The following is a 115,343-nucleotide window of genomic DNA, read 5'->3' as shown; positions in this document are numbered from 1 at the left end:
CCTCATCTCCGACCACCGCCCCGGTCAGGTCGGCTCCCCGCAGGTCGGTCTCCTTGAGATCGCTCCCCGACAGGGAAGCTCCCGACAGGTCGGCGTTCTGCAGATCGGCTCCTGTCAGCAGCGCCTCGTCCAGGGTGGCCTTGTTCAGGTTTGCCTGGGCCAGGGAGGCGTCGCTCAGGTCGGCCTGTGTCAGGTTGGCCTGGCTGAGATCGGCCTTCTCCAGCTGAGCCCCGGTCAGATTGGCTTGAGTCAGCTGGCTCTGGGAGAGCTTGGCTTCCCGAAGATTGGCTCCGATGAAGTTGCCGCGGTACACCTCCGCCTTGGTGAAGTCGGCCTGACCGAGGTCGGCCTGCATGAAGTCCACCTTGTCGGAAAACCCGTTTCGAAAGTTGAGTCCGGTGAGCACCGCCCGGCTGAGGTCGGAGGAAGAGACTTCCACTCCTTCCCAGCTCCTCTGGCTCAAGTCGACCCCGCTGAGGTTGACCCCGAACAGGATCATCCGTGAGAACTGCGCCTGATCCAGCTCGACGCCCCGCAGGTCGGTGTTTCGGATGACGGCCTCGCTCAAGTTGGCTCGATTGAGCCTGGCTCCCTGAAACTGGGTTCGCGAAACGTGGGCGCCCGTCAGATCGGCGCCGGTCAGGTCGGCTTCCCGCAGGTCGGTTCGTGTGAGGATGGCCTCGATGAGCCTGGCTCCAACCAGTTTTGCTCCCTGGAGATTGACGTCGGTCAGGGATGCGCCCGACAAATTGGCGCCGGACAGGTTGCTGCCCTGCAGGTCGGTCTTGAACAGATCAGCCTTCCGGAGGTCGCCGCACTCCCCTCGAAAATCGGGATTGAGCCCCTGAACCCCATCGTTGTCGGCGCATCCCTGTTCACCCCGGTAGGTGAAACGAGGGCTCTCGCCAGCGGGTTCCTGCTGGGTCGACCGGCCTTCCTGCGGGACGGGGACGGTCGCTGGGGCCTGGTAAGAGCCGACCATCACCGTCAGCAGAAACAGCGCCAGCACCACCGGTCCCTGCTTGGGCCGGCGACGCCTGATGGGGGTACGGACACTCATGTTCACAACGGACTCCAGGGAATGGGTCCCGGTCCGGCTGCAAGGCCAAGCTGCTGACCGGACCGTGGCTTCTCGCCACGACCCCTCGCAAGTGACAACAATTAGAACTATAGCCCTTTTGGAAGGGGGCCTCAAGCGGCTTCCGGGCCCTGGAGGCGACCGGGAGCAGGTCGCGGCGCCCACCCGGGACAATGGGACGTCTCGCTCGGAACCGACAACAGCCGCTCGACTATCCGTCCATTTCGTCCTGTTTCTTTCTGAGTTGCAGGAGCTCCGAATCCACCAGCCTCACGTTGTCGTAAGTGATCATGCCATCTTCCGGGATGTCCTCGAGCACTTCGGCGCCGTGGGTCAGTCCGATGGGAACCAATCGTTCCTCCCGGACTATCTCCGCACGCTCGACCATGCCATAGGTAGCGTAGCCCCCCTCTCCGTCCAGAACGGTTCCCGCCTTCAGGGGCTTCTTGGCGGCCGCCACCACGTCGGAAATCTGCCCGATCACCGAGGCCACCGGCTCCCGGTGGATCATCATGCGCGCGATCCCGATGGGGACTTCGTGCCCGATGAAGTGCTGGGGTCGGTAGATCATGGCGTGCTTGCTCCTGGCGCCGATGATCATGCCGGTAATTTCTCCGTAGGAGGCCATCGACTCCACCGGAAAGTCGTCCTGACCTTCGACCACCGCATAGAGACCTCCACGCAGGCTGCGCTCCACCGGGGAGTCGTCGGGAAAGATGGAGCTGACGGCCTCCACCACCCCATCATTCTCCAGAACGCCGCCCAGCTCCCTGCGGCAGAGCTTGTCGGGGATTTCTCGCAAATCCGCCGTGGGGAAGTGCATCCCGCGGATGTCGGGGATCAGGCCGGTGGCGTTGGAGAGGGCCGCCATCTCGATGGAGTGCTTGGTGCCGTCCAGGAAAGAGCAGAACATGCTGGCGTTGTAGTCCTTGCCCTTGAAGCCGTACATCCTGGGGACGTCGTCTGGATTGGCCTTGCGGAAGGACAGCTTGAAGCGGGTGCCCTTGCCGGAGGCGATCAGCTTGAACCCCAGCGTCCGCGCCCAGTCGCAGAGCTCGGCGGCAAGGGCGGGCTCGTCACCATAGGCCATGCTGTAAAGAAGGCCGGCTTGATCGGCCATCCGTTTGAGCAGGGCCCCCACCAGGATATCGGCTTCCACCGTTACCATGACCAGGTGCTTCTTCTGCCGGATAGCCCGATAGCCGTTGGCCGCACCGACCTCGGGAATTCCGGTGGCTTCCACCACCACGTCCACCCGGCTGCCGAGCAGCTCTTCGGCTCCGGCGGTCACGGCCGGGCGATCCCCATCCATGGCCCGGTCGATCTCGCCGGCCGTTTTGGCGACCTGGATGTCCTCGCGGGGGACACCCCCGAGGCTCAGGGCCCGGACTGCCCGTTCCAGCTTGAGGTCGGCAATGGCCGCGACCCGCATGCCCTGTATACGGCAGGTCTGGGCCACGATTTGGGTTCCGAAGGTTCCGGCGCCGATGATTCCGACCCGGATGGGCCGCCCCTCTCTCTCCAGTTCAGCCAGTCGTTGATGAAGCATCTTGGTTGTCCTCTCTAGCCGGCCAACAGCGATTTCAGGCGCTCGGCAACAATCCGGTCCTCTCCCGGTCGAAGCATCCAGACGGAAACGGTCAGGCCCTGCATGTTTTTCGGGGATTGGCTCTTGGGCCGCAGCCAGCGGTGGCCCCCCGTCTCGATCGGCGGATTGCCCTGCTTGAGCAGCCCTGAGGCCTCGGCAGTGGTGATGGAGATCTGGTCATAGTCCCACTCCAGGCTGAGGTGGGGGACGTGGTTGGCGATCTCCGGGACAAAGCTCTCGGCGTGCACCCCCGGGATGGAGGCCAGAGACGAGGCGATGGTGTCCACCCGGGACTGGAGAAGGCGTTTCTCCGCCTGGTGGTCTATCTTGAGGTAGCGTTCCACCGCCGCCAGCAGGCCGATCATCTCCTCCTTGCCGACCTTCATGCCCCGGCCAATGCCGCCCCAAGGGCTCCCGCACCGCCTGGCGGCCATTACCAGGTCCCTGCGGCCCAGCAGGAGGCCGGAACTCTGGGGCCCCAGCAAGCCCTTGCCGCCGCTGAAGGTCACCAGGTCGAACCCCATACTGACATACTCGGACAGCCGCCCCTTGGGGGGCACGTCGGCGGCGGCGTCGTTGAAAGTGGGAACCCCATGCTTCTTTCCCATGGCAACCCAGGTTTGCCGATCGATCCGGCCCTTGGGGGTGAAGGTGTTGATAAAGAAGAGCATGGCGGTCCCGGGATTGATGGCGGCTTCCAACTGGTCGATGGTCTCGACTTCCACGACCCGGGTGCCCACCAGCTTGATCTGGGCTTCGTAGGCTTCCCGGTGTGATTTCTGGATGATGACCTGGTTGGGCATGCCGGTGGTGTCGGGCAGTTGGGCCATCCTGTCCGGGTCTCCCCGGGTGACGCAAGCCGCGGTTCCCTGGGTGATGGCGCCAGCGGCCCCGCTGGTGACGGTGGCGGCCTCCACGCCAATCAGTCGGGCGAGGCGCTCGCCCACTTTTTCGTGGAGATCGGCCATAGGGACGAAGTGCTGTCCGGCCTCGTCCATGGCCCGGACCACCTCGGCCGGCATGATGGTTCCCCCCAGCCGTGTGACCGTCCCCAGGGCGTTGATGTAGGTGGGGACTCCCAGGCGGCTGTAGACATTGTCTTCCGTTCCTGGAGGCGAGGTCGCTGTCCGTTCAAGCCCGGCGGCGGCCAGCCAAGTCGGAGACGTCGAGAGCCAGGCAGCTCCCGACAGGAAGCGGCGGCGGCCCCAAAGGCGGTTTTTCGGTTGCATGGCTCCTCCTCACCCTGGTTGGAAATAAAGGTGCTGCTCCCCTTGCTGCATCAGCCGTCGGCCGCGGCACGGCTTCCGCGACTCCCCCTCGAGAGGGGAGTCACACGCCTATCCGGTAATGCGCCGCGAGGCGTCGTCCCGGGGGGCATAGCCCAGCTCGGCCCGGGCATTGGAAAGATCCCAGAAGGCTCCCTTGTTGTTGGATATGCCGTAGTAGACGCCATAGGTGACATTGGCGCTCAGACAGCACTCCACCAGGTGGACCAGGTCGCGGTGGCTCAGCCAGGTGCGCAGAAACCTGGGATCGGTGGTGGGATCGTCGTCCCGGCGCACCGATCCGATCCTGATGCAGATCGATTCCATTCCCCAACGGGCACAGTAGTAGCGGGCCAGAATCTCGCCGAAGGCCTTGCTGACGCCGTAGTCGCTGTCCGGGCGCATGGGGTGGCTCACCGTGATGGGAACCGGTTCCGCCTGCCGGTGGAGATTCAGGTTGGGCGCGAAGCCTTCGTAGGCGCCGGTGACGTGGTTCGAGCTGGCGAAGACCACCCGTTTGACCCCCGACACCCGGGCGGCCTCGTAGAGGTTGCGGGTCCCCTGGATGTTCACCCGGAGCACAGGCTCCCAAGCGGTATCGACGGCGATCTGGGCCGCCAGATGCACGACGTATCGGACCGCCGCCAGCTTGTCGAGAGCCTGCGACACCTGGCGGGCGTCGGCGATATCGGCCTGGAGGACCCGGTCGGAAAACGGCGGCGTGAGATCCAGCCCGTAGACCTCGAAGGAATCACTCAAAGGGTCTCGCAGGACCCTTCCAATGAGACCGTTGATGCCGGTGATGAGCAGTTTGGGTTTGGACATGGCGAAACCCGTCGATTATAGCAGGCCGTGACCGCGAGCGTGCCCTGTCTGAGGTTCAATGTCAGCAGTGACTGGTGGGCGTCGGGGAATCGATGAATTCTTATGAACATCGATGCACAGGATGCACAGGATACACAGGACGAAAGGTTCATGCACCGGAACACGGCTCGGGCGATGATCCGGAACCGGCTTGCGGAAGTTCCGGGAAAACGGACAACGGACTTTCGCAAAAATCCTGTATATCCTGTGCATCCATGTAGATAAAAAAACAAAAAAGGACATGGATATACAGGATGGACAGGATAACCAGGACGAGACGCTGCTGCACGGGAAGCCGACGCTGGCGATGATCGCGTGGGGGTTTGCCGATTTCCAGGAATACAGGACGGCGGACTGTCAGAAAAAATCCTGTATATCCTGTGCATCGATGTTAATTTTTTCTGTGAACGGCGAGACTTCGCATTTGCCCGCTTCCGGCTCGACTGTGGGCTTCGCCCTTGCATGGGGGCTCTTGCCCGAGGGGAAGGCAACTCGGCTATAATTTGGAGGATACCCCCAGGGGGCTCCCGCTCCCGGCGATTTTCGATTCCGGATCCGGCTTTCAAGGAGTGATCATGTCCTTGTTTCAAGAGAGTATGCTCGCACTCATCACCGAGACCTCCACCAACCTTCCTCCGGACGTGCGGCGGGCCATGGCCGACGGCCTGCGATGCGAGACCCCCTCCACTCAGGCTTCCCAAGCCCTCAACGTCATCGCCACCAACATCGACATGGCTTCCGAGGACGAGGGCCCCATTTGCCAGGATACCGGGATGCCTACCTTCAAGATCAAGACCCCGGTGGGCGTCAACCAACTGGCCCTGCAGCGGGACCTCCGCCAGGCCATTGCCGAGGCCACCCGGAGGGGCAAGCTCCGCCCCAACTCGGTGGATTCGCTGACGGGCAAGAACAGCGGCGACAATCTGGGCGCCGGCACCCCCATCGTCCATTTCGAGCAGTGGGAGAACCCGGAAGAGATCGAGATCAAGCTGATCCTCAAGGGAGGAGGTTGCGAAAACAAGAACATCCAGTACTCCGTCCCCTGCGAGCTGCCTCACCTGGGGAGAGCCGACCGGACCCTGGACGGGGTTCGCAAGTGCATCCTGCATGCCGTCTGGCAGGCCCAGGGACAGGGGTGCAGCGCGGGAGCGCTAGGCGTCTGTATCGGAGGCGACCGCACCTCCGGATACACTCACGCCAAGGAACAGCTCTTCCGGACCCTGGACGACACCAATCCCAACCCTCAACTGGCTGCGCTGGAGGACTACATCATGAAGGCCGGCAACACCCTGGGGATCGGAACCATGGGCTTCGGGGGGCAGGTGACGCTGATCGGCTGCAAGGTGGGTGTCCTCAACCGCCTGCCGGCCTGCTTTTTTGTGTCGGTGGCCTACGATTGCTGGGCCTTCCGGCGGCTGGGGGTCATTCTGGACGCAGGGACCGGGGCTCTGAAGCGCTGGCTCTACCGCGACGACCAACCCGCCGTTCCCATGGCCGCCGGCGAAGGATTTCCGCAAACGGGCAGGGAGGTCCGCCTGGAGGCTCCCATCTCCGATGAAAAGGTGCGCGGGCTCAAAATGGGCGACGTGGTCCTGATCAACGGCGAGATCTACACCGGCCGCGACGCCGTCCACACCTATCTGATGAAGAACGATTCGCCGGTGAAGCTGCAGGGAAGCGTGCTCTACCACTGCGGCCCGGTGGTTCTGAAAGACAACGGCCACTACCGGATCACTGCGGCCGGGCCGACCACCAGCATTCGCGAGGAACCCTACCAGGCGGAGATCATCGAGCGGTTCGGCATTCGTGCCGTGATGGGCAAGGGAGGCATGGGGGCCAGGACCCTGGCGGGGCTCAAGGCATCGGGCGCCGTCTACCTGAACGCCATCGGCGGGGCAGCCCAGTATTACTCCCGCTGCATCGAGGAGGTGGTGGACGTCCACCTGCTGGAGTTCGGCATCCCCGAAGCCATGTGGCACCTGCGGGTCAAGGACCTGCCGGCCATCGTCACCATGGACGCCCACGGCAATTCACTGCACGCCGACGTGCACAATGCATCCTCCATTCTGTTGTCCAAGCTGGCAGAGCCGGTCTTTACCTGAGGATCGTCGGTCCCGGCGTCGACCGGCCCGGGGAAGCACTCTCCTGGCCGAACTCTTGCAAGCGGGAAGCGTACCGACTATATTGAAGCCTGTCGCATCGCCCCGTGGTGGGGCAGGAACGAGCGGGAGTAATTCAGCGGTAGAATGCCAGCTTCCCAAGCTGGACGTCGCGGGTTCGATCCCCGTCTCCCGCTCCATCTTTTCCTTTGCAGCAAGCCCATTAGCACACAAGACCACTGCACCCCCCGGTCAGCTCCTCAACATCGCTCTCCCGTGAGGGGAATCCGGTCAGACGCGGGCGACGCCCACGGTCGAGCCGATGGAGTCCGGAAACTCCCTGCAAAGTAGAATAGGCGCCTCGCCATGAGTGAGCAGCCCATCTCCGCCGCCCGACCCACCGGCATCCGCTGGCTGGTCCTGGCCCTGGCCTGCGTGACCAGTTGGCTCCTCTACCTGCACCGATACTCCTGGGGCGTCATCAAGCCGGAGGTCAAGTCGGAATTCGGATTCTCGGACACGCAATTGGGGTGGCTGGACTCCGCTTTCAATCTCTCCTATGCCCTGTTCCAGGTTCCCGGAGGCCTGCTGGGAGACCTGCTGGGGCCGGCGATTGTGCTTCCGGTCATCATATTCGCCTGGTCCGGTTGCGTGGCCGGCACCGCCATGGTCGGGCAGGCCTGGTCCTTTGCCGGAGTGCGGACCCTGTTCGGACTGACCCAGGCCGGAGCCTATTCCAATATCTCCAAGGTGACCCGAAGCTGGTTCCCCTTGTCTGTGCGCACCACCGCCCAGGGCCTGATCGGATCTTTTTCCGGACGGGCCGGCGGGGCCAGCGCCGCCTTGGTCGTCGGCACCCTTCTGCTCGGCTGGCTGCAGATGGAGTGGCGAGCGGCCATGTGGTGGCTGGCACTGGCGGGGATCTGCTTTGCCGTTGCCTTTCGGTTGCTGTTCACCGACAGCCCGGCCGGCCACCCCTGGGCCAATTCGGCGGAACAGGCGCTGGTGGATGGAGAAGAGCCGGTCCAATCGCCCACATCCGGCGCTGCGCCGCGTCTGGACCTGACCCGGCCGGCACTGGGCAATCTGGCCATGCTCATGCTTCACGGCGTGGCCAGCGCCGGCGCCGACATGCTCTACGTCTATTGGATCCCCCTTTTCCTAAGCGAGGCCAAGGGGTTCGACCCCGTTCAGATGGGAATCTTCGCCAGCTTGCCCCTCTGGGGGGGAGCCGCCGGCGGGGCTTTTGCCGGGTTGCTCAACGACCGGCTGATCCGCCTCAAGGGACGCAAGTTCGCCAGGAAAGCCGTGGGGCTGACGGGCAAGGTGCTGGCTTCCATCCTGGTTCTGATCAGCCTGGACGTGGAGGATGGCCGACTGATCATGGTTTTGCTGGCGGGTGCCAAGTTTCTGACCGACTGGAGTCAACCCACGGTTTGGGGAACCATTACCGACATTGCCGGTCCGCTCTCGGGCCGGGTCTTCGGAGCCGTCAACATGGCCGGCTCGGTGGGAGCCTTTGTTTCGGGACCCCTCCTGGGCTGGATCAAGCAACGGCTGGGTTGGTCGATTCTCTTTCAAACCATTGCCGGAGCCTACGTTTTCGCGGGATTGTGCTGGCTGGCCATCGATGCCACCCGGAAGGTATTCACAATGGAAACCGCTCCCCCCTCCGAACCCAACCCCTAAGGAGTGCCTCGTGCGCCTCGTCGACACCATGCGCCTCTCCATCCTCCTCCCGTGGCTGCTCCTGGCTTGCGGAACGGCCCCTGGCCTTGCCGCCGACGTTCTCACGATGGAGAACGGCGACCGCTTGACCGGAGAGGTAAAGAGTCTGGCCGGCGAGAGGGTGTTTCTGGAGACCGCCTATGCGGGCACCATCCAGATCGATTGGCTGAAACTGGAGGGCTTCAGCAGCGACCGCCGGTTCGAGGTCGAGGTCGAACGCGGGCGCAAATACCGGGGCAAGCTGGTCCTGGCTAAAGGGAAGCTGGAGGTTACAACCACCAAGGAGACGGTTTCTGTCGAAAAGGACCGGGTGGTGGGCCTGGCTCCCAAGGCCGAGACGGAACGAGGCAGCCTGTGGAGGGAGGTGGAGGGGACCCTGGACCTCGGCTACAACCTGACCCGCGGCAACTCGCAACTCGATCAGTCCTCGTTCCTGGCGCAGGGTCTCTACGATAAGGGCCACTTCAAGATATCGGGGGATGTCTCCTCCATCTTCGGCCGCCAGGACGATGCCGACCCCACCAGCCGTCAGACCGCGGGTCTTCGCGTCGACTGGTTCGTCAATCCCCGCGTCTTCCGTTTCGCCCTGGGCACCTTTGAACACAACGATCGCCAGCGGCTCAATTTCCGAACGGTTCTGGGAGGCGGCCTGGGCCGGACCCTGTTGAAGACCAAGAGGAACGAGCTGGCGCTGTTGGGCGGTGTGACCTTTACCGGGGAACGGTTTCGCGGAGAACCCGGGACCTCCGAGCCGCCGGTTCGGCGAGGCGGGGAAGGATTGGCGGGGGTGGAGTGGAAGACGGTGCTCAGGAAAAGGATTCAACTGAGCAGTAGGCTGACTGCTCATCCCAACCTGGGTAGTTCGGAAGATTACCGCCTCGCCTTCGACGGTTCCTTGAGGTTGCTGTTCTCCAAGAATCTGAGTTGGAGCCTGACCTTCTACGACCGGTTTGTCAGCCGGCCTCCGGTTCAGGTGCGACGGAACGATTCCGGGTTGGTCAGCGCCTTCGGCATCGGGTTTTAGCCCGCTGCCGCTTCAGCATTTCGGTGAGAGTATCGGCCAGGTTCCAGCATGGTATGCTTGCCGTTCCGGGCCGGCAAGTCCGGCCAGGCCGCTCCGATGCGGACTGGACGGGGCCTGCTGCCACTTCCTGAGATCAGGGGGGCGGCCGACAAAGGCGGAAAATGGAAGCCGTCGAATTCAGTCGATTGAACCTGCTGGTGCTGGTCGTCTACCTGTCGGCCCTGGTCTGGATCGGCCTGAGACTGGCGGGAAAGCAGCGGAGCACCGAGGATTTCTTTCTGGGAGGGCGCCGCATGCCCTGGCTCGCGGTTGGAGTCAGCATGTTCGCCTCCCTCACCAGCGCCTCTTCCTTTCTGGGAGTCCCGGGCGTTGCCTTTCGCGAGAACATCTCGATGGTGGTGCTGGGCCTTGTGAGCCCGCTGGTGGCTCCCCTGCTGATCCTGATCTTCTACCCCTTCTATCGACAGTTGCAGGTCACCACCGCTTACGAGTACGTGGATCTGCGCTACGGCCGCGGGGCGCGCCTGTGCGTGGCCGGATTGTTCTGCCTGGCCCGCATGGGCTGGTTGGGAGTAGTCATCTATTCTCCGGCCCTGGCTCTCTCGGTCATGACCGGCATCGGTCTCTATCCCGCCATCTTCCTGATGGGAATCATCGCCACCGCCTACGCCACGGCGGGTGGATTGTCGGCGGTGATCTGGACCGACGTGCTCCAGTTTGCCCTGCTGGCGGGCGGGGCGCTGTGGGTGGCCCTGGCTCTGATGCACGGGGTGCCGGGCGGCGTGGCGCAAATCATGGCCGTGGCCGGCGAAACGGCCCGGCTGGACGTCTGGCAGTGGCAGTTGAAATGGTTCGAGATGACGGCCTTGGGTGCGGCCCTCTCCTACCTGTTTCAGTTGATGCAGGACTATGGCACCGACCAGGTCTCGGTGCAGCGCCTCCTGTCGGTTCGGGACGCCCGCGGCATGGCCAAGGCGGCCATCCTGAATTCCCTGATCGATCTCGTCCTGATGAACGTGCTGCTGTTCGTGGGATTGGGCCTGTTCGCCTACTTTCAGTCTTTTCCGGAACGGCTGGCCGAGGGGGTGACTGGAGACGGGATTCTGGCCTTTTACATCATCCACGCCCTTCCCGACGGCGTCTCCGGACTGTTGATCACGGCCATCCTGGCGGCAGCCATGTCGAGCCTGGATTCAGGAATCAACTCGCTCTCCTCGGTCATCATGAACGACTTCATCAAGCCCTTCCGGCGCCGGGCGGTCTCCAGCAGCTCGGAGGTCAAGCTGGCGCGGACGCTGACCCTGGTTCTGGGCGTCTTTGCCATCGGGGCCGCCTGCTACACGGTCCGAATCGGTGAGATTCTCAAGGCCGCCTCAGCCTTTCTGAGTCTTTTCGGCGGTCCCGTGCTATCGCTGTTCCTGCTGGGGATGCTGACCCGGCGGGCCCATTTCCGCGGGTGGATTCTGGGCACGCTGCCCTCCCTCGGAGTCTCGGTCTGGCTGCAGAATTGGACGGAGGTGCACTTCATCCACTACTTCCCCATCGCGTTCGGAATCAGCTTCGGCCTGGGCTACCTGGCCAGCCACCTGGTCTCGGGTCCCCGGGCGAGGCCGGAACTCACCCTTTGGGGCAGGCCGCCGATGAAGCTGTGATTGTGATTAGTGGCTAGTGATCAGTGGTCAGTGATTAGTGGAGTATTTCGGGAGCAGGCAAGCGCCTGATGACCTCATTGCACTTATTGACGGACTGCGCCGAGATCAACAATCCACGTAACCCATCGATCAATTCACTAACCACTGACAACTATCCACTATCCACTTGGCCGGCCCCGCCTCAAGCGACCGGGCGGACCATACGGGATGAAACCGAAGTACACTCGGAAGGGTTTATCGTGGAATCGCCGGCCAACTTCATTCTTCCAGCACGCAGGCGAAGATCAGGGGCGCCACGATGGTGGCATCCGATTCGATCACGTAGCGGGGGGTGTCCACTGCCAGCTTCCCCCAGGTGATCTTTTCGTTGGGGACGGCGCCCGAATAGGAGCCGAAGCTGGTGACAGAATCGCTGATCTGGCAGAAATAGCTCCAGAGCGGGGTGTCGTCCAACTTCAGATCCAGCTTGAGCATGGGAACCACGCAGATGGCGAAGTCGCCGGCGATACCCCCGCCGATCTGAAAGAAGCCGATGGGGCCCTGGCGGGAAGTCTCACGGTACCAGTCCGCCAGAGACACCATGTATTCAATGCCGCCGCGCACGGTTTGGGGGTTCTTGATGGTGCCCTTGATGCAGTAGGAGGCGAAGACGTTCCCCAGGGTCGAATCCTCCCAGCCCGGCACGAACAGGGGCAGGTCCTTTTCGCAGGCCGCCGCCACCCAGCTGTCCTTGGGATCGATCTGGCAGGAGTCGTCCAGAGTCCGGCTGCGCAGCAGTTGATACACATACTCGTGCGGGAGATAGCTCTTTCCCTCGGCTTCGGCCTTGTACCAGAGTTCCCGGATGGCGTGATCGAGCTTCAGCATGGCGGCCTTTTCCGGAATGCAGGTGTCGGTCACTCGATTGAAGGAGCGGCTGAAGAGATCCTGCTCGGCCTCGGGGGTCAGGTCTCGATAGTTGGGAATGCGGAGATACTCGTCGTGGGCCACCAGGTTGAAGAGGTCCTCTTCCAGGTTGGCTCCGGTGCAACTGATGGCGTGGATCTTGTCCTGCCGAATCATCTCGGCCAGGCTGACCCCGATTTCGGCGGTGCTCATGGCCCCGGCCAGGGTCATCAGCATGCGGCCCCCGGACGCGATCAATTCCCGGTACCCGTCAGCCGCATCGGACAAGGCCGCCGCATTGAAGTGGCGGAAGTGACGACCAACGAACTTGCTGATGGGGTTGGATTCCATGGATCCTGGCAGGTGCCCGGGCCGCCGTGACGGGAGGTTTGGGAAGTGGCCGCTCCCTCGGGGAAAATGACCGGAGCGGGCCCTGGTAGGGTCGCGCTACTGCTAGTCGGCCTTCGGGGTGGTGGCGTTCGTGGGAACGATCAGGGTCTGGCCCGGATGGATCAGGTGGCCGCGGATGGCGTTGGCAGTCCTGAGCTGTCGGACCGAGACTCCGAATTTCCTGGCAATGGAGTCCAGGGAGTCTCCGCGTCGCACCCGGTAGCGGCCGTTGGCGGCGCCGGAAGTCGATTCGCCGCCGGCCCTTCGCCGATTTCCATTTGCCGATGCCCGGACGGGTATCTTCAGCTTCTGACCCGCCAGAATGCGGGACCCCTTCAGTCGGTTGGCCCGCCGTATTTCGCCGACCGAAGTCCCGAAACGCCGGGCGATGATAATCAGCGAGTCGCCGCGCCTGACGCGATATAGCGTGGCCCGGGATGCCGGCGCCTGCGTCGAGCCGGACCGAGCCTTGGCCTCGGCCGACGCCGTCGGGTCGGGACCGGCGGACTGCTTCGGAGCCGTAGGCGATTCGGATATCTTCAGCACCTGGCCCGGGTGGATGCGGGATCTCCTGAGGCCGTTCATTCGCTTGATGGCTGCTACGGAGGTGCCGAATCGTTGGGCAATCACGCTCAGGGAGTCGCCGCGCCGGACCCGGTAGCTTGCCGGCGGCGTTGAGGCCGATCTGGCCGAAGCTCCTCCGGCCGTCCTTGACCCGGACGAGCCACCCTGGCCAGCCGAGGCTCGGCGCAAACCGGGGATCCTCAAGACCTGCCCGGCGTAAATCCGGGTTCCCTCCAGGTCGTTCAACCGTTGAATGGCCTTCACGGAGGTTCCGAAGCGTCGCGCAATGCCCCCCAACGAATCCCCTCGTCGGATTCGATAGCCGTCCGGGGGCACCTTGGCGGGGGCGCCGCGCCAGCGGACGGCCGGGGCCCTGGCCAGGGCCACTCGAGCTTCTTCCGCTTTGGCGGCCGGGATGCGGAGATTGAAACCCGCCGGCAGGACCCGTGTACGGGTCCAGAGGCGGCGCTTGAACTGCGGGTTGTATTCCCGCAGGACATCCCGGGAGAGGCCCGCGATGGTGGTGAAGGTGCTTACACGAACCGACTTGTCCAGGTAGATCTCCTGGTACCGGTGGGGTTCCAGAAGCTCAAGCGGCCCAAAGTAGGTGCGGTAGTTCTCGGAGACCTCCACGGCGGCCAGAAACTCGGCGTAAAAGTTCTTGCTGGCATAGCGGAAGGACCTGGACTGGTACTTGTCGATGACGGTGAGCAGGTTGGGCCCGTGACGGCGTTTGGCTCGAGCCATCCCGGCCTGGCCATGGTTGTAGGAGGTGATGGCCAGGGGCCAATTGCCCAGTTTCCGATAGGCGTCTTTCAGATAGCGAGCGGCGCCGTCGGTGGCGGCGATGGGATCCAGACGTTCATCGACGTTACGGCCGACCCGGAGCTTGTAGGCCCTGCCGGTCCGGGGCATGAACTGCCAGATGCCGGCGGCGCCCTTGCTGGAGCGGGAGGCATAGTTGAAGGAGGATTCCACGTGAGGGAGGCGCACCAGTTCTTTGGGAAGACCATGTTTCTCAAAGATGGCCTCCATTGTCTGCAGGTAGCGTCCCGAGCGAATGATGCCCTTCCGGAACCGCTCCTTCACGCCTCTCTGTGCATGGATGTTGTGGCGCAGCCTTCTGAAAAGCGCCCGCGTGGGTTGCAGGCCCGCGGAGCGCACTACCTTCAGGATTCCACGTTGCACCGCGTCGGGATTCTTGGGATCGGGGCCGTGGGTCCGCAAGCGGTTCATGGCAACCGACAGGCGGTGAATGCGGGCGCGCACCGTCCTCCGCTGGCGCCTGGAGGCGGCTCTGCTGCGGCCGAGGCCCTGTTTGAACTCGACCACCTCGTAGATCAGCCTCAAGTCATCGGTGTCGTGGAGGATGATCTGGTTGGCGCCATACTTGCTAAAGACAGCCCGCCAGAAGGCTACCCGGGGTTCGAATCCGCGGGAGGGAAACCGGTCCGAGATTTGGGTGAGTGAGAAGGTCGGGGACTGGGCCTGCGCCAGGGCGGAAGGGGCAACCAGCAGGAGCCCTGTCAGCACCCACAGCCAAGTCAATCGGTGCATATCGCTAATAGGGTACAACTGAACGGGTCTGAAATCCAAAAACTCTTTTCGGGGTGGAAGGATCTGTGCGGAAAAAGCGAAAAGAGTTGTGGTCACCGGGGGTTCCGCCCTTGAGAAGAGTGCAGGGGATGCAGCCGGTGCTGCGACTCATTGGAACCGGATGGGTCCCCCCTGGGCGTTTTGTCCTTCAGATCGATCCTCCAGGTCTGTCATAATAGGCGCCGGTTTGGCTTCCTGCCTCTGTCTCGACGCTCCCGGGGAACTCAAGGTATGGGAAAGGACCCACAGTCCAGCTCGCGCAGAACCTTCTACCAGCGGATGATCTACGGCGTGAGCAGCCTGATCGCGGCCTCGCTGACAGTGCCTGCCGTCGGCTACCTGTTTCCGTCTCGAAGAAAGGGAGACGCCCACAAGGGCTGGACGGACGCCGGCGACGTATCGGCTCTCCCCCTGAATGAACCCCGGGAACTCGCTTTTCAGCGCAAACGGGTTGACGGTTGGAAGACCTCCAACGAGAGGGCCACCGCCTGGGTGGTCAGGACCGAGCAGGAACTGATCGCCTTTTCTCCCCGATGCACCCACCTGGGTTGCGGCTACCACTGGGAAACCGACGGCGATCGGTTTGTCTGCCCCTGTCACACCTCCGGCTTTTCCATGACGGGAGAGGTGCTGGAAGGCCCCGCTCCTCGGCCCTTGGACCGCTTCGAAACTCGAACGGAAGGGAACCGCCTCTGGCTCGGTCGGGTTCGTCCCATCCCGGAGAACGGCGGCCAATGAGGGACCTGATTCGAAGAATCCTGGATTGGGTGGATCATCGCACCGGGTTCGAGACGGCCGTCAAGAACTTCCTCTACGAAGACATCCCCGCTTCCAGCGGCTGGCACCAGGTCTTCGGCAGCGTTGCGCTCTTCCTCTTCTTTGTCCAGGCTTTTACCGGCGTTCTGCTGGCCTTCAACTACGCCCCCCAGCCCGGAGATGCCTACCACAGTCTCCAATACATTGTGAATGAGATCACCGGCGGACGCCTGATCCGGGGGCTTCACCACTGGGGGTCCAGCCTCATGGTGGTGGTGGTTGGGCTGCACATGGTCCAGGTGGCCTTGTGGGGAGCTTACAAGAAACCGAGGGAGGCGACCTGGATTCTGGGGGTGCTGCTGCTGCTGCTGGTTCTGGCCTTCGGGTTGACCGGCTACCTGCTTCCCTGGGACAACCGGGCCTACTGGGCCACGGTGGTGACCATCGAGATTGCCGGCCTGGCGCCGCTGGTCGGGGAGTACATGCTGGAGTTTCTGGGCGGCACCGAGGGCGTTGGCGTTTCCACCTTCACCCGTTTTTACACCCTGCACGTGCTGATGCTGCCGGCCTTGACCGTGCTCCTGATGATGCTCCACATCCACCTGGTGCGAAAGCACGGGGTCACTCCCTCTCCCCGGGCGATCGGTCAGCCCAAGAAGAAGTTCTATCCCGGGCAGGCCTTCAAGGACCTGATGGCCTTTTTCGCGGTCTTCATCCTCCTGTTTGTTCTGGCGGCCACCGTGGACGTGCCCCTGGAGCGTCTGGCGGACCCCAGTGACAGCACCTACGTCCCCCGGCCGGAGTGGTACTTCCTCTTTCTCTTTCAGATGCTCAAGTTCTTCGAAGGTCGCTGGGAAGTGGTAGGGGCGGTGATCCTGCCCACCCTGGCCGTGCTTGCCTTGCTGGTCGTCCCTTTTCTGGATCGCGCCAAGGTCAAGCGCATCCAGCAGCGGACGCTGGCCTTCGCCGTGGTGGGCGTGGTATTGGCCGGTTGGCTGGCCCTGACGGTGGCGGCGGACTTGACCACCCCCGAGCCGGTGGAGTCCGCTCGGGAGACGAGTCCAGCTTCCGCGGACTGGCGTCTCCTGACGCCGGTCGAGCTGGCCGGCCGAGCCTATTTCCAGCGGGAGAAATGCGCCGGTTGTCACAACCTGTCCGAGGGGGAGCCCAAGATGGGACCCACGCTGGCCACGGTTTCCCTGCGAAAGCCCACCGAATGGCTCATGGGACATTTCGGAAATCCATCCGAAGCGGTGCCGGGCAGTCCCATGCCGGCCACGACCATTTCCGACGAGGAATCGAACGGCCTGGCCGCCTTCGTGTTAAAGCTGACACCGACAAACGCCGCCGCTCTGGAGGCAGTGCCTGCCTATGCCATGCGAGCGGCTGTGATTTACCAGGAAAGCCAATGCGGCGCCTGCCATGTGGTCAATGGAAGCGGAGAGGAGAGCGGCCCCCCTCTCAACGGCGTCGGCCAGCGCCGCACGGCAGAATGGCTCGAAGACCACTTCCGCGACCCCCAGAAGTTCGACCCCCAAAGCGTCATGCCTCCCTACGATTTCCCCCCCGAAGACATGAAGGCCATCGTCGCCTACATGCAGGCTCTGCCGCCTGACCCGAGGCATTAGTGGTTGCCCGGTTGTTCGCGTTGGCCAGGATGCGGAGGCAGGGAAACAGCGCGAGGATTGGTGGCGGCAGGAGCGAGGCTGTCAGGGTATACTGTTCAAGGTATGGTTTTGCCGGTGCCGGTCGGCCCTGGCCGTCCCCGGCGTGGCCACACCTTTCTCCCTCGTTGGATTGAATCGTATCCACGGGTTGGGTGAGCGAAATCACCCCATCCGTAAGGGGAGAAAGTCGATGCCAGCCTCATCCAAACCTGAAACCAACGCAATCCATCGGGTCCTGATCGACAGCAGCGCCGACCCCAAGCTGATTCATCCCGCCATCGAGGAGATGCGCAACTTGAGTGGGCAGAACGTCATCACCGCCATCGGCGCTCAAATCACCGAGCTCCGGTCCGACACGCAAACTCAGATCAAGGAACTCCGGTCCGACTTGCAAACTCAGATCACCGAGCTTCGGGCGGAGATGCAGACTCAATTCACTTCGCTCCGCACGGAAATGAACGCCCTGAACAAGTTCATCTGGACGCTCATCAGCCTGCTGTTCATTCCCATGCTTGGCTTGCTTTACAAGTTTCTCACCTAACTCAACAATCTCCCCCTGTATTTGATTGCCTGAGGTTTGGCTCCTGCCAAGGGGAAAAGGGTAAGGAAGCCCAGGGCTACTCTTTCCTTTGCAAGCGAAAGCCCGGCGCCAGCATCTCCACGACCTGCTCGACGACTTCCTGCACCTCGATGTCTCCTACCGGGACCTTTCTGATCACGCGGCTGCGGTCGCCTAGCGGCCGGTAGTGCAGGGGGTCGCTCAGGCTGAACAGGCCCAGGGTGGGAACGCCCAGGGCGGGGCCGAAGTGCATGGGGCCGGAGTCGTTGCTTACCAGCAGGTGGCAGCGGCCGATCACCGCGGCCAGGTCCTTGAGTCCAAGTTGACCGGCCAGGGCGTAGCGGTCGGTTCTCAGTGACGACTCGGCTTGCCTGAGAAGGGCCTCCTCCCCGGGTCCGCAGAGCAGGATGACACCCAGGTCGAACCGGTCGGCCAGCTTGTCGGCCAGGGCGGCAAAGCGCGTAGCGGGCCACATCTTGTCGGTCGCGCTGGCGCCCAGGTTCATTCCGATCAGGCAGGGGAATCCATTCATCCCCTTTTCTCGCAAGAATCGTTCCGCCCTGGTTCGGTTTTCGGAAGGGACCTCGAGCTGAATGTCCCGGGCGCCGGGGCTCACCCCCAAGGCTTCCACCAGGGAATCGAACCGATCGGCCACGTGCAGGTTCTGGTCTTCCGGCACCGGGTCCAGGTTGAAGCAGAAGGGCAGGTAGGAGGGCTCGTTCCTCTCGAGGCCGATCCGCCAGGGGGCCCGGCTGTACCAGGCCAGCAGGTTGGTTTCCCGAAAACCGTGGAAATCGATCACCAGGTCGTAGCCGGCTTTGCGAAGCTCATGGGCCGAGCGGAGTGCGCTGAGCGCTCCCGACCACCAGGGGCTGTCGCGCATGCCGATGCGGTCCGACGCAATCACCCTGTCGACGGCGGAGCACATCTCCGGAACGGCGGCGTAACGTTGGTCCACCAGGGCGGAAATGTGGGCCGAGGGGAACCGCTGACGCAGTGCCCGCAAGGCGGGGATCAGGAGGACCAGGTCTCCCAGTCGTCCGTAGCGAATGACCAGAATCCTGGATACGTCGGAGAGAGTGACCATGGAAGTGGGAATCCGGTTCCCGATGGGCTCCCTGCCCGTCGGGTTTCGAGACTGCCGGCGAAGATTGTAGGAAAGCCCCTCGGCTCAGTCAAAGTAGGGATATCTCACCCCAAAGGGGGCCTCCCGGGTGGGCCTTCGGGCCCTCCCGGAAACCAGTTGCTTTGTTCGAACCGCTTGATTATGCTTTGTAGCCCTGCGAAAGGTCCTTTTCAGTCTTTGTCTTGCGCTTGCAGGAGTTCAGCCATGTCCCGGGCGCCCTTACCTGGATTGTCTCGAAGGAACTTCCTTTCGGCCGCACCGCTGGCGGCCGCCGGAGGAATGGCCGCCGCTGTTCCCTCCCGAAAGAGGCCCCGCATCGCCGCGGTGGTCAGCGAATACCGCCGCTACTCTCACGCCCAGCACATCGTGGATCGATTCCTGTGGGGTTACGGTTGGGGCAACCGCCACCATCGCCCTCCCATGGACGTGGTCTCGGTGTATGTCGATCAAACTCCGAAAAACACCCTCATCCACGACCGCCTGCGGCGATTCCCGAAGATGAAGATGTATCCGACCATTGCCGAGGCCTTGACTCAGGGGGGGAGCCGGTTGGCCGTGGACGGTGTGCTGCTGATCGGCGAGCACGGCAACTATCCCAAGAACGAGAAGGGCCAGACGCTCTATCCCCGCTACGAGTGGTTCAAGGAAATCGTCCAGGTCTTCCGTGACAGCGGGAGGAGCGTCCCCGTGTTCAACGACAAGCACCTTTCCTGGAAGTGGGAATGGGCCAAGGAGATGGTGGACATCTCCAGGGAGTTGGATTTTGCCTTCCTGGCGGGCTCCTCGGTGCCGGTGACGCCCCGGCTGCCTTCCATCGACATGCCCCTGGGAGTGGAGATCGAGGAGGCGCTCTGCCTGGCCGTGGGAGGGATGGACGGATACGACATCCACGCCCTGGAAGGGCTGCAGTGCATGGTCGAGCGCCGGCGCGGGGGCGAAACCGGGGCGGCATCCATCCACGGCCTCAAGGGAGATCCCGTCTACCAGGCCATGAATGCCGGATCCTGGCAGGCGGGCGGGTGGGATCCGGAGCTGTTCCAGGCCTGCCTCTGCCGCAGCCACAGCCTGACTCCCAGCCGCGAGGGGTTCAACCACGTCCTGCCCAGCCTGGAGGAGGTCCCGGGGCTGATCCCTGAGCGCGCGCCGGTTGCCTATCGCTTCGAATATCTGGATGGCCTCAAGGGGACCATCCTGCTGATGGAGGGACTGGTGATGGACTTCACCTTCGCCGCCCGCCTCAAGGGGGGCGAGGTGATCTCCACCCAGATGTTTCTGCCGCCCCGGGAGGTCTGCAACTTCTTCAATCCGCAGTGTCATCACGTGGAGCAGATGTTCCTTACCGGGAAGGCCGGCTACCCGGTGGAGCGCACCCTGCTGACCACCGGTCTGACTGCGGCCGGCGTCGAATCCGTCTGGCAGGGGCAGAAGCGCCTGGAGACACCCCATCTGAACATCCGCTACCAACCGACTCAAGAGTCCACTTTCTGGAGGAGTTGATGCTCAGCAGACGGACCTTCCTGGAAATCACCGCGGCCTCCGGATTGGCGGCCCATCTGGGCTGCTCCGTTGGACCACCCGCCAAAAAACGAAAGAAACTGGCCATCGTCGCCTCCATTTGGAGATACCTCTCCCATGCGCAGCATTTCGGGGACCGCTTTCTGGTGGGTTACCCCCGCAAGGGCCGGTGGCATCGCCCGGAAATGGACGTGGTCTCCCTCTACGTCCACCAGAAGCCCGAGGGAGATCAAAGCCAGGCCCGGGCCGACGAGTTCGGCTTTCAGGTCTACCCCACAATCCAGGAGGCCTTGAGGTGCGGCGGCGACAAGCTGGCGGTGGATGCCGTTTTGCTGATCATCGAGCACGGAGACTATCCCCGCAACGCCAAGGGACAGGTGCTCTATCCGCGCTATGAGATGTTCCAGCAGGTGGTGGAGGTCTTCGAGCAGGACGGGCGCGCCGTTCCGGTGTTCAACGACAAGCACCTCTCCTACGACACGGCCAAGGCCAAGAAGATGGTGGCCGATGCCAAGCGGCTGGGGTTCCCCCTGCTGGCGGGATCGTCCCTCCCGGTGACCTGGAGAATCCCGGCCGTCGAGTTCCCCCTGGACTGCGTCATCGAGGAAGCCCTGATGGTGGGCGTCGGCTCCTCCGACGCCAGCGACTACCACGCTCTGGAGGCCATGCAGTGCATGGTGGAGCGGCGCCGGGGAGGAGAATCGGGGGTCAAGTCGGTGCAACTGATCCAGGGCGATGCCGTCTGGAAGGCCGGTGAGGAGGGCCGCTGGTCCAAGAGGCTGCTGGAGGCGGCGCTGTCGCGTTCCAACAAGCTGTTGGGAGACACGCTGATCGATGCCCGGCCCCAGGACCTGGCCAACAACGGACAGTTGCCCAAGATCGTCAAGGAACCGGCAGCCTACTTCATCGAGCATGCCGACGGCCTGCAGTCCACCCTGCTCATGCTGAACGGCGGCGTGCAGGACCGGACCTTTGCCGCCAAGCTTCAGGGGATGGAGGAACCGCAGTCGTTGCTGTTCCAACTGCCGCCCGTGCCCAACGTCACCTATTCCGCCTGCCTGGCGGAAAAGATCGAGGAGATGATCGAGACGGGCCGGGCTCCTTTCCCGGCGGAGCGGACCCTGATCGTCAGCGGGATCCTGGACCACTGCCTGGAATCCAAGGTCCAGGGCAACCGCAAGCTGGAGACTCCCGAGCTGCAGATCAGTTACCAGCCGCCTGAAGGCTCTCATTTCTGCAGGGCCTGATCTTCTCGGCAGGGACATTTCACCGGGTCCGGGTTTCAGGCCGGACAGGAAGGGAGATTCGAAATGGAGCACACCCGCCGGACTTTTCTGGGAGCCGGGGCTCTGGGAGCGGCCGCTCTCGGAAACGCGCTGGCCACCCCTGCAGCGGCCTCTGGCACAAAACCGGCCGCCCGTCCGGGTGGCGCCGGACGCCCCAAGCCCCCCGCTTACCGCATCATCTACAACTGGGACGGCGCCCCCCACGACTACTCGGACTTCCCGCAGTCTCAGGAACAGTTCCTGGACAAGGTCTACGCCCCCATGAAGGACACCCAGGTGGGGGCCCACTTCTGGTGCCTGGGTACCCATGAGGCCAAGTGGGCGTCCCAGTTCATGGAGATGGTCGGCGACACCGTGGACCGCAAGTACGACAGCGTCCGCTCCATGCGCCACAGCGAAGGGGTGCGGGCCATGCTCGAACGGGGCGAGAACCCCTACCAGGCGGTGGTCGACCGGGGCCACGAGCTGGGGATGCAGGTCTATGCCTCCATCCGGATGAACGACAACCACTTCCGGGGCATGCAGGTCTCCGAGATGGCGGATACGCAGATGCGGGGACTGACCCAATTGCGGCGCGACCACCCGGAGTGGTGCCTGGGTCCGCGCCAGGCACCCAAGTGGTTCGCGGCCTCCTGGAACTTCGCCATCCCCGAGGTGCGGGAGCACCGTCTGCGCCACGTGACCGAGGTCTGCCGCCTGGCCGACTGGGACGGCGTCGAGCTGGACTGGCAGCGGCACGCTTTCCACCTGCCCCTGGACGACGCCTACCGGCTGCGCTACACCCTCACCGACCTGCAGCGAGCGCTGCGCCGCATGACCGAGCAGATTGGCCGGGAACGGGGCAGGCCCTTTCACGTGGCGGTCCGGGTGGCCACCACCCTGGAGTCCTGCGGGCGGATCGGCTACGACCTGCCCGTCTGGATCAAGGAGGGGCTTTGCGACCTGGTCATCGCCGGGGGAGGAGCCGGCACCGATTACGGCGTGGAGGTGGAGGCCTTCCAGGACTTGCTCAAGGATTCGGGGATTCCCTTTTACCCCGGGTTCGACTCCGGCTTCTGGGGCCCCCATAAGAGCCTGCTGCCCCGCCGGCAGTGGAATACCGCCATGGTGCGGGCGGCGGCCAACGCCTATTGGGAACGGGGAGCCGACGGCATGTACGTCTTCAACTGGCATGCCAACGAGAAGACCCGGCGTCCCCTGCTCACCACCATCGGGGCCCCAGAGACCCTGAAGCGGACCGACAAGGTGTACGCCACCCTCCATCGACACGTCGGAGGCTGGCCCTTCAGCGAGCCCAAGGAGGGGGCCTGGGCCGGGGCCGACCTGCACGACCGCATCTACGGAGAGACTCCCGTCAAGCTCTATCCCACCCTGACCGAGGAGGGTCCCGGCTTTCATGTGGGGGTCTACGACGACACCCGAAAGGAAGCCCGGGCCGGGAGTCTGGACAAGATCGAGTTGCAGCTGGAGCTCAAGAACCGTTCGGTGAACGACCGCGTCGAGGTGAGGCTGGATGGCAACCTGCTTCCCAAGCCCGAGGTACGAAACGTGGCTGCCGAAGACCCGAACGATCCCTCCGACGTGGACGAGGACAGTTGGCTGGTCTGGCCCCTGTCGCCGGATCAGGCCGGCCGGGGCATCCACCACGTCCAGGTGCGGTTGCTGAAGCGCGATCCCCGCATCCGGCCGCCTCTGACGGTTCAGAGCGTCGAGATTCACGTGAGCTATCGCGGCGGATAGACCGTTCCATCCCGGGTCCCCCTTTCCGTTTCAGGAATGCAGGGGGCGCCCCGGAAATTCCAGTTTGATTGTTGCTTCGATTCCGACCAAATAAGGAGTTTTAACCATGAAGCGGGTACACCGAGATTCACCACTGTTGGTTCTGCTGGTTTGCGGGGTGCTGATTTCCGGCCTTGCCGGCTGCACCGCCGGAAACGGGTGGCGGGCCCTCAACCAGGAGGTCATCGAGGAGCACAACGTCAAGGGACGGGAGCGGGACATCCCCCATACCCAGGTTACGCCCAGCCTGGAGGCGGGCAAGCCCGTTCTCTCGTCTGAGCTTCCGGTGATACAGATCGCCGAAGGCGTCCAGGCCAGCGTGGCCTGGGGCGAGGGCGTTCTGATGGAGCGCCTCAGCATGGAGGCGGGCAGCAGCTATCCCGAGCAGGCGCTGGCTGAAGAGGTGATCACGCTGGTGGAAGAGGGCTCCGCGACCGTTACGGCCGGGGAGGAAACCTTCGAGTTGGCCAAGGACAGCCTGCTCTACCTGACGCCCGGCAGCAAGCGTTCTCTCAAGGCGGGCGAAAACGGACTCAAGGCCATCGAGGTCTTCTCTCCGGTTCGGCTGGACCACTTGAGCCTGGCCGGCAAAGCGCACGGCGAGAACACCCGGGTGTCCTTCCCCGACCAGGGCGTGACTCCGTCCATCGAGCCCAACAAGGTCTACAACCTCAACGAGATCCAGTGGACGGGCCTGACCCCGCCGGTTAAGGACAAGACCTACAAGCGCAGCGCGGCCCTCTCCCGGCTGATCTGGGGGAAGAACGTCATGCTGAGCTGGATTCGCATGGACCCCAACTCCAATTTCCCGCTCCACATCCACCCCGAGGATCAGCTGATGGTCACCCTGCGCGGTTCGCTGGAGCAGGGCATCCTGGATGCCCGCCATCCCATTAACGGCAAGGAGCAGCACACGCACCTGCTGCCGGGCGGGATGGTCCACTCGGGCCACATGGGAGAGCACGGAGCCGATGCCCTGGACATCTTCTGGCCGGTCCGCCCCGACTACATTTCCTACGCGGAGAAGCAGAACGCTCTCTACCGGGAAGTCATCGACCCGGGGGTCAAGCCCGTCAAGCTGGCCGAGGGATTCGTCTTTACCGAGGGTCCCACCTGGTTGAAGGGGAATCTCTATTTCTCCGACATGCACTTCCGAGCCGACTGGTCGGCCGATGTCAGCAAGAGTCGAACCATCCGCATGTCGCCCGACGGCAAATGGAAGGCGATCGCCAAGGGGATGCAGACCAATGGCACCATCGCCTCCAGGCGCGGGCATCTGCTGGTCTGCGACATGTTCGGCCATCGAGTCATCGAGATGAGTCGCCACAACGGCAGGATCCTCAGGACGGTGCTCTCCAGGGTCGGCGGCACCCGCATCGACGGTCCCAACGATATCGTGATGGATCTGAAAGGCGGCATCTACGTCACCGATCCCCAGTTCATCCCGGACGCCAAGAAGATGCCGGGGACCCAGGTCTACTACCGCGATCCCAAGGGCAAGAGCAAGGTGGTGATCCCGGCGGGCGAGTACGCCATGCCCAACGGAGTGGAGATCTCACCCGACGGCAAGACTTTCTACGTGAACAACACCTGGCTGCAGCCGGGCGAGAACTTCGTCTGGGCCTACGACGTCCAGGAGGACGGCTCCCTCGACAACAAGCGCAAGTTCGCCATGCTGAACCTGGGACCGGACGTGCTGGATGCCGAGGAAGTGAAGGACCGCTTCAACTCCCAGGCCGACGGCATGGCAGTGGACAAGGATGGCCGCATTTACGTGGCCACACTTTCCGGTGCCCAGATTTTCGACGCCGACGGCAACTACGTGGGAACCATCTGGTGCCCGCAGTTTCCCGTCAGCCTGACCTTCGGCGGCGAGAACTACGACGTGCTCTACATGGTGGGGCAGTCCTCGGTGTGGTCCATCCAGACCAAGGTGAAGGGATTCCGGTTCCCGGCGGGGTTGAATTGAGTGGTGCGGAAACGCCCCTTTTTTGCCCTGTATGATCCGTCCCGGGGAAACAGGATGGAGGCGTGGATAGCCGACAAGTGGCTAGTGGTTAGTGGCTAGTGGTTAGTTTTTTTGATCGACGCGTTTGGCATCGTGTTGATCTCGGCGTGGTCCTTCAAGGCGTGCAACTAGGTCACCAGGCGCTTGTATGCCCCCAAATCGCTCCACTGACCACAACTGACCACTATCCACTAGCCACTGATCACTAACCGGAGGGTTTCGATCTCATGCAAAACCGAATGAAGGCCTTGCTGCGCGAGGGCAAGGCCGTATTTTCCTGCACCATTCGAACCCCGCATCCCAACCTGGCCGAGATCGCTGGTCTGGCAGGGTACGAGTGCATCATGCTGGATGCCGAGCACGGAACCATCAGCAGCGACACCCTGGACGCCATGATCCTGGCGGTGCGGGCCACCGGAGCCACTCCCATCGTACGGGTGCCGGGAGTGGAGCGGACCCTGGTCAAGCAGGCCCTGGACCACGGAGCCGACGGCATCCTCTTTCCCCACATCACCAGCGTCGAGGACGCCAGGGCGGCGGTATCGCTTTGCAAGTACCCCCCGCAGGGAAGGCGCGGCGCCGGGCCCGGACGCCCCATCGACTATGGGCTGGGGGATGCCCGCGCCTACCTCGATCAGGCCAACGATGAGGTCCTGGTGGCGCTCATGCTGGAGGAGCCGTCCGCCGTCGAGCAACTGGAGGCCATTGCAGCCGTTCCCGGCATCGATATCTTCAACATGGGTCCCTGGGATCTGTCCACCGCCTATGGACACCCCATCGAGACCCGCCATCCCCTGGTGCTGCAGGCCCTGGACAAGGCCCTGGAAGTCGGCGGGCGGCACGGCATCCATGTCGGCGTCTCGCCCGAGAGCGAAGAGCACGTCAAGCAGCTCTACGACCAGGGCGCCCGCTTCTTCGAGTCGGTCAACCTCGAGGGCTTCGTGGCGGAACGACTGGTCGACTATCGCCGGGCCTGCCAACCGTAGTCGGAAGCGGTGGCTGCGGGGGACCTGCACCCTCAGGAAGCGGTACCTGTCTTGCGTGGTGTTGGGGAGGCAGCGGTTTCCGCGACCCGGCTGCTAATCCGCCGCATTCGCGGCGGCGGCAGCGCAGGGTTCAGACGACCCCGGGTTGACAGCCGGGGCTACCCTGAGCCGCAGCTTCGCTGCTCTTCCCTAAACCACGACACTGCGGAGGGAAGGGATTTCTTGAATTGTTGGATTACTGGGGTTAGGCCTGGTGGTTCGAGTGGAGCGGCGAAGCGCCGGCGGCAGGTATCCGTGACGTGGGGCGGCGTATCTTTGGAAACGCAATGCGTTCCCGAACGGGTGCTTCCTATTCGCCGCATTCGCGGCTAGGTTGGTGCGGGACCCATACGACCCCGGGCTGCCGCCCGGGGCTACACGAGGCCGCAGCTGCGCTGCTCTATAAGGATGTCTTGTAGGTGGCGTTTCGCCGGGTAACCCACGTCGACCGCAGCTTCGCAGCTCTCCCCTAACCCACGACACTGCCCGAGGAAAGGAACTTCCAATGGATTACGCCCGTAGGCTAGCTCGGTGCGCCTGCATGGCTGCTGCCCCGTCGTGGGCTTGGTGCTCGCTCATTGAAATCGCTGAACAGGTTCCATGGGTAAGCCGGGGGCGAGTCGGGCGCCGAACCGGAGCGAGGAATTGGATTTCTCTCCGAACGGTGCTTCGCTGGTGGCGGGCTGGGTTGCCGGCGCTGCTGGCGGCGGCCCTTTGGCTGAGCCCGGCGAGCGCCTGGGCCGTTCCCGCGGTTGAGGAGGCTTCGGCCCGCGATCGGTCCCTGCGCTGCTCAATCGTCCTGGGTCCCGAAGCGCCCGACCTGGAAGTGTTTGCCGCCCATGAGCTGGTCCGCTATCTGAGAGAGCTCTACGGCATCCGGTCGGAGTTGGTCCGTTCCCTGGAGGCCGGTTCGGGGCTCGGAATCCTCCTGGGAAATCCCCAAACCAATCCCGCCCTCCAATCCATCTCGGCCCATTACACCTGGCCGCGGGTCAGCGACCAGGGCATCGTCCTGAAACGGGTGAGCGCCGGGGACAGGGAACTGCTCATCCTGGGGGGAGGCAGTCCGGCGGCGGTCCTGTGGGCGGTCTACGAGCTGGTGGAGCGCTCGGGCGTTCGTTTCCTGCTGGAAAAAGACGTATTCCCCGAGGTTGCGGAGCCGTTCCCGCCTCGCCAACTGGACCTGGTTCGGGAGCCCCGCTTCCGCTTTCGTTCCTACCGCGCCATCAACAACCTGGCCACCTCGCTGATCTTCTATGGGATGAAGGACTACCGTCATCTGATCGATCAGTTGGCCAAGATGAAGTTCAATGTGCTGTATGCGCAGATCTATCCGCACCAGCCCTTCGTGCACTACCAGATGCGGGACCAACCCAAGGTCACCGGGGTTTTGCACTACGGTTGGAGGGTGCCGATTCACGCAGAGACGATCGGCCGGGAGCTTTTCGAGGGGCGAAGCCAACTGGTGAACCCGGAACTGGCCGGCGCCACCACCTACCGGGATCGGGTGCGAGCCGCCCAGGGACTGCTGCGCGAGCTGTTTGCCTACGCCAGACGCCGGGGCATGCAGACCGGGCTGAACTTCAGGATCAACCAGTTCACCAACGAATTCAACTGGAAGCTGCCCCAGTGGTCGGACCGGAAGTACATCCCCGGGGAGGCGATGAAGGGCGCGCGCAACGCCCGCCTGGGGATCTCGGAATACGCCGTCGATCCGCAGGCGTTTCCCTACATGACGCCTGACAACCCTGCCGTCATGGAGTTGAACAAGACCATCATCCGGGCTCACGTCAACACCTATCCGGAAGCGGACTTCTACGGATTGACCCAGCCGGAGCTGCCGGGAGGCGGAGAGCAGTACCGGGAGATGTGGGAGCGCCTGGACCGCAAGTACCGTCTGGAACCGGAGTTCAGCCTGGATCGGATGCTGGAGTCTGCCAAGGCCAACACCCTGCCGGTGGGCGTGCGCAAGGGGGACCGGCCGGTGGAAGAGCTCAAGGGTGCCCTCGCCAACGCCGACACGCTCGACAAGCTGCTCAACCAGGGCGGAATCCTGAAAGAGACGGCCAATCCCGAGGCCACGGTGGTGGTGAGCACCTTCAGCGATGAATTCTATCCGGTCATGCCCAGGATCTTCCCGGGTCGGGTCATGTTGATGGTCCCCATGGATTACCTGACCTCGCTGGCTGCCGAGCGCACCGAAATGCTGGCCTTTGCCGAGCACAGTCCCATGAAGGTGGCGATTCTGGCGACGCTGGCCGACGACAACATCGGCATCCTTCCCCAGTTGCCCACCCAGCCGCTCCACCGCATCTTCCAGGCCATGGAGCGCTACAACGTTTCCGGCTACTTCGGGCGGCAGTTCCTGGTCACCAAGCTGGAGGCGGGAACGGCCTACATGGCTCAGGCCTCCTGGTCCTCCCGGGTCACCCCCGAATCGGTCTATCGGGATCAGGTCCGGCAGGTGTGCGGGGAAGCGGCCGTCTCCGACATGCTGGAGGTCTACCGCATCCTGGAAGAGGCCACTCTCACCGGAGACCGGGTGGCCATGGGATTCCTCTTCCCGGTCACCACCATGATGCGCAAGCACTGGAATTCCGATTCGGGTCCCAACCCGGGATGGGAGGAGTTGCGGGCGCACTATCTCAAGGCGACCCCGCTGGTGGAATCGGCACTGGAGAAGAGCCGCCCCCAGGGGAAGAGCTATCTGCGGCAACTCCTGGGACAGTTGCATTTCGGTACCGACTACATCGCCGCCGTGCAGGAAGTGCGCCGGGCCAGGCTGTCCTACCTGCGATCCAGGAAAGCGCTGGCCGGCAAGGACGCCCCGGCCTACGAAGAAGCCATGAACGAGACCAACGGCCGGCTGGAGAAGTCCCTGGCCCTGCTGAAGTCGGCCATCCAGCACTGGGCCGGAGCAGTCCGGGACCCCTCCGACCTGGGCGCCCTGGGCGCCCTCAACTACTTCTGCTATGACTATCTCAAGGGGGTAGCCCTGGACGTCTACCTGGAGTCTGGAACCTGGAGCATTCGGTTTTAGCCCGATTGGCGCCCCCCGTCCCCGACGAAGGGACGGATCATGCAGAGCGAAACAGGGGCGTTTCAAATAGGTGGAGAGTGAAGAGTGGTCAGCGGCGGGTTTCGGTAACCGGCAAGCGCCTGATAACCTGGATGCACGTCTCGAGCATTGCACTGAGGTCGACAAGATGCTTGACGCACGGATCAAATCACAACTAACCACTATCCACTAGTCACTCTCCACTCATGCCTGGAACATGGGTGTTCCAGGCAAGGGAAGGAGGACCCCTTGCAGACCGTCAGAGTGGCCGCAATTCAAATGAATGGATACCTGGGGCAGGCCGAGCGGAACCTGGCCGAGGTGGAACGCTGGACCCGCAAGGCCGCCGAACAGGGCGTGGAGATGGCTCTGTTTCCGGAACTCGCCGTCCATGGCCACTGGATGGCCGAGGAGTGCTGGTCGGCTGCAGAGCCGGTTCCGGGAGGTCCCAGCGTGCGCCGGCTGGAGCAGATCGCCCGCGAGTTCCGCATGGTGCTGGCGGTGGGCATGTCCGAAAAGGAGAGGGACCTGGTCTACAACTGCCAGGTCCTGGTCGGCCCCGACGGCTACCTGGGTAAATCCCGCAAGGTCCACATGTCGGAGGACGAGGGTCTGATGTACGTGGGGGGCGGCGCTCTGCCCGTGCACGACGTGGGGAAGTGCAAGGTGGGCGTCATCGTCTGTTACGACGCCATGTACCCCGAGGTCGCCCGCGTCCTGACCCTCAAGGGGGCTGAAGTGCTGCTGATGGCGAGCGCCGGCCGCAGCGGCCCCTGGACCGAAAACACCGAGGAGGCGGTCGCCCGCCGGACCAAGGACCAGCTCAGCCTCTACCGCTTCCGCGCCGTCGAGAACGGAGTCTTCGCCGTGATCACCAACCAGGCCGGCGCGGCGGGGACGGTGGAGTTCTATCGTCCCGAATACCGGCGCCAGCCCTACCATGCCGGTGGATCGCTGATCTTCGCTCCGGACGGCAAACTGCTGGCCGAGTCCCAGACCCGGAAGATCGAAGCCGACATGGCCGTGGCCGACCTGACGGCCGAATCCTTTGCCAAGGCCCGGGCCAATACCAACTTCACCCTGCGCAAGCGCCGCCCCGATCTCTACCAGGAACTGCTGCGACCGATCACCCGGGATTGATCAAGGGGCGGGATCAGGTCATGTCAGAGCTCTTCGAAAGTCCACTGAACCCTGCTGCTTTTTCACTCCGTCCTTCAAGCCTCTTTACGCAGCTCTCCCCATCTGTGTCGTGACCTTTTTGGGCGCGGGCCATCGAGTTGGGGCCGTCTGTGTGACTAGGGAACCTCTACGTGTTAAGTTTGTTTGCGACCGGTCAAGGCGCTCCGGCAGATAGCCGTGTGTGCAAGCCAGTGACAACCCCCATCGCGCAGGGATCAAGGATAGCTGAAATCGCAGTCCTGGAGCGGTGTTTCGGGGATCTCCCGCAGGCGGCCCACATAACTGTCAAGGCATTTTCCCGGGGGGCGTTTTTTTCTTTCATTTTTTTCTATTCAAATCGACGAAGCCTTGATATATATCTCCCACTCACGCTGCGCAACATTTACTTGAAGACCCTTGATGGCGGCTTGTTTCCATTGCTTGTGGGGGCTTGTTTTCATTGCGGGAAGTCGGTGGTGTGTGGTGACCTTTACTTGTGACTACGAGGGGAGAAGAAAATGCTAACTAGGATTCTCGTCGCTGTAGTGGCAGTCGTGGCAATTGTGAAAGCCTTTGCCCCCGACTTGCAGGATCAAGGTGTTCTTGGGATCATTCTGGTCATCGCGGGTGTGGTGTATGCCGCCACTGCTCTCGATGCCGAGGATGCCACGGGCTTCCTGGTGCTGGCCGTTGCGGCCGCGACTGCAGCCGGGTCAGACGTGCTGGGGGCCATCCCCGGGATTGGCGGTCATCTGGACACCATCGTCGGCAAGATCAGCATGGCGCTGAACGCCGCTGTTGCCACGGTTGTGGTGTTATGGACGGTCAACCGCATCAAGGGCTGACACTTATACTCGTTGGAAACCGCCCGCCGGACCAGCGGTCAGTGACCGCTGGTCCGGCGGCATTTTTTTCTGGCAAGGACGCAAGGCGGGTCGCGGTCGTACCCGAATGGCATGCAAGCATGGACCCGGCTAGGGTTGGGATCCCGATCCCCGGCTTGCCTGCGGCCGACGCCGGAAGTCCTCCTTGAAGTTCTTCCCGTTCACCCGTGCTCACTGGAACTGGACCTGCGGCATCGATCGCAACCAGTGGCAACAGGGGTGCCCTGAACGCCAAACGCATCTTCCCGGCGGGCCAGGTTGGCCGCCTGCCGCAAGCCCGCATCGGTTCGCCCTCCCACTTCCCAACCCTGGGCGGATTCCTCTCGAGTCTTCTCCAGTTCCTTAGTGGCCCTTCGTCTTCCTTCGTGTCCCTTCGTGGATAACTCTATTTCTTTTCAAGTCCCTCCGCGTTTTCAGTACGGAAGTCTGCGTCCGGGGGAGAGGGTCAGGACGGCCATCCACAGTCCGACCAGAAGCAGGCCGACCATCTCCCGGGTTTCCTCGACCTCCAGGTTCGCCATCTCGAAGGAGGCCAGGAGTTCCCAGGCCGGCACCGCACCGGACACGCGTGCAGCCAGCATCCCGGCCCAGCCCAGCGACCCCAGGGCCAGCACCAGGGGCATGATTCGGGGAACCCTTCCCAGAGCGGCCAGGCAGCAGCACAGGACGGCCAGGCCGTAGAGTCCGGCCCAGCGCCAGGGGTCGGGATCGTTGTACTGGACGGCCAGGCAAAGGAGATACAGCGATGCCATCACCAGGTTCGGCCAACGTAGGATATTGACGGGTGGCCTCATGGCAGATTGCGGGGAAGGCCCAGGCGGTGCCTCAGGGCCGGTTGGCGGCGACCTCGGCTTCAGCCGGCAGGCTGGAGATCCAATCCCGGATCAGCTCCACGGCCTCCCGGTCGACCACATTGGAGGCGATGTGCGGCATGCGGCCCAGACCCAGCTTGGTCATGCGGAAGAGGATCAGGGACCGATCCGGGTCTCCCGGAGCCAGCAAGCGGCCGTCGACGATGTCGAAATCTCCATGCCCGGGAGTTACGTCCAACGTCCTGGTCTCTTTCAGGGAGATGGTTGCGTGCAATAGAAAATCGGCGTTGCCGCCTCCCCATTTCTGGTGACAGTGGGCGCAATTGGAGTGCAGGTAGGCCCGGGCCCGCTCGTCCAGAGATCGGTTCCGGTCTAGGTGGTCGTAGATTCTGGGAAGCTCTGACGGCGACTTGGGCAACGGCTCGGTGAACACCCCCAACCGGTGCAGCACCTCCAACTGGTTGGCCGTGGTCCATCCGTAGTCGTGCTCCTTGTTCATCTGCAGGGTGTTCAAGCCCAGGACGTACTTGGCGGGCACGGTGTGGCAGAGCGTGCATTCGGCACGGCTGGGAAAGCGCCAGACCTGCTCGCGCTTTCCGCCCGTGGCCTCCGGATCGGAAACGGTGTAGGTTCGGTCCAGGCCCCGCGTTCCCACCAGGGTGGCGTCGGTCTGGTCCTCGTTCCAGACGTAGGAGTATCCCTTCCAGTACTGGTCTCCCACTTCCTCGGTTCCCCCCAGAGCCTCCTGGTGGAGCAGGCGGGTCTCCACCCGGTGGAGGCTGTCCGGGTTTCCCGCCTCCAGCTCCAGGGAGAAGGTCTTGACGATCACCGTGCCGTCGGGGAAACGCCAGCCCAGCGGGGCGCCGGGCGCGGGTTGCGGGTACTCCACCGTGTCGAATTCCACCTGGGAGTTCCCGGGAATGGCGATCCAGCGCTCCTTGACGGCGGCATCGGACCAGAGCTCCGAGTTCACCGAGTAGGGAATCAGGCCGGGGGCGGGCTTGTGCTCCCGCACCGAGGAGAAGAGCCCTGTCTGGCTCAGCCGGAGGGGGAACTGGTTGGGTTGGTGCACCGCCGGAGAGCGGACCAGCCGATGAATCTGGCCGCCGATGAAGTCCATCACGTAGAGTGCGCCCTGGTGGGTCTGTCCGAAATCGATGATGCGGAAGGAGGTGTCGACCAGCTCCCGGTGCTCGCTGACCTGGTCTCCGTCATGCCGGAAGCCCCAGATCCGTCCGGTGTCGTAGTCCCCGTAGACGTAGGTCCCGACGATTTCCGGCAGCCGTTCGCCGCGATAGACAAAGCCTCCGGTGATGGAACGGAAATCGGCGTGTCCGTGCTCGACCACGGGCTTCAGAATGGGCGACGGCCCCAGGCGGCGATCGGGCCGGAAGGGGTGGCTACCCTCCTGGACGCTCCAGCCGTAGTTGCCTCCCCGCTGGATCAGGTAGATCATTTCCCACAGGTCCTGGCCCACTTCCCCGCCCCACAGATTTCCGGTCTCGCGGTCGAAGTTCATCTTCCAGATCTGGCGCAGGCCGTAAGCCCAGATCTCCGGACGGGCCCCTTTCCGGCCCACGAAGGGGTTGTCCTTGGGAATTCCGTATTTCTTGCCCGGATCGGGGCGGTCGACGTCGATCCTCAAAATGGAGGCCAGCAGGTCGGAGACATCCTGTCCGGTGTCAAGCTCATCGGCGATGCCGCTGCCGTCCCCCGTGGCAATATAGAGATAGCCGTCGGGGCCGAACCGGAGACACCCCCCGTTGTGTCCGCCGGAAGGCCATTCAAAGATGATGGTTTCGGAGTCGGGATCGGCCTGGAAGCGGTTGTCGGGACGAACCTGGAAGCGGGAAATCCGGGTGCCCTTGGGGAGGGTCTTGATGGGGTGCAGCACGTAGGTGACGTAGAAGTAGCCGTTTTCCTGGAACCTGGGGTGGAACGCCAACCCGTAGGTGGTCTTCTCGAGGTCGATCAGCAGCTCGGCCTCGGTGGTCTCTCGATCCACTTCAAAAGAAAAAATCTTGCCGAAACGCTCCACCACGAACAGGCGATCGCTGCCGGGAGCGATGGTCAACTCCAGCGGCTGCTCGAACCTCAGGTGGGGGAAGGCCACCTCGGTGCGGAAGGGGTTGGGAGGATCGGGAGATCCCTTGACCCGAGAGGTGGTCCACAGGGTTCGTTTGAGAGTGGCGTAGGAGTCTCGAAACCCGTTTTCCTTCCTGGACCCTTCCTCCGCGGCAGCCGGGGTTGCACCACCGACCACCGCCCAAATCATTGCGGCAAGCAGGACTGTTCCACGCATGGGACCCTCGATTTCCGATTTCAGATTCGACTGTCTTTTCCTGATCCGGCACTGATTCCATATGACCAATCGGGGAAATTCTAACCCGTCGATCGGGGCGGGGCAAGGACGCCGCGGTGGGGATCGGGCATCGCGCGTTGCCTCCCCACCGTAGGGGCGCCCCTCGTGGGTGCTCGGATGTTCGCGTTTGCCCGCTCGCAGGCGCATTGGGCACCCACAAGAGGTGCACCTATTCGGCAAATCCCAGGTCGAAGCGGGTGAACGTCAGGAAGGCGTAACCGCCACGCTCCCAGATGACTCCGATGCTCCGGTCAGCCAGCAGGGTGATGTCGGAGTAGGCCGCCTTCTCTTCTGAAATCACCCGTTCGTTGGTAAAGGTCCGGCCTTCGTCGTAGCTGACCCGAAGAACCAGCGTCTGCCGCCCGGGGCCCTTGGGTCCTGTCCAGAGGATCCGGTTGCGGTCGTCGCCGGCCGACGCCAGCGAGTAACGCTCGATGCCCGAGGCGATGGGTGGCACCACCTGCCCGGTCCTGGGGGAAGACCAGGTCTGGCCGCCGTCGCTGCTGAGGAAGATCCACCGGGTCGGACCCTTGTCCTGGCGGGCATCCATCAAGAGATTGCCGTCGGCCAACTCGACCAGTTGGTTCTCGCTGGAGGCAGAGGAGACCAACTGGCCCCGAGTCCAGGTTTCTCCGTGGTCGTCGCTGTAGATGGTGAACGCCGTCCAGGTGGTAGGAGTGGACCGGTCGTCGCCGTCGCCCTTGCCGGTCGTCTGGGAAACCGGAACGATCAGGCGCCCCGCGGCGTTCTGAATGGCGCCCCCCGGACCGAAGAATGAGCTTCCCCAGTGCTCGACGTCCCGGGCGATTCCGGTAAGGTCCATGGGCTCCGACCAGGTGAGTCCGTTGTCCTGGCTGTAGCGTGCCCAGGCCTGGGAGTCGTCGGTCCCGACCCTGGCGCTCGCGCTGCTGCGGTCCGGCCGAGTCCGGTTGTGGAACAGCCACACCCGCTTGGTGGTCCGATCCAGCAGGGTGACCGGATTGCAGGAGGCCCAGCGCTCCCCGGGATCGTCCAGCACCATCATGTCCGACCAGGTCTTGCCGGCGTCCGTGCTGCGCTTGTAGACCAGATCGATGTCATTGCCGTGGGTGCCGGGATCGTGCCGGTTGTACTTGCGAGCTTCGGTAAAGACCAGCACCGATCCGTCGGCAGCGGTTTCTACTGCTGGGATACGGTAGGTGTGGTAGCCGTCCTGGCCCGAGGTGAATACGTCCACGTGGCTGATCTCTTGTTGGCTGACCTCCTGCTTGGCCGCGCAACCATTTAAAAGGAGCCCGAGAGACAGCAGCAGCGCTGCCCTGTTAATGTTCATGTTGACCCATCCTCCCTGGCCGCCTCTTCACTGGCGGCCCGCCATCGAACGAAATCCGATCCCGTCCTGGTTGGTAGATTACCGGAAAGGATACACCGTTTCGTCCCCGATTGGCGAAGGTGTGTCTTGCCTGAAACAAAGCTGTTTCGCTCTCAGATGATCCGACCGGCAGGACTTTGGCCCGGCAAGATGGCGCGTGCCCCCTCAAGCAGCAAGAGTGATGGGAGGAGGGTCCCCCCGGGAGCGCGGGCGTCCCGCCCGCACAAGTCCTGGCACAGCTTGGCCCATCTCCTCCACCCGGCTCGAACGGCAACGGCGCCAGGACTCTGCTTCGGTCCATCCCCTGCCGTTCCCGCCGGCAGGGTGCCCGGGTGCCCCATCGCGGGGAAACTGAGCGGCAGGCAACGGGAGTGCATGCGGGCGGGACGCCCGCGCTCCCGTGGGGCTTCATTCCGCGACGTCTGGGCCGTTCGTGGTTCGCTTTCATCATCGATCAGCCGTCAAACTGCGCGCCTGGCATATAATTGCAACCTGTAAGCAGCCATCTCGCAAGAAGGGCAGGAATCCTCAAGCTGCCCGCAGGAAAGGAAATCCCATGAGCATGGAACACCGGCCCCTCGGCTCATTCATCAACCGGCGAGAATTCGTGAAATCAGGAGCCGCCGCCGGACTTGGCCTGGCGGCCGGCCAAAGGGCGCTGGCTCACCAACCCTCCATGGAAACGGTCCGGGTGGGATTCGTGGGCGTGGGCGGAATGGGGACCGGGCATATCCGGAACCTGGTCCGCATCGAGGGCGCGGCCATCACGGCCATCTGCGACATCCGGGAAGAGCATGCAAGGCGCGCTGCCGCCATGGTACAGGAGGCCGGGCAGCCGGCGCCCAGGCTCTATACCAGGGGCGAGCGCGATTTCGAGCGTCTGTGCGCCGAGGGAGACCTGGACCTGGTCTACACGGCCACGCCCTGGCGCTGGCACGTCCCCGTCTGCATCGCCGCCATGAAGAACGGCAAGCATGCGGCCACCGAAGTGCCGGCGGCGGTCACGCTGGAGGAGTGTTGGCAACTGGTGGAGACTTCAGAGAGTACCGGCAGGCATTGCGTGATGATGGAGAACTGCTGTTACGACCGGGTGGAGTTGATGATTCTGAACATGGTTCGCAAGGGGCTGCTGGGAGAGTTGCTCCACGCCGAGTGCGGTTATCTGCACGACCTGCGCGACATCAAGTTCAGCGACGAGGGAGAGGGTTTGTGGCGGCTGGCCCATTCGGTGACGCGCAATGGGGACCTCTATCCGACTCACGGGCTGGGGCCAGTGGCTCAGTGCATGAACATCAATCGCGGCAACCAGTTCACCCGCCTGGTTTCCATGAGCAGCCCCTCCCGGGGACTCAATCTGTTTGCGGAAAAGAAGTTCGGCCCGGACAGTACGGAAGCCCGAAAACGGTATGCGCTGGGGGACGTGGTCACCACCCTGATCCAGACCACCGCCGGACAAACTATCGTGGTCAAGCACGATACCGATTCCCCCAGGCCCTACAGCCGGGACGTCAACGTGCAGGGAACCCGGGGCCTGGTCCGCAAGTATCCCGAGGAGAAGATCTACATCGAGGGACGCTCCCCGGAGCACCAGTGGGAACCCCTTTCCAATTACGGCCCGGAGTTCGAGCACCCCTTGTGGAAGGCCATGCAAGAACAGTCCAGGGGAGCCGGCCACGGAGGCATGGACTACATCGAGGACTACCGTCTGATCCAGTGCCTGCGCCGGGGCACTCCCCTCGACATGGACGTATACGACGCCGCGGCGTTGAGCGCCGTGTCCCCTCTCAGCGAGCGCTCCCTCGCCAGCCGGAACCAACCGGTCCATTTCCCCGATTTCACCCGTGGCGGGTGGAAGGAGAGACAGCCCTTGGGCATCGTCACTGCCTGAGTGGGCAGAGCCAGGCACCTGTATGCCACCCCTGACTTCTCGGAAACATAAGCCCCACCAAATTTGGTTACCATTGACGGGGAATTAATTGTTCTTGTTCCCGTTCTGTCGCTTTGGAGAGCATTTCATGCTTGCCAAGCTGACGTCCAAGAACCGGTTGACCCTTCCCAAAGCCGTGGTCGACGATTTCCGAGGCTACGAGTATTTCGATGTAACCAAGGCGAATGGCCGCATTGTGCTGACGCCCGTGCGCCTGAACCGTGCCGATGCAGTGCGGGCCAAGTTGGCTGAACTCGGCATGTCCGAGGCCGATGTGGCCGAGGCCGTGGCATGGGCTCGCCGGGCACCATGACCGGGCTATTGCCGCTCGAGGCGCCAGAAGACGCCGGTGACGGTTGCCGTGCCGGCGGCGATGCTCCCGTGGAGGTAGGGAGTCAGGAACCGGTCCCGGGACAGTTCCAGGGTGGGGGCGGTAAAGGAGTGGCCGGGAGGCTTGGGGACCAGCTCGAAGCGGGTGGATTGGTTCATCCGGGGCGTCCCTGACGGAGACCCGTCCGCCCAGGTCTTTCCTCCGTCCAGGCTGATCCGTGCGAATAGAGCCCCCCATCGCGGGCTCTGGTTGCCTGCCTGGTGGGTCACCACCACGACGTTATCGCCGGTCCAAAGAATGGTCCCCCGGTGTTCGTAGTAGCCGGTGAGGCTGCCGGGCACCTCGCGGAAAGTGCGGCCTCGGTCGTGGGACTCCAACAGAAGACCGTTCTTGTAGATGGAGGGCTCAGCGGAAGGCACATCGGCAGGACATCCCGTCTTCTCCAGCGTGGTCTTCCGATCCTCTCCGGCCAGCAGCGGCCGCTGAACGCGGGTCATGGCCAGCAGACGGTCCGGGTTGAAGGGGTCGGCTGCCAGACCGACTTCACAGACGAAGGGATGCATCAGGGTCGGGTCTCCCCAGCTTTTGCCGCCGTCGGTGCTGCGAATCAGAAACAGGCCCCCGATGTCCGCGTCCGGCCGGACCAGGCCGTCCTGCATGAGGTCGGGGTCCTGATAGTACCAGGGCAGATAGCGGGCGCCCACCCCCAGCATCAGGGTGCCGTCGGGACTCTCCAGGAAGGTGTTGTAGTCGTCTCCCACCCAGTCGTAGGGCCGCTTTGAAGACGGGGCCAGAGCGGCGCCGTCCACCAGGGCGGCCTTCCAGCTCCGGCCCCGGTCCGCCGAATAGGAAACCGAAACCGCATCCTCTGCCTTCGGACCGGCCAGCCACAGCCGACCGTCTCGGGTGACTCCTAGGGCGAAGGCGTTCTCCGCCTCCATCGCCTCCCAGGTCCGGCCGTTGTCGGTGCTCCTGACCAGCCCTCGGCTCTGAGTGTTGACAAAGATCGACCCGTCCGGGTGCCGAACGATTCCCAGCATCCCTCGCCCCTGACCGCTTCCCGGAGGAACGATCTCCACCTCCCCCTCGATCTCGACCCGGACCCGATGGTCCTCGACCCGGGGGCGGCAGCCCGGGCCGGCGACGCCCACGACCGCCATCAACCCAAGAAAGATCCCGCACTTCACGGGTTCGGGGACCAACCGGAACACATCGGTGACGCCGGTTTCGGACTCCCGAGGCTCGACCTGCCCTGGTTGGACCCCGTGTTTCATGAGAATCCCCTTTCTGGCGTGATTGTCGACTGGTCCAAGAAATCTCCAGCGAGACCAGCCGCACGCAATTTCCCAGGCGGCGGTTGTATGTCCGTCCCGTCCAATCTGGCTTGTCACTAATCAAATGCCGGCAGGACTGCGGAGCGACCACCGCCATGATAGCCGAATGTCAGGTGAACACCATCAATCTACACTCAGGTCATCCAAGTGTGCAGGTGTCTTGCGTGGCCCACGCCGGAACCAGTCTAAAGGCAACAGAAGAGTATAGCCGGCCATCTCCTTAGTAACGACCTCACGGACAACAGCCTGTCTTTTCCCGAGGCCGTTCGGTTGATCGGTCGGGTGGGGCCGGAGAAAAGGACGTTGTGAAGGAGGTGAACAATGAAGCTGAGTCTCTTCGGAAGTTTCACAGTTGTAATTGTTTCCGGGATGGCTGTGATGTTCTCCGAGTCTTGGGCGCTAGGCCAGGACCCGTCCGAAAATGACAAACCCGGCTTTGGGCGCTTCTACCTGATCGGAGGTAGCCGGAGTGTCGGATGGGGTGTGAGCCACAGCAAATACAAGGGGCCCTATGGCGGAATCGAGATGGTGTGGAATCCAAGCCCGAATCCACCCAGCGAATTCGAGTCCGAGACGGAGATCAACTTTCCGATTGGTTATTCCTTTCCCTTGTCGTCCCGGGTCACCTTGACACCCTACGGGCTGCTCGGCTACGCCATGAGTTCCAAGTGCATAGACCGCGTACCGGGGTCCTGCAGAATTTTCATGCCCGATGAGTATCCGGAACATCGGTTCTCCGACGGCCTGCTCGATTACAGGGAGGCCACTCATTTTAATGGCGGAGGCGGTATGGAGTTCGCCTTCAGGGGGAAAAAGCACGGCTTCTCGATAGGCGTCAGAGCCACCAGGCGCAGCGGTTTCTCCATGATTTTCGGAATCACCTTCTAGCCGGGCGACGCTTCAGACCGGCCGGCAATGAAGGGGAAAAAGGACGTTGTGAAGGGGGTGAACGATGAATCCGAGACTCAGCCGAAGTTTAACGATTGTGATTGTTTCCGGGATGGCTCTGATCTGTTCCGAGTCATGGGTACTTGGCCAGGAGGCGTCTGAGACGGGCAAACCCTCCTTTTCGCACGCTTACCTGGTCGGAGGTCAGAGAAGTATTGGATTGGGCGCGGGTGTCGGGAGGCGCAAAGGGCTCTATCTTGGAATGGAGTTGGCGTTGAACAAGCCGAAACCACCTTCCGATTTTGAGTCTGAGTTGGAGATGAACTTTCCCATTGGCGTTTCCATCCCGTTGTCGTCCCGAGTCACCTGGACTACCTATGGACTGGTCGGCTGGGCCGGGAGCGCGAGGTGCGTGGATCGCATACCGGGTGCCTGCAGAAGATTCAATCCCGGACAGAATCCGGATCAGGCGTTCTCCGACAGTTTTATCGATTACCAGACGGCCAATTATTTCAATTCCGGAGGCGGAATGCTGTTCACCATCAAGGGGAAGAGATCCGGCTACACAATAGGCGTCAGATACACTACACGTAGCAGTTTGTCGGTGACGTTCGGATTGGCGCGCTAGTCAACCGCTGCTTCAGACCGGAAAGCAATGAAGGGGGAAAATACCCACGAAGGACCACGGTGAACCACGAAGAGTCAAAAGAACCTGAATGAATAGAGCCTGGCCTGCTGCAGCGTGAACTTCAATTGAACAACCTGTTCCTGCAGGTGACCGAGGCCTTCCCTTCCGTTCCAGCGAACCACCTGCCGGGTCTCATCAAAACGCTCCATCAGGCACTCGCCCTTGCCGTACCCCTCCAGGGGGAGACCGTCACTGCCGAGGATCTCCACCTGGACCCGACCTCGAGGAGCGGCGGCGTTGATGGTCAGGCGCTCCCCTTCGAAGGTGAAGGGCCTGGTGGTGAGGCTTCCCTCGGCCGAACCGGCCTCCAGCGAGACGAATCCATCCATTCTGAGCTTGGCCAGGCCGATGCCGTTGGTCACGCGGGAGATCCCCGGCGGGCGTCTGTGGTTGTGATCTACCCCGAAGCCGGTGTAGTAGATCCAGATTTCATCCCCCACCAGCAGCGGCGCCTGCAGGGGATAGATGGTGCCCCAGTCGAAGTCTCCCGGCCTTTGGGAAAGCGGCAGGAACACCCGGCGGTCGCCGGCCCGCAGCCAGTTCCTGCCGTCCCGGCTGTAGGTGAGCTGCACCGCTCCCCGGCAGTACTCGGGGTCGTAGCTGAAGACCGTCATCAGGCCCAGGCGCAGGCCGTCGTAGGCCAGGACCTCCATGTTGTAGAACTGGTCCCGATTGAGAGGGTCTTGGGCGTCCGCTCCCAGGATGGGGCGGTAGTCGGTCCAATGCACGAAGTCCCGGCTGAGCGCCTGGCCCACTCGACGCAGGCTGTGATTGCGGGGATGGCGCTCGCGCCGGGGGTCCCAGAGCTGCCGCCAGGTTTCGACGGCCTCCGGGTCGGTGGTCAGGCGGGGCCGCACCTCCGAAATGCGTCCGGTGCGGTCCCTCACGATGGCCACGTACTTGCCGAGGGTCTCGTCCCAGTAGGGCGCCATGTGGCTGTCGTGGCCGGGTGGAACGAACAGCACCGGACGCCCCTGGTTGTAGGGTTTCCACTTCAAGCCGTCGGCGGAATAGGAAGCGTGGACCTTGTAGCCCTTCCACATGTGCAACATCTTGTACCGACGGTTCGGATCGGGCTCCCTTTCGTCGAGGAAGACCCCGCTGGCCACCCCACTATGGGGCATGACGACGTTGTTGCGCTTGCTGCCGTCCGCTTCAATCATTCCCAGCAGGGGCTTTTGCCAATGCACCCCGTCCCGGCTTGTGGCATAGCAGAGACGGGACAGTTCGTCCCCTCCCTCTCCAGGGTGGAGGCCGTACCAGATCTTGAACAGCCCCTCCTGCCGGTCGTAGAGGACGCTTGAAAACCCGATGAACATGCCGGCGTCCCAGGCGCCGCTCTCCTTGGGAATGCGTGAAAGCAGTGGGTTGCCCGAGACCTTTTCAGGTTGGTGCAGAACGCGGGTAAGCCCGGTCATCGACCGGGTGAGGTTGTCGTCGAGGAAGAGTTGCCGCCGGCTGCCCAAGGCAAGCGCGTCTTCAGGGGCGGTGACCGGCGCTGGGGCACAGGCTGGAAAGGGACTGACGGCCAACAAGAGCAGGGCCGTGCCGAGGATCCACGGCTGCTGGAGCGTCACGGGGTCACCCGTTTCCCTGTTCGGAGCCTTTCCGCTGCCGGCCCCTGAGACTCCTGACCGAGAAGAGGATGAGGGTTGCTGACAGCACCAGGCCGATCGCTATCCCGGAAAGGAGGCCGTTGCCGAGCAGGAGATCGCTCCAGAGTTCCCCGTTGTGCAGGCCAACCAGCCATTCCTTGGTCTGTTCGGAGTACCAGCCTTCACTTCCGCTATGGGGGCGGAAGTAGAGGATCATCCCAGTGAGCGCCGTCAGGCAAAAATGGACCGCCGTGAAGCGGTAGAACCAGATTTTCATCCCAGTCAACTCCCTGGTGTCCTGTCTCAGAAATAGGATTACCATCTCCGATGGAGGTTCCACCGCGAAACGGTCTCTAGTAGTGGCCCGTTACGTTTCAGCGAAACCGTCGCCATTCTGCTCTCCCTCCCGGGGACCTCCATCGGCCCTCCGGGTTCGGGCGGAACGGCACCGTCTTCGTCGTCGCTCCTCCTCGCAATGAATGAGCATTGGCTCCTCGTCGCTCCTGGAATCCGGCGCCGTTGCGCTCCCAAAGATGGCAACCCTGTTTCTGAGGTAGAACACCAGGACAGGGCCGGAGCAGGGGTTCGGCCCTCACCGGCCGGCGGGGCCGATCGGCGGTGAGACAGTTCAACTCGACGACAGGTTCAGCAACTCCTCGGGGACACCCAGGTCGATCCCGCTCTCCGGGGCCGGCAGTCGCAACGCCCACAAAACGGCCTGAACCGCCAGCCGGCGGTAGGGCTCCAGTCGCCAGTTCCTGTGGAAATGCAAGCCGCTGAAGCCGAACGAGCGCCCCCCGTCGCCGCGTTCCCAGGCCCAGGCCACGGTCTCCCGCTTTTCCTCGATGTCGGCCTGCACCAGCGGGAAGATGCTCGAGGTGGGCTGTACGAACTTGAGGCGGTAGTAGAACTCGTCGTGGACGGTGAAATCGGTAATGCCCCGGGTGACCGGGTGGTTGGGCGCCGGGATCCTGGCCGTCACCTCCAGGGTGTCGTGCTTGCGGTCCGGGCCGCCGTGGCAGCCGCCGAACAGCTTGACGAAATTGGCGATGTTGGCGGCTTCGACCGTGCCCATTCCCCAATGAAGCACCACCATCGCCCCGCCCTTGCGGGCGAATCGCTGCATGGCCGCCAAACGGTCGGCGTCGTTGCTCAGCCACTTGGCTCCCTGCGAAACAAAGAGAACCAGGCCGGCGGCCGAATCCAGCAGGGCCGGACCCTCGCTCCAGGGCTCGTCTGCCGAAACCACCACCGCCTCCAGGTCGGGGAACTGCCTCAGGCAGTGATTCAGGATGCGCACACCGGGCAGAAACTCGTGGGTCCCGGGGGGATGGCCGTCAGGGCCCTGGCCGATCAGCAACAGGCGCGTTTTGCCGGAATCGGCCGGCTCCTCGGGACCGCAACCCGAAGCCGCCAGCAGCAAGGCCGCCACCAGGCAGAGGTGAATTCTTGAATGGCGCATGAATGCGATCCTCGGTGAAACAGGGAAATCCGTACCAGGACAGGATCTGCCGGGAGCGGGAGGGCACCTTGCCGGCAAAATTTTTCGGCGCCCTCAGAAGTTGTAGTTGTCGATATTGCCGGCGTCGAAAATTAGCGGCGGGCCCAGCAGGACTTCCCCTTCCCGCACCTCCACCCCCTTGAGCCTGCCGAAGTCATAGCGCCCCGGAGGCAGTGGGCCCTGCTTGAGCCGATGGGCCACCCGAATGGTCAGATAACCCAGGTCGACCGGATCCCAGAGGCAGAACTCGCGGACGGTTCCATCCTTGACATATTCCCGCATCTCCTCGGGCATGCCCAGCCCGGTCACCTCAATCTGACCGATCTTGTTGGCGTCACGCACGGCCTTGGCCACTGCGGGAAATGAGACGGAGGTGATGCCCCAGATGCCCTTCAGATCCGGGTAGGCGCTGAGGGCTTCGGCCGTCTGCTCCTGGCATTTCTGCTGGTCCTCCCCGGGGGTCAGATGCTGGAGCAGCCGCATTTCCGGGTATTTCTCTCGAATCCGCTCCCGCATGTATTTCATCCAGGTGTTCTGGTTGGACGCCGTGGGCGTGCCGCTGACGATGAGGTAATCGCCCGGCAGGGAAGCGCCCTGCGCCCGGACTCCTTCGGCCATAATGTCGACCAGGGTGTGGCCGATCGCCCGATTGGGGGCCTGGTTCACAAAGACGGAGCGCCGCGAGAGTTCAGGATTGGCATCGGTGTCCCAGGTGAGGACCAGGGCGCCGCTCTCCCCGGCGCTGCGCAGCGTTCGGGAGATGGCCTCTGGGTCGTTGGGAGCCACCGCAATCACCTCGAACCCCTGGGCCATCCACCCGTCGATCATCTTGATCTGGTCCTCGGTGCGGGCGTCGGTGGGGCCGTCATAGACGAGCTCGACATCCAGTTCCCGGGCGGCTTCCCGGGCTCCCTGCTCGGTCGCTTCGAAATAGCCGATGCCCACCAGCTTGGGAATCATGGCGATCCGCAGGGCTTCGTCTCCTTCGGGCCCGGCACAGCGGATGCCCAGGGCGGCCAGCAGGACCACCAGCATCAAGCCTCCATTCCTCCTGACGCTTCCGTGCTTCATGGCTCCTCCTTCCCACCGGCCCGCAAAGTCAACTCTCCTTCTGGCTCCGTTGGTTCCAGACGGCAACCAGGATCAGCAGGATGCCGATGGCAATCAGCCGGGACTCGGCGGTCAGCCAGGCCAGACGGGAACTGAGAAACTGAAGGCCCACGTCCAGATGGGAGATGACGGCCAGCCCCAGCAACGAGCGGTGCACGCTGCCTCTGCCGCCGGTGATCAGGGTGCCTCCCACCACCACGCAGGCAATGACCTGCAGCTCGGTGCCGATGTGGGCGTCCGGGATGGACGCGTCGTGCCGCATGGCTCCCAGAACGGCCACCGAGGCGGCCACCAGACCGTTGATAGTATACAGAACCCCTTCGACTTTGTTGACGGGAACGGCGGCAAAACGCGCGGCCTGGCGGTTGTCTCCCATGGCGAAGCACCAGCGCCCGAAGCGGCTGTGATGCACCAGCAGGACCATTCCCGCGAGCACCAGGCCTGCCAGCCAGAACTGGCTGGGGATTCCCAACAGCCGTCCCATGTCCAGAAAGGACTGCGGAAAACCGGTGATGCGGTCCCCGCCGGCGACGGTGATGGCCAGCCCGCGATAGAGAGCCATGGTGGCCAGGGTGGCCACCAGGGGCGAGAGGCCGGCAATCACCAGCAGGCCGTTCAAACCCCCGGCCATCGCCCCGGCCAGCAGGGCGCCGCCGGCCGCGGCTTCGATGGACCAGCCCCAGTCCTGCCACAGCACGGCCTGAACCATGCCGGTGAGGGCTACCATGGAGCCCACCGACAGATCGATGCCGCCGGTCAGTATGATGGCGGTCATGACGAAGGCCAGGATCCCCACCTCGATCCACGGAACCCAGACCTCCACCAGCAAAGCCGGCCGCCGGACCTGGGAGAAGACCAGCAACAGGGCCAGGGCCAACAATACCCATGGGAGCAGACCGAATACCCGGCGATTGGAACGCCCGGCCGGCGGGGCAGTCTCCGCCCCCGCGCTCACCCTCTCGAGCCAGCTCATCGCTTCCACCCCCGCCAGGCCAGATCCAGCAGCAGCGCCGCCAGGATCAGGCTGCCCACCACCAGGTCCGTCTGTTGATCCGAGACGCCCCAGCGTACCAGAGCGCTGTTGACCAGTCGCAGCAGGAGAGCGCCCAGCACCACACCCAGCACCGTTCCGCGGCCGCCGGTGATTCCCACGCCGCCGATGACGGCCACGGCGATGGCGCTCAGCTCCCAGCCGGCTCCAAGGCGGGCTTGCATCTGCTGGCCCATGGAGAGCTGGAGCACTCCGGCCACGCCGGCCAGCAGTCCACCCAGACCAAAGGTGACCGGCCAGAGGCGTGCCCTGGAAAGACCCAGCAGTCCGGCGGCTCGGGGGGACGAGCCCAGTGCGTAGACCTGCCGGCCGCTGCGGGTGTGCGCCATCCAGAGATAAACCAGCAGGACGACCAGGACAGCCACCGCCACCGCGCCCCGGAACCCGGTTGCCGGATCGATGGCCAGCCGGCCGAACTCGGGCGGCAGTCCGGTCATGGGTTTCCCCCCCAGCATGGCGATCACCAATCCGCGATAGATGGTCAGGGTCCCCAAAGTGACCACGATAGGGTGCAGCCCTCCCAGCAGCGCCAGAACCGCGTTGAGAACGCCTGCCGCCGTTCCGGCCAGCAGTCCGGCCAAAATGGCGACCGGAATCAAGATCTCGGCCGAATAGGGCAGCTTCAGGACCATGGCGGCGGAAGCCGCCGACAGAGCAACCATCGAGCCGATGGAAATGTCGATACCCCGGCCCACGATGACCGAGGCGGCTGCCAGTCCCAGAATGGCCCAAAGAGAGGCATGAGTCAGCAGGTTCAACAGGCTGAACCCCTCGGTGGAAACCGTCAGCCACAGGCCGAGCCCCGCTACGCAAATTAGCAGCGCCAGTTCGTTGAAGGAGCGGCCCCGAAAGCGGGATTCGGCGGATCGAGACTCTGCGGCGGACAGCTCCTCCGTGCTCTGGCGGGGCAGGGCCACGGCGGCGACCCGGGCGGGGCCGGTCTGGCGGGGATCGAACTCCCCGCCAATTTCCCCCTCGCGAAAGACCACCACCCGGTCGGCGTGTTCCATGACCTCGGGCAGTTCCGAAGAGATCAGGAGGATGGCGCAGCCCTCCCCCGCAAGGAGGCGCAAATGCCGGTGGATCTCGGCTTTGGCTCCTACGTCCACTCCGCGAGTGGGTTCGTCCAGGATGAGCACCTTGGGCTGAGCCAACAGCCAGCGCCCCAGGACCACTTTCTGCTGGTTGCCGCCTGACAGTTGTTGGACCGGCTGCTCGGTGGAGCGGTAACGCACCGCCAGCCGTCCGGCGACCAGGCGCGTCGCCTGCTGCTCGCGGGTCCTGCTGGCCAAGAGGCCCCGAGTCCAGCGTCTCAGGGTCGAAAGCACCGCGTTGGAGCGAACGGGCAGGCCCAGGCAGAGTCCCTGGCTCAGGCGGTCCTCGGGGACGTAGGCGATACCGGCCTGCAGCGCTTCACGGGGCCGGCGAATCTCGCAGGCGTTGCCGTCTATCCGGACCAGGCCGTCGGCGGGCCTCAGACCGAACACGCCCCGGGCAAACTCGCTACGCCCGGCCCCCACCAGGCCATAGATCCCCACGATTTCACCCGAGCCCACCTCCAGATCGATTTGTCGAAAGCGACCACTTCGGTCGGTGAACCCGCTGACCTGCAAGCGGACGGGACCCTCCTTGGGAGTGGGCGAGCCTGCCTGGCCGGCGGGAGAAGCTCCCACGGTCGAAGCCGGCCGCCCAACCATGGCCTCGATGGTCTCCTCGGGACCGACGGCCTGTCTGGCCCGAGTCCACACCCTGAGTCCGTCCCGCAGGACCGTAATACGATCGGCCAGGCGAAAGATCTCTTCCTGGCGATGGGAGATGTAGAGGATGCCGGCTCCGCCCGCCTTCAAACGCTCGATCTGCTGGAACAACCAGCGGGCTTCCTCTTCGCTCAAGGCGCTGGTGGGCTCGTCCAGCACCACCACCCTGGCATTCTGCAGAATGGCCGCCGCCACCTGGATCATCTGGCGATGAGCCACGCTGAGACGGGAGGCTGGCTGACGGACGTCGATCCTCTCCCCGATCTGCCGGACCGTTTCCCGCGCTTCCCGGTTCACACGGTTCCAATCCACCAGTCCGGAGCCGCGCAACGGCAGCCCACTGGCCATGGCCATGTTCTCGGCAACCGAAAGGGTGGGGAACAGCTCAGGTTCCTGGTGGACGGTGACGATCCCCCGGGTTCGGGCGGCGACGGGGTTGGGCCAAGCCACCGCAAGGCCCTGAAAGAACAACTCCCCTGTGTCGGGAGCCAGCGCCCCACAGATGATCTTGATCAGGGTGCTCTTGCCGGCGCCGTTCTCGCCGACCAGGGCGTGCACCTCTCCCGGATTCAAGTCCAGGGAAACGCCGCCAAGGGCCACGACTCCGGGATAAGTGCGCCGGATATTCACGGCCTGCAGGATGGGAGTATCGTCGATTTCCATTTAGGCTTGGCTCTTAGCGAGGCGACGCCTCAGACCAACAATCTCGGGAAAACACACATCCACTCAGAGAAACGACGAACCACAAATGGACACGAATGAACATCAATTATCGGATTGATGAATTGATCATTTTGAAATATTCGGCAGCGGGACGTTTAGCGGGAACGGCCACAAAAGGCACAAAAACACAATTTGCGACTTTTGTGCTTTTTGTAGTTGGAAAACATTTTTCACCAGGTCGCACCCAATATTGAAAAAGGCAAGACCTCAGGTTTGCCGGCAAGATTACCTGCCCCGTTGCGAATTTTGCAAAATGCTCGAACTGTCAATTGGGGCGTGGGCCAAACGACATCGAGGGGGTTATCGACGAATGACTGGAAGTCATGCCAGGTCAACAGAGTTGTAGAGGCATTTTGGCGCCTCTTGTGGTTGAAGGAGGCCCAAGTGTATTCGTGCCTATTCGTGTTCATTCGTGGTTCATTTTCATAAACGTCCGCCGGGTTTTCCTCGAGTGATCCGCACGGGAGCTCAGCTCCCGGCTAACCTCTTTTCACCCTTCACCCTTCATCCTTCACACTTCAATCTCCACTGCCTCCCCGAAACACGTCGCCCATCGACTGGCCGGCGTAACCGGTCATCTCCAGATATCCCCGGCCTGTAACCGGATTGGCGCCGCGGGTGCCGGTCACCACCACGGCGCCCTCCCAGTAGGTGACCTGGGTAGAGCTCGGCGTGCGCAGCTCCTGGTCCGGTTGGGCGGCGGTCACCGTCAGGCTGAGTCTCTGGCCGGGAAGGCTCAGGTGCCATTGGATCGGATAGCGGGCTCCGCTGTGGGGAGACTGCCAGGTCCCCACCGGATCCAAAGTAAAGTCGGACCTGCCCAGGGCACGGGATTGTCCGGAGGCCTCCAGCAGAGTCCCGCCGGAATGGGGGTCGAGCCGGCCGTCGGACCTCCGCAGTTGGAACAGCATCAAGTCCTGGCCATTGTCCAACTGGAGGGCGAACCAGTCCCACCCGATCTGGTCCGGTTCCAGAAAGCTGGTGCCGAATTCATGGTCCATCCAGCTCAGCCCGCTGACTTCGAATTTCCGGCCGTCAACCCAGATTCGGCCGCGCGTGGGCATGCGCGTCAGAGAATAGTAGTGAGAGGCGTTCCCGTCCTGAGCTCCTTTCCGGCTGAGTCCGGCCTGGCCGTGCAGGAGAGGTTTCCTGCCGGGTTCCAGCTCCAGGTCGATCCCGAAGTCCTCGTCCCGTGCCTGGAGCCGGTGGCGGCCGCCGCTGTCGAACTCGGCCTCCCAGCTCTCGTTCCAGACTCGGTAGGTTTCGGTAGAAGCCCCGGCCCATCCCGGCCCGGCCCGGTTCAACCGTTCGGCAAAATGAAAGCCGCCGGTCTTGAGGTCGCTCAACGCCAAGTGGGCCATGAAGAGGTCTCTTACCGCCCAGCGGGAAGGGTTTTCCGGTCGGTTCCGGACACCCACCCGAAAGAAGGTGAGCTGGAAGCCGAACCGCCGCGAGTTGCTGTCCGCCAGATTTCCCGTGTAGTACCACCACTCGATCCGGTACTCCGGGTGGCTGGCGTGGTCGCGGGGAAACTGCATGCGGTAGCCGGGCCGGGCCTGCCGCCAGGTCTGGGCCCAGCCCGCGCCCGCCAGCAGGCAGGGAATCAAGGCCGCGGCCAGCAGGAGTCGTGGCCGGAGCCGGAGCGGGATCGGGAATTTCGTCGAGGGATGAGGCTTCTTGTCGGGAAAGCGACGCGACCAGAACTCCCCACCGTCCCGGCGGTACACCATGAACACGGTTCCATTTCCTTGACTGTCAGGCTTCCCGGGCCGACGGAATCCGCCCGGCACGGTAGGCGGGATAGATGCCCGAGAGGGTTGTGGCCAGCAGGATCAGCAGGGACGACTGCAGCAGGAAGCCCGCCGGCAGGTAAAACTGGATGGTCCAGTTGAAGCTCTGGACGTTGATCACGAAGACCAGGATCAGAGAGAGCAGAATCCCGGCCACCACTCCCAGCCCCTGGCTCACCGCCCCCAACAGCGACGCCTCGATGATCACCATCTTCCGGATTTGCCGCTGCTCCGCTCCGGCCCAGCGCAGCAGGGCCAGCTCCGGTTTGCGGTCCAGTATCAGGGTGACCAGGGTGGTGGCCACCCCAAGGATGGCCACGGCCACGGCGATAATCTCCAGAGCATAGGTAATCGTAAAGGTGTTGTCGAAGATTCGCAGGACTTCCGCCCTAAGAGAAGCATTTGTATGCACGAACAGACGCGAATGGGGCGGGAGTCCCGCAATCATTTCCGAGCGGACCCGTTCCGGGTCGAGTCCCGCCTTCAGATAGACCGCCAGGCTGCGGGGAGGCCGGTCTCCGTAGTACTTGCGGAAGGTGCTCCGGTCCAATACCACGACTCCCTGATCGCTCGAGTAGTCGTAGTAGACGGCGGCCACTCGAAAGGCACGCTGCCCCTGGTCCGTGTTGAGCACCAGCCGGTCTCCCACCGCCTTCCGATGCCGGAGCGCAAAGCTTTCCGAAACCACCGCCGCGTCCTCGCCGATGGCGGCTCTCATGGCCGATCGCCCCTGGCGTGGAGCCTTGAAGAGCAGCCCTGAACGGCTCAGGTGCACCTCGAAGTCACCGGATCCCAGCAAGACCCTGCGGTCCTGATAGTCGATGTTGAAACTGGTGAAGGGGTCGACGGCAGCCACCCGGGGGTTTGTGGATATCAGTCGCACGACTTCGGGAGAGAGCGTCGACTCCGAATAGACATTGGAACGCGTGGCCGGGGCCACAAAGAGGTCGGCTCTCAGCGTCTGCTCCACCCAGTACTGGACCGTCTCCCGGAAGCTGCCGATCATGACGGCGATGGCTGTAAGCATGGAAAGACTCACGGCCAGGGCGGCCACCGAGATCGAAATGCGGGGTATTGATCCGCTGAGGTTGGCGTTGGCCAGCAGGGCCTCCACTCCCGTCCGCCGCCTGGTGAGCCAGGAACCCGCCCTCCCTGAGAAATGCAGCACCACCGGGACCAGAAAGGCGACCGCGAAAACGGTGGCGAGGCAGGCTGCATAGCCGAAAAGGGGAAGGCCGTCGACCGAATCCAGGCAGGCGAACCCGACAGCCAGGGCGGACAGGATCGGGGGAAGCCAGCGTTGCCTCCAGCTCAAGCGGATACGGCTCTCGACCCGGTCGGCGCCGCGGACAGCTTCGGTCGGCGCCACCCGTGAAGCTTCCAGGGCGGGAAGCAGTGCCGCCAGCAAGGCCAGGGGGATGCCCACCCCGAATGCCAGGACCAGGTGTTCCGGACCGAGCGACACCGGTTCGGCGGCGGATCGGATGTAGAGCCGATCCAGCGTGGCGCCTGTCAGTCCGAGGGCGCCGCGGGCCAGCCAGCCCCCCAGCAGGATGCCCAGAGAGCATCCCAGTGCCGCCAGCAGGCCGGCTTCGGCCAGGAACAACCCCGCCACCTGTCGCCGGGAGCCGCCCACGGCCCGCAGGATCCCGACTTCCTGGCGCCTGGTGATGACCGACAGCGACACCGTGTTGTAGATGAGAAACAGGCCAACCAGCAGGGCGATGTGGGAAAGGGCGGTCAGGTTGAAGTGAAAGGCCTCCAGCATTTTTTCCACCTGGCGCCCGCGGCGGGAGGGACGCTGGACGGCCAATCCCTCCGGCAGCCGGGCGGCGATGGCGGCTTCGGCACCGTCGATGGAGATCTCGGGTTTCAATTGCAGGTCGACGCGGTCGATCCGACCCAGACGCCCGAAGAGCCACTGGGCGGCTGCGATGTCCATCAGGGCGAAGGTTCCATTCAGAGCCCGGGCCGGCCCCCGGTCCAGAAGCAGACCGCGCACCGTCAAGGTTTCCCGGCGATCCCCGATGTCGAGGTCCAGGCCGGAGCCGAGATCCAGGTTGTGCCGTCGTGCCAGTTTCTGCGTCAGCACGATGGCCCCGGGGTCGCTGAGCAGTTGCAGAAACTCCCTGGGGGTGGGGGACTGTTGCCGATCGGCAAAACGCACCAGGCGGTAGTCCCGAAGGGTCTCATCCCTGAGAATGTCGACCCCCAGGATTTTCAGCCATTCGGTGGTTCCCGAAGGGAGTGAAGCCCTGGCTTCTCCTTCAATGACAGGACTGATCTGTCCGTACTGCTCCAGCCAGTCCAGCTCCAGCAGCCGATCTTCCCTCAGGCCTTGACCTGAGCCGACGATCTCCAGCGAGGTCTTGCCGGCCACCATTTCCAGGGCCGTCTCGAAGCTGCGGACAGAACTCTGATTGGCCATCCGAACCGCCAGCACCACGGCAATGCCCAGGGCAACGCCCAACACGGTTGCCAGAGCGCGCAGCTTTTCCTTGCGGAGGCGGCGCAGGATGAATGTCCGGAAGAGATGCATTAGTTGCCTGGATCGTGTCCGGCAATGGGCCGCCGGGACTGGAGGTCGGCCTCGATCCTGCCATCCACCATGTGCAACAATCGCTGGCCGGCAGCCGCCATCTCGGCGGAGTGGGTGGCCAGCAGCACAGTGACTCCCAGGGAGCGGTTCAGTGCCTGCAGAAGCTCCAGCACATCGGCCCCGTTGGCGGAATCCAGGTTTCCGGTGGGCTCATCCGCCAGAAGCAGCAAGGGGTCGTGGCACACCGCCCGCGCGATGCCGACCCGCTGCATCTCTCCTCCCGAGAGCTGCTGGGGGTAATGGCCCTGACGATGGAGCAGGCCCAGGCGCTCGAGCAACCCGGTGGCCTTCCGCCTGGCGACGTCAGGGGATACGCCGTCCAGCATGAGGGGCAGGGCCGTGTTTTCAAGGGCGGTGAGGGTGGGCAGAAGATTGAAGGATTGAAAGACGAAGCCGATCTGACGGCGGCGGACTCGGGTGAGCCGGCCTTCGTCCAGGCTCCCGAGATCGGTACCGTCCAGCCAGATGCGTCCCCGGGTGGGATAATCCATGCCCCCGCAAAGATGCAGCAGGGTCGACTTGCCGCACCCGGAGGGTCCCGTCAAGGCGACGAACTCTCCTTTTTCCAGGGACAGGTTCACCTCCCGCACGGCAACCACGGGGGCCTCTCCCTGGGTGTAGGTCTTTCCGACTCCCTCGGCGCTGAGTACCGGCACACCGTCCCCCCGGTTTACAAACGGGGCTATGATAGTGCAAAAGGGGGGCCATTTGCGGGGTTATCCCTTTGGGACTACGAAGGGGATCCACCAAGGGACAGGAAGTCGCACCCAGGTCAAAACTCTGCAGAAGGCTTATTGTAGATTCTGGAATTTCCGCAAAATCGGGTGTCCTGATCCCCCAATCAACAATCAGAATTCGACAATCAACAGGGCCTCTTGCAAAATTCGGCAGCGGGACGTTTACCGGGAATGGCCACAATAGGCACAAAAAATAAATTGTGACATTTGTGCTTTTTGTGGTTAGCCAGCATTTTTTACCAGGTCGCACCCGATTTCGAAACAGGCAGATCCTCAAGATTGCCGGCAAGAGAACCTGCCCCGCTACGATTTTGGCGATAGGCTCAACAATTCACTAGTGGTCCTTCGTGGATAACTCTTCTGGTTACATATGCTTAAGCGCGAGCTGAAATTCTACTGGATCGCCCTGTCGGCGGACTTCGCCTACATGTTGTTCGTCTTCACGGTGACCCGGCTGATGGCCGAACAGCAGGCCAGCCTGATGGCTCTGGGCATCCTGGGGGCGGTTTCCTCGCTTGGCTTCGGCCTGGGGGCTCCGATCGGAGGCTGGGCTTCCGACGTCTGGGGCGGGCGCCGCGTCGTCGCTGTCGGCGCCACCGCCCAGGCATTGGTCCTGCTGGCGTGCATCCAATGGCATTCCGACCATCAATGGTTTTACCTGTATGCGCCGATTGGAGGCGCCTCGGTCGGGGTGATGCTTCCCCCGGTCATCGCCTGGTTGACGCGGGGAGGACTGGAGCAGCTTGGCCCCAGGCTGCAGGGCCGGCGGCTCTTCCGGTTCTGCCTGTCCTGGAACCTGGGAATGATCGCGGGGCAGGCCGCGGGAGGTTGGCTCTTTCCGTGGGGTCCCACCCTGCCCCTGCTGGTGGGGTTGGTGCTGATGCTGGGGGTGCTGGTTCGGACCGGTTTCCCGATCGCTGCTCCCACTCCCGCCGCCTTGCCTCCCTCCGAGCGGGAGATGGCCGTGGTTCCCAAGTCCGCCCGCACCTTCGTCTACCTGGGATGGCTGGCCAACGTGGCCAGCGCCATGGGGGTGAGCGTCATCATTCATCTCTTTCCCCATCTGGCAACCGAACTGGAGATCAGCGCTCCCATCCACGGCCTGATGGTGGCCACCAACCGGTCGATGGTTATCGTCACCTATTCATTAATGTTCTGGTTGACCTTCTGGCGTTACCGTTTTTCGGCCGCCCTGCTGGCGCAACTGTGCGCGCTGGCCGGACTGATGCTGCTCGCCTACAGTCGAACCGTCCCGTTCCTGCTTTTGGGCCTGATCCTGTTTGCATTGCTGTCGGGCTACAACTACTTTTCCAGCATCTTCTACAGCACCACCACCTTCGACCGGAAGCGGCAGGGACTGGTCAGCGGAATGCACGAAGCCAGCCTGGCGGTGGGCTTTGCCGCGGGCTCATTGGGCGGGGGCCTGGCGAGCCTGTGGCTGGGGTCCCGGGCGCCTTATCACACGGTAGCCCTGGTAGTGCTGGTGACGACAGGCATCCAGTCCTGGGTCCACTGGAAGGGGAGGAAACGCCAGTGTTCCTGACGCGACGTCAATTGCGCCTTGAACATCGTAGCAACTAGTCGCTACCTTGTGGTGTATGAGATCAGTCGGAATCAAGATGCTGAACAACCGCCTGAGCGAGTACGTGCGGCTGGCAGCTTCTGGAGAAACCGTCCTGGTGACAAACCGGGACCGGGTCGTCGCGGAGATCGGTCCGCCGAAATCAACCAGGAGCCCGGTTCTCGCTGACGCGCTGCTGGCCGAAGCAGTGCGCAAGGGCTGGTTGACGCCACCCCTGCTGCCGCTTGCCGGGGAGCCTCAGACACCGGGGCCGGTAGCGCCACTCCGCGACCTTCTCTCCGAATTGGAGAGTGATCGAAGCGACCGGTGATCGACCTTGACACGTCGGTTGCACTCGCGTGGCTCCTGGCGGAGGATCGCCGTCCGCCCGCCTCGCTTTGGAGCCAGACGCTGGTGGTTTGCCCCTACTCGCGCAGGACGATTCAAGCCTGTGACTTCTCCGAGAGGAACGATCTACTCCACGACCATGATGGTGGTTTCGAAACTTACTGCTTGCCGGCCGGCTGCCGGGGCCCGCGTCAACAAAGTCAGCTTGTATCTGCCGGGCTCCACGTCTTTGAAGGAGAGGTTAAAGCCCACATCGACAGTTCCGGATCTCCGGGACTGGGTTCTGCCTTTCCCTAAACGAACCGGGGGGAATCGGCTGCCCCGGCCGCTTTCATCGGCGAGTTGGATCTGAGCCGTCATCCCATCGCTCTCAACGGGATAGTTGATGTTGTAAAGCCTGTAACAGATCGTGACCGGGTAATTGCGGTCGATCTGATCATCCATCGGAAGAAGAATCAGGATATCCTTGAAGATCAGCGAGTCGCTGTCCTCCAACAGGCTTTGCCGCAGTTCGCCGCTCAGATCAGCCAGTGGAATGAGCTGTTGGCTCAGCACCAGATTACCGCCTCCCAGGCCATCCGGGAAAGGGGAAGGAACGAGTTCTTCTTCTGCAAAGTCTGCCTGGGCGGAACTCGCTCCCGCTCCGCTCTCCGGAACGGATGGCCTGGCCGTCTCCACGACTTCTGCTTTTGCCATTGGGCCCGGGGGGCTTGCCTCCCTCTCCGGGATGGGAAGCTTGACCGTCTCTTCAAGTGATCCCATCCTGGCCTGATTGCCTTCTCGGACTATGGACTTGATCCTGTACTGGCCGGCAGGAAGTTCCACGTCCGTTTTGGAAGTGAATCCGTGATCGAGCATGGTGAGATAGCTGGACTCGCTTAGATTGAGTTCCACCTTCTGCTCGGAACCTTCCACGTGCTCGTCGTTCTGGTCGTAAACCATTGTGACCAGATGAAGCAGATTCCGGTGTTTCCCTTCCTGATGAAGAAATTGCACCCCCTCGATCTTGACGTGGGTCAACACGCTCAAGCGATAGCGATCCTCGTTGAGCCGAGAAGACTCATAGTCCAATTGCACCGGAATCTGGTTGAAATCGACCGGTGCTTCGAGGGCGAGCTGAAGATCCTTGTTCTTGCTGTTCTCAAGGGACGGTTTTTCCCGGGGCGCAAAGTAGCCCTTGCGGTGTCCGAGTGTCAGGCCGGGCCGGTCCACTTCCACCTTGATCCTGTGATATTTGCCGCTGGGCTCCGGATCGGGGGCAGTGTAGGAGAGCGCATAGTAGAAGGACCGGGCGTTGTGGATCTGTCTGAGGCCCTCGAAGAGATCGTTGCTGTCACGAAAATAGATGCCCCCGGTGTCCACGGCCAGCTGTTCCAGGTAGCGGTCCAAGAGGACTCGGTATCGGCCCAGGTTCGCGGTGTGAAGGCCCTTCATGTCGACGGTGTTGAGGGTCACGCGGGATCGCAGGGCCTGGTCGATCAACCGATCCAGCCTCCATCGCATTGCCGGCCCTGGAACAAATCCTTGGGACAGAAGGATCAATGACTTGTTCGCCCTGACATGCCGCAGGAAGAGAAGATGCTGATCCAGACTTGCCAGGAGCCTACGAATAGCCGCCCGGATGCGCCTGATGACTGAAAATCCAAACTCTCTGTGCAGGAGAGGACGGGACAGTTGCAGATTCCCTGGTACTAGATCGTCAATCCGGTCCTGCAATTGCTTGCGGTCGTTGGTAAAGGGTATTCGGACGTTCCCGGAGGCCGAGAAAATGCCCACCCGATCATGAGGCCCCATTTCTTCTGCGACGAATTTTTTCAGCGCAGAGACGGTCCAGGCATAGTACCTGGGAGTGTGCGCAGTCAGGTCGTCAATGAAGCAACTGATGAGGCGGGTTGGCTCACCCTGGATGTCCTCTGGAGATCGCACCCGCGGAGTTTGCCCTCCAGCCTGGTCGCTGGCTGAATGCCCCGCTTCCGGACCGACGATCGGCCGGCCGGACTCCAGCTCGAAGCTTTGAATCTCTTGACGTTTGTCGTCTTCGTAAAGCGTGAAGTCATCGATAGTCAGATCTGTGACCGGCTTCCCGGCTTTGTCGGTGACAGTGACGTTCACCAACACGGTGTTCACCGGCACTCTGACGGTAAAGGGTGGGGATGGCTGCGATTCCTTGGCTGAATCGGGATCGATCGGCGGCCTCTGTGGCGAGCCGGACGCAGAAGCCGGAGCCATCAATTTCAAGATCAGCCAGAAGGCTACGGGGCGGATGAAGACACGATGGCAGAGTCGAGAAGACATCATCTTGAACGAGTTGTTGGAATCGGGATTGGTTACTACTCTATTATAGAACCAAATGGTTGATCTCAAATCATTTGAATACTGTCAGTCATCCTGAGCATGCCGCTTCGGCATCGGTATTGCTTCCGGGCCAACAGTCTGCTGGCGTCCTCCGCTCCTCCCGTTTACAATAGCTGGCCTGGCTCATGAGCCCAGTCTGGCATCGGCGCCCTCCGTGTCTCCGGGCGCTCCGCCCCACCGGCATTGGAGAATCATGTCCGTCCGAATCGGAGTCGACGTCGGGGGAACCTTTACCGACATCGTCTGCTTTGACGAGCAAGAGGGGGACTTCAGGCTGCTGAAGGTTCCCAGCACGCCCGAGCGGCCCAGCGCGGCCGTCATCGAGGGAACTCGCCGCGTCCTGAGCCAGTTCGAGGTTCCCGCCGAGTCGGTGGGGTTCTTCATTCACGGGACCACCGTGGCCACCAACACCATCCTGGAGCGCAAGGGAGCCGAGGTGGCCCTGCTGGTCACCGCCGGCTTCCGGGACGTGCCCTACATCATGCGGCAGGACCGGCCCCGCCTCTACGACTACTTCCAGCAGCGTCCCCAGCCCCTGATCCCGCGGGAGCGCCGCTTTGAAGTCCCGGAACGCATGCTCTACTCGGGTGAGGTCAGCCTGCCCCTGCAGGAGGAGCCCGCCCGACAGCTGCTGCGCCGGCTGAAGGAACTGGAAGTCCGGGATATCGCCGTCTGCCTGCTGCACTCCTATGTGAACCCGTCCCACGAAAGAACGCTCCGGGACTGGATCCGGCAGGAGATTCCCGAGGCCCGGGTCTCGCTCTCATCGGACATCCTGCCCGAGTTCAAGGAGTTCGAGAGATTGAGCACCACGGCCGTCAACGCCTACGTGCTGCCCTCGGTGGGCAGCTATATCCAGCGGCTCGAGGAGGGGCTGGACTCCCTGCAAGTTCCCTCGGGACTTCATATCATGCAGTCCAACGGCGGCATCATGACCTCCGAGACCGCCCAGAGCCACTGTGTGCACATGGTGCTTTCCGGACCGGCCGCCGGCGCCCTGAGTGGACTGGTCCTGGGGCGAAAGGCCGGGCTGGACCACATCATTTCCATCGACGTGGGAGGCACCAGCGCCGACGTGGCCGTGGCCCGCGACGGCAACCTCCACTTTGCCGAGGAGAGCGAGATCGCCGGGCAGGTCCTCAAGATCCCGGCCATCGAAATCAACACGGTCGGGGCCGGCGGCGGCAGCATCGCCTGGGTCGATTCCGGGGGAGCCCTGCAGGTCGGCCCTCAGAGCGCCGGCGCCCATCCGGGCCCCGCCTGCTACCGGCGAGGAGGCAGCCGGCCCACTGTTACCGACGCCAACGTGGTCCTGGGTCGCTTGAACGCCAACTACCTCCTGGGAGGCGAGATGGCTATCGATGCCGAGCTTTCCGCGAGGGCCATCGGCGACGGCGTCGCCACGCCGCTGAATCTTGAGCCGGTCGAGGCTGCCGAAGGGATTATCCGAGTGATCAATGCCGTAATGGCCAAGGCCATTCGTCGCCTCTCGGTGGAGAAGGGATGCGACCCCAGGGAGTTCACGCTGGTCAGTTTCGGCGGCGGGGGGCCCCTGCATGCCGCCGAGCTTGCGGCCGATCTGCAGATCCCCCGGGTGCTGGTGCCGCCGGTCCCGGGAGTCAGCTCCGCCCTGGGTCTGATCACGGCCGACTTTCGCCACGACTACGTGCGTACGGTGTTGTGGAAGCAGCAGCAGGCCTCCCTGGGCAAGTTCAAGGACCTGCTGCGAGAATTGCAGTCGTCGGCCCTGTCCCAGATGGAAAAGGAAGGAGTTGCCTCCGGACTGGTGGCATTTGTGACCGCTTCCGACCTCCGTTATGAAGGGCAGGGATTCTCCCTTCCCGTCTCCTTCGAGCTGGAGGAACTCTCCGGTTGGACCGACCTGGGTCCCCTGGTCCAGCGATTCCACCAGCGGCACCAGGAGACCTACGGATACCACGACGAGCAGGCTGCCACCGAGGTGGTCAACCTGCGGCTGGCAGCCATCGGACGCCTCTCGCCGGCAACCCTGGCGCGGCTTCCCGAGCGGCAACCCGATCCGGTCCCGGCCCTGGTGGGAACCAGGAAGGTCTACGTGGAGGGCCGATTCACCGACGCCAAGGTCTACCGGCGCTCCGGACTGGGATGGGGCTCGGTGGTGCATGGGCCGGCCATCGTGGAGCAACTGGACTCGACCACCCTTATCCTGCCCGGCCAGCGGGCCGAAACCGACGAATTCGGCAATCTGATGATCACCTGGGAGAATCGCCAATGACCGCCGGAAACCCGAGTGCCCAAGTCAGGACCGACCCCGTCACCCTGCAGGTCATGACCAATGCCATCTACTCGGTTGCCGATGAGATGGTGGCGGCTCTGGTCCGGACTTCCTTCTCCACCAATATCAAGGACCGCAGGGACTGCAGCGGCGCCGTCTTCACCCGGGACGGCCAACTGGTGGCCCAGGGCGAGGTGGGCACGCCCCTCCATCTGGGGGTGATGCTGCCGGCCGTGCAGACCGCCATTGCGGCCATTCCCCCCGAGACCCTGGAGCCGGAGGACGACATCATCGTCAACACCCCCTACCCCGAGGGCCCCGGTCACCTCAACGATGTCACCCTGGTCTCACCCGTCTTCGATGGCCCTCATCTGGTGGCCTACGTGGCCAACATGTCCCACCACGTGGACGTGGGCGGATTCGCCCCAGGCAGCATGGCTTTCGGTGTCTGGGAGCACTTTCAGGAGGGCCTGCAGATCCCCCCGCTGAAGCTGGTCAAGCGGGGGCGCATCGATGAGGACCTGGTGCGCCTCATCACCGCCAACCTGCGGACCCCGGTGGAGTTCCGGGGCGATCTGGCGGCCCAGATCGCAGCCAACAACGTGGGCGAGGAGCGTCTCCAGGGCCTGATGCGGAAGTATGGCCGGGAGACCGTGCTTCACTACATGAACGAGATCATGGACTACTCGGAGCGGCGCCTTTCGGCAGCCATCAGGGAACTGCCCCAGGGATCCTATTCCTCCCAGGACTACCTGGAAGGGGATGGGATCTCCACCGAGAAAATCGCCATCCGGGTGACCGTCACCGTTCAGGGATCCGAGCTGACGGCCGACTTTCGGGAGAGCGATCCCCAGGCCCTGGGGCCCATCAACTGCCGTCCGCCCTCGGTGAAAGCCTGTGCCTACTACCTGGCCAAGGCTCTTCTGGACCCGGGTCTGCCCCCCAACTCGGGCGCCTTTCGCCCCATCAGGGTACTGACCAGGCCCGGCACGCTCATGGAGGTTGAGTTCCCCGGCGCCCTCTGCAACGCCAACATCGTGACCACCCAGAGAATCGTGGACGCCCTCATGGGCGCCTTTCTCCAGATCATTCCCGAGCGGGCCGCGGCTGCCTGCTCGGGGACCATGAACCTGCTGAACATCGGAGGCCGCGACCCCCGCAGCGGCGCCCTCTTCAACTACATCGAAACCTACGGCGGCGGTCAGGGAGCGCTGGTGGATCGCGACGGGACCTCGGCGGTGCAGATGCACATGACCAACACCCGCAACGCTCCGGTCGAGGTGATCGAATCGACCTACCCCTTTTTCATCCGCGGCTACGGCCTGGTCTCGGAAAGCGCCGGGGCCGGCGAGTTCAGGGGAGGCTACGGCATGCGGCGCGAGTTCGAGATCGAAGCCGACCGGGTAACGGTCACACTCAGCTCGGATCGATTCGAATTGGCTCCCTGGGGAATCTTCGGAGGCAGGAGCGCTTCGACCGGAAACTGCAAGGTGGTGCTGCCAGACGGATCGGTGCAGCAACTTCCCTCGAAGGTGACTCGGGTCCTGACCAAGGGATCCCGGCTGATCAGCACCACTCCGGGGGGCGGAGGCTGGGGAGATCCTTGCGAACGCCCTGCCGAACAGGTCCGCCAGGACGTGGTTCAGGAGCTGCTGTCGAGGGAGTCGGCCCTGAGCATCTACGGGGTCGTTCTCGATGACGATCTGTCACTGGACTCCCACGCCACCGCCGAGGAGAGGGAGAAACGCCGGTCCGCATCGGGCGTTGAATAGGGTGAGTCAGCAAAGCCGGCAGGATTGGACGGCCGTCTCGGAGCGCACCATGAAAATTCTCGTCTTGAATCCATTTGCAGGGGGCATGCAGGAACTGGAGCGGTGCCGAAGGGTGGCGGGACCGGACACCGAGATCGTGTTCGAGGACATTTCCGACGTCTATCCCCTCAGCTACGTGACCTACATCTACTATCGCCACCGCTGCGCCGACGCCGTGGCCGAGCGGGCCTGCCGGGCTCAGGAGGAGGGCTTCGACGCCCTGTTCATCTGTTGCTGCTACGATCCGGGCCTGTGGGAAGCTCGCGAGCTGGTGAACTTCCCGGTGACGGCGGCCTTCGAGGCCGGGTGCCACTATGCCAACGCCATCTCACAGAGGTACTCGGTCATCGCTACCGAGTACAAGACCGTGCACTGCTACCGCGAGATGGCTCAACTCTACGGAGCCGGCTCCAAGCTGGCCTCGGTGAGGCATATCCACCTGTCGGCCAGGGAGTCCTATCCGGACCGCACCGATCCCCGGGAGGTGGTGGCCCGGACGCTGGAGGTGGCTCAGAAATGCGTGGAGGAGGACGGCGCCGAAGCCATCCTGATGGGGTGCACCCTGCAGAGCTGCCCGTTGACGGTTACCGGCGTGGACGACTCGCTGGGAGCCCCCATCATCGATCCGGTGCTGGTGGGCGTCAAATACACCGAGTTCATGGTGGAAGCCAGGCGGGCGGGATTGCCCATATTGAGTCGGTTCGGCACCTGGCAGAAGCCTCCGGCGGACGAGGTCGAGAGGCTGCGGAGGGCAAGGGTACGGTCGTCAAGTGGCTAACCCGCGGGTCTGAAAAGAAGTCCACGAAAGGCAGGAAAGGAAAAGAGTAATCCACGAAGGGACACGAAGAAAGACAGGAAAACAATATTCTTTGGCACCAAAGGCCGGGGCCAAATCCTAGCGGTCCTCAAGTCCTTAGCTGCTGGTGCTTCCAACTGCCTCTCTTACTGTCTCGGCAATCCAGGCGTTGAGGCTTTTCCCCTGGATACTGGCGGCTGTGGCGGCGGCCCGATGGACCTCCGGCGGGAGTCGGAGAGGAATCTTCCCGGAGAACGGTTTATCCGGCGTTCTTCCGCGTTCTTCGCATACCTTGACGTAGTCATCGATCGAGAACTTGAACTCCTTCTTGAGTTGGGCGACCGAGGTGCCCTCGAATACAATGACGTCTCTGGTATTTACCACTTCTCCATGGAAGACATCGGCCTCGTCATCGAAAGTCACTGCCGCCCGGTATCCCTTGTATTCCATCATCGGTTTATCCCTGCCTCCTTCAGGAATCGCCTGACTGCATCTACAACTCCCTTGCGCGCTTCCTTCCCGGGGTAGGGTCGGTGGAAGTGACCCACCCTGTTGTTCAATTCGACGTAGACCCTGGAGCCTTCCCGTTCCTCGATGTAGGCACCACAGGCGGAGAACAACGACTCGATATCAGCCCATTTGATACCTGACTGTGTGGGACGCTTGAAGATCGCGTCCAAGGTCTTGAGGTGCTTCTTCCTCACAGGGATATAATATTATAAAATGATATCATAATCACGTCTCGGAGAGCTTTATTGCGAGTGGACTTCAAACCGCTCAGAGGGCAATGAATAACGCGAAGGGCTCAATCAGTGATTGAAATTGAAGGCATCCGCTGCTCGCAACGGTGACAGCGTTGATCGTGATTCCGTTAACACTCTTGTCCTTGTAGCTATATTATTGTAGTTACAAGGAGGGCCTATGAAGGAGACTTCTAGAGAACGCACCAAGCAGCAGAAGGCGGAGATCGAAGCTCTTGCGGCCCTTCCCGACGAGAGAATCGATACGAGCGACATTCCTGAGATTCGGGATTGGTCCGGCGCCAGGCGAGGAACCCTCTATCGGCCGGTGAAACAACAAATTACGCTAAGGCTGGATGCCGACGTGGTGGCTTGGTTCAAGACCAACGCCCCCGGTGGGCGGGGGTACCAGACTGAAATCAACCGGGTGCTCCGCCAACACGCCAAGATGGCGTTGCACCGCACTTAAGCTCTGTGCTCTATCGCAGCCCGTCCCCCGGAATCCAGTCGGTTCCGGCCAGGGGGAGCTTGGCCATGGCGGCCGCTTCCACCGTGAGCGCAACCAGGTCTTCCCGCTCCAGGTGGTGGACGTTGGATTTGCCGCAGGCCCTGGCCAGGGTGGTCAACTCCATCGTTAGGGTCTGAAGATAATTCTTGAGGCGGCGGGCCCCCCAATCGGGCTGCAATCGCTTTTCCAGCTCGGGGATCTGGGTGGTCACTCCCACCGGGCACAGCCCGGTCTGACAGTGGTGACAGTAGCCGGGCCCCGTGCCCAGCTTGGCGTACTCGTCGCTGACGTCCACCGACCCCTGTCCATCGAAATACGAGGGGCTGTTGCAGCCCAGCGCCATCAGCACGGCTTGGCCCAGAGACACGGCGTCCGCCCCCAGGGCCAGAGCCTTGGCCACGTCGGCCCCGGTGCGAATTCCCCCGGAAACCACCAGTTGCACCTCGCCCAGGACATCCATCTCGTCCAGGGCCTCCACCGCCTGCCGCACGGCCGGCAGCGTGGGGATCCCCGCGTGCTCGATAAACACCTGCTGGGTGGCTGCCGTTCCCCCCTGCATGCCGTCCACTACCACCACGTCGGCGCCGGCCTTGACCGCCAGCTTGACGTCGTCCCGCACCCGGGTGGCTCCCAGCTTGACGTAGATGGGGATCTGCCAGTCGGTGATTTCCCGCAGCTCGTTGATCTTGATGGTCAGGTCGTCGGGGCCGGTCCAATCGGGATGGCGGCAGGCCGAACGCTGGTCGATGCCCTCGGGCAGGGTCCGCATTTGGGCCACCCGCGGGCTCACCTTGAGCCCCAGCAACATGCCGCCGCCCCCGGGCTTGGCCCCCTGACCGATCACCATCTCAATGGCGTCGGCCTGCCTCAGATCCTGGGGATTGAACCCGTAGCGGGAGGGAAGGCACTGGTAGACCAGCGTCTTGGAGGATGCCCGTTCCTCCCGGGTCATGCCCCCGTCGCCGGTGGTGGTGGAGGTACCCACCTCGGAGGCCGCCCGGCCGATGGCTTCCTTGACGTTGGCCGAAAGCGAGCCGAAGCTCATGCCCGCGATGGTGATGGGGATGTCCAGGGTGATGGGCTTCTTGGCACGCCGGGTGCCCAGGACGGTCCGGGTGAGGCACTTTTCCCGGTATCCCTCCAGGGGATAGCGGGAAGCCGAGGCCGTCAGGAAGACCAGATCGTCGAAATGGGGCACCCTTCTCTTGGCGCCCAAACCCCGAATGTCGTAGAGGCCTTGCTCCGAGGCCCGATGGATGTACTCCAGCACGTGCCGGTCGTATAGAGAACTCTCTTCCAGGTCGATCTTCTTGGTCATGGCTCAACGCTACCCGCCGGGCTTTTGATAACTTCTTCTTTCGGCGGTCTGTTCCTCGCTAGTACTCCTGTTCGGCGTCCACGTTCCAGTGGTAGAGCGTCTTGGCGGAGGCCACCCGCTTGAATTCCCGGGGGGACCAGTCCAGCTCCGCTCGGCTCAGCAGTTGCCCGACGGTGGCGTAGTCGCTCTCGGCCATGGGCTCTTCCCGGGCGTCGGCCCCCAGCGAGTGAATCTTCCCCCGAATGTAGATCACGGCTTCATAGAGCGAATCGCCCAGACCGGCGCCGGCGTCGCCGCAAACCAGCAGGTGACCGGCCTGGGCCATGAAGGCGGACATGTGGCCCACGTGGCCTCCCACCACGATGTCGCCGCCCTTCAGGGAAATGCCGCAGCGGGAGGAGGCGCTTCCCTCGATGAAGAGCAGGCCTCCATGGGCCGAGGCCCCGGCGCACTGGGAGGCGAATCCCTTGACCCGCACCTCTCCGGACATCATGTTCTCCGCGACGCTCCAGCCCACATTTCCATGCACCACGATCCGGGCCTGACGGTTCATGCCTCCCAGGAAATAGCCGGCGTGGCCCCTGACGTCCACCTGCGCCGGCGCATCCATGCCCACGGCTATGTTGTGAAGCCCGTTGGGGTTGAGGATCTCGATCCTGGAAAGGGACTTGCTCCCGATTTCATGATGGAGGTAATGGTTGAGCTGGCGGACCGACAGCTCCTGGAGGTCGACAGACGCCAAGGCTATAGACTCCATGAGTAGATCTCCTCCGGCACCGGCTCGAACAGCTCCGCCGACCGGATGCCGGGCAGGTGGGCCAGGGAGCGAAACTCGGAGCTCACGGCCACGTAGTCCTCGGTTTCCGCAACCACCGCCGGCTTGCAGGCAAAGGCGTCCCGGACCAGCACCAGCTTCTCGGCCGTGGCCATCAGCAGCGTGTAGAACCCGTCCAGCTCGATGAAGGCTGCCTTCAAGGCGTCTTCCAGGGATGCTCCCTCCCTCATTCTCCACTCCAGGAAGCGGCAGGCGGCTTCGGTGTCGTTGTCGGTCTCGAAATCGATGCCCCGCTTCTCCAGGCGCCGGCGCAAGCTCCAGGGGTTGGAGAGGGAACCGTTGTGCACCAGGCAGAAATCTTCGCCGGCTGTGAAGGGATGGGCGTGGGCAGGCGAGACCGCCGATTCGGTGGCCATGCGGGTGTGACCGACGCAGTGGCTGGCCGCAAGGCCTGAAAACCCGTAACGCTCGGCGATCTCGGCGGGATGGCCCTGGTCCTTGTAGACCTCGATGGACCGGCCTGTCGAAAGCAGGTGCACGGCGGAAAACTCCCGGGACAGCCACTTCTCCAGGCTATCCGGTGCGATCGCTGAAACCAGGCGCCCATGGTTTTCGATGGCGCTCAGATTGCCTTCGCAGGCGGTGTCCCGCTCGAAGGCCTTCCCCAGTTCCGTCCAATCGAACCCCGGCTGGCCGCAGTACAGGCTGAATCGCCGCAGCGGGCCGTTCCCGACCGGGGAAAAGACCGCCAAGCCGGCCGAATCGGGCCCGCGATCCCCCATGCAGTCCATCATGGGGGTGACCCATTCTCCCAACCGGGCCCGCTTGGATTCAGGCTTGATCAGCAAGCCGATAATGCCGCACATGTGGAACTATTTACCCCCATCCCCGATTTTGGCAGATCCCTCTTGAGCCTTCTCCAATGCCTTGGTGGCCCTTCGCGATTCGTCCTGTCACTTCGTGGATCACTCTTTTTCTTTTGTTCCCATTAAGTGCCGCCCCCGCCCTGCAGGACGGATCATACGAGAACGAAACAAGGGATCCAAATTGGCTATCGCGAGCCTGTGGCATGTCCCGCTAAACTGGTTTTCTACAGATTGAACAACGATGCACAGGATGCACAGGATTAACAGGACGAGAGCTTCCTGCACCAGAAGCCGGCTCGGGCGATGATCCAATGCGGATTTGCGGATTCCCGGCATTGGAAGCTAGCCGTTTCCTGAACAAATCCTGTGCATCGATGTTAATCATCCCTGGTGCCCTTCATTGACCCCCTTGCCGACCTTTGGCGCATCCCTCTTGAGCCGACTCCAACCTCTTAGTGGACCCCCGTAGTCCTTCCTGCGTGTCACTTCGTGGATTACTCTTTTTTTCGTTTGTTTCAGGTAAGTCCGCCCCCGCCCTAGCGTGCGGATCATACGAGAGTGAGACATCGAACCTTCATGGCCTGTCAGCAACAGGAATCCTGACTCCGGCGATAATCGCTTGCGGATTTGCGGATGTTCAGGACTGCAAGCCCGCTGTCTCCAGAAAAAATCCTGTGCATCCTGTGCATCGATGTTAATAGAAAATTTGCCCGTGCTTGCCTTTGAACCGGTTCCTCAACTCCGGGCGTCGGCGTTTGTTTCAGGTAAGTCCGCCTCCGGCAGGCTTCCACGCTAATAGAACTCCAGGTAGCGCTGGACTTCCCAATCGGAGACGTGGCGCTGGTACTCGATCCACTCCATCTCCTTCAGATCCGCGAACTCCTGCAGGAAGGCCTCTCCCAATTGTTCGGCAAACAGGGAATCGGCCTGGAGGGCGTCCAGGGCTTCCTTCAGGGATTGGGGGAGCACACCGATGCCCATGTCCCGCAGAGCCTCCGGGGTGTATCGGTAGTGGTTGATGTTGTGGGGCGGTCCGGGATCGAGCTTGCGCTCGATGCCGTCCAGGCCGGCCACGATCACCGCCGCCGTGGCCAGGTAGGGGTTGCAACTGGAGTCGCACAGCCTCAATTCCAGGCGCCCATAGGGGACCCGAACCATCGAAGTCCGGTTGTTGTCTCCGTAGGAGATGTAGGCTGGCGCCCAGGTGGCTCCGGAAAGGGAACGGCCGACCACCAGCCGCTTGTAGGAGTTGACCGAGGGGGCCACCAGGGCCGTCAGGGCCGGACCGTGGGCCAGCAGGCCGCCCAGGAAGTGGTAGGCCATTTCCGACAACCCCAGTCGATTCTTGTCGGAATCGTCCTGGAAGAGATCGTTGCCCTGGCCGTCCCAGATCGACATGTGGATGTGGCTGCCGGTTCCGGTGCGGTTGGACATGGGCTTGGGCATGAAGGAGCAGATCACGCCGAACTCACGGGCGATCTCTCCGGCGGCCATCCGGAACAGCACGTAGCGGTCGGCCGAGGTCAGGGCCGATGAGAAAGTGAAGTTGATCTCGAACTGGCCGTTGGCGTCCTCATGGTCGATCTGGTAGATGTCGAATCCGATCGATTGCAGCGAGCCCACCAGCTTTTCCAGGAAGGCCCGGCTGCGGGAGAGTCCCTTGTAGTCGTAGCAGGGCTTCTCCAGGGTGTCGGTATCGTCGGCGGGTCGGATGGAACCGTCCGGATTTCGGCTCAGCAGCATGAACTCGGGCTCCAGCCCGGTGTTCAGGATCCAGCCCCTCTGTTCCAGGCGCTTCAACTGCTGCTGGAGAATGTGGCGGGTGTCGAAGGGGTAGGGCTCTCCGTTCACCCGGCCGGTGCAGACAATCCGGGCAAATCCAGGCTGCCAGGGCACCAGCGTCAGGGTGTCCAGGTCCCCCACGGCCATGAAGTCGGGGTCATGGGGCTCCTGACCCAGGCCCCACACGGCGAACCCGGCAAATCCGGCGCCGTCGGTCAGGATATCCTCGAAGTGGCTGACCGGAACCGCCTTGGTCTTGGCCACCCCATGGACGTCGACAAACTGGGCCAGCACGAACTTGACATCGTTTTCCTTCAATAAGGTCTGGGCTTGGTTGAGGTCCATGGACACTATCCTTTCAGTGAACTCGCCTGGAAAAGGCCGGGATGGAGGCAACCCAGCCCCACCGCATCGCCGCCGTCTTCCCGGACGATGCCCAGCAGCGTTTTCCAAAGATACACACTATAGCTCGGGTCCAGCCAAATCCGAAACCCGGCGATGCCGGACACCTCCAACTGCAGCAGTCGGCAGGAGACTCCGGCCACCCGGCTCAGGACCACCTGCCCCGCCGATTCCCGAAAATCGTGGCCGCAGGTCTGGCCGAGAACATCATTGGTGCGGGATCCGATCAGCAGAAACGAGGCCTCCTGGCGCTCCACCCGGTAGATCCCCGGGGGATTGGCCGAAAGCCGGTCCCGGATGCGGGAGACCACCCGCCCCTGAAGTCCGTCTTCCAGAATCACTTCCTCCCTGTCGATGCGAACCAGTATCCCATGGTCTTCAATGGGTGCGACCGCGTAGAGGGTCTCGGCCGTCTGCAGGCCATTCTCCCGCAGCCAGGCCAGGACGCCCGCTCCCTTCAGACCCAGCCGGGGCAGGCAGCTCAGGTCGGCCAGGGCAAGGCGTTCCTTGATCCGCTCTTCCTGCTCCGGGTCGGAGAATCGGAGAACCGCGGCCATGCCTTGAACCTCGGTCCAGACGGGGTACATGGGTTCCAGCAGGTCGTGGACCGGGCTTCGCCTGACGAGTCTCGGCGCTGAAGGTCTCATAGGGCTGGCGCCTGCTTTTGGCGCAGGTTCCCGGGATCGTAAAAGGGCAGCTCCACCACCCGGCCCGTGACCATCCGGCGACCACCAGTCCGGATGGAGATGGACGTTCCCGGTGCCGACAGTTCCGGGTGAACGTAGGCCATGCCGATGACCTGCTTCAGGGTGGGGCTGAAAGCGGCGCTGGTCACCCGGCCGGCAATCTCTCTCCCCTGGATCACCAGCTCGCATTCCCGGGGCACGGGCCCGCCATAGCTCTCGGGGAAAGCGAACCCCACCAGACGGCGTTTGAGGGGCCTGGTCTTCAGAATGGAGAGGCTGCGCTGGCCCAGAAAGAAGGGCTTGTCGGCCTTGACCGCCCAGTCCATCCCCGCCTCGGCCGGATAGGAGAGTCCGTCCGAGTCCTGGCCCATGATCAGGTGCCCCTTCTCCAGCCGCAGCAGGCGTTGAGCCTCCACGCCGAAGGGGCGAATGCCGGCACCCCGTCCGGCCTCCAGGATACGGTCCCAGACCCCCACGGCGGCGTCGGCGGGCACGTGGATCTCGTAGCCCCACTCGCCCACGAATCCGACTCGCAGGACACGGGCCGGTGCCCCGGCTACCTGGCCCTCGCGGACTCCCAGGTAAGGGAAGGCCTCCGGATCCAGGTCGATGTCGGTCAACGGCTGCAGCACCTCGAGGGAGCGGGGCCCGGCCAGGTTCATGGCCCCGTAGGAGCCCGTCAGGTTGAGCACGATCACCTGCAGCGACCAGAGCAGGGCCCAGCGGGTCATCTCCCGAGCCACCGCGTCGGAAGCCCCGCTGGTGGTGGTCACGTAGAAGCGGTCCGAAGCCAGCCGGGCCGCCACCCCGTCATCCACCATCATTCCGCTCTCGTCGCACATCAGGAGGTAGCGGCTTCTCCCTTCCTTCAACTTGGCAAACCGGCCCGTGTACATCTTTTCAATGAATGCCACGGCGTCCGGGCCGCAGATTTCCAGCTTGCCCAGGGTGCCCACGTCGACCACGCCCACCCGGCCGCGAACAGCCTCGGCTTCCGCCTGGATGGTTGCCCTCCGGTCGATTCCGGGGATCAGGTAGTACTCCGGCCGCAGCCAGCTTCCCGCAACCATGAAACAAGCTCCCAGTTGCCGGTGGCGGGCGTGGATCGGGGTTCGGCGCTGGGGGCTGAAGATGCGTCCGGCCAGATGGCTCAAGGGCACCGGGCTGGTGAAGGGACGGGCCGTGGTCAGCCCGGTGGCTGCCAGCGATTTCCCCTTGAGCCGGGCCAGGATGCGACTGCCGTTGAGATTGGAATGCTTGCCCTGGCTGGGTCCCATGCCCAGGGTCGAGTAGCGTTTCAGCAGCTCGGCGCTGTCGAACCCCTCCTGGAGGCTGTGGCGGATGTCATCCAGTTGAATGTCTTCGTCCAGGTCCACGAAATTCTTGCTCCGCGGGTGGGGAACTACCGGGTAGGGGTGGCTGAAGGCGGGTCCCCGGCGGGGGGGCTCCGCCGGCCCTTCGGGAGGGGCCGTTCCCAGAAAGGCCGCGGCCTGGCGGCCGGCGCGGCGGCCGTCCTCGAGCTGGTCTTCCAGGGCATAGACTCCGTTGACCCGTCCCGCGGCAAAGATCCCCGGCGGCAGTCGGTCCGGGACATACTGTTGCAGGGATTCATCGTAGGCCATGCGGGAGCCCGCCTGGCGGAGGATGCCGTCCGCGGGGGCCCATCCCACGCTCATGGCGATGCCGTCGCAGGCAATGGGCTCGGACCTCTCGGGCAGCGGATCTCCGCCCGCGTCCAGAGGGCAGAGCAGGGCCCCGCGGATGGCTCGCTTGCCGGGCGCCGGAAGGGATTCGAAGATGGCAGTGCCCGTGCGTATGGGGATTCGGCGCCGGGCCACCTCCTCTTTCCAGGCTGACGCCTCCCCTTGCGGCCGCAGGTCGCAGACCAGCGCCACCCTCACCCCCGCCCGGTGCAGGTCGACCGCCGCCCGATATCCGTCGGTATTGGCCGCCAGCACCACAGCCTGGCGGAAGGGCTTCACCGCATACTGGTGTATCAGGCGCTGTGCCGCCGAGGCCAGCATGACCCCGGGGAGGTCGTTGTTGCGAAAGACGGCGGGCTGGTCGAAGCAACCGGCCGCCACCACCAGGCCGCGGGCCCGCAGCTTGGTGAGTCGCCGGGAGTCGATCAGCGCCACCCAGCGGTCGGCGTAGCAGCCGGCCGCCGTGGTTCCGGTGCGCATTTCCAGGTTGGGCAGGGCGGCGGCCCTGGCCAGGAGCTCTGCCAACAGGCCCCCGGCTTCCGGCTCGCCCGGCAACTGGAACCCCAGGGTCCCGCCAGGCAGGCGATCCTCTTCCACCAGCAGGACCTTCATTCCCAGCTCGGCCGCGGCGATGGCCGCCGACAGTCCGGCGGGGCCGGAGCCCACCACCAGCAGATCGCAGTAGTCGTAGCGCTTGGGGGTAGGCTGCAGCGGTTGATAGGGATGAATGTTGCCCAGGCCGGCGATTCGGCGCATGCGGCGCTCGAAAAAGGGAAAGAGGCTGCGAGGCCGGTGGAAGACCTTGTAGTAGAAGCCAACCGGAAGGAAGGGTGAAAAGAGCTCGGTGAAGCGGTACAGGTCCGACCGAACGCCTCCCCAGGTATTGACCGCCCTTGCCTCCAGCCCGGGCTCGATGAGGGTGGTGTCCATCCTCAGGTTGGTCGAGTCCCGGTTTTCGGCCAGGGCGTTGCAATCCAGACCGCTCAGGCTGAAGATGCCGCGGGGCCGATGGTACTTGAAGCTGCGTCCCAGCACCCGCACGCCGGAGGCCCACAGGGCCGTGCTGAGGGTGTCCCCCCGATAGCCCTGGTAGCGCCGGCCTTCGAAGGTGAAGTCGACCGGCTGCTCCCGATCGATCCGTTCACCCGGCTGGGGGCCGAGGCGTTCACTCATGGCGGTCGTCTTTCCCATACAGGTAGGTCCGCAGGATCTCGTCGGTGGAGGTGTTGCGTTCGGCAATAAACCAGACACCGCTGGCCAGGTGGCACCACCACTCCTTCTTGACAGCTGCCGCTCCGGAGCGGTGAAACACGTAGTCGGCCCATTGTCGGTCGGAACATTCTTCGGGCGGGGGCATGTCCCGGAAGGTGCCGCCGTAGGAAAATTCCTGGATGGGCCGCCAGCCGTTGACGGGGCAACGCATCAGCTTCATCTGCCGCATTCCTCCTGCTGCTCGATTCCGTCAGTGACCCACCGAGGCCGCGCCCTTTTCACCCACCAGGTCGAACTCCTCGAATCGGGAAAGGCGGAAGGACTCGATCAGGGGGTGGGGACGGTCGGTGGCCAGGGTGTGGGCCATGGTCTTGCCGCACACCGGAGTCGCCTTGAATCCCCAGGTGCCCCAGCCGGCATCCAGGTAGAGTCCTTCCACCGGGGTCTTCCCCATGATGGGGGAGAAATCGGGCGTCATGTCGGCCAGACCGGCCCACTGGCGCAGCACCCGCACCTCTCCCAGGAAGGGAAACAGCTCCAGCAGGTGTCCCGCCAATCCCTCCACGAAGTCCAGGGTGGAGCGGGTGGAGTGCAACTCGTAGGGGTCCAGCGCGGCTCCCATGACCAGTTCGCCTCGGGACGACTGGCTGACGTAGAGGTGCAGGTTGGCCGAGACGATGATGGTGTCCAGCCAGGGCTTCAGGGGCTCGCTCACGCAGGCCTGCAGCGGGTGCACCTCCAGGGGCGTGCGAACCCCCACCATCTCCATCACCGCCGGCGTGTATCCGGCCACCGCCGAAAGGACCTTGCCGGTTTCGACAAAGCCCCGGCTGGTTTCCACCCCGGCCACCCTCCCGCCCTGGACCCGGATCCCGGTGACCTCGGTCTGCTGGTGGATCTCGACGCCCCGCTGGCTGGCGGCGCGGCCATACCCCCAGGCCACCGCATCGTGGCGGGCGATGGCTCCCGGAGGGTGGTAGAGGGCTCCCAGCACCGGGGTATGCCCTCCGCAGCTCAGGTCCAGTTGGGGACATTCCCGGCGGATCACCTCCGGCCCCACCAGTTCGCTGTCGACCCCCAGGTGCTTGTTGACCTCGGCCCGCCAGCGCATGGTCCGCAGGGTGGCGTCGCTGTGGGCCAGGGTGAAATGCCCCCGCCGGGAATAGAACAGGTTCAGATCCAGGTCGGCCGACAGGTCCCGGAACAGGCGCAGGCTCTCGTCGTAGAACCGGACGCCCTCGGCCGTCAGGTAGTTGGAACGGATGATGGCGGTGTTGCGTCCGGTTCCGCCGGCGCCCAGGTAGCTCTTCTCCAGGACGGCCACCTCCCGGATCCCGTGGTCCCGGGCCAGGTAGTAGGCGGCCGCCAGGCCATGACCGCCGGCCCCGATGATGACGGCGTCGTAGTGGGGCTTCAGCCGGTCGGGGCATCGGAACATGCGCGGTTCCGGATAGTGCCGGCTCATTCCGAATCGTAGCAATCCAAAGGGCATGCAGGTTTCCGGAGTGCGTTGGGGATGGGGCACCACCAACCACTATTCACGTGGCCGCGTCGCCTTCCCATGCGATGGGGCTGATCATACAGGGAGAAACAGGGGTGTTTCAGACAAGACCCCCCCGCCCCTTACGACGGTGCGGATCAAACGAGGCTGAAACAAGGGATCCATATTGGCTATCGCGAGCAGGTGGCATGTCGCGTTGAACCGGTATGGTACAGATTGAACATCGATGCACAGGATGCACAGGATTAACAGGACGAGAGCTTTCTGCAGCAAAACACATCTCGGGCGATGATCCGATGCGGATTTGCGGATTCTCGGCATTGAAAGCTAGCCGTTTCCTGAAAAAAATCCTGTGTATCCTGTGCATCGATGCAAATAATCCCTGTGAATCACGATGCGGTGGGAAGTGCCCCCGGGCTCCGCCGCGGTCTTTGTTGCCCCTTCGCGGACAAATCCTTCTTGTCCCTTGTGTCCCTCGTTGAACTCCTTGCCGACGTTTGGCGCACCCCTCTTGAGTTTTCTCCAACGCCTTAGTGGCATTTCGTAGTCCTTCGTGTCACTTCGTGGATAACTCTTTTTGTCTGTTGTTTCAAATTGGCTCAACTCAGGAAATCATCACGGTCCGCGGAAACTGGGAGTTGTCCTCCCAGTAGGTCTTCTTCAGCTCCAGGTCTCCGGCTTCGGGCTGAACCCTGCCGTAGGCGTCGATGGCCCGCGACACGATGGTGTGGGTTCCCGGGGTGGCGTCTTCCCAGAGGCAGGTAAAGAGCTTCCAGGAATAGGCAGTGGAACGCCGGTCGACGGCGGCCGGTTTCCAGGGTCCCCCGTCGATTTTGACCTCAACGGCCTTCAGGGGCGTGCCGTCGTTCAGCGCGAACCCCAGGATCCTGCAGCGGGAGCCGCTGCGAGTCACCCGGGCCACCATGGACTTCAGGCGCATGCGGCTGACCGAAGTTTCGTTCCAGATGGTGCCTTCCCCGTCAGGCATGCCTCGAAGGGTGACATACTCGCGGGCCATGTACTTTCCCATGAATCGGCGGTCCTGCACGTGGATGTGGGTCAGCCACTTGACGTTGGCCACTCCGTACCAGCCGGGCACGATCAGGCGGGCCGGCGCACCCTGATAGAGAGAGAGCGGCTCGCCGTTCATCTCGTAGGCCACCAGCACTTCCGACTTCATGGCGTCCGCCACGGCCAGGCTTCTTCCGAAGGATTGCTCCACGTTGACAGTGGTTCCGCCGTGATAGACCTCCTCGGTTCCCTTGTCCGCCCCCCAGAACACGACCTCGCGGGCGTAGGGCCTGATTCCCGCTTCCTTGAGGAGGCTGCTCAGGCTGACTCCGACCCAGCGGGCGTTGCCGGCCAGCCCATTGATTCTGCGGGGGCTGTTCCCGGAGCACTCGAACCCCGCCGTGTGGGTGGAACGCGGCCGCTGCCTCAACTCGTCCAGGGTCAGTTCCCGGGGAGAATCCACCAGCCCGTCGATGCGGAGACGGTAGCCGGCCGGGTCCACGGTCGGCTGGCCATAATGCTGAACGGCAAAGAACTGGTTGGCGGGGGTCAGGAAGCTTTCAATCTTGCGCGTATCCAGGTAGCGAACGCCGGGACGGGGATTGGGATTGAAATCGTCCGGGAAATCGGTGAAGGGGACCACCGTCTCCTCCGCCTCCAGGGGAGGCAGTGCCAGTGTGGGAACCGCCGAGGCGGCCCACCCGGCCAGGGCGGCGCTCCCTTGCAACAGATGTCTGCGGCTGATGCCTTTGGCCATTTCACACCTCCATGTTGTCGGAAAACGCCCGCCTCTCGATACCTTCCGCTTTCACTGCTGTCTCAGTCTGTCGGCGTGGACCCGGGCCACGTCCCCCATGTAGTGGTTGACGGGATAGCGGTCCGCGGCCAGGACCAGGTGTCGACGGGCCTCGGTCTCGTCTCCCAGGGCTTCATGGTACAACCCCAGGTAGAGGTGGGCGTAGAAGAGTTGCCGGTTGCGAACCTGGGGGGCGCTGTCTCCACCCCGGGCCGCCCGCATGACTTCATCGATGGTTCCCTCTCCCTTGAACAGTCGATAGATCTCCATCATGGGCACCCGCCGATCGCCTTCGATATTCAGGAGGGACTGGCGGGCCTTCCTCACCCCCTCCAGGCGGGCGCCGCAGAGAAAGTGCCACACGGCGTTCTCCACGTCGTTGGCATTGACCTGCTGATGGGACTGGAACTGCGCCCGGCCCTTCTCGAAGAGACCGGCGTAGTAGTAGGAAATGCCTCGCTGCCAGTGGTGGGGTTCCTGCCTGGGGTTCAGTTCGATGGCGCGGTCGAAGTCGGCGATGGAGGCCTCGATGTGGCCCAGCTTGAAGTGCTCGCTGCCTCGACGGTTATAGACCTCCACTGCGTTGGGGTCGAGCTTCAGCACGGCATCGTAGTCGGCAATGGCCAGGTGGTGACGTCGCTGCATCTCGTGGAGCCCCCCGCGGAAAAAGAACCCCCGCGGGTCTTGAGGATCGCGTTCCACGGCCCGGGTCGCCAGGGAGATGGCCCGGGAATGATCCCCGCTTCGATAGGCGCTCCGGGCTTGCGACAGCAGGTCGGTCACGGACCCATCCTCGGCCAGGACGACGCTCCCCAGAACCGCGAGGGAAGCGATGAGGCTCAGGGGACGAGCCCATTGCGGGCGCAATGGTCTCTGCTGCTGCGACGGGATGCTTCGCGGCCCAACCGACGATCCACCACCCATGCTGTACCTCCCCATGCCAGAGCCTGGGCTAGTTTAAAACCCCCTCGGAACATCCTCAATACTTAATGTTGCACCTTCTTTTAGGGTAACGGCCATGGTCCAGAGGTGGTGGTGGCATTCGTGAAGCGAAACATTCGCGAACTGCTTACTGCTTGAAGATTCAACGAAGATCCAGATTCGAATTCACCCACGTTCCCTGTATATGTGAAGCGACCTGCTCTGGGACATTCTCCGGTGGAATGCCGATTCCGGCAATTCGGGCATCGAAGCCATGCATGCCGTCAACGCTGGCATGGTATAGTCTGTAGAGTTTATTCTTTGTAGACCTTACGATGGCAATACTCAAACTTCCAGTGGCAAAGGTGCAGCAAGGTGAGTTGACCTTGTTCGCGACAGCGATAAAGGTCAAAGTCTTAACTCAGGATTCTTTTTATTCTGTCGAGACCTTGGATCCCAGTGCTGCAGGTGACTCTGGATACCAGCGACTATTGAACCGAGCACGGGCCAGAAAACTGGCCGACTACATCGTAAAGGGCCAGGATGATCAAGATGCATTCCTGCCTACATCAGTGTTGTTGGCGACCGACAAGCCTCTAGATTTCGACGCCTCAACAAACACCATCAATTTCGATACGGCCACCATAGGACCTTTTAGTGTCGTTGACGGACAACATCGCTTGGAGGGTCTGAAGGTGGCTGCGAAGAAAGACCATAGGGTGCGCGAATTCGTAGTCCCAGTAAATATCGCTGTAAATTTACCCAAACTCCATCAAATGTGCCATTTTCTAATCGTCAATACGACCCAAAAAAGTGTCGATAAGGCAGTAGAACAACGGATCGTGGCGCGATTGACCGAAGCCTTGGATGTAGAAGATATTCCAAGTCTTCCTAAATGGATTCTCAATGTTGTGGAAAGAGGCGAGGTCGAGAAGGCCGTTCGACTTGCAGACTTTCTGAATGAAGAACCGAATTCCCCATGGTGTGGGAAGATAAGGATGGCAAATGATCCAAGTGCCAATATGATAAACCAGCGGTCCATGGTAAAGGCGATTGTCAAATACGTATTGACCGCAAATAATCCGATAGCTGTCCTAAACGATTTCAATAAGGAAAAGAGGATTTTTCTAAATTATTGGAAGGCCATTGCTGACCTTGTCGATGACGGTAATGCGTCGGTTTTGTACAGATACAACGGCGTGGAGCTATTTTCTCGGTTTTCAATTCCATTTTTCACAAAGCTTCAGAACGACAGCAAATTCACGGTCCAAGCAATGAAAGATTTACTCTCAGCTTGTTTTGATAATGTTGAGGGTGAATATGCGGGTGTCGGGCATTCGGAATGGTGGGCCAGAGGTGGAAAGGCAAGTGGATTAAACGCAGCTGCGATAGCACACGTTGCTCAACAAATGGCTAAGGCGCTCCACAAACCAGCTATGTCTGGTGAGATCGAGTTGTGAAAGTCTCACTTCTCAAGCCCTTTCCTGAGCACCGAGAAAACTTCCGGCGTGATCGGCAGCGTTTCATTCCTGCGAAGTCTGGGTGCTACGCGCTCGTGTCGTTCGAGGGTGTTGTTCTCTATGTAGGGCTCACCAGAAATCTGCGGAGGCGTTTTGGAGACCACTTAGATGATCCAGGGAAGCGTTCATTGACAGAGAAGGGCAGGGCATTTTTCTTTTATTGGCTCCAATGCGATGAGTTTCAGAAAGTGGAGAGAACATGGCAACATGAATGCGAATTAGTAGATGGTAACCGCCCGATATTAAATAGGATCTGCTCGCCAATCTCAGTTTGAAAAATGGTCACCGGTTTCAAATACTGAGACGATTACCGTTGGCTACACCATCCCTCATCCGGTCATTTCAGGAACGACGGCTCATCCCACACTACGTGCATCCCACTAGAAACACCGCCGCGTTCTTGCATCCACTTCACCATTGCCTGCTTTGCCGATAGCCTCACCATCTCGTCGACCTCTGCGACTCCAGTCTGGTCTGGAAAGCCACTGCGTTTGACGAGGTAAAGAAGCTCTTTCCTATCCAACAGGTCAATGTTCGGCGCTGGAATAGCCTGCATGCTCAGGATCTGGCGCAACCCGTGGCGCATGGCGTCCTTAGGTCGCGCGATCCGATTCTCAAACTCATGGACAAGTTCGTATGCAAAAAGGTCGGCGGCCTGCAATTCCGCATGATCCTTGGGCGATGCTGCGGAAAATCTCCTCAAGCGGGATGCGTATCGTGGGTCAGATTTCATCGCGTACCACAGTTTTCTTCCCCTTCCAGGTATTTTGTCCCTCCGCGCTGAACTGTTAACTGTGCCGAATTGGGCATGGCGGCTGTAAACCATGTCTACGCATTCACCTGGGTCAGTCTTCAGCGCCGCATAACGTGTGCAAATCTGAAACACAACATAGTAAGGGTCTACAAATGAGTCCTTTTGCGATCGGGTCAACGCGTCGTAAGCGTTGAGCGAGATGATTGCTCCTATTGGTGTTGCCCGGCTACGCTTAATAGCACCCAGCAATTTTCCGAAGAATCTCCGCCTCTCAGATTCATTGCGCCTAAACCTAGTGAATTGCCCTCTGGAGTGGGCAAATTCGCTCATGTGAAACGGTTCCTGAAAGCCAGCTTTCACTAAAATATTGTGCCACTCCGGCGCGAGAGTGTCCCAATTGGCAGCAGGTGCAACAAACCCAGCCATTCCCACAAAATTTAGTTTTGGATCCCTTACGTGTCCGCTCTCGTCCAAGTATGCAGTCAGTATAGGCATGATCCTGAACCTGCCTCAGCGTGAATAGGTTCCCCCGCCAAGTCCGGCCCTGAAGGAGGATCCTCCACATGAAAGTATTCCGAATCGTAGATCTGGCAACATCCATTTGTTGTTGAAGATGGGCTAATGGAAAGCTTCAACGCCAATTTCCGGGATGCGTGTCTGAGGGTGTACTGGTTTGTTGATCTGGAAGCCGGCGCAACATAGAGGCTTGGCGGATTCACTACAACCGGGAGCGTCCCACAGTGCGTTAGTGTATTTCACTCCGGGGCAGTTTCGTCTGTCGGGAGATACAGGCTGTGTTGCTGCTAGACCGTGAAAAATTCTCCATATATTCCACTTTCCCCTAGACGCGATGGAAGGGATAATTGAATCAATATCCTTACTTTCGAACTGGACCTAAATGGGGGAAGCGCCGCAATCCATCGCCACGAAGGAGCATAAGCAATGGCCTATCGCAATAAAATCTTTGTGTCGTTTGACGGAGATAACGACATTCGCTACTACCGGCTAATGAAAGCGTGGAAGCAAAGCGACTATTCGAGTTTTAATTTTCATGATGCTCACGACTTAAACGTTGCCCGTGACACAAGTAGTGAACAAACAATAAAGAGACGACTAAGGGTACGGCTACTAAACTCAAAGATAGTCGTGTCGCTAATCGGATCGCAGACTAGGTACTTATATAAGTTCGTAAGGTGGGAGTTGGAACAGGCGGTAGTGCTTGGACTACCTATCATTGGGGTGAATCTAAATAAAAAACGATCTCTTGACAAAGATCGTTGTCCACCAGTAATTCGAGACCAACTCGCAATACACATTAGTTTCAATTCTAAGATTCTCCAGTATGCCCTACAGGACTGGCCTCACAGGCATCGAGAACTCAAGAAGCGTGGAGAATCTGATGCGTATTACTACACAGACTCTGTTTACCAAGAGCTCAATCTTTGAAAGCTTTTAACATGCCATCATTTAAAACGATTTATTGGTGGATAAGGCCATCCATTGGCCCCTTTTTTGGTGGGATTTTCTATGGATTGGGAATCTGGCTTAGCTTGCAGAGAATGTTATCTTGGCTTGTTCCTGACAACATTCTACTCTTGAAAATTCTAGAACAAGCTTGGTTCGTAGTCCCCTCGGCCACGAGCCTACACGCCGGGTGGAACTCAAGACAGAGATTTCCAAGCTCTCTCATATCAGACACAGATATTATTGTGGAATTGCGTGTTGGAGATATGTTCAAGAGAGAAGGGGCATTCATCATCGGTAGCAATACGACCTTTGACACATCAATGGAAGACCACACGATTTCTGAGAAAAGTATTCAAGGTCAGTTTACGCTGAGATTTGCACACGATGTTAGGGAACTTGACACTCAATTGAACGAATCGTTAACAGATATACCAATACAATCTGAGTTGCCGGTGACAAGTAAGAGATTCGGCAAGCGGAATTCCTACGGACGCGGCACAGTTTGCCCGGTGATATTGAAGAATAGGAAAGCGTATTTTGTTTCTATCGCGTCTCTAAATAACAACCGCGTGGCACAATCGACACTAGATGAACTGCTAGATGCTCTTCCAATCATGTGGAGTCAGCTAAGAGAAAGGGGGGGGATGGAGAATCTAGTTTGTCCGATCCTCGGGTCAGGTTTCTCACGAATTAATACTCCGAAAGAGAAGCTTGTGCAGCATTTAATTCGTTCTTTTGTTGCGTCATCTCGTGAAGGCAAGCTAACCGAAAAACTATCTATTATGATCCCAGGATCAGACCTGAACGAAGGCAAGGTTGACTTGGAAGCACTTCGGAAATTTCTTGAGCACGAATGCACCTATCAATCTGTTGCGGGTAGTCATACGCTACAAGGAACTCCTGTCGACACTATGACTTAGAATGTATGTAAAGCTACTCACCAAGCTTTCTCGCACATTTTAGGGTTCCATTCAATTTCCACTACCTTACAGTCGCGGATAACGATAACGCGATAACCTACCCCAAGCGCGTTGATTCCAAGGAGAGGAGTTCCCATGAAACGTTCAAGCGCGTTGTTCGCGACGCTAGCAATCGGACTTTGCCTGGTTATCATTCTGCTGTCACGTCTCGGCCCTGCTTCGGGAGCGGCCGCGCAGCCGGGAGCCGAAAGCCTCACTCAGGCCCAGATCATCGAGGCGCTCAAGAAGGCCAGCACCGGCAACCTGGCGGATGCCATCGAGACGACTACCGGTCGGGCCGGATTCATGAGCCACGACATGAAGCCCATCTTCCGGGCCAAGGTGGTGGGTCCGGCGGCGACGGCGCTGTTGAGGCCGATCCTGACCACCGACAAACGCAAGTACCCCAACTACCACCTGCAGGTGCTGGACGAGGCTCCCGCGGGGAGCGTTCTGGTCTACGTCCTGGAAAATGGCCTGCACGTTTCCGGCATCGGCAACCTCATGGCCACCACCGCCACCGTCCGGGGTCTGGCAGGAGCGGTGATCGACGGAGCCGCCAGGGACATCGAGGAGATCGAACGCATCGGCTTCCCGGTCTACAGCCGGGCGGTCAGCCCGGCCACGGTGGTCGGGCGCTACGTGAGCGTTTCCATGCAGGAACCCGTGATCTGCGCCGGTGTCCCGGTGAGGCCGGGCGACTACATCGTGGGGGACAGCGACGGCGTGGTGGTGGTACCCGCCGACAGGGCCGAGGACGTGCTGGCCCTGATCCGGGAATACGACGAGAAGGAGAGCGCCATGATTCCCTTGATCAAGGAGACCAAGTCCATGCTCAAGGCCCTGGCCAAGTACGGCCGGTATTGAGGATGGTGCCTATTTCGCCGCCTCCGGCAACCGCCAGCGGACGATTTCCAGGTGAGTTTTCTCGTCCGGGGTGCGGTAGGAGTAGCTGGTGACCAGCGTTCCGTCCTCGACTTGCACCGTAGGTCCGAACCCCCCGCCACTGAGCATGCCGACGGGGTTCTTGGCGTCCAGAACGATACGGTCATTGCGGAAGTCCAATTGGAAGCCCTCCGCGACTTCCCGGCCCAACACCGCTCGAACGCCCAGGGGCGGGATGTTGGGAGGCACGGCCGCCCTCATGGTGAAGGTGAACAGCAGGCGGCTGTCCTGCAAGCGCATCAGGGCGGGGTACATCTCTCCGTAGTAGCTGCCGAACTCCTCCAGCGACCAGTGATGACCGCCGTCCTGGGAGCGGTAGAGGACCATCCTCTCGAAATGGTCGATCGTCTCCCCGGGAATTTCCGTTCCCGGCAAGGGGGGAAAGTACTTGGGAGTGATGCGGCAGATGGCCAGCAGGTCGCCGTTGGGGGCCTGCCAGAGAAAGGCCTCGCCCAGGATAGGAAAGGGCAGGGCGCTCTGGTCCACGCCTCCAAAGCGGCAGGCCAGGGACTGGTCCCAGGTCTTTCCGCCGTCATTTGACCTCCAGAGGAATTCGTGCCCCCCCTTGCCCCCGACCGCGAAGACCAGTTCTCCACTCTCCAGTTCCAGAACGTTGCGGCCGGTCACCACGGTACCCGGCCCCTCCATTCCCTCCAGGTCCTGGAAGCCGATGCGCTGACCCTCCCACCGGTCTCCTCCGTCGGTTGAACGGTAGAGAAAGCTCTGGGTGTAGCCTTCCCGGTTGCCACGGGCCCTGGACAGGAGATGGGTGCTGAGGAAAACGGTGCCGTCAGAGGTGACCGACAGATAGGGTTCCCGTCCCAGCACCTCCAGTCTGCGGCGGCGCGACCAGTTGCGGCCTCCGTCTTCGGAGCGGTACAGGAAGGCGTACTCTTCAGGGACGCCTCCCTCCCGGGGCGCGTGGAAGGCCACCAGCAGCAATTCACCGTCGGGCAAGCGGGCGATGCAGGGCTTGTAGTCCTCGGGGATGCCGATGGGAACCCGCTGCGAAACCAGCTGGGTTTTTCCGATGGCCTTGGGATTCAGCACCCGGACCGGGTCGGCAGACTGGAGAACCCCGGGACCGCATCCTCCCGTCGCCAACGCCGCTATGGCGGCGGCTGCCAGGACAAGACTTTGAAACCGGGAGAGGATTGTCCGGAAGAGACGCGGGCAGCCACTGGCCGTTCGGGGAGAAGTCGCGGACATGGGAACCTCCATTCTGGTCGAGCGTCCCGTGGAGTTGGCGGGTACCGCCAAGCTGCCTGCAGATGTTATCTCCGGCGGGGATGGGGAGGAAGGGGAATCCACAAAATAAGCCTTGGAAACGTCTCCTTATCTCTCTAGCATTGAACCGGAGACCGCCTTCTCAGACAGGGGCCGACTCGGAAAGGATTTCAGCCATGCCGCCCATCCGGATGGTGGATCTGCAACGCCAGCACCGGACCCTCAGGGAGCCCATCGAGGCCGCCGTCCGACAGGTTCTGGAAGATTGCGACTTTGTCATGGGCCGGGCCGTGGCCGAGTTGGAGTCCGACTTGAGCCGTTATCTGGGGGTTCGCTTTGCCGTGGGATGCGCCTCGGGCACCGACGCCCTGCGGATTGCCCTGATGGCCCTGGAGATCGGCCCGGACGACGAGGTCATCACCACTCCCTTCACCTTTGCCGCCACGGTGGAGGCCATCGTGCTGCAGGGAGCCCGCCCCGTCTTTGCGGATATCGATCCGCGGACGTTCAACCTGGATCCCGGCCGGATCGGGGAGCGGATCACCTCCAGGACCAAGGCCATCCTGCCGGTCCATCTCTTTGGACATCCCGCCGATATGGATCCCATCCTGGACCTTGCCCGGGAGAAAAAACTGCGGGTCATCGAGGACGCCGCCCAGGCCGTGGGAGCCCGCTATCGGGGGCAATGCGTCGGGGCCCTGGGCGATATCGGCTGTCTCAGCTTCTATCCCGCCAAGCATCTGGGTGCTTGTGGAGACGCAGGAGCGCTGCTGACCAACGATCCCGACCTGGCCCGACGATGCCGCATGATCAGCCTGCACGGGGCGGAAGGACGATACCGGCATGAGTTGCCCGGCCTCAACAGCCGGCTGGATTCCATGCAGGCGGCCATCCTCAAGGTGAAGCTTCCTCATCTGGAGGCCTGGATCGAGAAGCGCATCCGGATCGCCGAGGCTTACGACCGGGCCCTGCAGCCTCTCCCGCCCACCGCGCCTTACCGCGCTCCAGCGGTCAGACACGTCTATAACCAGTACTCCATCCGCTCTCCTCGTCGCGACAGGCTGGCCGAGTTCCTCCGGGCCGAAGGCGTGGATTGCGCCATCCACTACCCCATGCCGCTGCATCTCCAGCCGGCCTACCGGCAATGGGCAGACGGCAAGGGGTCCTGTCCCCATGCCGAAGCCCTGGCCGAGGAGATCCTTTCCCTGCCGATTTTTCCGGAACTGACGCGCGAAGAGACGGACCGGGTCGCCGGCGCGGTCCGCGATTTCTGGAAGAGCTGACGCAATTCCCACTCGGAAACAGCAGCTCAGCGTTTAGGAGAGGAGGAAGTCTTTTCGCTCTTGGAGCCGGAGTCCGACGGCTGGCTGCCGTTGCCGGACCCGGAGGACTCGGCGGCGGGCTTGGACTCGGCGCCGGATTTGGCTTCCGCGCCCGATTTTGAATCGGTGGCAGGCTTGGATTCACCCTCGGACTTGGGCTGGGATTCCGGCTTGCGGGCGTAGTCGGTGACATACCAGCCGGTGCCCTTGAACTGAAAGGAGGTCCTGGAGATCAACTTGGTCAATTGGCCGCTGCAGTCGGGACAGGTCTTGAGGGGTTCATCGGAGAACTTCTGCATGACCTCAAGAACCTTGCCACAGGCATCGCAGCCATATTCATAAATCGGCATAGGCGCCAACCTCCGGGAAATCAGCCAGGGACCCGGCGAAAGCGGCTGGAGATTCTAGCAACTGTAGGGCATGAATTCAATCGCGGGACCGACTGCACGACAAGGGCCGGCTGGTTGCAATAATGGGACTCGGGTATCACCGCGCAGGGAGGTCACCTGGCAACCGAAATATTGATTCCCTTCAGCTTCGGCAAAGTGGCATGAGCTTGGCGGGAGAGGTACCGCAGGGGGTTGACCGACATATCTCCGATTCGAACCTCGTAGTGGAGATGAGGCCCGGTGGATCGTCCGGTGTTTCCCACGAAGCCGATCACCTGGCCTCGCTGGACCACATCACCCGATTTCACGTTGTAGCCGGAGAGGTGGGCGTAGACGGTTGAGAGCCCGAAGTGGTGCTTCAGGATGATTGTCTTGCCGTAGTTGGAGCGCCAGCTGGTGGAATGAACCGTCCCGTCGGCCGAGGCCATCACCAGGCTGCCGGGGCGAGTGGAAATGTCGATGCCCCGATGGAACCGTGACTGTCCCGTGCCGAACCGATTCCGTATGATACCGAAGCGATCCCTCAGAATTCCCTCGACCGGCCAGGTGCTGGGAGTGTGGCTCAATCGGAGGTATCTGTAACGGTAGTGTTGAGCAAGGTCGTCGATTTGCCGGTCCGCGTTTTCAAGCAGGCTGCGAAACGCCTCCGATCGTGCCGGCAGCGGTGCGCTGTCGCCCTCGGAGACGGTGAGTTGGCTGAAATAGACCTGGGAGGGGCTCCCGTTCCGCCCCCGCTTGGCGGTGAGTCGGGAAATACCCTGCACCTCTTCGGCCAGCAACTCCAACGAGGAGAGTCGGTCTCCCACTCGCTGCAGCGTCTGCCTCAAATCTTGATTTTCCTGCTTGAAATGGCGGAGTTCGCTGCGAAGCCGCTCATTGTCCAACCACTGCTCGGTATTGCGCGCGACATCCAGCGCCCCGGTGGTCAGCGCCACCAGACCGAAGCAACTGAGCAGAACCACTACGGCTACGAGTCCCCGGTAGCGGATCGGCCGGCGGCCTGAACATGGGCGGTTGGGGTATGACTTCAAGCGATTCTCTGAAGTGAGGGAGGAAACGGCAATCCGGGGTGCCGGATTCCTGCTGACGAACCGCAGCCGCGGAGACTATAGCAAACCGGATTGCCCGGGTCAAAGAAACATTCGTGCCTCGCGAGAGCCCCTTCGTGCTCCTCCCGCATTGCATTTGACAGGTTCCGTCGCCTTTCCATAGGATAGTCCGGTTTCAGGAATCGATCCCAACCGGCAATCCAGGGAAGCCAGAATGCCCGAATCGGTCTCATCGCGGCGCCAGGTGGACTTCCCCGCGGTCCAGACCCGGCTCAACGCCGAGGAAGAGGCCGTGGTCATGGAGACGATTCGCAACAGTCCTACCTGGAGCCAGGGAGAGCAGCAGCGAGCCTTCGAACAGGAATTCACCCGGTACGTCGGCTGCACCGAGAGCCTGGCCGTGAGCAGCTGCACCTCGGCCCTGGAGATGGCTGCCGCTCTTTGCGGACTGGCCCCGGAGGACGAGGTCATTCTTCCGGCTCACACCTTCGTGTCCAGCGCCGTTCCCTTCGCCCGCACCGGAGCCCGGCTGGTCTTCTGCGATATCGATCCGGCCACCCGGCTGCTGTCGGCCGAGCATGTCGAGGCCTGCCTGACCGGGCGGACCAAGGCGATCGTGGTGGTCCACCTCTACGGTTTGCCGGCCGACATGGACCCGATTCTCCACCTGGCACGGGAGCACGGCCTCAAGGTGGTGGAGGACGTGGCCCAGGCCCCGGGCGCGGTCTACAAGGGCCGCAGGACGGGCTCCATGGGGGACTTTGCCGCCTTCAGCTTCCACAACCAGAAGAATATCTCCACCCTGGGAGAAGGGGGCATGCTGACCGTCAGCGATCCGGCCGACGGGGAGCGGGCCAGAAAGCTCCGCTGGATGGGCAACTGGCCCTTTGCCGGCGACCGGGAGCGTTACTGGGTGCCGGCCATGGGAAACCTGGTGAGCGGCATGAAGGGAGTCTGGCCCTTCAACTTTTGTCTGAGCGAGGTGCAGTGCGCCGTGGGACGGCGGTTGCTCCGGCGCCTGGATGCGATCAATGCCCGCAGGCGGGACCAGGCCGACCTGATTCGCAACGCCTTGGCCGATGTTCCCGAGCTCTCCTTCCAGAGGGTGCCGGACGGCCACCTGCACGCCTACCACCTGCTGGTGGCCCACTTCGACAGTTCCCGAACGCGGGGGACGCGGGACGACCTCATCCAGTTGCTGCATCGGGACTACGGGATCAAGTGCATTGTCCAATACTGGCCCCTTTATCGCTCCGAGCTCTTCCGGTCCTTCGGCTACGGAAACATCCGCCTGCCAAACACCGACGCCTTTTTCGACAACATGATCAGCTTTCCCTTCTGGTCGGATATGCCGGAGGAGACCTTGGGCTACATGGCCGACAGCGTTCGCTCGGCCGTTCAACAGTTGCGGACCGGCTAGCCCGGCAGGGACCGGCATGCCTGCCCACCTGCAGGTCCGCGAATTGCCGCCTGGGGGCGGGCGGCCCACTTGCTGCCCCCCAAAGCCTCCGGAGGATGGGCCGGGGGGATTCGAGGAAATCGACATGTCCTGCAGAACGGTTTATTTCAATGGAGAGTTTGTCAGCGAACAGGAGGCTCGGGTCTCCATTTTCGATTCGGCCCTCATGTTCGGGGACATGGTGTTCGACATGACCCGGACCTACGGCCAAAAACCCTTCAGGCTCAAGGAGCATCTGGAGCGCATCTATGCCGGGCTCAAGTACCTGGAGATCGATTGCGGCCTGACCATCGAGGAGATGGAGCAGGCTACCCTGGAGACCCTGGAAAGGAACCTGGCCGTGGTGGACGGGGCCGATGTCCAGATCATGCACGACGTTTCCCGAGGGCCGCTCCCCGTATACAGGAGCGTGTTCGGAGGTGCGGTCGAGCCCACCGTCTCCATCAACTGCTGGCCCCTGTGGTGGCACCTGGCCGGCAACGGCCCCCTCTACCGCTCAGGGGTCCACTCGGTGATCGTCCCCCAGAGATCGGTGCCCGCTTACCTGATCGATCCCAAGGTCAAGAACAGAAGCCGCCTCCACTACCAGATGGCCAACCTGCAGGCCCACAGGATGGACCCCCATGCCATGCCCCTGTTGACCGACGATCAGGGCTTCATCACCGAAGGCAGCGGCTCCAACTTCTTCATCGTGCGCCAGGGCCGGGTGCTCACCGCCAAGAGCCACAATATTCTGGTGGGCGTGTCGCGCAACGCCGTCCTGGATCTACTGACCGCCATGTCGGTGCCCTGGTCGGAGGAAGATTTCGGGGCCTACGAAGTCGCCAACGCCGACGAGGCGTTTCACACCGCCACCACCTTCGCCGTCATGCCCTGCACCCGCATCAACGGAATGCAATTGGGCGATGGGAAGCCGGGCCCGCTCACTCAAAAGCTCATTGCGGGCTTCAGCGAGACGGTGGGCGTGGACATCGTGGCTCAAGCCGACGAATATGCCGCGAGAGTCAAGGAGATGGAGGGTTCCGGCTAGATCGCAGCCGCTGGTCTACTCTCCCGTTTGCGGCATCCTTTTGCTGAGGAGCTGGGTACCATGGCAATGAGCGTATTGGATCTGACGCCAGCGCCCACCCGCCCGGTGAAGACCCGATTCCGCCGTATCGTCACGCCCATTCCCGTTCCCCAATCCATCGATCTGATCCGGCGCCTGCGGGAGGTGGAGCCGCGGTCCATGGCCGGCATGGTGCCCATAGTCTGGCATCGGGCCCAGGGGTTCCAGGTGTGCGACCCCTACGGCAACCAGTGGATCGACTTGAGCAGCGGCATCGTCATGGCCAACAGCGGCCATGCCCATCCCCGCGTCCTGGAGGCCATCAGGAGACAGACGGATTCGCCGCTGCTGTTCACCTATGCCTACCCGGGACAAGTCCGGCAGCGGCTGCTGGAGCGGTTGGTCAAGCTGGCGCCTCCCGGGTTGAACAAGGCCATCCTGTTTTCATCGGGAACCGAAGCCAACGAGTGCGCCATCACCCTGATGCGGCGGCACGGCCAGCGGATCTCGCCCCGCAAGGCGGCAATTCTGTCGCTGGAGGGGAACTACCACGGGCGGACGCTGGCGGCCAAGGCGGCCAGCGGGGGAGAAGACCGGGTGGACGGCATCCCCCGGGATCAGCTCGGCCATTTTCTGCTTCCCACTCCCGGCGAAAACGGGTTCGCCGCCGATCTGAAGTCCCGCGGCCTGGACCCCTTGGACGTCGCCGGCATCATCCTGGAATCCATTCCAGGCGTCACCACCGCCTGCCATCCCCTGGAATACATGCGGGAGTTGAGGGACTGGGCGACCCGCCATCGGGTGCTGATCGCCGTGGACGAGATCCAGTGCGGGATCGGGCGGACGGGGAAGATGTTCGCCATTGAACACTACGGCATGGCTCCCGACCTGATTACCTGCGGCAAGGGGCTGAGCTCCAGCCTGCCGGTTTCGGCCGTGATCGGGGCCAGGGAGGTGATGGACCTGGCTCCCCCGGGGGAGATGTCCAGCACCTTCGGCGGCAACCCGGTCTGCGCCGCCGCCGCCGAGGCCAACCTGGAATTGATGGAGGAAGAAGGGCTGGTGGAACGGGCGGCGGAGCTGGGAGAACTGCTCGAACAGTGGCTGGCACCGGTCGCGCGGAGGCATCCTGGATCGATCGGCCAGGTCAACGGCAAGGGATTGTTCTATTCCATTCACCTGAGGAATCCGGACACGGGGCAGCCCTGGGTGGAGATGGCCGATCGGGTGGCCCTGGAGTGCGTCCGCCGGGGTGTCCTGCTGTTCGTGACGGGGCGGGGCTTCCTCAAGATCGTGCCTCCGCTGACGATCGACCGGGAGGCCTTGCAGGAGGCCGTGGAGGTGATGGCGGCTGTCCTGGATGAAGAGTTGACCTGATGACGAGGCCATTGACGGTGGACCTGGAGGGACGCACTGCCCTGGTGACCGGCGGCGGCACCGGGATAGGGCGGGCCATCTCCGTGGGGTTGGCCCGCTGCGGGGCCCGGGTGGTGGTGAACTATTCCCGAAGCGCCACGGAGGCGGAGGCCACCGTGGCCGAAATCGCGGCCCTGGGAGGGCAGGCCCTGGCCCTTCGCGCCGACGTGACCGACGAGGACCAGGTCAGGCAGGCCGTCGCGACCGCGGTGCGGACCTACGGCGGGCTGGACATCCTGATGGCAAACGCCGGGGGCCCTACCGAGAGCTGCCCCACCGAGGACCTGTCCAGCCAGGACTGGGATGCGGGGTTGAACCTGAATTGCAAGTCGGTCTTCCTGTGCGTCAAGCACGCCGTCCCCCACCTGCCGGACGGCCGGGGACGGATCCTCATTACCTCCTCCATCAGCGGCCGCAGCGGCGGCGGTCCCGGGACCATCACCTATACGGCCGCCAAGGGGGCTCTGAACAACCTGGTGCGGGGGTGGGCCAAGGAGTATGCTCCGCGCGGCATTACCGTCAACGCCATCGCTCCGGGCGTCATCTGGACCCGCATCCACCAGCGGCGGACCCCTCCGGAGCTCTACCGGGGCCTGATCCAGCGCATCCCGCTGGGCCGCGACGGCCAGCCGGAAGATTGCGTGGGGGCCGCTCTATTCCTGGCCAGCGCGGACGCTTCCTTCATCACCGGACAAATTGTGGAAGTCAACGGCGGGATGCTGATGCCGTAGCCACCGGGTACCTGTACTCGTGGGGAAAATGCGGGAAAAGAGGTGCGTCTAACGCAATTTAGGGAAGGCAGCGCGTTTTGGGAGGACGCTGCTAAATCGCCGCCTTCGCGGCTGTGCCAGCGCAGAATCCATACGACCCCGGGCTCCCGCCCGGGGCTACCCTGAGCCGCAGCTACGCTGCTTTATAAGGGTGGCCTGTAGGTGGCGTCCTGCCGGGAAACCCACGTCAACCGCGGCCTCGCCGCTCTCCCCAAAACCAAGACACTGCCAGGGAACGGGAATTTTCTAATGATGGTTTCCTGGAGCCAGCTTGGGAGCGTGAAACTGACCACTGACCACTATCCACTGATCACTATCCACTGATCACTATCCATTAACCACTTCCTTTACTCCACCAGGGCGTCGAACAGTTCGGGGCGTCTCTGGCGCAGGGTGTAGTTGGGTTGGCTGCGGGCTTCCCAAAGCTTCTCGGGCAGCAGGTCGGCCACCACCATTTCCTCCTCGATCTTGTCGAATGAGGTCCTGGCAGCGACCTCGCCCAGCGGGTCCACCACGATGCAGCCGCCGGCATGGTTGGGTTGATTGGGGCTGTCTTTGGGGTAGGTGTCGACGATCCCGGCTCGTCCGGCCTGATTGCAGAGCACGGTATAGCAACTGTTTTCGTAGGCTCGGGCCGAAGCGATCATGTGGAAGTAGCGGCCCGAATAGGCGGCTGCCTCTCTCTCGGATTCGGGGTCGTCGGTCCACGTCTTCAGCCGGGCGGCGTGGGGCATCAGCAGCACGTCGGCCCCCTTCAGAGCCAGAATTCGGGGGACCTCGGGCAGGGAGTTGTCGTAGCAGATGATCGTGCCCACCCGGCACTTGCCGATGTCGAAGACGAGCATCTCCGTGCCGCCCTCGTAGTGGATGACCTCGTCCCGGGAGAGGTGAATCTTTCTCTGGGCCCCGATGAAGCCCTTGGGGCCCACCAGCACCTGGGTGTTGTAGACGATGTCGCGTTCCTTTTCGCTGAGACCCACGCTGAGGTAGAGATCCAGGGCCTGGGCCAGCAGGCAGAGGTGTTCAACGCTGGGCCCGTCGGGCACGGGCTCGGCCGCGTACCAGGTATTGGGATCGTTGTGCCCGTGCACCACCAACTCGGGGAACAGGACCAGATCGGCCCCCGAGTCCTTGGCGCGGGCCGCCCACCGGTCGATGGAGCGCAGATTTTCTTTCGCCTGGCCCAGCAGCCCGTTCATGGCCACCGCGGCTATTTTCAGTGCTTGCATGGGAACTGACCTCTATTCCAATGGCTCAATGGTGAGAATCCAACATTACACCCAAGCTCTTACCTTGGGCCCCCCGAAGTCCCATCGCAGGTCCATGGCCAGCGGGAAGAGCTCGTCGATCTTGTCCAGGTGCTCCTGGGGGATTTCCACCTCGGCCCCGCGGATCGAGCTTTCGAGCTGTTTCTGATTGCGAATGCCCAGGATCACCGAGCTGATCTCGGGATGCCTCAGGGCCCAGCCGATGGAGTATTCGGCCAGGCTGACGCCCAGTTCTGCCGCCAGGCCCTTGACCACGTCGATTCTCTCCCAGATGGCGCTGGAAAGCGGACGCATCCAACCGGGGGCTTCCGCCAGGCGGCTGCCCGCGGGAGTCTCACCCGGCCGGTACTTGCCGCTCAGCCATCCGCCGTGAAGCACCTGGTAGGGGGTGATGCCTACCCCGAACTTCTTGCAGAAGCCGATTTCGGAGATTTCGATGTCGCGGCGCAGCATGCTGTAGGGCGGTTCGTAGGCGATGATCCGTTCCAGGGCGTTGCGGTCGCTCAGCCAGAGCAGCTCGCACATCTGCCAGGCCAGGTAGTTTGAGACGCCGAAATAGCGAATCTTGCCCTGTCTCACGAACAGATCCAGGGTGCGCAGGCTCTCTTCAAAGGGGGTCTCCAGGTCGGGCCAGTGGAGCATCAGGATGTCCACGCAGTCGGTCTGGAGGCGCCGCAGGCAATTCTCCAGCTCCGTCTGGAGGTGGATTCTGGATCCGCCCTTCTGGTGGGGGCCCGGCCCCAGAGCGTTGGCGATCTTGGTCAGCAGCACCACCTGATCTCGCTTGCCCTTCAGGATTCTTCCCAGGTATTCCTCGGCCACGCCTCCCGAGCTCCCGATGCTGCGGTTGTAGCCCTCGTAGGAGCTGGCCGTGTCGATGAAGGTGAGGCCGCGTTCGATGGCCTGGTGCATCAGGCTGGTGGCCTCCTTCTCCAGGGTCGGGTTCCCGAACAGCATGGTCCCGAAGCAGATGGGCGAAACCGAGACGCCGCTGGCGCCCAGCCTTCTAAGTTTCATGGTCGACTCCCCAAGTGGAAATTCCCTTTTGGCCGATGTCGGTCTGAGGGGGATGGACGGTCGGATGAGTTCCCGACCGGCGGCCGGGCGGCCGGTTGACACTAACGTACGGAGCCACTCATTATTGATGTTGTCCGGCGGCAAGTCAAGGCGGGCCGGGAAGGCCGCCGGCCCGTCATTGCGGGTTGCCCGGGAAGGCAAAAGCAGGTCATTGGCGTCCTCCGCTCTGTCAAGGGTCGGCGGAGAGGGGCGGACCGGCTCGGGACCGGTATAGGGCTATGGATAGCGTGTCGATTGCGATCGTGGGATGCGGCAGCTTCGGGCAGCACATGGCGGATCTGCTGGCAAGGATTCCTTGCCTGAAGATCGCTTCGGTCTGCGATCCGGACGAGGAGAAATCCCTGCCCCTGGGCCGGCGCCTCGGGGTGCCCGCCCATGCCTCTTTCCGGCGTTGCCTGGAGGATAGCCAGGCGGCAGCGGTGGCGCTGTTCACTCCCAACCACCTGCACGCCCCCATGGCCATCGCCGCCGCCGAAGCCGGGAAGCACATCTTCTGTGAAAAGCCCATGGCCATGAACGTGGCCGAGTGCTACGCCATGATCGAGGCCGCCGAGGCCGGTGGAGTGAAGCTGATGGTGGGCCACAAGCGGCGGCTGCGCCCCCAGTACGCCAAGATGGCCGAGATTGTCCGCGGTCAGCGCTACGGCAGGCCCCTGGCGGTGCAGGTCAACGGGTTCTACGGCCGGGAGCTCTGGGACTGGTGGACCCGCAGGGAGACCGGTGGGGGGCTGCTGTTTCACGCTGGGGTCCACGACCTGGATTTCCTGCGGCACGCCTGCGGCGAGGTCGGAACCGTCTTTGCCCGCAGTCCGGTCAAGACCCACCACGGCACCGATTTCGAGGACGCCCTGGCGCTCCTGATTCAGTTCGAATCGGGCACGGTGGCGACCCTGCAGGTCAGTCCCCTTTCTCCTCAGCGGACCTTCCGCCAGGCCTTCGGGGTCCACTTCGTACTGGAACGGGGAGACCTCATCTACGATCCGGCCGAAACCACGGTGACCGTGCAGGGCAGGGGAGAGCCGGTCCAAAGGTTTCAGTTCGACAATGCGGCCGGCTTCGAACAGGCCTACCGCACCGAGTTGGAGAGCTTTGCCGCCTGGGTGAGCCGGGATGCCGAGCCGGTGCTGACCGGTTGGGACGGCTTGCGCTGCGTCGAGATCATGGAGGCTGCCCAACTCTCGGCCTACAGCGGCAGGCAGGTGCAGCTTCCCCTCCCCCCAACCCAGGCCCGACAAGAGTGGTTGGGGACGCCTGCCCTGACCCGGGAAATGCCGGAGCCGACACTCTTCGCCCGGGGGCTCTCCATGGCCGAGGGTCCGGCCTTCGACCGGCAGGGTCATCTGTATGTGGCCAACTGCCGGGCCCGGCATCTCTCCAGGATTTCCCCCGGCGGGCAAGTCAGCCACTTCCTCTCCACGGGAGGAAAGCCTCAAGGGGTGGTGGTCGCCCCGGAAGGACATCTGTTCATCAGCGACAATCAAAAGCGCATGATCTTCCGGGCCGATGCCGGCGGCGGGCTGGAAGAGTTCTGTGGCCGCTACCGGGACGGCAGCCGGCTGCGGGGGCCCAACGAGATCGCCCTGGGGCCCGATGGGCGGATCTACTTCACCGACCCCGGCAGGGCCTGGCGCGGCCGGTCGGAGGGAGCCCTCTCCCGGGTGGATGGGACGGGTCGGGCCGAGTTGCTGGCGGACGGGCTGGAGTTCACCAACGGATTGGACTTCACCCCTGACGGCAAGGAGATCTGCGTGGTGGAAACAACCACCGGGAAAGTGCTGCGGGCGGCCTTGGCTGCCGACGGAACCCTGGCCGAGCCGCTACGCGAGTTCGTTCGCTTCGAGGGCAGCGTCGGACCCGACGGGATCCGCTTTGCCGCCAGCGGTAACCTCTACGTGACGCTCTTCGGGCGGGGCCAGGTGGCGGTGGTGAATCCCGAGGGGCAGGTGATCGACCGCCTGCGGGTGCCGGGCCTGTTCCCCACCAACGTCATCTTCCTGGGGCGTTCACTGCTGGTCTGCGAGGGGCAGACCGCGGCCATCTGGAAGCTCGAGGTGGGGGAAGAGGGGGTTCCCACCTATTCCCAGAGAGTGTGGGAGGGAGGGTGACTCCTCCCGCCCTGCCAGGGGAATCTTCAGAGGAGAAAAAGCTGGCCGTTGATGGAGGCGAACCACGAATGAACACGGATGGACACGAATTCGGATGGCGCCTCTTCCCATCACTCTTGCTGCTCAAGGGGACGCACGCCGGCTTGTCGAGCCGCAGCCCTGACGATGCGGTAGAGCCGTCACGCTTGGTGGGCCTTCATCGTCCTTCGTGTCACTTCGCGGATCACTCGTTTCTTGTTTGCGTCAGGCAAGCGCGCCTTCCGCTTGGATACTCGGGCTACGTGGAAGCAGTTTTCAGAAACGCCTGCAGCCCCTCCTTGCTCATCCCCGAGATCCCCAGTCGGTCGACCCCGCGGCCCTCTTTCCAGGCGTCGAAACCCATGACGATGGATCCGATGTCGACCAGGCTGCGCATGGTGGGTGTCGGCACCCCGAACTGGCTTCCCACCGAGGCCCAGGCGGCCAGGCCGTAGGGGATGTCTTCGGTCAGCCAGCGGCTCTCCAGGGTCCCGGGCGCCTTCAGGCGGGTCAGCATCCAGCTTCCGTTGATGGCGGCCCACAGGTCGCCCCGGGGTCCGAAGCCGGCCTGGTGGAAGGCCTCCGCCACCGGGCAGAGTTCATAGCCCAAGGCTTCGGCCACCGCGCGGCGCTCCTCATCCACCTGCTGAATGACCTTGACCACCGAGGGCGTGACGCCCTCTTCATAGAAGTAGAAATCCCCCTTGGAGTACTCCACTCTGCCGGCATTGAGGAGCACGCCGGCGGGATGGACCACGGGATTCATGGCGGCCAGACCGCAAGCCATCACATCGGGATAGATCTGCATGCCGGGGAAGAGCGGCTCCAGCGCCTCTCGGACCCTGGAAGTTTCCGACGCCGGCAGCACGCCCACTCCCAGACCGCTTACCGTACCCCAAATGGTGGCCGTGTCGGGAGCCGTCTTGCGGCAGACATAAGGCGCGGTGTCCACCTCGGCCAGGGTGGCCCGGGCTCCACCCCGCCGGCGCAGGATGTGCGACCATTCCAGCGCCCCCAGGGTGCCCGGCATCAGCACCACGGTGTGGCGGGAGTCGAGGTGGGGTGCGCACACTTCCGCGAAGGGCTTGTGGGCGTAGGCCGGGACGATCAGGAGAACCAGTTCGGACGCCGCCAGGGCCTCCTCGATGTCGGTTGTCAGACACCGGATCCTGGCGGGACCCTCGCCGTGTGCTCCCAACAGGTGGATGATGCTTGCGTCTAGGACGGGATCCAGGCTGGCTTCAAACCCCTCGATCTCGAACAGGGTCACCTCGAACCCGCGCAGGGTGAGGCTGGCGGCGGTCGAGAAGGCGGTATTGCCTCCTCCCAGTATGGTGACGGACGTTTTTGGCATGGATCGGACCTCGCTTTCGATTGGCTTGGACGTGGCCGGCATCAGGCTCGGCACGCTCCTCAGGAAGCGTGGCCGTGTTCCCGCAGGAATTCGTCGATCAAACGCCGGGCGATGCTGGCGGGAGAGGGGAGCCCGGGCAGGTCGGGTGGACGGTACCAGCCGGCGTCCTCCAGCTCCTCCGGGTCCATGTTCAGCTCCCCTCCGGCGTATTCCGCCCGAAAGCCCAGCATCAACGAATTAGGGAAGGGCCAGGGCTGGCTGGCCACGTAACGGATGTCTCTGACCCGAAGGCCCACCTCTTCGGCGATTTCCCGTTCAACCGCCTCCTCCAGGGTTTCTCCCGGCTCGACGAAGCCGGCCAGAATGCTGTAGACGCCGGCGGGGAAGTGAGGAGAACGACTCAGCAGCAACTCCTCCCCCCGGGCGATGAGCACGATGACGGCCGGAGACAGGCGGGGGAAACTCTCCAGTCCGCAGCTCGGACAGGTCCGCGAGCGGTCCCGCTCGTGAGCAACCGTGGCCGCGCCGCACCGTCCGCAGAACTGGTGGTTCCGGTCCCAGTCCACGATCTGCTTGGCCCGGCCCGCCAGGGCGAAGAGCCGGTCTCCCAGGGAGGGGTAGAGGGCGCGCAGGTTGCCGAAGGCCATCCCGGAAGCGGGCCGGCTCTCCTGGTGCAATTCAGCCGAGAAACAGTGTCTGCCGTCCAGAACCCCCAGGTACTGACTCCGCAGGCAACGCAGGCTCAGGTCCCGGGGGTGGTGAAGCAGGGGAATGGAGGTGGAGCCGTTGCGGACCTGGACCAGGAGCAGTTCTCCACGGAAGGCGAACCACCAGGCGGGTGCCTGAAGGTCCTCGGGAGGAGTGACGGCAGGCAGGAATCGGTCAGGCATCGGCTTGAAGGAAATCCGGACGGTGACCCCCGAGTCCCTCAGTCGAGGGTCCAGCGGGCCTGTCGCAGCACGGCCAGATCCGGGCGGGAGGCCATCTCCAGGTGCCGCTGGACACGTTCCTGGGAAGGCGGTGTCTTGGGCACAGGGTTGTCCATCACTTCATACCAGGCCGTCAGCAGGGAGCCGTCGTTCAACTCGACCGTGGAGGGATAACCCAGGTCGCTGGAGATGCCGTCTCCGGAGATGGTGATGGCGCCGGACCAGGTGCGGCCGTGGTCCTCGCTGACGCGGGCCTGGTTTCCATAAGGGGGACGGCGATAACCGTAAGACATCACCAGGCGCCCGTCCCGCAGCTTAAGCAGGTGGGACGGCAGTCCCCACACCCCGAGGGCGCGTGGAACCGACCAGGTCTTCCCTCCGTCGGTGGATCGGCTCTGCAGCGTCTCCCTCTCGTTGGCGGTGTTGTGGTTGCGGATATGGGCGACCAGGGTTCCTTCGGTTGTTTCCACGCCATGCAGCTCGTGGTAGCCGTCCAGGTCGTCGCCCTCCCGGGTCGGGATTTCCGCCAGCCAGCGCCAGCTCTGGCCGTCGTCGGTGGACTCGCAGACCCCGATGCGCCCCTTGGATTGGCCGCTGGGGCCGTACCAGAAGATCTTGCCGGGGTAGAGCAGCCGTCCGTCGGAGAGCTGAATGGGGCCGTGGGGACTGTTGACCGGGCAGCGATAGGGAGCTGACCAGCTCCGGCCGCCGTCAGTGGAGCGGATCATCCAGCTGCCCAACTCGATCTCGCGCTCCGCGGGCGTGATGCGGCGGTGAATGGCCTGCCAGCGCTCCAGTTTCTCTCGGGTCCAGTGGGGTTTCCCCTGTGATTCCAGCTCTTCGGCCCGGGCCAGGATGTCGGCATAGCCGATAGAGGTGAAGGTGGTGACCAGCAGTGACCCCTCGGCGGTTTCCACCACGCCTGCATCCCGGTCGTCGATGGGCCCGTCGATCAACACCCGCGGAAAACTCCAGTGCCGCCCCTCGTCCCGGGAGCGCATCAGCTCCACCCGGCCGAAGGGGCAGACATGGGATTCCCGGCCGCCCGAGCACACCAGCAGCAGTTCGCCGTTGCGGCGCCTGGCCAGGGTGGGCCAGCCGTGATAGAGCCGGGGTTGCATGCTGATCACCCGCTTGGAGTGAACGCGGGCGCCGGCAAAAACCGCCGACGGGGCGCCGTAGGCCAGTCCGACAGCCAGAGCGCCCATCCCCTGAAGTATTTGCCGGCGGGTGGCTGTGCCGTGCATGGTTGTCCTCCATCATTTGTGGGGTTGGGGTTAGCAGTATAGGCCCAAGCCACGGGCGCATCAAGCCCGTGGCGCCGATTTGGACTCTAGCCCGCATTTCTCACCAGGTCGCTGGATTCATGATGAAAGGCCATTTATTTTCAGAAACTTGGTGGTCCGATGGGGACGCCTTGCGGTGACACACGGCGCTGGGCGCGCCCTGGCTGGTCCTTTTCCCCTCAGCGCATCCATGCTCGCTCGACCGTAGTGACCGCTACGCTCTTCGCTCCCGAGCACGCGCTGAGGGGAAAATGCCTGCGCCATGATCACGCCCCCTGGTAAGAAATGCGGGCTAGCCAAACCCGCCTTGAGACCGCTGGTCGCCACCGGGAACGGGGTTCGCCGGCAGGCTCGGTCGACCGGAATCCCTATTCGTAGGAAAGTGCCTTGACGGGATCGCTGCCCGCCGCCTTGAGGGCCGGATAGAGCCCTCCGATAATCCCGCTGGCGGAGACGAAGAGGACCGTGAGCGCTACCCAGAGAGGTGGTATCAGGAGTATCTGAGCGGGATAGAGGTACCGGAGGACCTGCAGGCCCAGGAAGGTCAGCAGGAATCCGGCCAGAAGGCCGGTCAGGCAGAGCACCACTATTTCCATCATCACCAGGTTGACGATGTAGCCCTTGCGGGCTCCCAGGGATTTCAGGATGCCGATTTCCCTGGTTCGTTCGGCGATGGTGGTATACATGGACAGGAAGCAGGCAAAGGAGCCGATGGAAATGGCCACGCCGACGACCCCGGTCAGGAACGTGCCGTAAGCGGGAGGTCGACCGTTTCTCAGCAGGGAGACCCACTCCCGCATGGAGGTGACGTTGATGTTGGGAACCAGGTCTCGCATCTGGGCCATGGCTGCCTGCAACTGCTCGGAATCGTAGAGCTTGGCCAGAAAGGTGGAGGCCTGACCGGCCTTGTCCGTGATGGTTTGCAGGCTCCTGATGGGAACGTAGACTCGGCCCCCGATGCCGTTACGGTAGATGCCCACCACCTGGAACGACTGGCCCTTCAGGTCGAAGCGATCGCCCACGGCCAGGCCGTTCGATCTGGCGTGCAGGTCGTCGACGATGGCTTCCCGCGATTCCGGCCCGCTGAAGCCGCGGCCCTCCAGGAATTCCAGGTTGCCGGCCACGGCCTCGAAGCTCGGCAGGTCGATGCCGTAGACGGTCCTCCAGCCTCCCTTCAGTTGAGCCAGGTAGAGAATGGGCGTCACCGACCGTACCGAATCCAGCCGGGCCAGGGTCTCGGCCACGGCCTCGGGGATGATGGTGCTGCCGGTGGTAAAGAAGAGCGGGGGCGCATTGGCCGGCCGAACGATTACATCGGCGCCGATGTTCTTCTGGCGGTCGGCGTTGTCTTCAATCATGCCGTTGGAGACACCGATCACCAACAGGATCAGCATGACTTCGAGGCTGATGGCCAGAACGCTGACGAAGGCCCGGACGGGGCGGTGTATGACGTTGGTGAAGACTAATTTATGGGCTGTCATCAATCGGCGGTGGGGGTTGGCCCTGTCCTCGAGGTGGGCTGGACCGGAAAAAGGGCCGTTGGAACGCGCCTGCCGGTCCCATGCATTTTAGCATGATTTTCCATGCACCAGGGTCCTTCGGGCCCTTCAGACCCGCAAGTCCGGGAGGCTTGGCAAGGGAATGGGTTAAGGAATCGGGCGCGGGCCGATGCGATTGCGGACTAACCCAACCCCCGTGACCGGCCATCGAGCTGCCTGAGCTTTTCCACCACGGAGCGCGGGGCTTCCACTTCCAGCAGGACCTGGCTGTCTCGAACCTCCCGGCGAACCAGCCGGCCCTGGGCATGGATCTGAGCCAGCAGTTCCCCCTGCCGGGCCTCTACGCGAAAGCTCGCCCGGACCAGTGGATCCCCGGAAATGGACTCGTCGATCCTCTCCAGAAGCCTGGAGATCCCCTGGCGTCGCAGCGCCGATACCTTCAGGACGTTGTCCCCCGGGGGAAGCCGGGGCGGTTGCTCCAGCAGGTCGGCCTTGTTGTAGACCTCCAGGGTCGCCTTGCCCGAATCCCCCAGCTCCTCCAGCACCTTGAGCACCGAGGATCGCTGGTGTTCGGCGCGGGGGCTGGAGCAATCGATCACATGCAGCAACAGTTGCGCTTCCCCGATTTCCTCCAGGGTGGCCCGAAAGGCCGAGACCAGGGTGGCGGGAAGCTTGCTGATGAAACCGACCGTGTCGGATAGGATCACTTCCCGCTTGGAAGGCAGCCGGATGCGGCGCAGCAGGGGATCCAGAGTGGCGAAGAGCTGGCGGGAGGCCAGGGTGTCCGATCGGGTCAGGGCATTGAAGAGGGTGGATTTGCCGGCATTGGTGTATCCGACCAGCGAGACGGTGGGAACGGGAACGGATTGGCGAAAGGAGCGGTGCAGCTGCCGGTGCGCCCTCACCCGCTGGAGATCGCGTTTGATCTTGTGAATTCTCTGGTGGATCTTGCGTTGATCCGTCTCCAGCTTGGTCTCACCCGGCCCGCGCGTCCCGATTCCTCCTCCCAGACGGGACAGTTCCACTCCCCGTCCTCCCAATCGAGGCAGCCAGTAGTCGAGCTGGGCCAGCTCCACCTGCAGCTTTCCCTCCCGGGTTCGCGCACGGCTGGCGAAGATGTCCAGGATGAGCTGGGTTCGATCGACCACCTTGCAGTCGAGCGCGCGCTCGATGTTTCGTTGCTGAGCCGGAGAAAGGTTGTCGTCGAAGATCACGGTGTCGGCCCGGTGCCGATCCAGCAGTCCTTTCAGACTCTCCACCTTGCCCTTGCCGATCAGATAGCCTGGATCGTAGCGGGACCGTTGCTGAAGCAGGCGCGCAGCCACCCTGGCTCGGGCGGCGGAAGCCAGGGCCGCCAGCTCATCCAGCGATTCCTCCAGGCTCAGCCCGGCTCCTCTGCCGGCAGCCGGACTGACGGGTCGCTTCAGCTCGCATCCCACCAGTATGACGTTTTCCCTGTCCGGGGCGGCGACATCCATTTCAGTTCGAAGGCTCCGGTTCGGAGTCCTGTGCTGCCGGTGAGGGCGGTTCGGAAGGCGACGAGGGTGGGGCCGAAGCGGCGGGGGCCGATTTGGATGTCACAACGGTCGAGATGGCGTGTTTGAAGATCAGTTGGTCCCGTTGGGCGGATTCCAGAATGACCGCGTACTTGTCGAAGCTTTTGATTCGGCCGGTCAACTTGACTCCGCTTGTCAGAAAGACGGTTACGGGCAGCTTCTCCCTGCGAAGACGGTTGAGAAAGACATCCTGAATATTGTGCGGTTGCTTTTCCATGGATCTCCTGATTCTCCTGAATACCCGTCGGGTTCGGGTCCGGTGGGGCAAAGCAGCCCCGGAGCCCCCTAGGGGGCGGACAAGAGCGCCGGACGGGTCGACGAGCCCGATTGCCTACTTGTCCCAGCCTGGATGAAATCCGCCACGCAAGCTTCAACATTGGACCCGAGGGAATCTTCATCCCCGAATCCCGGAAACCAGATCACCTTTTCTTCCTTTCGAAACCAGGTCAACTGTCGTTTGGCGTAGTTCCGTGTGGCCTGTTTGGTAGCGTCAGCGGCTGTCTGCAGGGAAATCTCTCCCTGCAGAAACTGCACCACCTGGAGGTATCCGAGCGATTGGAGAGGCTTGCAGCCGGGAGAATAGCCCCTGGCCAGGATGGAGCGGGCCTCCTCCACCAATCCGCCGGCAAACATGCGGTCGACGCGCTCTTCGATTCTGCGGTAGAGCCGGTCCCGCGACGGGTCGAGCCCGATCCTCAGCAGCCGGAACCCCTTCAATTTCTCAGCGCCGTCTCGAAAGTGAAGCGAGATGGGCTTGGCGGTCAGAAAATAGACTTCCAGGGCGCGTATGATCTTGTGCTGGTCCCTGGCTGATATGCGCCGGGCCGACTCCGGGTCCACTCTCGCCAGCAGGCGGTGGAGGTGGGCGTCCCCCTTGCGACGGGCCTGCTGTTGCAAGCGCCCCCTCAGCGATTCACAGCGGGAGGGGCCGTCGAAGAGACCGTTCAGCAGTGCGCGCAGGTAGAGCCCGGTGCCCCCCGCCACCAGAGGCAGGTTTCCCCGCTGTCCGATTTCCGACAAGACCCTGCGGCCCAGAGCCATGTACTGGCCGGCGGTGAATTCCTGGTCGGGATTGAGAAAGTCGATCAGGTGGTGAGGGATGCCGGCCTGCTCGGGCTTGAGTACCTTGGAGGTGCCGATGTCCAGAAACCGGTAGACCTGCACCGAGTCGCAACCGACGATCTCACCCCGGAATCGTCTGGCAAGCCGGAGCGCCAGGTTGGATTTTCCGCTTGCGGTCGGTCCCAGAACAGCGATGAGGGGTGGATTCGTCAAGACCAGAGCCAGATACGAAGGGCCAGGTAGGCAAACAGGAGCGTCGCCAGGATGCAGAGCCCCAACAGTTGCACTCGCGACGGCCTCATGACCCGATTCCTGCCCGGAACTGGGAAAAAATCTACTCCATCCCGGTTCCAATGTAAACAGAGGGATGTCGGAGGGATACGGCTGACCTCAAGCTCGGACCTCGCTGCCCCTACCTTATTCCGACCCGAACTGATGATTCATGCTAACCTTGATTTGGAACGGGTTGGGAACAGCCTTACGGCGCCGGAAGGTCACCAGCTTCACCCTCGATTCAGGAAACCGGCAACAACTGGGAAATGACCGCGATTGTGCGCGCCCGGGTCGCCGGCTGGTTTGCCTTCGTCCGGTCCGTTCAGCGCCCCCCGGTTCATCGCGGGCAGTCATGCCCCGAGACAGGACACCAGGCCTGCCATGAGCAAACGGACCAAAGTCTATGGGTTCCTGATCCTGCTGGTGGTGTTGGCGGCCGCCGGGTATTTTCTCAGGCAAAAGCCGGAAAACCCGACCGCTTCCCCTAAAGGATCTCCTTCAGCCACCGGCGGCCGCGATAACGGCGCTGCGGCTGCCCCGGTGGAACTGGCCCAGGCCAGACGGGACCGGATCACCCACCACCTCTCCTCCACTTCCAATCTGAGGCCGCTGAGAGAAGTCGAGGTCAAGGCGCAAACCGAGGGAATCGTCCAGAGCCTGCTGGTGGAAGAGGGGGACCTCGTCAGGCAAGGGCAGCTCCTGGGGCGCCTGGATGACCGTTCTCTCCGGATCCAGTTGGAGTTGGCCCGGGAAAAACTGGCCCAGGCCAAATTGCAGTTGGAAAAGGCCCGCATCCGACGGGAGAAGGCCAAGGTACAGATCGCCAACACCGAGAACGAGCGCCAGCGCCTGCAGGAAGCCTACGAGGAGCAGCTCATCAGCGAGCGGGAGTACGACCAGGTGAGGTATCAACTGGACGAGCTGGGGCACGACGAGCGGGTCTCGGCCTCGGAGACCCGGGAGCTTGTCCACCGCGTGCAGGAGCTGGAGGCGGAGATCCGCAAATCCGAACTCGAGATCTCCCATACCCGGATCACGGCTCCTTTTGGAGGGCGGATCACCGAACGCACCATGGAGTTGGGCAAGAGTATTCGCAGCGCCGACAAGCTGTTCAAGCTGGGAGCCTTCTCTCCTCTGTATGCCGACGTCTTCCTGTCGGAGCGGGAGGCACGCCGGGTCCGCCCCGGACAGACGGCCTCGGTGCGCCTGGGTGCGGATGAGGATGTCGAGGGTGTGGGACGCGTGGTGCGGGTCAGTCCGGTGGTCGATACCTCCAGTGGTACTGTAAAGGTCACGGTGGAACTCACTCCCGCAACCGAGGGATTCATGCCGGGCGGGTTTGTCAGGGTGGCCATTCAGACCGACGTGCGCCCCGATGCCATCCTGGTTCCCAAGCGGGCCGTGTTGGAACGGGACGGGGAGACCTTCGTCTTTCTGGCCGACAACGGCGTGGCCCGGCGAGTGCCCGTGCAACTGGGCTATGAAGAGGATGGAAGTATCGAAATCTTGAAGGGGATTTCTGCCGGGGATCGAGTGGTGGTCGCCGGACAGGGCGCTTTGGAGGACGGGTCCGAGATCAAGAGGGTCGGGGAAGATTCCTCAAACGGCCTGGCGGAAGGAACCACCTGAAACCTGCGCCGTACCCGGCGGCGGATGGTCGCGGGGGACCTGCCCTTGGCGCTTGCCGGATGGCCGCCGGCAGTTCCCGGCTTCGGTTGCTCCCTGCAAGTCCGGCTTGCCCGGCGGACGACCCGCCCCTGGAATCGCCACAGCCCGTCATCCCGACTCGCGCCCCGCCGGAATGCCCCCGCTCCTGGTCCCGAGCCCGGTTCCGATCCTCTAGCCAGCTCTTCCTGAACCATGATCCAACTTGCCATACGGCGTCCCGTCACCGTCTGCATGTTTGTGGTGGCAGTGGCTCTTTTCGGTCTTGTCTCCCTGCAGCGGATGGCCCTCAACCTGCTGCCGGAAATCGCCTATCCCGCCCTCACCATCCTGACCGACTACGAGGACGCGGCTCCCGAAGAGATCGAAAATCTGATCACCCGTCCCATCGAGGAGGTGGTCGGGGTGGTGGGAGGCCTGACCCGGGTGGAGTCGGTGTCGCGTTCGGGTCAGTCCGAGGTCGTTCTGGAGTTCACCTGGCGGACCAACATGGATGTGGCCACCCTGGAAGTCAGGGAAAAGCTGGATCTGCTGCAGTTGCCACGGGACGTGGAGCGACCGGTGCTGTTGCGCTTCGATCCTTCCTACGATCCCGTCATGCGCCTGCAGTTCTGGGGCGAGGCCAGCCTCAGCCGCCTGCGCTATCTGGCCGACGAGGAGTTGAAGAAGAGCCTGGAGTCCACCGAAGGCGTGGCGGCCATCAAGGTGGTGGGCGGCCTGGAGGAGCAGATTCGCATTGAAATCGACGAGAAGCGGTTGGCCGAGCTGAGGATCCCCATTACCGAAGTGACCCAGGTGCTCACCCGGGAGAACCTGAACCAGGCTTCCGGAAGCCTGTATGACCTGGATGCCAACTACATGGTTCGCATGTTGAACCAGTTTCGCTCGGTGGAAGAGATCGAACGGATCATCCTGCGGGATTCGGACGGCAGAAGGGTGGTTCTGGGCGAGGTCGCCGAGGTCTGGCGGGGTTCCAAGGACCGGGAGGTGATTGCCCGCATCGACGGCCGCGAGAGCGTGGAGCTGGCGGTCTACAAGGAGGGCGACGCCAATACGGTGATGGTGGCCCGGGCGGTGGAGGCCAAGCTGGAGAAGCTTCGCAAGGACGGGGTCCTTTCGGGCAGCCTCCAGGTGCGCACCGTTTTCAATCAGGCCCGATTCATCGAGCAGGCCGTGGACAACGTGCTCTGGTCGGCGGTGCTGGGAGCGGTGCTGGCCACCCTGGTCCTCTACCTGTTCCTGCGCCACCTGAGAAGCACCCTGCTGGTGGCTTTCTCAATTCCCATTTCCGTCCTGGCCACCTTCGCCCTGATGTACCAGATGGACGTGTCCCTGAATATCATGTCGCTGGGCGGGATCGCCCTGGGGGTGGGCATGCTGGTGGACAACTCCATCGTGGTTCTGGAGGCGGTGCACCGCCAGGACCGCTCCCGTACCACCCTGCCGGAAGCCGTCTACCGGGGGACTCGCGAAGTCGGAACCGCGGTCACGGCGTCCACGCTCACCACCTTGGCCGTCTTCCTGCCCCTGGTCTTTGTGGAGGGCATTGCGGGGCAGTTGTTCAAGGACCAGGCCCTGACCATTATCTTTTCCCTTTCGGCCTCGCTCCTGGTGGCGTTGACCTTCATTCCCATGGTGCTGGCGCTACAGGTCCAGCCGCCTCCTCCGGCATCCGGCAAGGCCCTTCCGGATGCCGAGCCAAAGACCCTCGCCCCCGGGGCCATGGGAGCCGCCGGACGCGTCCTCGCCTTTTCCCGCAAAGCCCTTCGGCGGACGATGGCCTTTCTGTTCGTGGACCTCCTGACCGTGGTGCTGGCAGACCTCCGCGCCGGTCTGCATTGGCTGGGCCGAGGCCTGCTGCGCCTGCTGGCCCCGGTCCTGAATGGCTTCGAGGCGGTCCTGGAGGTAGTGAGGGGGCGTTACCCCGTTTGGCTCGAGTCGGTGCTCGACCACAAGGGAAGGGTACTGGCGGCAACCGGGCTGCTGCTCGCCCTGGCCATAGCAGCCTCGTTCCGGCTGGGAGCCGAATTGATCCCGCCCATGACCCAGGGAGAGTTCGCCTTCGAAATCCGCTTGCCGGAGGGCACGCCGCTGGCGAGGACGGATCGACTCCTGGGTGAGGTCGAAAGGCAGGTGGCGGAACTCGAGGGGGTTGAAACGGTCTTCTCCAGCGCAGGGGGCAGCAACCAGAACCAGTTCGCCCGGCAACTCGAGGAGGAGCACGTCGGCCAGCTTCACGTGGTCATGGAGGATCGTCGGGACAGGCAGGCGGAGTTCGAGGTCATCGAGTACCTGCGCGGCCGGCTGAGCCAATACCCGGAGGTGACCTATGCCTTTCGGCGGCCCACCCTGTTCAGCTTCACCACCCCGATCGAAGTGGAGATTTACGGTTACGACCTGGGCGAGCTGCAGGCAGCCGCCGGCCAGGTGGCCGCGCGCATGGAGGGGATTACCGGGCTCAAGGATGTCAAGACCTCGACCCGCATGGGGAATCCGGAGATCCAGGTGCGTTTCGATCGGGAGCGGCTGGCCCGCCTGAATCTGGACGAAAATTCGATTGCCGACATCCTGAGAAACAAGATTCGCGGGGATGTGGCCTCCCGCTACCGCGAAGAGGACAAGCAGATCGACATTCTGGTCCGGGCGGCCGAATCGGACCGTGACGCCATCCAGGATCTGAGGGAACTGGTGATCAACATGGGAACGCGGGCCTTTTCAGGCACAGGCGGCCAAACGAACTCGGGGGCGGCTTCCGGTGACGGCTCCTCCGGCGGGTCCGGGTCCGGCGCCGAGGGGACAACGGCTCAGAACGCCGAGTCGGACTCCGAGGCCGCTGCCACCGTGCCCATTCGCTTGAACTCGGTGGCGGACATCGACATCGGCAGGGGGCCGGGGGAGGTGAGGCGTATCGGTTCCCAGCGGGCGGCGGTGGTGTCGGCCAACCTGAGCGGTTTGGATCTCAACCGGGCCTCCCGGTCGATCCAGGCCGAGCTCGAGGACCTTGGCGGGCGGCTTCCGGCAACGGTCAGCCTGTCTTTGGCCGGACAGAACCGGGAGCTGGAGACCTCCTATCGGAGCTTGCTCATGGCGCTGGCCCTGGCCGTTTTTCTGGTTTACCTGGTGATGGCCTCCCAGTTCGAATCCTTCCTCCATCCTCTTATCATCATGTTCACGGTTCCTCTGGGTCTGATCGGGGTGGTCCTGGCCCTGGCGGTGACGGGCACCGAGCTCAGCGTTGTGGTGCTGCTGGGCTTGATTATCCTGTCGGGGATCATGGTCAACAACGCCATACTCCTGGTGGACTACACCAACAAGCTCCGGCGGGCCGGACGCGCCAGGCGGGCTTCCCTGCTGCAGGCCGGCCAGGTCAGGCTTCGGCCCATCCTGATGACCACACTCACCACAGTCCTGGGGCTGATCCCCATGGCCCTCGGCTGGGGAGAGGGGGCTGAGATTCGGGCCCCCATGGCCATCGCGGTCATGGGAGGATTGCTGTTTTCGGCGCTGTTGACGCTTTTCTTCATTCCGGCGGTCTACGAGCTGGTCGATCGAGGGAGACTGCGTGGTGAAGCCGCTGCCGCCATCGGCAGCGGGACGGTGGTGGATTGAACGGGGGCCACGTCCCCTATTCACGGGAGCCCAGTTGAGGAGATAAAGAATGGCCGTCAAGGAGCCTGAAGGGTCGGACCGTTCCACCGGAGGGACCTCCGGGTCCGGATTCGGACTGGCGGATTTTTCCATTCGCTACCCGGTGACCGTCCTGATGCTGTGCCTCTGCCTGCTGGTTCTGGGGGGTATCTCCCTCACCCGGATCCCGTTGGTGCTGACTCCCGATATCGACTTTCCCGGCGTCTTCGTGCATGTCCCATACACCAATGCCACTCCGGGCCAGGTGCAGGAGTCGATCACCCGTCCGCTGGAGGAGGTGCTGGCGACCATTCCCGACGTTCAGCGGATGGTGGCCCAGTCCTCCGCCAATGTGTCCATGATCCAGATGTTTTTCGGATGGGACAGCAACGTGGATTGGCTGCGGTCGGAAGTTCGCGACAGGGTGGAGCAGGTGCGTTCCGAGCTTCCGGACGACGTGGAACAAATTCTGGTGAACAATTTCAGCACCACCGACTTTCCCATCATCAGGGGCCAGATTTCCTCCGGGCGCGACCTTCGCGGCTCCTTCGATTTCCTGGATGCCAGGATCCGAACCCCTCTGGAGCGCCTCCCTGGAGTGGCCGAAGCCGATATCAGCGGGGCCGGCCGCCAGGAGGTCAACATCTATCTTCGGCTGGACGACATCAAGCGCTATCGGATCGACGTGGCCCAGATGTTCCAGCGCATGGACGGCTCCAACATCAACCTCTCCCTGGGTCGAATGCAGGACGGCGCCACCCGCTACGGGACCATGGCCCGGGGCACCCTGACCTCCCTGGAGCAGATTGCCGACTTTCCGGTCAATCAGCGGGGGCTACGGCTGCGAGAGGTGGCCGACATCTATTTCGGCAGTCGTCCCGTCAACTCGGGCAAGCACCTGAACGGAGGACCGGCGGTCGAGCTGCAGATCCGCAAGACCTCCGAGGCCAACACGGTGGAAACGGTCAACGGGGTCATGGCCGTGCTGGACCGGTTGCGCGGGGACCCGGCCCTGGAAGGCATCGAGGTCCAGGTCTGGCACAACGCCGGAAAGGAAATCATCCGGGCGCTTTCGGGGCTGCTGAACGCGGGCACGCTGGGAGCCCTGCTGGCCATGGGGGTCCTCTACCTGTTCCTGAGGCGGGTGGGAGCGACGCTGACCATCGGCTTCGCCATTCCTTTTTCCATCGTGGCCACCATCGGGTTCCTCTACCTCTTCGGCAAGACCCTCAATGTTCTTTCCATGATGGGACTGATGTTGGCCGCCGGGATGCTGGTGGATAACGCCGTGGTGGTGCTGGAGTCCATCTATCAGTGGCTGGAGAAGGGCTACGACCGGGTGACGGCCGCCAGCCGTGGAACCCGGGCGGTAGCCATGGCGGTGCTGGCGGCCACGCTGACCTCCATCATCATCTTTGTGCCCCTGGTGTTCGGCAAGACCAGCGCTTACTCGATCTGGTTGGGCGACGTGGGGGCCTCCATCATGATCGCCCTGCTGTGTTCCCTGGTTATTTCGCTGACGCTCATTCCGCTGGGGGCCGCCAGGTTTTTCAAGGGCCGGTATCCGCGGAGTGCCAGCCAGGTTTCCCCGGCTGCTTCCGTCAGTGGGGGCGGGGAACCATCGCCCCGAGGAGAGGATGCTGCGCCGCCGGTTTCCGGACGGACAAAGCCGGGATGGGGCGAGCTAGCGGTGGAACACTACCTGCGGTTGATGAGCTGGCCTTTGCGGCATCGCTTTCTGGTGGGTTTGTGCATCGTGCCCTTGGTGGTTGGCGGTTCGCTGATGGCCCTCCTTCATTGGGTTCCCGACAGCTCGCCGGAGGCCCGGGACCTGCAGAACCTGGATATTCGCTACGACTTCACCGAGAACTACCACTACGCCAAGATCGAGAGAGACTTCCTGGGGCCTGTCGAAGACTTCCTGATGGCCCACCGGGAACCCTTCAAGATCAGAAACGTCTCCAGCAGCTTCAGCAACAACAGCGCCTCCACCCAGGTCTATTTCGACAACGAGAAGTTGACCCTGGAGGAGTTGATCGATATCCGCGGGGAGATCCGGGACCGGCTGCCGGTAATTCCGGGCGCCGAGATCGAGCTGGGGCGGCAGGCGGGGGCCGAGTCCCAGACCTTTGTCAGCGTCAACATGTACGGGGACGACAACGTCCGACTGCAGGCGCTGGCCCGGGAGGCCAGGCGCCGGCTGATGGACCGGGGGGACTTCAACGAAATCCGGGCCGGGAACGAACGTGCCCGCGAGGAAGTCCAGATTATCCTGAAACGGGACCTGGCCCGACGCTACGGGGTCTCACCCCAGTCGGTGGCTCGACTGCTGGGCATCGTCATCCGCGGCCGGGAGATCCGGGGATACCGCACGCCCGAGGGTGAAGTGGAGATCTGGTTGTGGCTGCAGCCCGGCGACCGGGAAGATCTGCAAGACCTGAAGTCGGTGGTGGTGGGAAACGGACCGGGGGGCCAGGAGATCGTGCTCTCCCAGGTGGCCGAATTCCGTCGCATCGATACGCCCTCCGTCATCCGCCGGGAGAACCGCCGCACCTATACAGAGATCGGCGTGAGCTATTCGGGCGGCAAGAAGGAGGAGGGGAAGAAACTGGTGGGCGAGGTGATGGACAGCCTGGACTACCCCGCCGGCTATGGATGGACCTTCGGGTTCTGGACCCAGCGGCAGGATCAGGACAACGTCGATTTCATTCTCAATCTGCTGCTGGCCTTCCTGATGGTCTACTTCGTGATGGCTTCCCTGTTCGAGTCCCTGGCCCACCCCTTCGCCATTATGTTCTCGCTGCCTTTCGCCCTGGTGGGCGTCACCTGGTTCCTTTTCCTGACCGGAACCCCTTTCAACATCATGTCCCAGATCGGCCTCATGGTTCTCCTGGGGATCGTGGTGAACAACGGCATCGTGCTCATCGCACACATCAACAACCTCAGGAGCCAGGGGTTGCCGCGCTCCGAGGCTATCCGGGCCGGGTGTCGAGAGCGGTTCCGCCCCATTCTCATGACGGCCGCCACCACCGTGGTGGGCCTCATTCCCCTGGCGCTCGGCACCACCGGAATGTTCGAGCTTCGCTATTTCCCGCTGGCCCGCACCGTCATGGGAGGCCTGATCTCCTCGACACTCCTCACCCTGGTGGTCCTGCCCGCCTACTACACGCTCTTCGACGACCTGGCCGCATGGCTCAAGCGCATCTGGTGGCAGTCGCGGCCGCAAGCGGCGGGGTAGCATCCGCTCACCAGAAGACCACGAAGGTCAGTACACATTCCACCGCCAGGGCCAGGAGGCTGAGCAGGGCCGGCAGGCGCTGGTCGTGGGCAGCACGCTTGGTGATCTCATCCTGAATCTGCCGTATCTTGAGTTGGCTGGAACGCAGCCAGGGGCTTTTCTCCTGGCGGCCGGTCAGGTCGAATACGCTGCTGCTCTCCCATCCGGCTACCAGGGAGACCACCACCATGGTCCCGGCCGTCACCAGCATGCTGAAGGGATAGGCGGCGTAGGTGCCCATCATGGCCGGCGGCAACAGCACCCAACCCGTCTGATCCACTACCAGGGGCGCCGCCAGGCGCAACATGCCGTAGCAGGCGCCCGCCAGAAGGCCGATCAGGCCGCTGGATCGGTGGACCCGGGTGAAGCTCCCCATGAGGTAGATGGTCAGCAGGGGAATTACAAAGGCGCTGGTCAAGTCGAGATAGTAGAGGACCATGCCGCCCCTCAGCAGACCGGGGACATAGAGAAAGGAGACGCCGATTACCGCCGGGGTCAGCCACTGGCTGATCCGAAGGTAGTGCCGGTCGTCCCGCCCCGGAACCAGCAAGCGCGCATAGACGTCGCGGGTGAGCAGGGCCGAAAGCGCCGAGCCGATGGAGTCGTAGGTCGACAGGGAAGCCGCCAGGATGCCGGCGACCACGATGCCTTTCAGTCCCACCGTCTCGATCTGGCTGACCAGCAGGGGATAGATGGCGTCCTGGCGCCCGTCGGGCAGGGCGCTCTGCACCGGGTAGAGGGCCCTGCCCATCACGCCCATGGAAAGATTGAAGAAGGTCATCACCATGGTGACGGAGCTGGCTGCAAACACGGACATCTTCAGGTCCCATTCGCTGCGGGCGGCGAACATCCTCATCACCTGGGTGTGGTTGACGATGGCATAGGCCATCCCCATGATCATCAAAGCCAGGGTCACCAGCCAGCCGGGAGTGTGGTGACGGATGGTTTCCGCGGCCGGGTCGTAGATGCCGCCCAGGCCGAGCTTGCGCTCGATTTCCACGGAAGACTTGCCGGCAACCGTCTCGGTCTGGACGTCTTCGTGGCCGATATGCAGTAGCCGGGCGGCCACGGCCGGATCGTGGTCGTTGAGGCGCCGCTCCAGACCCTCCCAGCCTCCCACCTGTCCCCACACCAGGAACCAGATGATGAGGCCGGCAGCGGTCATGACCAGGAACTGCAGGCTGTCGGTCATGGCCACCGACCGCAGCCCTCCGAAAGCCGTGTAGATGGCGGCCAGGGCGGCGATCACACCCACCACCGTCCAGGCGGCCGCATCCGAGAGGCCGCACACGATCGAAAGGGTCAGGAACAGGGTGGTGGCGATGATTCCCAGCACCAGCGTCCGGTACTGCACCTGGACGAAGGCACAGATGACCCGAACCGGGGTTCCGTAGCGTGCCTCCAGGTATTCGGCGTTGGTGTAGAGCCCTGCCCGGTACATGGGCAGGCAGATGAAAAAGGCGGCCAGGGTCCAACCCAGCACCGACCCCACCCAGTTGGTGGCGAAGTAGCTGAATCCCAGCACGTAGGTGCCGCCGGCATCGGCCACCAGGTCGCTGGAGTCGATGGCGGTGGCATACATGGAGAAACCCACCAGCCACCAGGGAAGGCTGCGTCCCGCCAGGAACCAATCGGCGCTGGTGCGCACCCCCCGGCTCAGGTAGAAGCCGTAGAGGATGATGGCTCCGTTGAGCGCAACTGCCAGCGTCCAGTCCCAAGGGCTCATGATCGCTACCTTTTGTGAGGAACGCCTCGAGTAGCCGATTCTCGGTTTTGGGGTCAACCGGCAGACGTTCCCAAGCGCCCGACCATTCTGCAAGAGAACGGCCGCCAACTCAAGGACACTAGGGTCTTGGCGTGGATGGGCCCACATGGGAAGAAGCCGTAACTCCCTATGGTATGCTGTGCCCATTTTGAGCTGCCGTGCGGGTTTGCCCCGGCATTCGCCCGCAGGCCCGCTCCCCTGAGGAGACAATTCATGAAACTGGCGACATTGAGGAAGGACAACGGCAGTTGTGTGGCGGCGATCATCCAGGATGGGAACAAGCTGATCGACCTCCAGCAGGCAGCCAAGGAGGCGGGATTTCCCACCGAGCTTTTCCGAGACATGATCGATTTTCTGGAGAGCGGGGCCGAGGGAATGTCGCTGGCCGGCAGGCTGATCGATCACGGGCTGGCCGAGGGGCGGGGAAGGGCGTTCCGGATGGAGGAGCTGCTGGCCCCGGTGCCCTGTCCGCGAAAGCTCTTCTGCCTGGCCGGCAACTACCTGGAGCACATCGAGGAGGGAGGTGGACGGGCGGCTCCCCAGGACAAGGAGACCCCCCGGATCTTCATGAAGCCCCCCTCCAGCACCGTGGTGGGGCCGGGTGGGGACATCCGCATTTCGCCGGTGTGCCGGGCCATCGACTGGGAAGGGGAGCTGGGTGTGGTCATGGGGCGCCGGGTCAAGGCGGTCAAGGCTGACCGGGCCCTCGACACCGTGGCCGGCTACACCATCGTGAACGACGTCTCTAACGGAACTGCCGTCAGGCAGCCCGCCGCGATTCCGATCAGCAGCGACCAGGGA

General features: G+C 62.9%; 89 protein-coding genes and 1 tRNA gene (1 of these 90 only partly in view). 43 read left to right on the top strand and 47 right to left on the bottom strand.

Annotation, left to right across the window (positions count from 1 at the left end):
* The 4 genes from OXI69_12305 to OXI69_12290 all read right to left on the bottom strand — a co-directional run.
* A protein-coding gene (locus tag OXI69_12305) for a pentapeptide repeat-containing protein (protein ID MDE2666923.1) crosses the window boundary here: on the bottom strand, nt 1-1,060 show its 5' portion. Its footprint begins 959 nt before the window's first position; 1,060 of the gene's 2,019 nt are visible here — the first part of the coding sequence; the start codon lies at nt 1,058-1,060; the stop codon falls past the left edge of the window.
* A 229-nt stretch (nt 1,061-1,289) separates the two neighbouring features.
* Entirely contained in the window at nt 1,290-2,627 is a 1,338-nt protein-coding gene (locus tag OXI69_12300) for an SAF domain-containing protein (protein ID MDE2666922.1), read from the bottom strand.
* 14 nt (nt 2,628-2,641) lie between these two features.
* Nucleotides 2,642-3,895 carry a selenocysteine synthase gene (locus OXI69_12295; GenBank protein ID MDE2666921.1) on the bottom strand — a complete coding sequence of 418 codons (1,254 nt, stop codon included), beginning with the start codon at nt 3,893-3,895 and terminating at the stop codon, nt 2,642-2,644.
* 108 nt (nt 3,896-4,003) lie between these two features.
* Nucleotides 4,004-4,756 carry an NAD(P)-dependent oxidoreductase gene (locus OXI69_12290; GenBank protein MDE2666920.1) on the bottom strand — a complete coding sequence of 251 codons (753 nt, stop codon included), beginning with the start codon at nt 4,754-4,756 and terminating at the stop codon, nt 4,004-4,006.
* Nucleotides 4,757-4,946: 190 nt separating this feature from the next.
* Here OXI69_12290 and OXI69_12285 point away from each other — a divergent pair, with 190 nt between their 5' ends.
* The 6 genes from OXI69_12285 (at nt 4,947) to OXI69_12260 (ending at nt 11,298) form a co-directional block, all read left to right on the top strand.
* On the top strand, nt 4,947-5,297 hold the full coding sequence (locus tag OXI69_12285) for a hypothetical protein (GenBank protein ID MDE2666919.1): 351 nt from the start codon (nt 4,947-4,949) through the stop codon (nt 5,295-5,297).
* A 73-nt stretch (nt 5,298-5,370) separates the two neighbouring features.
* Nucleotides 5,371-6,897, top strand: coding sequence for a FumA C-terminus/TtdB family hydratase beta subunit (locus tag OXI69_12280; protein ID MDE2666918.1), 1,527 nt, complete (start codon nt 5,371-5,373; stop codon nt 6,895-6,897).
* Between the two features lie 122 nt (nt 6,898-7,019).
* Nucleotides 7,020-7,094, top strand: a tRNA-Gly gene (locus OXI69_12275).
* 166 nt (nt 7,095-7,260) lie between these two features.
* On the top strand, nt 7,261-8,583 hold the full coding sequence (locus tag OXI69_12270) for an MFS transporter (GenBank protein ID MDE2666917.1): 1,323 nt from the start codon (nt 7,261-7,263) through the stop codon (nt 8,581-8,583).
* Nucleotides 8,584-8,593: 10 nt separating this feature from the next.
* Entirely contained in the window at nt 8,594-9,646 is a 1,053-nt protein-coding gene (locus OXI69_12265; protein MDE2666916.1) for a DUF481 domain-containing protein, read from the top strand.
* Between the two features lie 161 nt (nt 9,647-9,807).
* Nucleotides 9,808-11,298, top strand: a complete 1,491-nt coding sequence (locus OXI69_12260; GenBank protein ID MDE2666915.1) for a sodium/solute symporter — start codon at nt 9,808-9,810, stop codon at nt 11,296-11,298.
* A gap of 258 nt (nt 11,299-11,556) precedes the next feature.
* On the opposite strand, the gene OXI69_12255 is transcribed toward OXI69_12260, so the two are convergent.
* Nucleotides 11,557-12,534 (bottom strand): deoxyhypusine synthase family protein, encoded by a 978-nt coding sequence (locus tag OXI69_12255; protein ID MDE2666914.1) that lies wholly within the window; start codon nt 12,532-12,534, stop codon nt 11,557-11,559.
* A 102-nt stretch (nt 12,535-12,636) separates the two neighbouring features.
* The gene (locus OXI69_12250) at nt 12,637-14,685 is read right to left on the bottom strand and encodes a LysM peptidoglycan-binding domain-containing protein (GenBank protein MDE2666913.1); all 2,049 of its coding nucleotides are present in this window, start codon (nt 14,683-14,685) and stop codon (nt 12,637-12,639) included.
* A 279-nt stretch (nt 14,686-14,964) separates the two neighbouring features.
* On the opposite strand from OXI69_12250, the gene OXI69_12245 reads away from it, so the two are divergent.
* From OXI69_12245 to OXI69_12235, 3 genes are all read left to right on the top strand, one after another.
* Complete coding sequence (locus tag OXI69_12245; GenBank protein ID MDE2666912.1) at nt 14,965-15,471, top strand: ubiquinol-cytochrome c reductase iron-sulfur subunit; 507 nt, start codon at nt 14,965-14,967, stop codon at nt 15,469-15,471.
* On the top strand, nt 15,468-17,117 hold the full coding sequence (locus tag OXI69_12240; protein ID MDE2666911.1) for a cytochrome b N-terminal domain-containing protein: 1,650 nt from the start codon (nt 15,468-15,470) through the stop codon (nt 17,115-17,117). Before OXI69_12245 ends, OXI69_12240 begins: the two co-directional genes overlap by 4 nt.
* 229 nt (nt 17,118-17,346) lie before the next feature.
* Entirely contained in the window at nt 17,347-17,697 is a 351-nt protein-coding gene (locus OXI69_12235) for a hypothetical protein (GenBank protein MDE2666910.1), read from the top strand.
* Nucleotides 17,698-17,773: 76 nt separating this feature from the next.
* Here the strand turns inward: OXI69_12235 and OXI69_12230 are convergent, their stop codons facing one another.
* The gene (locus OXI69_12230) at nt 17,774-18,802 is read right to left on the bottom strand and encodes a glycosyltransferase family 9 protein (protein MDE2666909.1); all 1,029 of its coding nucleotides are present in this window, start codon (nt 18,800-18,802) and stop codon (nt 17,774-17,776) included.
* 243 nt (nt 18,803-19,045) lie between these two features.
* On the opposite strand from OXI69_12230, the gene OXI69_12225 reads away from it, so the two are divergent.
* The 8 genes from OXI69_12225 to OXI69_12190 all read left to right on the top strand — a co-directional run bounded on the left by OXI69_12225 (nt 19,046) and on the right by OXI69_12190 (nt 31,515).
* Nucleotides 19,046-20,338 carry a twin-arginine translocation signal domain-containing protein gene (locus OXI69_12225; GenBank protein MDE2666908.1) on the top strand — a complete coding sequence of 431 codons (1,293 nt, stop codon included), beginning with the start codon at nt 19,046-19,048 and terminating at the stop codon, nt 20,336-20,338.
* A complete protein-coding gene (locus OXI69_12220; protein ID MDE2666907.1) occupies nt 20,338-21,603 on the top strand; it encodes a hypothetical protein in 1,266 nt (421 codons plus the stop codon). The genes OXI69_12225 and OXI69_12220 overlap by 1 nt, the downstream gene beginning before the upstream one ends.
* Nucleotides 21,604-21,666: 63 nt before the next feature.
* Nucleotides 21,667-23,382, top strand: coding sequence for a hypothetical protein (locus tag OXI69_12215; protein MDE2666906.1), 1,716 nt, complete (start codon nt 21,667-21,669; stop codon nt 23,380-23,382).
* Nucleotides 23,383-23,488: 106 nt separating this feature from the next.
* A complete protein-coding gene (locus tag OXI69_12210) occupies nt 23,489-25,390 on the top strand; it encodes an SMP-30/gluconolactonase/LRE family protein (GenBank protein MDE2666905.1) in 1,902 nt (633 codons plus the stop codon).
* A gap of 266 nt (nt 25,391-25,656) precedes the next feature.
* Nucleotides 25,657-26,415 (top strand): aldolase/citrate lyase family protein, encoded by a 759-nt coding sequence (locus OXI69_12205; protein MDE2666904.1) that lies wholly within the window; start codon nt 25,657-25,659, stop codon nt 26,413-26,415.
* 703 nt (nt 26,416-27,118) lie between these two features.
* Nucleotides 27,119-29,494, top strand: a complete 2,376-nt coding sequence (locus OXI69_12200) for a hypothetical protein (protein ID MDE2666903.1) — start codon at nt 27,119-27,121, stop codon at nt 29,492-29,494.
* Nucleotides 29,495-29,761: 267 nt separating this feature from the next.
* Nucleotides 29,762-30,652 carry a hypothetical protein gene (locus OXI69_12195; GenBank protein MDE2666902.1) on the top strand — a complete coding sequence of 297 codons (891 nt, stop codon included), beginning with the start codon at nt 29,762-29,764 and terminating at the stop codon, nt 30,650-30,652.
* Nucleotides 30,653-31,188: 536 nt separating this feature from the next.
* On the top strand, nt 31,189-31,515 hold the full coding sequence (locus tag OXI69_12190) for a hypothetical protein (GenBank protein ID MDE2666901.1): 327 nt from the start codon (nt 31,189-31,191) through the stop codon (nt 31,513-31,515).
* A gap of 452 nt (nt 31,516-31,967) precedes the next feature.
* On the opposite strand, the gene OXI69_12185 is transcribed toward OXI69_12190, so the two are convergent.
* From OXI69_12185 to OXI69_12175, 3 genes are all read right to left on the bottom strand, one after another.
* Nucleotides 31,968-32,306, bottom strand: a complete 339-nt coding sequence (locus OXI69_12185) for a transmembrane 220 family protein (protein ID MDE2666900.1) — start codon at nt 32,304-32,306, stop codon at nt 31,968-31,970.
* Nucleotides 32,307-32,379: 73 nt separating this feature from the next.
* The gene (locus OXI69_12180) at nt 32,380-34,668 is read right to left on the bottom strand and encodes a PQQ-dependent sugar dehydrogenase (GenBank protein MDE2666899.1); all 2,289 of its coding nucleotides are present in this window, start codon (nt 34,666-34,668) and stop codon (nt 32,380-32,382) included.
* A gap of 229 nt (nt 34,669-34,897) precedes the next feature.
* Nucleotides 34,898-36,040, bottom strand: coding sequence for a sialidase family protein (locus tag OXI69_12175; protein ID MDE2666898.1), 1,143 nt, complete (start codon nt 36,038-36,040; stop codon nt 34,898-34,900).
* Between the two features lie 595 nt (nt 36,041-36,635).
* Here OXI69_12175 and OXI69_12170 point away from each other — a divergent pair.
* Both OXI69_12170 and OXI69_12165 read left to right on the top strand, forming a co-directional pair.
* Complete coding sequence (locus tag OXI69_12170) at nt 36,636-37,967, top strand: Gfo/Idh/MocA family oxidoreductase (GenBank protein MDE2666897.1); 1,332 nt, start codon at nt 36,636-36,638, stop codon at nt 37,965-37,967.
* 127 nt (nt 37,968-38,094) lie between these two features.
* Nucleotides 38,095-38,319, top strand: coding sequence for an AbrB/MazE/SpoVT family DNA-binding domain-containing protein (locus OXI69_12165; GenBank protein MDE2666896.1), 225 nt, complete (start codon nt 38,095-38,097; stop codon nt 38,317-38,319).
* Between the two features lie 5 nt (nt 38,320-38,324).
* Here OXI69_12165 and OXI69_12160 read toward each other — a convergent pair whose 3' ends face one another.
* Nucleotides 38,325-39,611: a sialidase family protein gene (locus OXI69_12160; protein ID MDE2666895.1), complete on the bottom strand. Its 1,287-nt coding sequence runs from the start codon at nt 39,609-39,611 to the stop codon at nt 38,325-38,327.
* 543 nt (nt 39,612-40,154) lie between these two features.
* On the opposite strand from OXI69_12160, the gene OXI69_12155 reads away from it, so the two are divergent.
* Together OXI69_12155 and OXI69_12150 are read left to right on the top strand one after the other, a co-directional pair.
* Nucleotides 40,155-40,559, top strand: a complete 405-nt coding sequence (locus OXI69_12155) for a hypothetical protein (GenBank protein ID MDE2666894.1) — start codon at nt 40,155-40,157, stop codon at nt 40,557-40,559.
* Nucleotides 40,560-40,878: 319 nt separating this feature from the next.
* Nucleotides 40,879-41,187, top strand: coding sequence for a hypothetical protein (locus OXI69_12150; protein MDE2666893.1), 309 nt, complete (start codon nt 40,879-40,881; stop codon nt 41,185-41,187).
* A 74-nt stretch (nt 41,188-41,261) separates the two neighbouring features.
* Here OXI69_12150 and OXI69_12145 read toward each other — a convergent pair whose 3' ends face one another.
* The 6 genes from OXI69_12145 to OXI69_12120 all read right to left on the bottom strand — a co-directional run bounded on the left by OXI69_12145 (nt 41,262) and on the right by OXI69_12120 (nt 48,924).
* A complete protein-coding gene (locus OXI69_12145) occupies nt 41,262-42,824 on the bottom strand; it encodes a hypothetical protein (protein MDE2666892.1) in 1,563 nt (520 codons plus the stop codon).
* A gap of 4 nt (nt 42,825-42,828) precedes the next feature.
* Nucleotides 42,829-43,119, bottom strand: coding sequence for a hypothetical protein (locus tag OXI69_12140; protein ID MDE2666891.1), 291 nt, complete (start codon nt 43,117-43,119; stop codon nt 42,829-42,831).
* Nucleotides 43,120-43,470: 351 nt separating this feature from the next.
* On the bottom strand, nt 43,471-44,304 hold the full coding sequence (locus OXI69_12135; GenBank protein MDE2666890.1) for a ThuA domain-containing protein: 834 nt from the start codon (nt 44,302-44,304) through the stop codon (nt 43,471-43,473).
* 93 nt (nt 44,305-44,397) lie between these two features.
* On the bottom strand, nt 44,398-45,414 hold the full coding sequence (locus OXI69_12130) for a substrate-binding domain-containing protein (GenBank protein ID MDE2666889.1): 1,017 nt from the start codon (nt 45,412-45,414) through the stop codon (nt 44,398-44,400).
* A gap of 28 nt (nt 45,415-45,442) precedes the next feature.
* Nucleotides 45,443-46,426 carry an ABC transporter permease gene (locus OXI69_12125; GenBank protein ID MDE2666888.1) on the bottom strand — a complete coding sequence of 328 codons (984 nt, stop codon included), beginning with the start codon at nt 46,424-46,426 and terminating at the stop codon, nt 45,443-45,445.
* Nucleotides 46,423-48,924, bottom strand: a complete 2,502-nt coding sequence (locus tag OXI69_12120) for an ATP-binding cassette domain-containing protein (protein ID MDE2666887.1) — start codon at nt 48,922-48,924, stop codon at nt 46,423-46,425. The genes OXI69_12125 and OXI69_12120 overlap by 4 nt, the downstream gene beginning before the upstream one ends.
* A gap of 95 nt (nt 48,925-49,019) precedes the next feature.
* Here OXI69_12120 and OXI69_12115 point away from each other — a divergent pair, with 95 nt between their 5' ends.
* Complete coding sequence (locus tag OXI69_12115) at nt 49,020-49,178, top strand: hypothetical protein (protein ID MDE2666886.1); 159 nt, start codon at nt 49,020-49,022, stop codon at nt 49,176-49,178.
* Nucleotides 49,179-49,502: 324 nt separating this feature from the next.
* Here OXI69_12115 and OXI69_12110 read toward each other — a convergent pair whose 3' ends face one another.
* The 3 genes from OXI69_12110 to OXI69_12100 are packed head-to-tail and all read right to left on the bottom strand — an operon-like array spanning nt 49,503 to nt 54,029.
* Nucleotides 49,503-50,714: a carotenoid 1,2-hydratase gene (locus tag OXI69_12110; protein MDE2666885.1), complete on the bottom strand. Its 1,212-nt coding sequence runs from the start codon at nt 50,712-50,714 to the stop codon at nt 49,503-49,505.
* A gap of 25 nt (nt 50,715-50,739) precedes the next feature.
* A complete protein-coding gene (locus tag OXI69_12105) occupies nt 50,740-53,313 on the bottom strand; it encodes an ABC transporter permease (protein ID MDE2666884.1) in 2,574 nt (857 codons plus the stop codon).
* Entirely contained in the window at nt 53,313-54,029 is a 717-nt protein-coding gene (locus tag OXI69_12100) for an ABC transporter ATP-binding protein (protein MDE2666883.1), read from the bottom strand. The genes OXI69_12105 and OXI69_12100 overlap by 1 nt, the downstream gene beginning before the upstream one ends.
* Nucleotides 54,030-54,480: 451 nt before the next feature.
* Here OXI69_12100 and OXI69_12095 point away from each other — a divergent pair, with 451 nt between their 5' ends.
* Together OXI69_12095 and OXI69_12090 are read left to right on the top strand one after the other, a co-directional pair.
* The gene (locus OXI69_12095; GenBank protein ID MDE2666882.1) at nt 54,481-55,653 is read left to right on the top strand and encodes an MFS transporter; all 1,173 of its coding nucleotides are present in this window, start codon (nt 54,481-54,483) and stop codon (nt 55,651-55,653) included.
* A gap of 76 nt (nt 55,654-55,729) precedes the next feature.
* Entirely contained in the window at nt 55,730-56,002 is a 273-nt protein-coding gene (locus tag OXI69_12090) for a prevent-host-death protein (GenBank protein MDE2666881.1), read from the top strand.
* A 143-nt stretch (nt 56,003-56,145) separates the two neighbouring features.
* On the opposite strand, the gene OXI69_12085 is transcribed toward OXI69_12090, so the two are convergent.
* Complete coding sequence (locus OXI69_12085; GenBank protein MDE2666880.1) at nt 56,146-58,317, bottom strand: VWA domain-containing protein; 2,172 nt, start codon at nt 58,315-58,317, stop codon at nt 56,146-56,148.
* A 250-nt stretch (nt 58,318-58,567) separates the two neighbouring features.
* Between OXI69_12085 and OXI69_12080 the strand changes: the two genes are divergently transcribed.
* Genes OXI69_12080 through OXI69_12070 form a run of 3 tightly spaced genes read left to right on the top strand, consistent with a single transcriptional unit; the run spans nt 58,568 to nt 63,217 of the window.
* Nucleotides 58,568-60,628 (top strand): hydantoinase/oxoprolinase family protein, encoded by a 2,061-nt coding sequence (locus tag OXI69_12080; GenBank protein MDE2666879.1) that lies wholly within the window; start codon nt 58,568-58,570, stop codon nt 60,626-60,628.
* Nucleotides 60,625-62,400, top strand: coding sequence for a hydantoinase B/oxoprolinase family protein (locus OXI69_12075; protein MDE2666878.1), 1,776 nt, complete (start codon nt 60,625-60,627; stop codon nt 62,398-62,400). Before OXI69_12080 ends, OXI69_12075 begins: the two co-directional genes overlap by 4 nt.
* A gap of 49 nt (nt 62,401-62,449) precedes the next feature.
* Nucleotides 62,450-63,217 (top strand): aspartate/glutamate racemase family protein, encoded by a 768-nt coding sequence (locus OXI69_12070; GenBank protein MDE2666877.1) that lies wholly within the window; start codon nt 62,450-62,452, stop codon nt 63,215-63,217.
* 135 nt (nt 63,218-63,352) lie between these two features.
* On the opposite strand, the gene OXI69_12065 is transcribed toward OXI69_12070, so the two are convergent.
* Together OXI69_12065 and OXI69_12060 are read right to left on the bottom strand one after the other, a co-directional pair.
* Nucleotides 63,353-63,688, bottom strand: a complete 336-nt coding sequence (locus tag OXI69_12065) for a type II toxin-antitoxin system HicB family antitoxin (GenBank protein MDE2666876.1) — start codon at nt 63,686-63,688, stop codon at nt 63,353-63,355.
* Entirely contained in the window at nt 63,685-63,939 is a 255-nt protein-coding gene (locus OXI69_12060) for a type II toxin-antitoxin system HicA family toxin (protein MDE2666875.1), read from the bottom strand. Before OXI69_12060 ends, OXI69_12065 begins: the two co-directional genes overlap by 4 nt.
* Nucleotides 63,940-64,156: 217 nt before the next feature.
* On the opposite strand from OXI69_12060, the gene OXI69_12055 reads away from it, so the two are divergent.
* Nucleotides 64,157-64,444 carry a BrnA antitoxin family protein gene (locus tag OXI69_12055; protein MDE2666874.1) on the top strand — a complete coding sequence of 96 codons (288 nt, stop codon included), beginning with the start codon at nt 64,157-64,159 and terminating at the stop codon, nt 64,442-64,444.
* Nucleotides 64,445-64,454: 10 nt separating this feature from the next.
* On the opposite strand, the gene OXI69_12050 is transcribed toward OXI69_12055, so the two are convergent.
* From OXI69_12050 to OXI69_12005, 10 genes are all read right to left on the bottom strand, one after another.
* The gene (locus tag OXI69_12050; protein MDE2666873.1) at nt 64,455-65,801 is read right to left on the bottom strand and encodes an FMN-binding glutamate synthase family protein; all 1,347 of its coding nucleotides are present in this window, start codon (nt 65,799-65,801) and stop codon (nt 64,455-64,457) included.
* A 58-nt stretch (nt 65,802-65,859) separates the two neighbouring features.
* Nucleotides 65,860-66,558 carry a protein glxC gene (locus OXI69_12045; protein ID MDE2666872.1) on the bottom strand — a complete coding sequence of 233 codons (699 nt, stop codon included), beginning with the start codon at nt 66,556-66,558 and terminating at the stop codon, nt 65,860-65,862.
* On the bottom strand, nt 66,546-67,442 hold the full coding sequence (locus OXI69_12040; protein MDE2666871.1) for a class II glutamine amidotransferase: 897 nt from the start codon (nt 67,440-67,442) through the stop codon (nt 66,546-66,548). Before OXI69_12040 ends, OXI69_12045 begins: the two co-directional genes overlap by 13 nt.
* A 792-nt stretch (nt 67,443-68,234) precedes the next feature.
* A complete protein-coding gene (glnT, locus tag OXI69_12035; GenBank protein MDE2666870.1) occupies nt 68,235-69,569 on the bottom strand; it encodes a type III glutamate--ammonia ligase in 1,335 nt (444 codons plus the stop codon).
* A 5-nt stretch (nt 69,570-69,574) separates the two neighbouring features.
* A complete protein-coding gene (locus OXI69_12030) occupies nt 69,575-70,273 on the bottom strand; it encodes a hypothetical protein (GenBank protein ID MDE2666869.1) in 699 nt (232 codons plus the stop codon).
* Complete coding sequence (locus tag OXI69_12025; protein MDE2666868.1) at nt 70,270-73,188, bottom strand: 2Fe-2S iron-sulfur cluster-binding protein; 2,919 nt, start codon at nt 73,186-73,188, stop codon at nt 70,270-70,272. The genes OXI69_12030 and OXI69_12025 overlap by 4 nt, the downstream gene beginning before the upstream one ends.
* Complete coding sequence (locus tag OXI69_12020; GenBank protein MDE2666867.1) at nt 73,181-73,447, bottom strand: sarcosine oxidase subunit delta; 267 nt, start codon at nt 73,445-73,447, stop codon at nt 73,181-73,183. The genes OXI69_12025 and OXI69_12020 overlap by 8 nt, the downstream gene beginning before the upstream one ends.
* A 30-nt stretch (nt 73,448-73,477) precedes the next feature.
* Nucleotides 73,478-74,719 (bottom strand): FAD-dependent oxidoreductase, encoded by a 1,242-nt coding sequence (locus OXI69_12015; protein MDE2666866.1) that lies wholly within the window; start codon nt 74,717-74,719, stop codon nt 73,478-73,480.
* A gap of 613 nt (nt 74,720-75,332) precedes the next feature.
* Nucleotides 75,333-76,496 (bottom strand): molybdopterin-dependent oxidoreductase, encoded by a 1,164-nt coding sequence (locus tag OXI69_12010; protein MDE2666865.1) that lies wholly within the window; start codon nt 76,494-76,496, stop codon nt 75,333-75,335.
* A 51-nt stretch (nt 76,497-76,547) separates the two neighbouring features.
* Entirely contained in the window at nt 76,548-77,402 is an 855-nt protein-coding gene (locus tag OXI69_12005; GenBank protein MDE2666864.1) for a tetratricopeptide repeat protein, read from the bottom strand.
* Between the two features lie 389 nt (nt 77,403-77,791).
* Here OXI69_12005 and OXI69_12000 point away from each other — a divergent pair, with 389 nt between their 5' ends.
* Both OXI69_12000 and OXI69_11995 read left to right on the top strand, forming a co-directional pair.
* Nucleotides 77,792-78,916 carry a DGQHR domain-containing protein gene (locus tag OXI69_12000; protein MDE2666863.1) on the top strand — a complete coding sequence of 375 codons (1,125 nt, stop codon included), beginning with the start codon at nt 77,792-77,794 and terminating at the stop codon, nt 78,914-78,916.
* Entirely contained in the window at nt 78,913-79,251 is a 339-nt protein-coding gene (locus OXI69_11995; protein ID MDE2666862.1) for a GIY-YIG nuclease family protein, read from the top strand. The genes OXI69_12000 and OXI69_11995 overlap by 4 nt, the downstream gene beginning before the upstream one ends.
* Before the next feature lie 62 nt (nt 79,252-79,313).
* Here the strand turns inward: OXI69_11995 and OXI69_11990 are convergent, their stop codons facing one another.
* Complete coding sequence (locus OXI69_11990; protein ID MDE2666861.1) at nt 79,314-80,225, bottom strand: hypothetical protein; 912 nt, start codon at nt 80,223-80,225, stop codon at nt 79,314-79,316.
* Between the two features lie 447 nt (nt 80,226-80,672).
* On the opposite strand from OXI69_11990, the gene OXI69_11985 reads away from it, so the two are divergent.
* The 3 genes from OXI69_11985 to OXI69_11975 all read left to right on the top strand — a co-directional run bounded on the left by OXI69_11985 (nt 80,673) and on the right by OXI69_11975 (nt 83,023).
* Nucleotides 80,673-81,176 (top strand): TIR domain-containing protein, encoded by a 504-nt coding sequence (locus OXI69_11985; GenBank protein MDE2666860.1) that lies wholly within the window; start codon nt 80,673-80,675, stop codon nt 81,174-81,176.
* Nucleotides 81,177-81,187: 11 nt separating this feature from the next.
* Nucleotides 81,188-82,117, top strand: a complete 930-nt coding sequence (locus tag OXI69_11980) for a DUF6430 domain-containing protein (protein ID MDE2666859.1) — start codon at nt 81,188-81,190, stop codon at nt 82,115-82,117.
* Between the two features lie 135 nt (nt 82,118-82,252).
* A complete protein-coding gene (locus OXI69_11975; GenBank protein ID MDE2666858.1) occupies nt 82,253-83,023 on the top strand; it encodes an RraA family protein in 771 nt (256 codons plus the stop codon).
* A gap of 9 nt (nt 83,024-83,032) precedes the next feature.
* On the opposite strand, the gene OXI69_11970 is transcribed toward OXI69_11975, so the two are convergent.
* Complete coding sequence (locus tag OXI69_11970; GenBank protein ID MDE2666857.1) at nt 83,033-84,310, bottom strand: sialidase family protein; 1,278 nt, start codon at nt 84,308-84,310, stop codon at nt 83,033-83,035.
* A gap of 194 nt (nt 84,311-84,504) precedes the next feature.
* Between OXI69_11970 and OXI69_11965 the strand changes: the two genes are divergently transcribed.
* Complete coding sequence (locus tag OXI69_11965; protein MDE2666856.1) at nt 84,505-85,611, top strand: DegT/DnrJ/EryC1/StrS family aminotransferase; 1,107 nt, start codon at nt 84,505-84,507, stop codon at nt 85,609-85,611.
* 26 nt (nt 85,612-85,637) lie between these two features.
* Here OXI69_11965 and OXI69_11960 read toward each other — a convergent pair whose 3' ends face one another.
* The gene (locus tag OXI69_11960) at nt 85,638-86,000 is read right to left on the bottom strand and encodes a zinc ribbon domain-containing protein (GenBank protein MDE2666855.1); all 363 of its coding nucleotides are present in this window, start codon (nt 85,998-86,000) and stop codon (nt 85,638-85,640) included.
* 152 nt (nt 86,001-86,152) lie between these two features.
* Nucleotides 86,153-86,803, bottom strand: coding sequence for a M23 family metallopeptidase (locus tag OXI69_11955; protein MDE2666854.1), 651 nt, complete (start codon nt 86,801-86,803; stop codon nt 86,153-86,155).
* A 499-nt stretch (nt 86,804-87,302) separates the two neighbouring features.
* Between OXI69_11955 and OXI69_11950 the strand changes: the two genes are divergently transcribed.
* The 4 genes from OXI69_11950 (at nt 87,303) to OXI69_11935 (ending at nt 91,742) form a co-directional block, all read left to right on the top strand.
* A complete protein-coding gene (locus OXI69_11950) occupies nt 87,303-88,508 on the top strand; it encodes a DegT/DnrJ/EryC1/StrS family aminotransferase (protein MDE2666853.1) in 1,206 nt (401 codons plus the stop codon).
* 124 nt (nt 88,509-88,632) lie between these two features.
* Nucleotides 88,633-89,577 (top strand): aminotransferase class IV, encoded by a 945-nt coding sequence (locus OXI69_11945; GenBank protein MDE2666852.1) that lies wholly within the window; start codon nt 88,633-88,635, stop codon nt 89,575-89,577.
* Nucleotides 89,578-89,637: 60 nt separating this feature from the next.
* A complete protein-coding gene (locus tag OXI69_11940) occupies nt 89,638-90,972 on the top strand; it encodes an aspartate aminotransferase family protein (protein MDE2666851.1) in 1,335 nt (444 codons plus the stop codon).
* Nucleotides 90,972-91,742 carry an SDR family oxidoreductase gene (locus OXI69_11935; protein MDE2666850.1) on the top strand — a complete coding sequence of 257 codons (771 nt, stop codon included), beginning with the start codon at nt 90,972-90,974 and terminating at the stop codon, nt 91,740-91,742. The genes OXI69_11940 and OXI69_11935 overlap by 1 nt, the downstream gene beginning before the upstream one ends.
* A 386-nt stretch (nt 91,743-92,128) precedes the next feature.
* Here the strand turns inward: OXI69_11935 and OXI69_11930 are convergent, their stop codons facing one another.
* Nucleotides 92,129-93,010 (bottom strand): hypothetical protein, encoded by an 882-nt coding sequence (locus OXI69_11930; GenBank protein MDE2666849.1) that lies wholly within the window; start codon nt 93,008-93,010, stop codon nt 92,129-92,131.
* A 45-nt stretch (nt 93,011-93,055) separates the two neighbouring features.
* On the bottom strand, nt 93,056-94,066 hold the full coding sequence (locus OXI69_11925) for an aldo/keto reductase (protein ID MDE2666848.1): 1,011 nt from the start codon (nt 94,064-94,066) through the stop codon (nt 93,056-93,058).
* A gap of 278 nt (nt 94,067-94,344) precedes the next feature.
* Here OXI69_11925 and OXI69_11920 point away from each other — a divergent pair, with 278 nt between their 5' ends.
* A complete protein-coding gene (locus OXI69_11920; protein MDE2666847.1) occupies nt 94,345-96,231 on the top strand; it encodes an SMP-30/gluconolactonase/LRE family protein in 1,887 nt (628 codons plus the stop codon).
* Nucleotides 96,232-96,508: 277 nt separating this feature from the next.
* On the opposite strand, the gene OXI69_11915 is transcribed toward OXI69_11920, so the two are convergent.
* The 7 genes from OXI69_11915 to miaA all read right to left on the bottom strand — a co-directional run bounded on the left by OXI69_11915 (nt 96,509) and on the right by miaA (nt 104,148).
* The gene (locus OXI69_11915; GenBank protein ID MDE2666846.1) at nt 96,509-97,603 is read right to left on the bottom strand and encodes an NAD/NADP octopine/nopaline dehydrogenase family protein; all 1,095 of its coding nucleotides are present in this window, start codon (nt 97,601-97,603) and stop codon (nt 96,509-96,511) included.
* 59 nt (nt 97,604-97,662) lie between these two features.
* Nucleotides 97,663-98,493, bottom strand: coding sequence for an NAD(+) diphosphatase (gene nudC, locus OXI69_11910; protein ID MDE2666845.1), 831 nt, complete (start codon nt 98,491-98,493; stop codon nt 97,663-97,665).
* Nucleotides 98,494-98,531: 38 nt separating this feature from the next.
* Nucleotides 98,532-99,779 (bottom strand): sialidase family protein, encoded by a 1,248-nt coding sequence (locus OXI69_11905; protein MDE2666844.1) that lies wholly within the window; start codon nt 99,777-99,779, stop codon nt 98,532-98,534.
* A gap of 407 nt (nt 99,780-100,186) precedes the next feature.
* On the bottom strand, nt 100,187-101,299 hold the full coding sequence (locus tag OXI69_11900; GenBank protein ID MDE2666843.1) for an ABC transporter permease: 1,113 nt from the start codon (nt 101,297-101,299) through the stop codon (nt 100,187-100,189).
* Between the two features lie 200 nt (nt 101,300-101,499).
* On the bottom strand, nt 101,500-102,795 hold the full coding sequence (gene hflX, locus OXI69_11895) for a GTPase HflX (protein ID MDE2666842.1): 1,296 nt from the start codon (nt 102,793-102,795) through the stop codon (nt 101,500-101,502).
* 1 nt (nt 102,796) lies between these two features.
* Nucleotides 102,797-103,090, bottom strand: coding sequence for an RNA chaperone Hfq (gene hfq, locus OXI69_11890; protein ID MDE2666841.1), 294 nt, complete (start codon nt 103,088-103,090; stop codon nt 102,797-102,799).
* A gap of 68 nt (nt 103,091-103,158) precedes the next feature.
* Nucleotides 103,159-104,148 (bottom strand): tRNA (adenosine(37)-N6)-dimethylallyltransferase MiaA, encoded by a 990-nt coding sequence (gene miaA / locus OXI69_11885; GenBank protein ID MDE2666840.1) that lies wholly within the window; start codon nt 104,146-104,148, stop codon nt 103,159-103,161.
* A gap of 441 nt (nt 104,149-104,589) precedes the next feature.
* Between miaA and OXI69_11880 the strand changes: the two genes are divergently transcribed.
* The 3 genes from OXI69_11880 to OXI69_11870 all read left to right on the top strand — a co-directional run bounded on the left by OXI69_11880 (nt 104,590) and on the right by OXI69_11870 (nt 112,738).
* On the top strand, nt 104,590-105,837 hold the full coding sequence (locus OXI69_11880) for an efflux RND transporter periplasmic adaptor subunit (GenBank protein ID MDE2666839.1): 1,248 nt from the start codon (nt 104,590-104,592) through the stop codon (nt 105,835-105,837).
* Nucleotides 105,838-106,068: 231 nt separating this feature from the next.
* The gene (locus OXI69_11875; protein MDE2666838.1) at nt 106,069-109,482 is read left to right on the top strand and encodes an efflux RND transporter permease subunit; all 3,414 of its coding nucleotides are present in this window, start codon (nt 106,069-106,071) and stop codon (nt 109,480-109,482) included.
* Between the two features lie 49 nt (nt 109,483-109,531).
* A complete protein-coding gene (locus OXI69_11870; GenBank protein MDE2666837.1) occupies nt 109,532-112,738 on the top strand; it encodes an efflux RND transporter permease subunit in 3,207 nt (1,068 codons plus the stop codon).
* Between the two features lie 7 nt (nt 112,739-112,745).
* On the opposite strand, the gene OXI69_11865 is transcribed toward OXI69_11870, so the two are convergent.
* Nucleotides 112,746-114,503, bottom strand: a complete 1,758-nt coding sequence (locus tag OXI69_11865; GenBank protein MDE2666836.1) for a hypothetical protein — start codon at nt 114,501-114,503, stop codon at nt 112,746-112,748.
* Between the two features lie 252 nt (nt 114,504-114,755).
* Here OXI69_11865 and OXI69_11860 point away from each other — a divergent pair.
* The coding region (locus tag OXI69_11860) for a fumarylacetoacetate hydrolase family protein (GenBank protein MDE2666835.1) at nt 114,756-115,343 on the top strand (588 nt) is incomplete at its 3' end.

Source organism: Acidobacteriota bacterium (genome assembly GCA_028875575.1).
Classification (GTDB): Bacteria; Acidobacteriota; Terriglobia; order Versatilivoradales; family Versatilivoraceae; genus Versatilivorator.
Note: the sequence above shows the minus strand (reverse complement) of the source record. Positions and strands in the feature narration are given on the sequence as shown.

What these genes read in the sequence shown, in the direction of transcription:
- OXI69_12300 (MDE2666922.1), bottom strand. Translation starts at nt 2,627, where the DNA reads ATGCTTCATCAACGACTGGCTGAACTGGAGAGAGAGGGGCGGCCCATC.
- OXI69_12295 (MDE2666921.1), bottom strand. Translation starts at nt 3,895, where the DNA reads ATGCAACCGAAAAACCGCCTTTGGGGCCGCCGCCGCTTCCTGTCGGGA.
- OXI69_12290 (MDE2666920.1), bottom strand. Translation starts at nt 4,756, where the DNA reads ATGTCCAAACCCAAACTGCTCATCACCGGCATCAACGGTCTCATTGGA.
- OXI69_12280 (MDE2666918.1), top strand. Translation starts at nt 5,371, where the DNA reads ATGTCCTTGTTTCAAGAGAGTATGCTCGCACTCATCACCGAGACCTCC.
- OXI69_12270 (MDE2666917.1), top strand. Translation starts at nt 7,261, where the DNA reads ATGAGTGAGCAGCCCATCTCCGCCGCCCGACCCACCGGCATCCGCTGG.
- OXI69_12260 (MDE2666915.1), top strand. Translation starts at nt 9,808, where the DNA reads ATGGAAGCCGTCGAATTCAGTCGATTGAACCTGCTGGTGCTGGTCGTC.
- OXI69_12255 (MDE2666914.1), bottom strand. Translation starts at nt 12,534, where the DNA reads ATGGAATCCAACCCCATCAGCAAGTTCGTTGGTCGTCACTTCCGCCAC.
- OXI69_12245 (MDE2666912.1), top strand. Translation starts at nt 14,965, where the DNA reads ATGGGAAAGGACCCACAGTCCAGCTCGCGCAGAACCTTCTACCAGCGG.
- OXI69_12240 (MDE2666911.1), top strand. Translation starts at nt 15,468, where the DNA reads ATGAGGGACCTGATTCGAAGAATCCTGGATTGGGTGGATCATCGCACC.
- OXI69_12235 (MDE2666910.1), top strand. Translation starts at nt 17,347, where the DNA reads ATGCCAGCCTCATCCAAACCTGAAACCAACGCAATCCATCGGGTCCTG.
- OXI69_12230 (MDE2666909.1), bottom strand. Translation starts at nt 18,802, where the DNA reads ATGGTCACTCTCTCCGACGTATCCAGGATTCTGGTCATTCGCTACGGA.
- OXI69_12225 (MDE2666908.1), top strand. Translation starts at nt 19,046, where the DNA reads ATGTCCCGGGCGCCCTTACCTGGATTGTCTCGAAGGAACTTCCTTTCG.
- OXI69_12220 (MDE2666907.1), top strand. Translation starts at nt 20,338, where the DNA reads ATGCTCAGCAGACGGACCTTCCTGGAAATCACCGCGGCCTCCGGATTG.
- OXI69_12215 (MDE2666906.1), top strand. Translation starts at nt 21,667, where the DNA reads ATGGAGCACACCCGCCGGACTTTTCTGGGAGCCGGGGCTCTGGGAGCG.
- OXI69_12210 (MDE2666905.1), top strand. Translation starts at nt 23,489, where the DNA reads ATGAAGCGGGTACACCGAGATTCACCACTGTTGGTTCTGCTGGTTTGC.
- OXI69_12205 (MDE2666904.1), top strand. Translation starts at nt 25,657, where the DNA reads ATGCAAAACCGAATGAAGGCCTTGCTGCGCGAGGGCAAGGCCGTATTT.
- OXI69_12190 (MDE2666901.1), top strand. Translation starts at nt 31,189, where the DNA reads ATGCTAACTAGGATTCTCGTCGCTGTAGTGGCAGTCGTGGCAATTGTG.
- OXI69_12185 (MDE2666900.1), bottom strand. Translation starts at nt 32,306, where the DNA reads ATGGCATCGCTGTATCTCCTTTGCCTGGCCGTCCAGTACAACGATCCC.
- OXI69_12180 (MDE2666899.1), bottom strand. Translation starts at nt 34,668, where the DNA reads ATGCGTGGAACAGTCCTGCTTGCCGCAATGATTTGGGCGGTGGTCGGT.
- OXI69_12175 (MDE2666898.1), bottom strand. Translation starts at nt 36,040, where the DNA reads ATGAACATTAACAGGGCAGCGCTGCTGCTGTCTCTCGGGCTCCTTTTA.
- OXI69_12170 (MDE2666897.1), top strand. Translation starts at nt 36,636, where the DNA reads ATGAGCATGGAACACCGGCCCCTCGGCTCATTCATCAACCGGCGAGAA.
- OXI69_12165 (MDE2666896.1), top strand. Translation starts at nt 38,095, where the DNA reads ATGCTTGCCAAGCTGACGTCCAAGAACCGGTTGACCCTTCCCAAAGCC.
- OXI69_12160 (MDE2666895.1), bottom strand. Translation starts at nt 39,611, where the DNA reads ATGAAACACGGGGTCCAACCAGGGCAGGTCGAGCCTCGGGAGTCCGAA.
- OXI69_12150 (MDE2666893.1), top strand. Translation starts at nt 40,879, where the DNA reads ATGAACTTTCCCATTGGCGTTTCCATCCCGTTGTCGTCCCGAGTCACC.
- OXI69_12140 (MDE2666891.1), bottom strand. Translation starts at nt 43,119, where the DNA reads ATGAAAATCTGGTTCTACCGCTTCACGGCGGTCCATTTTTGCCTGACG.
- OXI69_12135 (MDE2666890.1), bottom strand. Translation starts at nt 44,304, where the DNA reads ATGCGCCATTCAAGAATTCACCTCTGCCTGGTGGCGGCCTTGCTGCTG.
- OXI69_12130 (MDE2666889.1), bottom strand. Translation starts at nt 45,414, where the DNA reads ATGAAGCACGGAAGCGTCAGGAGGAATGGAGGCTTGATGCTGGTGGTC.
- OXI69_12125 (MDE2666888.1), bottom strand. Translation starts at nt 46,426, where the DNA reads ATGAGCTGGCTCGAGAGGGTGAGCGCGGGGGCGGAGACTGCCCCGCCG.
- OXI69_12120 (MDE2666887.1), bottom strand. Translation starts at nt 48,924, where the DNA reads ATGGAAATCGACGATACTCCCATCCTGCAGGCCGTGAATATCCGGCGC.
- OXI69_12115 (MDE2666886.1), top strand. Translation starts at nt 49,020, where the DNA reads ATGAACATCAATTATCGGATTGATGAATTGATCATTTTGAAATATTCG.
- OXI69_12110 (MDE2666885.1), bottom strand. Translation starts at nt 50,714, where the DNA reads ATGGTGTACCGCCGGGACGGTGGGGAGTTCTGGTCGCGTCGCTTTCCC.
- OXI69_12105 (MDE2666884.1), bottom strand. Translation starts at nt 53,313, where the DNA reads ATGCATCTCTTCCGGACATTCATCCTGCGCCGCCTCCGCAAGGAAAAG.
- OXI69_12095 (MDE2666882.1), top strand. Translation starts at nt 54,481, where the DNA reads ATGCTTAAGCGCGAGCTGAAATTCTACTGGATCGCCCTGTCGGCGGAC.
- OXI69_12090 (MDE2666881.1), top strand. Translation starts at nt 55,730, where the DNA reads ATGCTGAACAACCGCCTGAGCGAGTACGTGCGGCTGGCAGCTTCTGGA.
- OXI69_12085 (MDE2666880.1), bottom strand. Translation starts at nt 58,317, where the DNA reads ATGATGTCTTCTCGACTCTGCCATCGTGTCTTCATCCGCCCCGTAGCC.
- OXI69_12080 (MDE2666879.1), top strand. Translation starts at nt 58,568, where the DNA reads ATGTCCGTCCGAATCGGAGTCGACGTCGGGGGAACCTTTACCGACATC.
- OXI69_12075 (MDE2666878.1), top strand. Translation starts at nt 60,625, where the DNA reads ATGACCGCCGGAAACCCGAGTGCCCAAGTCAGGACCGACCCCGTCACC.
- OXI69_12070 (MDE2666877.1), top strand. Translation starts at nt 62,450, where the DNA reads ATGAAAATTCTCGTCTTGAATCCATTTGCAGGGGGCATGCAGGAACTG.
- OXI69_12065 (MDE2666876.1), bottom strand. Translation starts at nt 63,688, where the DNA reads ATGATGGAATACAAGGGATACCGGGCGGCAGTGACTTTCGATGACGAG.
- OXI69_12055 (MDE2666874.1), top strand. Translation starts at nt 64,157, where the DNA reads ATGAAGGAGACTTCTAGAGAACGCACCAAGCAGCAGAAGGCGGAGATC.
- OXI69_12050 (MDE2666873.1), bottom strand. Translation starts at nt 65,801, where the DNA reads ATGACCAAGAAGATCGACCTGGAAGAGAGTTCTCTATACGACCGGCAC.
- OXI69_12045 (MDE2666872.1), bottom strand. Translation starts at nt 66,558, where the DNA reads ATGGAGTCTATAGCCTTGGCGTCTGTCGACCTCCAGGAGCTGTCGGTC.
- OXI69_12040 (MDE2666871.1), bottom strand. Translation starts at nt 67,442, where the DNA reads ATGTGCGGCATTATCGGCTTGCTGATCAAGCCTGAATCCAAGCGGGCC.
- glnT (MDE2666870.1), bottom strand. Translation starts at nt 69,569, where the DNA reads ATGGACCTCAACCAAGCCCAGACCTTATTGAAGGAAAACGATGTCAAG.
- OXI69_12030 (MDE2666869.1), bottom strand. Translation starts at nt 70,273, where the DNA reads ATGAGACCTTCAGCGCCGAGACTCGTCAGGCGAAGCCCGGTCCACGAC.
- OXI69_12025 (MDE2666868.1), bottom strand. Translation starts at nt 73,188, where the DNA reads ATGAGTGAACGCCTCGGCCCCCAGCCGGGTGAACGGATCGATCGGGAG.
- OXI69_12020 (MDE2666867.1), bottom strand. Translation starts at nt 73,447, where the DNA reads ATGAAGCTGATGCGTTGCCCCGTCAACGGCTGGCGGCCCATCCAGGAA.
- OXI69_12015 (MDE2666866.1), bottom strand. Translation starts at nt 74,719, where the DNA reads ATGCCCTTTGGATTGCTACGATTCGGAATGAGCCGGCACTATCCGGAA.
- OXI69_12010 (MDE2666865.1), bottom strand. Translation starts at nt 76,496, where the DNA reads ATGGCCAAAGGCATCAGCCGCAGACATCTGTTGCAAGGGAGCGCCGCC.
- OXI69_12000 (MDE2666863.1), top strand. Translation starts at nt 77,792, where the DNA reads ATGGCAATACTCAAACTTCCAGTGGCAAAGGTGCAGCAAGGTGAGTTG.
- OXI69_11990 (MDE2666861.1), bottom strand. Translation starts at nt 80,225, where the DNA reads ATGCCTATACTGACTGCATACTTGGACGAGAGCGGACACGTAAGGGAT.
- OXI69_11985 (MDE2666860.1), top strand. Translation starts at nt 80,673, where the DNA reads ATGGCCTATCGCAATAAAATCTTTGTGTCGTTTGACGGAGATAACGAC.
- OXI69_11980 (MDE2666859.1), top strand. Translation starts at nt 81,188, where the DNA reads ATGCCATCATTTAAAACGATTTATTGGTGGATAAGGCCATCCATTGGC.
- OXI69_11975 (MDE2666858.1), top strand. Translation starts at nt 82,253, where the DNA reads ATGAAACGTTCAAGCGCGTTGTTCGCGACGCTAGCAATCGGACTTTGC.
- OXI69_11970 (MDE2666857.1), bottom strand. Translation starts at nt 84,310, where the DNA reads ATGTCCGCGACTTCTCCCCGAACGGCCAGTGGCTGCCCGCGTCTCTTC.
- OXI69_11965 (MDE2666856.1), top strand. Translation starts at nt 84,505, where the DNA reads ATGCCGCCCATCCGGATGGTGGATCTGCAACGCCAGCACCGGACCCTC.
- OXI69_11960 (MDE2666855.1), bottom strand. Translation starts at nt 86,000, where the DNA reads ATGCCGATTTATGAATATGGCTGCGATGCCTGTGGCAAGGTTCTTGAG.
- OXI69_11950 (MDE2666853.1), top strand. Translation starts at nt 87,303, where the DNA reads ATGCCCGAATCGGTCTCATCGCGGCGCCAGGTGGACTTCCCCGCGGTC.
- OXI69_11945 (MDE2666852.1), top strand. Translation starts at nt 88,633, where the DNA reads ATGTCCTGCAGAACGGTTTATTTCAATGGAGAGTTTGTCAGCGAACAG.
- OXI69_11940 (MDE2666851.1), top strand. Translation starts at nt 89,638, where the DNA reads ATGGCAATGAGCGTATTGGATCTGACGCCAGCGCCCACCCGCCCGGTG.
- OXI69_11935 (MDE2666850.1), top strand. Translation starts at nt 90,972, where the DNA reads ATGACGAGGCCATTGACGGTGGACCTGGAGGGACGCACTGCCCTGGTG.
- OXI69_11930 (MDE2666849.1), bottom strand. Translation starts at nt 93,010, where the DNA reads ATGCAAGCACTGAAAATAGCCGCGGTGGCCATGAACGGGCTGCTGGGC.
- OXI69_11925 (MDE2666848.1), bottom strand. Translation starts at nt 94,066, where the DNA reads ATGAAACTTAGAAGGCTGGGCGCCAGCGGCGTCTCGGTTTCGCCCATC.
- OXI69_11920 (MDE2666847.1), top strand. Translation starts at nt 94,345, where the DNA reads ATGGATAGCGTGTCGATTGCGATCGTGGGATGCGGCAGCTTCGGGCAG.
- OXI69_11915 (MDE2666846.1), bottom strand. Translation starts at nt 97,603, where the DNA reads ATGCCAAAAACGTCCGTCACCATACTGGGAGGAGGCAATACCGCCTTC.
- nudC (MDE2666845.1), bottom strand. Translation starts at nt 98,493, where the DNA reads ATGCCTGACCGATTCCTGCCTGCCGTCACTCCTCCCGAGGACCTTCAG.
- OXI69_11905 (MDE2666844.1), bottom strand. Translation starts at nt 99,779, where the DNA reads ATGCACGGCACAGCCACCCGCCGGCAAATACTTCAGGGGATGGGCGCT.
- OXI69_11900 (MDE2666843.1), bottom strand. Translation starts at nt 101,299, where the DNA reads ATGACAGCCCATAAATTAGTCTTCACCAACGTCATACACCGCCCCGTC.
- hflX (MDE2666842.1), bottom strand. Translation starts at nt 102,795, where the DNA reads ATGGATGTCGCCGCCCCGGACAGGGAAAACGTCATACTGGTGGGATGC.
- hfq (MDE2666841.1), bottom strand. Translation starts at nt 103,090, where the DNA reads ATGGAAAAGCAACCGCACAATATTCAGGATGTCTTTCTCAACCGTCTT.
- OXI69_11880 (MDE2666839.1), top strand. Translation starts at nt 104,590, where the DNA reads ATGAGCAAACGGACCAAAGTCTATGGGTTCCTGATCCTGCTGGTGGTG.
- OXI69_11875 (MDE2666838.1), top strand. Translation starts at nt 106,069, where the DNA reads ATGATCCAACTTGCCATACGGCGTCCCGTCACCGTCTGCATGTTTGTG.
- OXI69_11870 (MDE2666837.1), top strand. Translation starts at nt 109,532, where the DNA reads ATGGCCGTCAAGGAGCCTGAAGGGTCGGACCGTTCCACCGGAGGGACC.
- OXI69_11865 (MDE2666836.1), bottom strand. Translation starts at nt 114,503, where the DNA reads ATGAGCCCTTGGGACTGGACGCTGGCAGTTGCGCTCAACGGAGCCATC.